Origin of the sequence: Pseudonocardia sp. TRM90224 (assembly GCF_021245725.1) — a bacterium.
Lineage (GTDB): Bacteria > Actinomycetota > Actinomycetes > Mycobacteriales > Pseudonocardiaceae > Pseudonocardia.
Window position 1 is genome coordinate 1 of sequence record NZ_JAJGSX010000010.1, and the last position, 111,146, is coordinate 111,146.

A 111,146-nucleotide genomic window follows, 5' to 3' on the forward strand; every position below is an offset into this window, starting at 1 on the left:
GGGCAGGAAAGCCACTTTCCTGCCCTGTGAGGGCCGGAAAGTGGCTTTCCTGCCCTCGCGTGCGGAACGCACGCATCCCGGTCCCTGGACGGCCCGCCGCTCACGACGTCTGCGCCGGCTCGGGCCACCTCCCGAACGGGTCCGGCAGCGCGCGCCACATGCTCTCCGCCGCCAGCTCCTCGTCGGTCAGCAGCGCGGCGTCGAGCTGCTCCGTGATCAGCTGCGGGTCGGCGGCATCCGTCACGACGACGAGCTCCTGCATGCGGTCGCCGAACCGGTCGTCCCAGCTCAGCGCGGCCATCGCGCGCCGGTCGGGGGAGGCGGCGGCCCATTCCGACTCCGCCGCCCCGGCGAGCCACGTCCCGGCGTGCCCGACCTGCAGCGCCCCGCCCGCCGACTCCAGCCACAGCACGTCGTCGGGCCGGGAGGCGAGCCAGCACCGCCCGCGGGTCCGCACGACGCCCTGCAACAGCACGTCGACGGCGGCGTAGAGCCGCTGCGGGTGGAACGGTCGCCGTGCCTCGTAGGTCACGATGCCGATCCCGCAGTCGGTCTCGAGCGGCGGCTCCCCGCGCAGCAGCGGGCCGTGCACCTCGGCCGGACGGCCGCGCAGCGCGCCGGGTCGCACCGCGTCGAGCCGGACCCGCTCGTCGAGCCCGGCCAGCCGCAGCCGGGCCGCGGCCGGCGCGACCCTGGCCAGCGTCGCCTCCGTGCGCGCCAGCAGCCAGGCGTCGGCAGTCCCGGTGTGCACGATCAGGTCGGCGAACTCGACCTGCGCGACGGCCAGCTGCGCGACGGTGCGGTCGTCGCCGGGCAGCGTCGGCAGTCCGCGCTCCACGAGCTGCTCGTCGCCGGTGGCGTCGGCCAGCCACCGCCCGGTGTCGACGACGGCGACGACACCGCGCAGGTCGAGCGGCTCGCCGAGGACCATCCAGCAGATCCGCTCCGGGTCGAGCGTCGGGTCGAGGTGCAGCACGATCCGACGCGGCCCGTCGGGCCCGCTGAGCGACCGCAGCGCGGCCAGGAGGTCGTTGCGCAGGGTGCAGGTGACGCAGCCGTGGTCGAGCTCGACGGTCGTCACGGTCTCGACCGGGCCGCGCCGCAGCCGCCTGCGCAGCACACCGTCGCGGATCGGGCGCAGGTCGTGGTGCAGGACGGCGGTGTCGGGGTCGAGCGCGCGGATGCGGCCGATGACGGCCTCGGCGCCTGGGGCGTGCATTCCGGTCAGCACTGTCAGCTCGGTCAGCTCGGTCAGCTCGGTCAGCTCGGTCAGCTCGGTCAGCTCTGGTTGGGTCACGTTGCCTCCTCCGGTGAGCTACCATCGACTCTAGATGAAAATGGATGTCATTAAGAAGGAGGGTTCGTGTCCCGCACCGATCTGAGGCCGATCGTCAAGCTGCGCTCGACGGCCGGCACCGGCACGACCTACGTCACCCGCAAGAACCGCCGCAACGACCCCGACCGGCTGGTGCTGCGCAAGTACGACCCCGCGGTCCGCCGGCACGTCGACTTCCGCGAGGAGCGCTGATGGCCCGCCGGCCGCAGGTCCCCGCCAAGCGCAAGGCGAACCCGCTGCACGCGCGCGGGCTCGCCGAGGTCGACTGGAAGGACGTGCAGCTGCTGCGCACGTTCGTCTCCGACCGCGGCAAGATCCGGGCGCGCCGGGTGACCGGCCTCACTCCGCAGCAGCAGCGCCAGGTGGCCGTCGCGATCAGGAACGCGCGAGAGATGGCGCTGTTGCCCTACCCGTCCGCCGCGCGGGGCTGAAAGCGCAGGTCAGCGCCTTTCGCAATACCGATTTCCGGCCACCCGTACGGGTTGTGTAGCATCGTCGGGGTCGCCAGGGAGCGTGCTCCCGGGCGGCCGGCCGCCCCTTTAGCTCAGTCGGCAGAGCGTCTCCATGGTAAGGAGAAGGTCTACGGTTCGATTCCGTAAAGGGGCTCGACGAGGCAGGTGTGACCAGCCTCGCGAAGCGGTGTAGCTCAGTCGGTAGAGCAAGCGGCTCATAATCGCTGTGTCGCCGGTTCAAGTCCGGCCACCGCTACCAGACCGACGATGAGAGCAAAGTAAGCAGGAGGCGCCCGCGATGGGTAAGGCCACAGACGTACGGCCGAAGATCACGTTGGCGTGCGAGCAGTGCAAGCACCGCAACTACATCACCAAGAAGAACCGTCGCAACGACCCCGACCGTCTTGCGATGAAGAAGTTCTGCCCCAACTGCGGCGTCCACCGCGAGCACCGCGAGACCCGCTGAGCGTGCCCGACCCGTCCTTCGTCGGCCGCGCACTGCCGCCGTCGGCGCCGTACACGGTCGGCCGCGAGAAGATCCGTGAGTTCGCCCTCGCCATCGGCGAGGGCGCTTCGGTGTGCACCGACGTCGGTGCCGCGCGCGCCGCGGGGCATCGCGACGTCGTCGCGCCGCCGACGTTCTCGGTGACGTTCACGATGCCGCACATCGAGGCGTTCCTGAAGGATCCGGCGTTCGGCTGGGACTACTCGCGGATGGTGCACGGCGACCAGTCGATCACCCTGCACCGCCCGATCTGCGGCGGCGACGTGCTGACGACGACGATCCACGTCGAGGACCTGAAGACCAGGGCGGGAAGTCACATGCTGACCCTGCGCTGCGAGATCGTCGACGCCGCTGACGAGTCGGTCGCCACCACGCGGCTCATGCTCGTCACGCAGGCGGACGCATGATCGAGAAGGGCACCGAGCTGCCGCCGCTCCCGCTGCGGGTCACGAGGGCCGACCTCGTGCGCTACGCGGGGGCCTCCGGCGACTTCAACCCGATCCACTGGAGCGACCGCGTCGCCACGGCCGTCGGGCTGCCCGGCGTGATCGCCCACGGCATGCTGACGATGGCGCTGGCCGCCCGGCTGGTCACCGACTGGGTGGGCGACCCCGCCGCGGTGCGCAGCTACAGCGTGCGGTTCACCCGTCCCGTCGTCGTCCCCGACGACGACGAGGGCGCGCTGCTCGAGCTCAGCGGCAAGGTCACCGCTGTCACCGAGGGCGACGACGGCACCCGCGTCGCGTCCGTGCTGATCACCGCGCGGTTCGACGAGAAGACCGTGCTCGGCAAGGCAGTGGCGGAAGTCACCCTCAAGGGTTGAGAGCTTCGTCGCACACCCCTGGTTGGGGCACCCTGCCTCGATGTAGGTGTTCCTGCGATGAAGCCGACTCCCTTCGCCGTCGACCTGACCGCGCACGAGCAGACCCGCCTCGCCGCGGTGCTCGAAGCCGCGACGGACCTCGACCCCGGTCGTGTGCTCGCGGCCGAGACCGATGCGCACCGCATGCTCTACAGCAACCTGGACGAAGAACAGCAGGCGACCTACCGCATGCTTGTCGAGGCCGGCGTGCTGGAGGCCGGCGGTGCGTGACGCCCAGGCCGACGTCGCACGCCGGGCGTGGATCGGCTGCCCGCGCTGCGCCGACCAGAACGGGTGCGCGACGTGCTCGGTGGGCAGCACCTGCGAGTCGCACTGGCGGTTCCTGCTCGCCGCGGAAGGCCGCAAGCTCTTCGTCCAGTGCCCGGGTTGCTGGCACCGGTGGTGGCACGACAGCGGGTTCGGCGTCGGTGATCGTCCGCACGGGATCGACCCCGTGGTCGACTTCCCCGGAGCGGGTGCCGCGGCCTGAACCCGGCCCCGGTGGTGCCGGTGAAAAGCACGCACCCGGGTGCCGTACACTCGAAATCCGGGTTCGCTGCGGCGGAGCCGGTAGAGGGGTGTAGCTCAATTGGCAGAGCAGCGGTCTCCAAAACCGCAGGTTGCAGGTTCAAGTCCTGTCGCCCCTGCCACCGTGTAGGAGAAGTACGGAACGGCAGTACGAGTAGATCGGCGAGCGCACCTGGCAGGTCGGGCCGTCGGCGAGCTGGAGGATGCGGGCGTGGCTGAGGAGCGCGAGGCTGAGGGACGTGGGCAGGAGCGCCCGCGTACCGCCGCCGACCGTCGTGGTCGGCGTTCCGGTCCTGCGCCGGAGGGCAAAGGCCGCTCCACCGCGGTGCGCGACGCCCGTCCTGCCAAGGTCTCGCTGCTGAAACGGCTCAACCGGTTCCTCCGCGAGGTGGTCGCGGAGCTGCGCAAGGTCATCTGGCCGAGCCGCAAGCAACTCGTCACCTACACGATCGTCGTTCTGGTCTTCGTGTCGTTCATGGTCGCGCTGGTGGCACTGCTGGACTACCTGTTCGGGCAGGGTGTGCTGTTCCTGTTCGGCACGTGAGACCGCGAGCCCGTACGACGAGGACGAAGGAAGCGAGACGAACGTGACCTCCCAGGACGGCGGCCAGTGGCCGACCGACGTCGAGGACGAGGACGGCACCGCCGCCCCCGCGGTCGACGAGACCGACGACACCGAGACCTCCTCGCCCGCTGCTGACGACGCGGACGCCGAGGGTGCTGCGGGCTACTCGGACGCGGAGGAGCACGAGGCCGAGAGCGCCGACGACGCCGATGCCGACGACGCCGCCGATGCCGAGGACGCCGACGGCGAAGATGTCGAGGCCGCCGACGACGCGGTCGAGGCGGCAGCGCCGGAGGTCGACGAGGACGTCGACCCGGTCGAGGAGATGCGGGCGGCGCTGCGGCGCGCGCCCGGCGACTGGTACGTCGTGCACTCCTACGCCGGCTACGAGAACAAGGTGAAGACCAACCTCGAGACGCGCGTGCAGACGCTCGACGTCGAGGAGTACATCTTCCAGGTCGAGGTGCCCACCGAAGAGGTCACCGAGATCAAGAACGGCCAGCGCAAGCAGGTGCAGCGCAAGGTGCTGCCCGGCTACATCCTGGTCCGGATGGAGCTGAACGACCAGTCGTGGGGTGCGGTTCGCAACACCCCCGGCGTCACCGGCTTCGTCGGTGCGACGTCCAAGCCGTCGCCGCTCACGCACGACGACGTCATCAAGTTCCTGCTCCCGCGGGTCGAGCCGAAGGCGGCTGCCGGCGCGAGCAAGGCCGAGAGCAGCGCAGGCGCCGGCAAGTCGGCGGTCGAGGTCGACTTCGAGGTCGGCGAGTCGGTCACCGTCATGGACGGCCCGTTCGCGACGCTCCCGGCCACGATCAACGAGGTCAACGTCGACGCCCAGAAGCTCAAGGTGCTCGTGTCCATCTTCGGCCGCGAGACCCCGGTCGAGCTGGCGTTCAGCCAGGTCTCGAAGATCTGACCCCCGCCGCGGCAGGCAGGTCCGCGGCGTGCTCAACCACGACAGGAAAAAGAGATGCCCCCCAAGAAGCGGAAGCTCTCCGCGATCATCAAGCTCCAGATCAAGGCTGGTGCGGCCACGCCGGCGCCGCCGGTCGGGCCCGCGCTCGGCCAGCACGGCGTCAACATCATGGAGTTCTGCAAGGCCTACAACGCGGCGACCGAGTCGCAGCGCGGCGATGTCGTCCCGGTCGAGATCTCGGTGTTCGAGGACCGCTCGTTCACGTTCGAGCTCAAGACCCCGCCGGCCGCTCGGCTGCTGCTGAAGGCCGCAGGCGTCGAGAAGGGCAGCGGCGAGCCGCACACCAAGAAGGTCGCGACGGTGACCATGGAGCAGGTGCGGCAGATCGCGCAGACCAAGATGCGCGACCTCAACGCCAACGACATCGACCAGGCCGCGAAGATCATCGCCGGCACCGCCCGGTCGATGGGTATCAACGTCAAGGGCTGATCGGCCCGAGCGAGCGTGGGAGAGCCGGGCGCGGCTCGCACCACGAACTGACCTGAGAAGAAGGACAGAGATGGCACAGCGCAGCAAGCAGTACCGCAAGGCCTCCGAGCTGATCGACCGCGACCGGCTCTACAGCCCGCTCGAGGCTGCGGATCTCGCGAAGGAGACCAGCAGCGAGAAGATGGACGCCACCGTCGAGGTGGCGATGCGGCTGGGTGTCGACCCCCGCAAGGCCGACCAGATGGTCCGCGGCACCGTGAACCTGCCTCACGGTACGGGCAAGACCGCCCGCGTGATCGTCTTCGCCACCGGCGACAAGGCCGCTGAGGCCGAGGCCGCCGGCGCCGACGTCGTGGGCGCCGAGGACCTCATCGAGCGCATCCAGGGTGGGTGGCTGGAGTTCGACGCCGCCATCGCCACCCCCGACCAGATGGCCAAGGTCGGGCGCATCGCCCGCATCCTCGGCCCGCGTGGTCTCATGCCGAACCCGAAGACCGGCACCGTCACCCCGGACGTCACGAAGGCTGTCGCCGACATCAAGGGCGGCAAGATCAGCTTCCGGGTGGACAAGCAGGCCAACCTGCACCTCGTGATCGGCAAGGCGTCGTTCGACACCGAGAAGCTGGTGGAGAACTACGGCGCCGCGCTCGACGAGATCCTGCGGGCCAAGCCGTCGGCTGCCAAGGGCCGGTACATCAAGAAGATCACGGTCTCGACGACGACGGGCCCCGGCATCCCCGTCGACCCGAACCGCACCCGCAACCTGCTGGTGGACGAGGCTCCCTCGGTCTGATCGCACGAACACCCGGCACCCCGTCGCCCACCAGGGCGGCGGGGTGCCGTCGTCTCAGCGCCCGAACTTCCCCACCGTTTTGTGCACTTGCGCGCCTTTTCGGCGCGCATCCACCCAAAACGGTGGGGAACTTCTACGACCAGTCGGCGAGGACGTCCTCGAGCGGCTCGGGCTCGCGGGCGGTCTCCGGCAACGCGGTCGGCGTGCGGGAGAAGCGTGGTGCCGGCGCGGCCTCCGGCACACCGTCGCGCTCGACGATGGTGGAGCGCGCCACCAGGTGCGGGTGTTCGGCGGCCTCCGCGAACGAGAGCACGGGCGTGACGCACGCGTCGGTATCGACGAAGACCGCCGCCCACTCATCGCGGGTGCGGGTGGCGAAGACCTCGGCGATCCGCGCTTTGAGCTGCGGCCAGCGGTCGCGGTCGAACTGGTGGGGCAGGTCGGCGGCGTCGGTCAGCCCCAGCCCGGCGAGCATCGCCGCGTAGAACTGCGGCTCGATCGCCCCGACCGCGACGTGCCGCCCGTCGGAGCAGGTGTACGTGTCGTAGAACGGCGCGTGTCCGTCGAGCAGGTTGGCGGCGGGCTCGTCGACCCACACCTTCTGCGCGAGCAGGCTCCAGACCATCTGGTTCAGCACCGACACCCCGTCGACCATCGCGGCGTCGACGACCTGTCCCTGCCCCGACCGCTGCGCCTCCCACAGCGCGGCGACGATGCCGATGACCAGCAGCATCGAACCGCCGCCGAAGTCGCCGACCAGGTTCAACGGCGGGACGGGCCGCTCGCCCGCCCGGCCGATGGCGTGCAGCGTGCCGGTCAACCCGATGTAGTTGATGTCGTGACCGGCGCGCGCCGCCAGCGGACCATCCTGGCCCCAGCCGGTCATCCGCCCGTAGACGAGCCGCGGGTTGCGCGCGTGGCAGGCGTCCGGGCCGACGCCGAGCCGCTCGGTGACCCCCGGCCGCAGCCCTTCGAGCAGGACGTCGGCCCGCTCGACGAGTCGCAGCACCGTCTCCCGGCCCTCCGGCGTCTTGAGGTCGGCGGCCACCTTGCGCCGCCCGCGCAGCGTCGGGTCGGGCACGCTCGGGTCGCCGAGCTTCAGCCCGCCGGACGGCCGGTCGATCCGCACGACGTCGGCGCCCAGGTCGGCGAGGACCATGGCGGCGTGCGGGCCGGGTCCGATGCCGGCCAGCTCCACCACCTTCAGGCCGCGGAGCGGTCCGTTGCTGCTCACCAGCACCTCCGACTAGAGCGACGCTACGCAGTCAGTATTGACTGTTCCGCTCGATCACGCGACAGCCATCGGGTCGGGATCGATCACGTGCCCGATGCCGTCGAGCTCGTGCCATGCCGTGACGAGCACGTCCACCGCGGCGTCCATGCGGTCGCGGCGAAGCGTGTAGGGCAGCCGCAGGAACCGCTCGAACGCGCCGTCGACGCCGAACCGGGGGCCCGCGGAGAGGAGGAGATCGTGCCGCCGGGCCGCGATCGTCAACCTGCTCGAGACGGGTTCGCCGAGGTCGACCCACAGGCACAGCCCGCCGGTCGGCCGCGACATCTGCCAGCCGGGGAACGTCGCCGCGAGCTTGCCGCGCAGGTGGTCGCGTGCCGAGGACAGCTCCACGCGCCGCGCTTGCACGATCTGGTCGATGTCGGTCATGAGCCGGGCCGTCACGAGCTGTTCGAGGACGGGGCTGCCGAGGTCGACGGACGCGCGCAGCGCCGCGAGCCTGCGGACCATCGACGCCGACGTCCTGATCCAGCCGATCCGCAGGCCGCCCCAGAACATCTTGCTCGCCGAACCGATCGTGATCACGAGTGCGGAGTCCGGCGCGCCGAACGACGCGACGGGCTCCGGGGGCGGCCCTTCGAGCGGGACCTCCGCGAGCGTCTCGTCGACCAGGAGCGGGGTGCTCGTCCGGCGGGCCAGATCGACCAGCCGCTCCCGATCGGAGTTGCTGAGCAGTGCGCCGGACGGGTTCTGGTAGTCGGGGATGACGTAGGCGAGCCGGGGAGCGGCGTCGCGGACGGCCGCGGTGAGCAGGTCCAGATCCCACGTCGCCGAGCCGTCGCCGCTGGGGCTCAGCGGCACCGGGATCGGGCGGGCGCCCCGGTTGCGGATCGAGTCGAGCGCGTTCGGGTAGGTCGGGTGCTCGATGAGCACACGATCACCCGGTCCGGCGAGCGCCAGCAGCGCCAGCGAGATCCCCTGCTGCCCGCCGGCCGTGACGAGCACCTGGTCACGGGTCGTCGGGAGGCCGCGCGCGGTGTAGCGGGCGGCGATGGCGTCGCGCAGGACCGGCAGCCCGATCAGGTCGTACCCGTGGGTGCAGAGGTGGGCGTCGAGGTCGCGGATGGCGCCGGCCGTCGCGTCGCGCATCTGCTCGGACGGCGCCGGCAGCGACGCGTGGGCGAGGTCGAGGTTCGCCCAGCCGCCGTACGGGAAGAGCGGTCCGCCGGGTGCAGCGCCGGGTTGGGTCGAAGGGGATTGGGTCCAGCTGCCGGCGCCGCGGCGGCTGCGCAGCACCTCGGCGGCGCGCAGCGTGTCGTATGCCGTCGCCACCGTGGTGCGGCTGACCTCCAGCGCGCCGGCCAGCTCGCGCTCGGCGGGCACGCGGATCTGCAGCGGCAGCCGCCCGTCGAGGACGAGCAGCCGGATCCGGTCGGCGAGCGCGCCGGCTAGGCCCTTCCCGTCCGGCGGGCGCCACTCCCCGAGCAGGCGTGCGAAGCTGCGCGCCCCGATGCTCCGGGTCAGGTCGGTGCGGTCCACTGCAGGCCACCTTCCGGTGATTGGCCATGTGCTTGCAGGCCAATCATAGGCATAGTGGGTGTATGGACATGACACTGTGGTTCTTGCTCGCTGTACTCGTCGCCATCGCGCTCGCCGCGCCCCGCTACGGCGTCGACAGTCGGTGGCCTGGTCGCGGAGAGCCAACACCACCACCACGCCGGGGGCCGACGCTGCGCGGCGACCTGGCGATGGTGTTCGGCGCAGCTCGGCACGCGCTCACCGGCCGCTCCGCCCACCAGTGATCGGCGCACCCGTCGACAACGACGTTATGGCTGTTTGTTAGCGCTCACAACAGCCAAAACGTCGTTGTCGACGGTGTTCCTAGACGTCCAGCAGGTCGGCCCGACCCTGCGCCTCGAGGTGCTCGCGGTACGGCGCGAACATGCCCTTGGCCAGCGGAAGCACCTTGAGCAGCTTCGCCACCGGGCCCTTCGCCCGCACCTGCCCCTTGGCCAGCGCGACCGGCAGCACGACCTTGCCCAGCCAGAACTTGTTGCCCGTGTCGGCGGTCATGAACAGCTCGACGTTCGGGTCGGGGCCGTTGCCGGCGCCCTCGTAGATCGCGGTGGCGGGCATGTCGACCGTGATGACGGCGTCCGGGTCGGTGTAGTGGACCCGCAGGACGATGCCGGTCGGCTGCAGCTGCGCGACGAGCGCGGAGTCCTCCATGCCGCGCCGGAAGATCCCGCCGAGGTACTCGTAGACCTCGGCCTCATCCTTGAATGCCGCCACGTCGCAGCTCCTCTCATCGCGGATCACCGGATCCTGCCGCAGCGGAGCAACGGGAAGCGACACCTCGATCGGGCCTTCCATGGCCCGCGCGGGCCAGCGGGGGTTGCCAGGAAAGTGGCTTTCCTGTCCTGAGGCGCCAGGAAAGTGGCTTTCCTGGCACTCCCCGGAACGCCGCGCCGCTCCGGCTAGCGGCGGTCGCCGTCCAGCAGGCCGTAGCGGCCGGCCAGCGCCGCCGCCTCGATCCGGTTCGCCGCGCCCAGCTTGTGCAGCAGCGACGCGATCATGCGTTTGGCCGTCCGCTCGCTGACCAGCATCGGCTTCGCGATCTCGCTGGTCTCCAGACCGCGCGCGAGCAGCCGCCACAGCTGCAGCTCGCGGCTGCCGAGCCGGTCGAGCACGCCGTCGCCGGCCCGGTCGCCGGCGGCGAGCAGCGCGTCGAGCAGGTCGGCCCGCACCACCCGCACCCCCGCTGCGATCGTGAGCAGCGGCGCGACCAGCACCTCCGGGTCGGCAGACTTGCCGAGGAAGCCCGCGGCGCCCGCCCGCAGCGCGGCGGCCGCCAGGCCGAGGTCCTCGGTGCCCGAGAGGGCGAGCACCTGCGTCGCCGGGTAGCCGGCAACCACGCGGCGGATCGTCTCGACCCCGCCGAGCGGCGGCAGCGCGAGGTCGATGATCGCGATGTCGGCCTGTTCCCGCCCGACGAGCGCGACGGCGTCCTCGCCCGCGGTCGTCGAGCCGGCGACGACGAACCGATCACCCGCACGTGACTCGAGCAGCAGGGTGAGACCCTGCGCGAAGAGCGCGTGGTCGTCCACGATGACCACCACGTATCGACCGTCCCGCACGCCGCCGGACTCTATCGACCTACGCCCGAGGGACGTCCGCATGGACATCAAGCTGTTCTCCACTTTCGAGGAACGCACGGCCGTCGTGATCCGGCTGCTCGTCGTCGTGTCCGTGACGCTGGCGATGGTGATCGGGCCGGAGCTGGCCAGGGGGCGGGTCAACACGGTCTGGGTGCTGGTCGCGCTGACGGCCTGCTACGCGGCCGCGCTCGCCGTCGCCGAGTGGTACGGCCGCGACATTGCGCCGTCGTGGCTGGTCACGGCCGTCGACGCCCTGCTGGTGCTGACCGCGTGCGGCCTGACCGGCGGCGCCGACAGCATCATGGTCGCGGTGCTGCCGCTCGTCGTGATCGCATCGGCGGTGCGTGGCGGCGCGCTGGTCGGGCGGCTCGCCGCGCTGGGAGTGGGGGCGGGGTTCACGGCTTCGGCTGTGCTCGGCGCCGACCCCGGACGTCCCGCGGCCGAGCCGTGGCTCGCCGGGGCGTGGTGGACGGGGTTCCTCGCGGCGGCCGCGGTGCTGGTCGGGGTGCTCGTGCAGCGGCTGGAGCGGCAGCTCCAGGAAGCGGCGGAGTCGCGTGCCGAGCACGAGGTGATGTTGGAGGAGCGCGACCTGCGCGCCCGGCTGCTCGCCGCGCAGCAGGCCAGGCTCGACGGCGTGCGCGTCGTCCTGCACGAGTTCCGCACGCCGGTGGCCTCGCTGACCGCGCTCTCGGCCGACCTCGCCGCCGGCCGGCTGTCCGAGCAGTCGCGCTCGACGGCCGTCGCGCTGCTCGCCGAGCACGCCGTGCACCTGCGCGACATGCTCGACGGGCTCGCCGACGTCGCCGTGCAGGAAGGCAGCCCGATCGGGCGGGTGCGCGAGCGCAACGTCGGGCTCGCGGAGCTGGCCGACGCCGTGCTCGACGCCGCGGGGGTGCAGCCGCACCGGCGGCAGCCGTCGATCACCCCGCCGGACGCCTCGGTGCGCTGCGACCCGCAACGGCTGCGCAGAGTGCTCACCAACCTCGTCGAGAACGCTGCCCGGCACAGCGGCGACGCGCCCGTCGAGCTGGACATGCGGCACACCGACGGCACGCTGGTCGTCGAGGTGCGCGACCGCGGGCCGGGCCTGCCGCCGGGCCAGGAGGGTGTCGTAACGGCGAAGGGGGTCGCCATGGGTGAGCGCCGCGGCACCGCCGGACTCGGGCTCTGGATCGTCGAGGCGCTGGTGACGGCGATGCACGGCGAGCTGACGCTCCTGCCGCGCGAGGGCGGCGGGCTGGTGGCGCAATTGAGCCTCCCGCTGCCGGCCGGCTAGAACGGCGGCGATGCCGGCGTCACCGACGTTGTGCCCGCCGGCCGCCGCGGTGGGTGACGCCTCACCCGCGCGGGTGGTGTGGCACCCGCGGGCCATGCCAGGAACGTCCGGCCCGGTGCGGTCGGCCGTGATCGCGACCATGCTGCGTGCATGCAGACCACGGCAGCGGTGCTCTGGGAGCTGGGCGGCAAGTGGGAGATCGAGGAGGTCGAGCTCGATCCGCCGAACGCGGGTGAGGTGCTGGTCGAGCTCACGGCGAGCGGGTTGTGCCACTCCGACGAGCACCTGGTCACCGGCGACATCCCGATCGGCTTCCCGATGATCGGCGGGCACGAGGGCGCCGGGCGGGTGGTCGAGGTCGGCCCGGGGGTCACCGAGGTCGGGGTGGGCGATCCGGTCGTCATGACGTTCCTGCCGTCCTGCGGGAGGTGCAGCTACTGCGTGCGCGGCTACACGAGCCTCTGCAACGACGGTGCCGGCGCGACGCTCGGCCCGCAGCTCGACGGCACCTACCGGTTCCACGCCCGCGGCGAGGACGTCGGCCAGATGTGCCTGCTCGGCACGTTCGCCAAGCACACCGTGGTGCCGGTGAAGTCCGTCGTCCAGATCGACGAGGGCTTCCCGCTGCACCTCGCGGCGCTGGTCGGCTGCGGTGTGACCACCGGCTTCGGCTCGGCCGTGCGCACCGCGGACCTGCGCGCCGGCGACACCGCCGTGGTGATCGGCATCGGTGGGGTCGGCGCCAACGCCGTGCAGGGGGCGAAGGTTGCGGGCTGCCGGTACGTCGTGGCCGTCGACCCGTTCGAGTTCAAGCGTGAGAAGGCGCTGGAGCTGGGCGCCACGCACGTCGCGGCCAGCATGGACGAGGCATGGGACCTGGTCTCCGGCCTCACCCGCGGCCAGCTCGCCGATGCCGCGATCCTGACGCCGGGTGTCGTCGAGGGTGAGCACCTGCAGCCGGCGCTGCAGCTCGTCGGCAAGCGCGGGCGGGTCGTCGTCACGGCGCTCGGCCACCCCGACCAGGACACCGCGGCGCTGTCGCTGATGGACCTCACGCTCTACGAGAAGCAGGTCCGCGGCGCGCTCTTCGGCAGCTCGAACGGCCAGCACGACGTGCCGCGGCTGCTGGAGATGTACAACCTCGGCCTGCTCAAGCTGGACGAGCTGATCACCAGGGAGTACTCGCTCGAAGAGATCAACGTGGGCTACCAGGACATGCGCGAGGGCCGAAACATCCGTGGACTGATCCGGTACTGAGGAAGGACGACGATGTCCGTCACGCACAGCATCGAGCACGGCAAGCGCACGGGGTTCGCCAGCTTGGCGAAGGGCGGCCTCAACTTCGACTTGTTCCCGATGCGGCTGTTCGCGAAGGGCAACGGCCGCCACTGGAACCCCGCCGACATCGACTTCAGCCAGGATGCCCGCGACTTCGCCGCGATGAACGAGGAGGAGCGCTGGTGGACGTGCTCGCTCGCCGCGCAGTTCATGGCGGGTGAGGAGTCGGTGACGCAGGACCTGCAGCCGTTCGTCGCCGCGATGGCCGCCGAGGGCCGGCTCGCCGACGAGATGTACCTGACGCAGTTCGTCTACGAAGAGGCCAAGCACACGGAGGCGTTCCGCCGCTGGTTCGACGCTGTCGGGCTGACCGAGGACCTGCACTCCTACATCGAGACGAACGAGCCGTACATGCAGATCTTCACCAAGGAGCTGCCGGAGAGCCTGTACGCGCTCGGTGCGGACCCGTCGCCGCGCAACCAGATCCGCGCGTCGGTCACCTACAACCACATCGTCGAGGGCACGCTGGCGCTCACCGGCTACTTCGCGTGGGCGAAGGTCTGCACCAGCCGCGGGATCCTGCCCGGCATGCAGCAGGTGATCAAGCACATCGGCGACGACGAGCGGCGCCACATGGCCTGGGGCACGTTCACGTGCCGGCGCCACGTCGCCGCCGACGACGACATGTGGGACGTCGTCGACGAGCGCATGCAGGAGCTGCTGGTGCCGGCGATGGGCGTCGTCACCGCGATCTACGACCAGCTCGAGGAGGGCCAGGACCCGCCCTTCGCGGTCGACATGAACGAGATGGCCGAGTACGCGATGGACAAGGTCGGACGGCGGCTCGGCGCGATCGAGTCGGCCCGCGGCGCGAACCTGCGCGACATCGACGTCGATGCGTCGCCGGAAGCGCTGGAGGAGAAGTTCCACAAGGAGGACGAGGCCGAGCTGGCCATGGCCGGCTGAGCGTCGACAACGACGTTCTGGCTGTTGTTAGCGCTCACAAACAGCCAGAACGTCGTTGTCAACGGTTTACGCGCGGGAGACCACCCGGTCGACCAAGCCGTAGTCGACGGCCTCCTGCGCGGTGAACCAGCGGTCGCGATCGAAGTCCTCGACGATCCGCTCCAGGCTCTGGCCGGTGTGCTCGGCGGTCAGCTCGGCCATCTCGCGCTTGAGCCTGCGCAGCCGCTCGGCCTGGATGAAGATGTCGGACTCGGCGCCGCCGACGCCGCCCGACGGCTGGTGCATCATGATCGTCGCCCGGGGCAGCGTGAGGCGCTTGCCGGGCGCGCCGGCGGTCAGCAGGAACTGGCCCATCGACGCCGCCATCCCCGTCGCGACGGTGGAGACGTCCGGCTCGATCGCCTGCATCGTGTCGTAGATGGCCATGCCGGCGGTCACGGAGCCGCCGGGCGAGTTGACGTACAGCGTGATGTCGGCCGTCGGGTCCTCGGCGGCGAGCAGGAGCAGCTGGCCGACGATCAGGTTGGCGACCGGGTCGTCGACCTCCTGGCCGAGCACGATGATGCGCTCGCGCAGCAAGCGGTCCTGCACCGATCCGTCGAGGGTGAGCATGGTCTCCGCCATTTCGGCACTTCCTAACTGGAGAGCTTGCGGGACGGGATGATCGCGTCGACGAGGCCGTACTCGAGCGCCTGCTCGGCGGTGAGGATCAGCTCGCGCTCGATGTCGTTGTGCACGCGCTCCTGCGACTGACCGGTGTGCTGCGCGAGCAGCCGCTCCATCCCGGTGCGCATGCGCGAGATCTCGGCCGCCTGGATCTCCAGGTCGGAGACCTGGCCGCGGATCACCTCGACGGCCGGCTGGCGGATCAGCACCCTGGCGCTCGGCACGATCGACCGCTTGCCCTTCGTGCCGGCGGCGAGCAGCAGCGCGGCGGCGGAGGCGGCCTGGCCGAGGCAGAACGTGCGCACCTGCGGCCGGATGTACTGCATGGTGTCGTAGAGCGCCGTCATCGCCGTGAGCGAGCCGCCGGGCGAGTTGATGTACAGCTCGATCGGCCGGTCGTCCTCGAACTCGAGGCAGACGAGCTGCGTCATCACGTCGTTCGCAGCCGTGTCGTCGATCGGCGTGCCGAGGAAGATGATCCGGTTCTCGAACAGCTTGTTGTACGGGTTGGATTCCTTGACGCCGTAGCTGGTCCGTTCCACGAACGACGGCACGACGTACCTGCCGTTGGCTGTCTGGTGCTGCATGGCCGCGACGCTAGGGCCGGTGAAAGTGCTCCATGTGGCGGTTTCGCTGGGAGCACCAACCTTCCGCTCACGGTGAACGGCCCCGCGGCGCCCGGAATGTGGCTTTCCTGACAACCTCAGCGGCCGCCGACCGCGTCCTACGACCGGGTGCCACACGGACGGGTGCAGCGGTGCTGGTAGGAAGCTTCCGTCAGCGCGCGTACCCCTACCGGGCGTAGGGAATCGGTCCGATCGGAGCAACTTCGGCCCGAGACCTAACTCGTCAGTAACCCGGCTCGGTGGGTCTCGTTGGGCGGTTGTGGGCGGTCGGCCGCCCGCGGCTTGGCCAAAGTGCCGACGAGCAGCGGCAATCCGATGAGGGAGGGCGTGCGTGGCCGAGTCGACGGCGACGAGCTCAGCCGGGGTGGCGTCATGACGGGTGTCGAGGTGCGGGTCGAAGGGCTGACCAAGTCCTTCGGGCGCGCGAACATCTGGTCGGACGTGACGCTGACGCTGCCGCCGGGTGAGGTGTCGGTGCTGCTGGGGCCCTCGGGCACGGGCAAGTCGGTCTTCCTCAAGACGCTCATCGGGCTGTTGAAGCCGGAGCGCGGGTCGATCTTCATCCACGACACCGACCTGGTCACGTGCTCCGAGTCGCGCCTCTACGAGCTGCGCAAGCTGTTCGGCGTCCTGTTCCAGGACGGCGCGCTGTTCGGCTCGATGAACCTCTACGACAACATCGCGTTCCCGCTGCGGGAGCACACGAAGAAGTCGGAGTCGGAGATCCGCGACATCGTCGCGGAGAAGATGGACATGGTCGGCCTCACCGGCGACGAGCGGAAGCTGCCCGGCGAGATCTCCGGCGGCATGCGCAAGCGCGCCGGCCTGGCCAGGGCGCTCGTGCTCGACCCCGAGATCATCCTGTTCGACGAGCCGGACTCCGGCCTCGACCCGGTGCGCACCGCCTACCTCAACCAGCTGATCATCGACCTGAACGCGCAGACGGACTCGACGTTCCTGATCGTCACCCACGACATCAACACCGCGCAGACGGTCCCGGACAACATCGGGATGCTCTACCGCAAGCACCTGGCCATGTTCGGCCCCCGCGAGGTGCTGCTGACCAGCGAGGAACCGGTCGTCGCGCAGTTCCTCAACGGCCGCCGGCAGGGCCCGATCGGCATGTCGGAGGAGAAGGACACCGCGCAGGCCGCCCGCGAGATGGCCGAGGTCGAGGAGCTGGAGGGCCTGCCGCCGCTCAAGCCGCAGCTGGGCACGAGCCCCGGCGTCGGCGAGCGCAAGGCCGTCGGACGCCGCCGCGAGCGCGTCCTGCAGATGATGCACACGCTCCCGCAGGCCGCCCAGGACGCCATCCAGGAGAGCTACGCGCACGACCCCGACCTCGTCGCGGCGGGCCGCCGCCCCTCGCCCGGGCCGCGGCCTGGCGAAGCACTGACCAGGCAGGAACGGCCGCAGGGCGGCTACGGCGCCGACGTCGAGGACTTCGACGCCTACCGGCAGCAAGGCCCCGGCCCCGGCCCCGGTCCTTCGCCGCGCCCGCCCTCACCGGGGCCGCGGCCGAGCGGCCCGGGGTGGTGACCGCGCGACCATGACCTCTCCGGCCCCGCTGACCAGGGCGCTCACGCCCGTCGGGAAGCTGTTCATGCTCGGCGTCGACGTCGTCAAGGCGACGTTCAAGCCCCCGTTCCAGCTCCGCGAATACATCGAGCAGACCTGGTTCGTCACGAAGGTCTCCGCGCTGCCGACGGCGCTGTTCACGATCCCGTTCGGCGCGACGATCGCGTTGCTGCTCGCCGAGCTGACCCGCCAGTTCGGCGCGCAGAGCCAGACCGGCGCCGGCAGCGTCCTCGCGATCGTGCAGCAGGCGGCCCCGATCGTCACCGCGCTGCTGATCTCCGGTGCGGGCGGCAGCGCGGTCTGCGCCGACCTCGGCGCGCGCACGATCCGCGAGGAGATCGCGGCGATGGAAGTGCTGGGCATCTCGCCCGTCCAGCGGCTCGTGGTGCCGAGGGTGCTGGCGATGGCCACCACCGCCGTGGTGCTCAACGGGCTCGCGACGGTCGTCGGTGTCGGCGGCGGCTACTTCTTCAACGTGATCGTCCAGGGCGGCACGCCCGGCGCGTACATCGCGAGCTTCTCCGCGATCGCGCAGGTCTCCGACATCCTGGTCAGCGAGCTGAAGGCCGCGCTGTTCGGGTTCACCGCCGGCATCGTCGCCGCGTACCGCGGGCTGAACCCGCCGCCCGGCCCGAAGGGCGTCGGCGACGCGGTCAACCAGTCGGTCGTGATCTCGTTCGTGCTGGTCTTCCTGATCAACGTCGTGCTCACCGCCCTGTACCTCGAGCTCGTCCCGCCGAAGGGGTCCTGACGTGGCCACCTGGAGCAGGAACGCGAAGCGCGCCGCGACGGTGCCGCTGACCACGCTGGAGGAACTGGGCGACCAGCTCTCCCTCTACATCCGGGCGATCGCGTGGATCCCGCGGACGGTGCGCCGCTACCGCGGTGAGATCGCGCGGCTGCTCGCCGAGGTCAGCTTCGGGTCCGGTGCGCTGATCGTCATCCTGGGCACGGCCGGCGTGATGCTCTCGCTCTCGCTGTTCGTCGGCAGCCTGGTCGGCCTGCAGGGCTTCCGCGCGCTCGACTCGCTCGGCGTCGAGGCCCTGACCGGCTTCATCACGGCCTACTTCAACACCCGCGACATCGCACCGCTCGTCGCGTCGGCGGCGCTGACGGCGACGCTCGGCGCGGGCTTCACCGCCCAGCTCGGCGCGATGCGGATCTCGGAGGAGATCGACGCGCTCGAGGTGATGGCTGTCCCGAGCGTGCCCTACCTGATCACCACCCGGGTGATCGCGGGCGTCATCGCGATCATCCCGATGTACACCGTCGGGCTGCTGGCGAGCTTCGCGGCCGCGCGCCTGAACGTGACGCTGCTCAACGGGCTACCAGGCGGGACGTACGACCATTACTTCGACCTGTTCCTACCGGTCAGCGACGTCCTGTACTCCTATCTCAAGGTCATCATCTTCGCGATGGTGATCATCCTGATCCACTGCCACTACGGCTACACCGCCAAGGGCGGGCCGGCCGGCGTCGGCATCGCGGTCGGGCGCTCGGTGCGCCTCTCGATCGTCAGCACCGCGATCCTCGACTTCTTCCTCACGCTGGTGATCTTCGGGACCTCGACGTCGGTGAGCGTGGCTGGATGATCAGGAAGAGGCTGCAGGGGCTCGCCTTCGTCGTGGTGCTGCTCGTGATGGTGGCGCTCGCGATCGGCAAGTACGCAGGCACCTTCGAGAGCGGCGTGCCGGTGACGATGAAGGTGGCGCGGGTCGGCAACCAGCTCACCGAGCGGGCCGACGTCAAGGTGCGCGGGCTCAAGGTCGGCACGGTCGACGCCGTCACGTCCGACGGCACCGGCGCCACCGTGCAGATGTCGATCCAGCCCGACAAGGCCGACCTCATCCCGGCGAACGTCTCGGCCAGGCTGATCCCGAAGACGCTCTTCGGCGAGAAGTACGTCTCGCTCGTGATCCCCGACGGGACCCGCGCCGCGCCGATCGCGGCGGGCGACGTGATCCCGCAGGACCGCAGCGAGGCCGCGCGCGAGGTCGAGCGGGTGCTCGACGACCTGCTCCCGCTGCTGCAGGCCGTCGAGCCGCAGGACCTCGCGACGACGCTCGGCGCGCTGTCGCAGTCGCTCGAAGGGCGCGGCGAGAACCTCGGCCGCACGCTCGTCAGGCTCCAGGAGCTGACCGGTGGCCTGCGCCCGGCGATCCCCGACCTGCAAGAAGACATCACGCAGCTGGCCAACTACTCCGGCAACCTGCGCGAGGCGGCGCCCGACCTGCTCGACGCGCTGGAGGACTTCACCGTCACCAGCCGCACCGTCGTCGACCAGCGCGAGGAGCTGTCGGAGTTCTTCGACAGCATCACCGAGGCCTCGGACGACCTGAAGGCGTTCCTCTCCGACAACAAGAAGAACCTGATCGGGCTGAGCGCCTCGGCCCGCCCGACGCTGGAGAGCCTCGCCCGGTACGCGCCGGAGTTCCCCTGCCTGTTCAACCAGGTGGCGGGGATCGTCCCGCTGGCCGACAAGGCGTACGGCAAGGACACCGGGAAGCCCGGCATCCACATCACCTTGGAGATCGTCAACAACCAGGGCAAGTACGTCCCGAACCGCGACGAGCCGCGCTACGAGGACGACCGCGGGCCCCGGTGCTACCCGATCCTCGACCCGGGCCCGCAGAACCCGCCCGACGGTCCGTTCGAGAACGGCGCGCAGCCCCCGCCCGCTCCCGAGGAGGAGCCCACCGGCGACCCCGAGGAGCTGGGCATCGTTCCGGCGTCCTTCCACTCCGATGACATGGGCCTGCCGAACTCGCCCGCCGAGCAGAAGATGATCTCCGAGTTGCTGGCGCTGCACACCGGTTCGACCCCCGAGGCCGTGCCGGGGTGGAGCTCGCTGCTTGTCGGCCCGCTCTTCCGGGGCGCGGAGGTGACGCTGACATGAGCCGCATCCCCGTCGCAGCGCTCGTCAAGTTCCTGGCGCTCGCGCTGGTGGTCACGCTCGCCACGACCGTGCTCGCCGTGACCATCGCGAACGGCTCCGCAGGCGACCGCACCGCATACACCGCCCGGTTCACCGACGCCACCGGCCTGCTGCCGGGCGACGACGTGCGCATCGCCGGGGTCATCGTCGGTGTGGTCGACGACGTGCGCATCGTCGACCGCCGCTTCGCCGAGGTCGCGTTCACCGTCGACGCCGCACAGTCCGTCCCGGCCTCGGCGACGGCGTCGGTCCTCTACAAGAACCTGATCGGCCAGCGGTTCCTCGCGCTCGGCCCCGGCGACAGCCCGACGGGGGAGCGGCTGCCCGCCGACGGGACGATCCCGGTGGAGCGCACCCGCCCGCCGCTGAACCTCACGACGCTCTTCAACGGGTTCAAGCCGCTGTTCGCCGCGCTCGACCCGCAGCAGGTCAACCAGCTCTCGTTCGAGATCGTGCAGGTCCTGCAAGGGCAGGGCGGCACGGTGCAGAGCCTGCTCGCCAGCACCGCTTCGCTGACCAACACGCTCGCCGACCGCGACGAGGTGATCGGCCAGGTGATCGACAACCTGAACTCGGTGCTCGACACCGTCAACTCGCGCGACGGGAAGCTCTCCGAGCTGGTCTCGTCGCTGCAGGGGCTGGTGTCGGGGCTCGCGGAGGACCGGGAACCGATCGGCGAGGCGCTCGTCTCCATCGGGCGGCTCACCGAGGTCACGGGCGACCTCGTCGGCGACGCGCGGCCCGGGCTGCGCGACGACATCGCCGCGCTCGGCGACCTCGCCGGCAACCTGAACGACACCAGCGACAAGCTGGAGAAGACCATCCAGTTCCTGCCCTACAAGCTCGACACGATCACCAGGGCGGGCAGCTACGGCAGCTGGTTCCAGTTCTACCTGTGCGGCCTCACCGGCTCGGTCGGCCTGGAGCCGTACCTGCCGCCGGTGGAGATCCCGGCCTACAGCAGCCCGTCGCCGCGCTGCGGTTCCGATCCCGACGGCGTCGAGGGGCAGCGTCCCGGCCTGCTCGACGGGTTGCCGCCCTCGCTCCCGACCGGTGCGCCGGAAGCGCCGTTCGCCGTGCCCGAGGTGCCGCTCCTTCCGATGCTGGGGGGAAATTGATCACGAAACGCGGTCCGGTGCCCGTCGCGATCACCGGCATCCTGCTGATCCTGCTGGTCGTCGTGCTGGCCTTCAACGGCCCGAAGATCTTCGGCGGCGGCACGACGTACCAGGCCGAGTTCTCCGAGGCGGCCGGGCTGACCGCGGGCGACCTCGTCGCCATCGCGGGTGTCGAGGCCGGCCGGGTCGACTCGGTCAAGCTCGCCGCGAACCGCGTGCTAGTGACGTTCCACGTCACCGACGCCTGGGTCGGCGACCGCACCCGCGCGTCGATCGAGATCAAGACGCTGCTCGGCTCGAAGTTCCTCTCGCTCGACCCGCAGGGCGACCGCGAGCTCGACCCCGACCAGCCCATCCCGCTCGCCCGCACGTCGTCGCCGTTCGACGTCGTCGAGGCGTTCGACGGGCTCTCGTCGACGATCGACCAGCTCGACACCAAGCAGCTCACCGCGAGCCTGACGACGCTCTCGGACACCTTCCGCGGCACCGCCCCAGAGATCAGGGGAGCGCTGGACGGCCTCTCGCGGCTGTCCACCACGATCGCCAGCCGCGACGAGGAGATCCGCACGCTGCTCGCCGGCACGAACAACCTCTCGACGGTGCTCGCCGAACGCAACGGCGAGTTCACGAAGCTGCTGGAGGACGGGAACCTGCTGCTCGACGAGCTGAAGAAGCGCCGCGACGCGATCAGCTCGCTGCTCGACGGCACGCGCGACCTCTCCAAGGAGCTGCGCGGGCTCGTCGAGGACAACCGCGACCAGTTGCGCCCGACCCTGGAGAAGCTCGACAAGGTGGCCGAGCTGCTGCAGCGCAACCGGGACTACCTCGACAAGGCCATCCCGAAGCAGGCGACGTTCGTCCGGGTGTTCACCAACGCCGTCGGCAACGGGCGCTGGTTCGACAACTACATCTGCGGGCTGCTCCCCGTCCCGCCGATCGGCCCGCTCAACCCCGGGGGGTGCTGAGGTGTCGACCAAGGGGTTCTCCCTCACCGACCGCCGCCAGTTCCAGTGGACGGCGATCATCGCCGTCGTCGCGCTGCTCGTGGCGTCGGGTCTCTACCTGCTGCTCCGCCCGGCGGGCCGCACCGTCACCGCCTACTTCACCTCGGCGTCGGCCGTGTTCGAGGACAACGGCGTGCGCATGCTGGGCGTGCCGGTCGGCCGGATCACCGCCGTCGTGCCCGAGGGCACCCGGGTGCGGGTCGACATGCAGATCGACGACCCCGACATCGTGCTGCCGGCCGACGTCCGCGCCGTCGTGATCTCCCCGAGCCTCGTCACCGGCCGGTACATCCAGCTCACGCCCATGTATAGCGGTGGGCCGCAGCTCGCCGACGACGGCGTGATCCCGCTGGAGCGCACCGCGGTGCCGCTCGGCGTCGACGACCTCGCGCGCACAGCGTCGGAGCTGTCGAAGGCGCTCGGACCGCAGGGCGCGAACGCGCAGGGCGCGATCTCGGACGTGCTGAACGTCGGCGCCGAGAACCTCGCCGGCAACGGGCAGGCGGTCAACGACAGCATCCGCAACCTCGGCGAGCTCTCCGGGACGCTCGCCGACTCGCGCGAGGAGCTCTTCGGGACGGTCACCCAGCTCCAGTCGTTCGTCTCCAACATCTCGGCGAACGACCAGCAGGTCCGCGAGTTCAACGGCCGGTTGGCCGAGGTCGCGGGCTTCCTCGCGGACGAGCGCGGCGACCTCGGGAGCTCGGTGGCGGAGCTCTCGGTCGCGCTCGGCGACGTCGCCGACTTCGTCGAGGACAACCGCGAGGCGTTGAAGGGCAACATCGACAAGCTGAACGACGTCACGAAGGTGCTCGTCAAGCAGCAGGACGCGCTGGCCGAGATCTTCGACGTCGCGCCGACCGCGCTGTCCAACCTGGTCAACACCTACAACGGCTCGTCGGGAACGCTCGACACGCGCGCCGACATCAACGAGCTCACGCAGCCGCCGATCGTGCTGATCTGCGAGATGCTCAAGCGCGGTGCACCCAAGGACGTCCCGAAGAACCTCGCCGACACCTGCTCGCGGCTCGGCGGCGTGCTCGACGGGGCCGTCCCGCTGCCCAGCGCGGCCGAGGTGATCACGTCGCTGCAGGCCGGCAAGCCGCCGCCGCTGCCGGGGCTCGCGCTCCCGACGGATCCGGCCGACAAGGCCGAGGGGTCCGAGGGGGCGCAGGGCCCGTCGGCGACCCGGAGCGAGCCGAAGCAGGACGAGGACAGCTCGGGTACCCAGGGCGACCAGTCCGGCGACTCCGGCGACTCCGGCGGGGGTGGATCGTGACCCGCCGCAACGTCGTCCGGCTCGCCGCCGTCGCCACCGTCGCCGCGGTGCTCACCAGCGGCTGCGGGGTGCTCTCCGGCGGCCTGCGCGGCGTCGACCTGCCCGGTGGCGCCGACCTCGGTGACCACCCCTACGAGGTGGTCATCGAGTTCGCCGACGTCGTCGACCTCGTGCCGCAGTCGCTGGTGAAGGTCAACGACGTGCCGGTCGGGACGGTCACCGGCATCGCCGTCGGCCCCAACTGGACGGCCAACGTCACCGTCATGGTCAACGGCGACGTGCCGCTGCCGGCCGACGCGCAGGCCAGGGTGCGCACCACCAGCCTGTTGGGCGAGAAGTTCGTCGAGCTGCTCGCCCCGGAGAAGCCGGGGCCGGTCGTCTCGAAGCTCGCCGACGGCGCACTGATCCCGCTCGCCCGCACGGGCCGCGCCGCCGAGGTCGAGGAGGTGCTCGGCGCGCTCTCGATGCTGCTCAACGGCGGCGGCGTCGCGCAGATCCGGACCATCGCCACCGAGCTGAACAAGGCGCTCACCGGCAACGAGCCCGAGATCAGGACGCTGCTCGGCGACCTCGACAACATGGTCGGCGCGCTCGACTCCAAGAAGGGCGAGATCACCAGGGCGATCGACGAGATCAACCGGCTCGCCGTGACGCTCGACGACCGCAAGGGCCAGATCGAGACCGCGCTCGACGACCTCGCGCCGGGGCTGCGCGAGCTGGAGAGCCAGCGCGGGGCGCTCGTCGACATGCTCAAGGCGCTCGACCGGCTCTCCGGTGTCGCCACCGACGTCGTCGAGCAGAGCAGGGACGACCTGCTCGCCGACATCGAGCACCTGCGCCCGATCCTGCGCAAGCTGGCCGAGTCCGGCTCGGACCTCGTGAACTCGCTGGAGTTCTTCCTGACCCCGCCGTTCACCGACGCCGCCGTCGACGCGTTCGCGGGCGACTACGCCAACCTCTACATCCGAGCCGACCTCGACCTCGGGCACATCCTCGAGAACCTCGCGCGCTCCAACCAGCCGCTGCTCGGCCCCGACAGCCCGCTCAGCGCGCTGCCGCCCACGTCGCAGCTGCTCGGGCCGCTGCTGGGTGCCGACGGGGCCGGGCAGGCGTTCCCGCTGCCCCTGCCGGGCCAGGTCGAGCCGGCACCGACGACGGGATCCCAGGTGCCGCCCGCGCAACGCGACGAAGAACCGGAACCGGAACCCGAAGGCGGCGGCTTGTTCGACGGCCTGTTCGGAGGTGGCGGATGATCTCGCGCATCGTCCGGATCCAGCTGGCGGCGTTCCTCGCTCTCGCGTTGGCGGGGGTCGGGTACGCCGGGTTCCGCTACGCCGGCTTCGGCGACGTCTTCGGCGCGACGACGTACCCGGTGCGGATGCAGCTGGCCGACTCCGGCGGCATCTTCACCGGCGCCGACGTCACCTACCGCGGGGTGAGCGTCGGGCGCGTCGGCGAGCTGACCCTCACCGACCAGGGCGTCGACGTGCAGCTCGACATCGACCGCAGCGCGCCGTCGATCCCCGCCGACCTCGACGCGCAGGTGCGCAACCTCTCGGCGATCGGCGAGCAGTACGTCGACCTGCAGCCGACCAGCCGCGGCGGGCCCTCGCTCGAATCCGGATCGGTGATCCCGGTGAACCGCACGAGCATCCCGGTGCCGGTGGAGAACCTCGTCGTCGACCTCGACGACTTCGTCCGCTCCGTCCCGCTCGACTCGCTGCGCACGGTCGTCGACGAGCTCGGCACGGCGTTCTCCGACACCGCGCAGCCGCTGCAGAAGATCCTGGACACCACCGACGCGTTCACCACCGACGCCGTCGACGCCCTGCCGCAGACGCTCGCGCTGATCACCGACAGCCGGACCGTGCTGACCACGCAGAACGAGACGGCCGGCTCGTTCAAGAGCTTCAGCAAGGACCTCGCGCTGCTCGCCGACCAGCTGGCGTCGTCGGACCCCGACGTGCGCAGGCTCATCGCGAACGGGCCCGAGGCCGCCGACCAGATCTCCGGGCTGCTCGACGAGAGCGGCAGCGGGGCGTCCGAGCTCATCGCGGGCCTGCTGACGGTCTCGCGGGTCGCGGAGCCGCGCCAGGCCGGCCTGCGGCAGTTCCTCGTGGAGTACCCGGGGCTGGCGTCGAGCGGCTACTCCGTCATCCCCGACGACGGCACGGCGCACCTCGGGCTGGTGGTCAACCTCTTCGACCCGTACCCCTGCGCGCAGGGCTACGAGGCCACCCCGCACCGCTCCGGTGATGATCTCGAACCGCTCACCCCGGACCCCGACTTGCACTGCGCGGAGCCCCCCGGGAGCCCCATCACGGTTCGCGGGGCGCAGAATGTCCCAGGTGCGGCTACCCCGTTGCCGCCAGCGGACGCCCCGGTCGGACCGACCGGACCACTGCCAGCAGGGTCGGCACCGGTGGACTCGCCTCCACCGCTGAGCTCCCCGGCCCAGATCCTGTTCGGCTGACCCTGTCCCCGACGGCTGGAGAGCCGCATGACCGTTCTGGATGCCTCTGACACGGCAGCGAAGGCCGAGCAGCCGGCTGAGAAGCCGGCCCCGCCGGCCGGCCCGGCGAAGCCGCGCTTGTCGGAGAACAAGCGGTTGCTGCAGGTCCTCGGCGTCGCGGCGGCGCTGGCCGCGATCGCCGCGCTGGTGTTCGGTTTGCTCTTCGCGTCGGCGATGGGCGACGACGACATCGATCTCGCCGTCGCCCGCGACGCAGCGCTCATCGACGCCCAGCAGGCGGCGGTCGTCATCAACACCTACGACAGCGCCGACCCCAAGGCCGTCGTCGACCGGTGGCTGACGGTGGCGGGCGGTTCGTTCGCCGAGGAGCTCGCCACCCGGCGGGCCGCGGCCGAGAAGCGCGTCACCGACCTGAAGTGGACCACGACGGTCGAGGTGAAGAGTGCCGCCGTCTCCGAGCTCAACCTGCACGCCGGCACCGCGCAGGTGATCGTCGGGATCGACATGAAGGCCAAGCCGCTCGCGGGCGGCGAGGAAGGGCTGCTCCGGTACCGGATGGAGATGGAGATGGTCCGCACCGACGCCGGCTGGAAGGCGAGCCGCTTCGCGCTCGTCGGCACGCCGACGGCCGGCTGAGACCCGCTCACATCCATCGAGGAGGTGCCCGCCATGCCCACCACGCCGCCACGCCCACGAGGGCCGCGTACCCGCACGACGGGGATCCGCAGGCCGCGGGTCGCCGGAACGCCCGCTGTGCACGACCCCGCTGTGAATGACACAGCCGTCGGCAGCAAGCCGGCCGACGACGCCGCTGCTGATGCTGTTAGCGCTGCCGACACGACGGTGGCGCGCGTCGCCGTCGTCGAGGACGAGAAGCCCAAGGTGGCGCTGGACAAGCCGTCCGGCAAGTCGGCAGCTGTGAACAAGGCCCCTGCGAAGAAGGCCCCGGCGAAGCGTGAGAACGCCGGCGCGGGCGACAGCGGGAGCACCGCGACACCGGCGTGGCTGCCCGACTGGTTGCGGAGCGCGGCCGTGCCCGTGCTCGTCGGCGCCATCGTCGTCTTCACGGGCCTCGCGGTGTTCTTCGGGATCGCCGCGGCCGAGCGGCGCGGTACCCCGGCCGCGGCGAACACCGCGCTCGTCGATCCGCCCGCGACGGCGCAGGTCTCCGGCGAGCTGAGCGACGCGCTGGTGAGCGTCTACTCCTACGACTTCGCCCGCCTCGACGAGAACGAGAAGGCTGCGCTCGCGGTCTCCACCCCGGCGTACGCGGAGAAGTACAAGCAGGTCTTCGGCGTGATCCGGGAGCAGGCCCCGAAGCTGCAGGCCGTGATGAGCGCGGTGGTCCGGAAGGCCGCGGTGCAGAGCATCGAGGGCGACCGCGCGGTGCTCGTGGCGTTCATCGACCAGCGCGGCACCCGCGTCGCGGAGGGCGGCAAGGCGGACGAGACGTCCGCGTCGGGCCGCGTCGAGGTGATCGGCGAGCGGGTCGACGGCAAGTGGAAGGTCGCCGACGTCATCGTGGAATGACGGGCGCGGGCGAACCCGCGTGCGAACGCCGCAGGTCGTGCCGTATCGTTGTTCGAGGTTCCACCGAAGACCGCAGGTCCGCGCCTGTCGTGAGCGATCACGTCGAGCGTGCGAAGGCTCCGCTGAAGCGGACGGCCCGCGCAGGAGGACGAGGTAGTTGTCGAGGCGCGCCCGTGGTGCGCCCTGAACGCCCCGTGCGCTTCTGCGCCGGGGCGTTGTCGCTTCTCTGGGTTCCTTCCTCCTGAGGTCGTCGCCGTGGGTCCGTCACGACGGAAACCCGACAACCGAGAGGAGGCAAGGGATGGCCCGACCCGACAAGGTCGAAGCGGTCGAAGAGATCGCCGAGAAGTTCCGGGGCGCGTCCGCCTCGGTGGTCACCGAGTACCGCGGCCTCACCATGTCCCAGCTGACGACCCTGCGTCGTTCGCTCGGCGATGGCGCGTCGTACCGCGTCGCCAAGAACACGCTGGTCAAGCGGGCAGCCGAGGACGCAGGCATGAACGGCCTCGAGCAGCTGCTCGTCGGCCCGACCGCCATCGCGTTCATTACCGGCGAGCCGGTCGACGCCGCGAAGGCGCTGCGCGACTTCGCCAAGGACAACAAGGCCCTGGTGATCAAGGGCGGCTTCATGGACGGTCGCGCGCTGACCGTCGCCGAGGTCAACCAGCTCGCCGACCTCGAGTCGCGCGAGGTGCTGCTGTCCAAGCTGGCCGGCGCGATGAAGGGGACCATGGCCAAGGCCGCCGGTCTCTTCGCCGCACCGGCGTCGCAGGTCGCCCGCCTCGCGCAGGCGCTGGCCGACAAGCGTGCCGCCGAAGGTGGCGAGGCTGCGCCTGCCGCCGACACCGCCGCCGACACCACCGAGGCTCCGGCTGAAGACGCCGAGAGCTGACCACCACCCCCTGCGTTAGCAAGTACTAGAGAGGACGCCACCATGGCGAAGCTGTCCACCGACGAGCTGCTCGAGGCCTTCAAGGACCTCACCCTGATCGAGCTGTCGGAGTTCGTGAAGAAGTTCGAGGAGACCTTCGACGTCACCGCGGCCGCCCCGGTCGCCGTCGCCGCCCCCGGCGCTGCGCCCGCCGCCGCCGAGGCCCCGGAGGAGAAGGACGAGTTCAACGTCGTCCTCGAGGCTGCCGGCGACAAGAAGATCCAGGTCATCAAGGTCGTCCGCGAGCTCGTCTCGGGCCTGGGCCTGAAGGAGGCGAAGGACCTCGTCGAGGCCGCCCCGAAGCCCATCCTCGAGGGTGTCGCCAAGGACGCGGCCGAGGCCGCGAAGACCAAGCTCGAAGACGCCGGCGCGAAGGTCAGCCTCAGCTGACACCAGCACCAGCAGCCGAACGGCACCTCGCCCACGCACGTGGGCGCAGGTGCCGTTCGTCGTTCGGGGGTTGCCCGTCTGCAACACACACCTCTGCGAGGTCGCCGCTGCCGGCCTCGACCAGCCTGTGGACGCGGCCGGGAGGGCAGGAAAGCCACTTTCCGGCCCCCACAGGGCAGGAAAGCCACTTTCCTGCCCTCGCACACGGCCGGTCCTGGCTCGCGGTCGGCCGTCGGTCGCAGCAGCCACCGCCACCCGCACGCCACGAGCACACCCGGCGGGCAAGTGCCAGCCAGCGGGGCCTACGCCGGCCCCGGTGCCTGGAAAGCCACTTTCAGGACGCGTGGCGCCGGGAAAGTGACTTTCCAGACAACGCGTGCGGAACGCACACATCCCGCCCCCATCCGCGTGTGTCCAGTGTCACGACCGGGGCATGGAAGGCCGGCAGAACCCCCTGCGTTGTGGTCTACGTGACCGTCGAGCGCGCTCTGAACCCCTGACGAGTGACTTCGGCGACACGGTTTACCCCCGACGGGCGGTCGCCCGAACGGGTTGAGGACGCTCGGCGTGAGCAGGGAAGACCTGTTCATGCACAGTTCACGGCCGGTCATCCCGCAAAACAGACCACTTACCGACGCGTAGAGTCTTGACTCGGTGCGTCAGTCAGGTCACTCTTAGGTCTCGATGGTTGCCTTGGTGACCTGTCTCGACAGCCGCTGCATTTGCAGCTAGACTGCCTCTTTGCGCTGCCTCCGTCCAGCTTCGCGCGCGCTCAGAGGGCTCCCCACCGCAGGGATCTCGCTCGGTGTTTGCGTGGCTGGTCGGCGGCCGTGCCCTGACAACAGACGGCGTGCACCGCAAGCGTCACCGTGGGCCACTCCGACCCGGACCTCCCGCCTGGGTCGGTCGAGCAAACGGTAGCGCGCGAGGCGTGGTGCTCGCCAGATGAGAGCGCAGTTCCGGAAGGACGCATCTTGGCTTCGTCCCGCGCCACCACGACTCCCGCGACCTCCGTCTCGGCCAACCCGAGCTTTCCCGGCGCACCGACCCGGGTGACCTTCGCGAAGATCCGCGAGCCGCTCGAGGTTCCCGACCTACTCGACCTGCAGACCCAGTCGTTCGAATGGCTGGTCGGCGACGAGGCATGGTTCCAGCGTCGGATCGACGCCGGCGACGAGAACCCGGTCGGCGGTCTCGAGGAGATCCTCGCCGAGATCTCGCCGATCGAGGACTTCTCCGGCTCGATGTCCCTCTCGTTCTCCGACCCCCGTTTCGACGAGGTCAAGGCGAGCGTCGAGGAGTGCCGCGACAAGGACATGACCTACGGCGCCCCGCTGTTCGTCACCGCGGAGTTCACCAACAACACCACCGGTGAGATCAAGAGCCAGACGGTCTTCATGGGCGACTTCCCCGTGATGACCGACAAGGGCACCTTCATCATCAACGGCACCGAGCGTGTCGTGGTCTCGCAGCTGGTCCGCTCGCCGGGCGTGTACTTCGCGCACGACATCGACAAGACCACCGAGAAGGACGTCTACTCGGTGCGGGTCATCCCGAGCCGCGGCGCGTGGCTCGAGTTCGACGTCGACAAGCGCGACACCGTCGGTGTGCGCATCGACCGCAAGCGCCGCCAGCCCGTCACGGTGCTGCTGAAGGCGCTCGGCTGGACGAACGAGCAGATCTCGGCCCGCTTCGGGTTCTCCGAGACGATGCTCGCGACGCTGGAGAAGGACCACACCGCCGGGCAGGACGAGGCGCTGCTCGACATCTACCGCAAGCTGCGCCCGGGCGAACCGCCCACCCGCGAGAGCGCGCAGACGCTCCTGGAGAACCTGTTCTTCAAGGACAAGCGCTACGACCTCGCCAAGGTGGGCCGCTACAAGGCCAACAAGAAGCTCGGTCTGAAGATCGACCCGAAGACCGGGACGCTGACCGAGGACGACATCGCCACCGCCATCGAGTACCTCGTGCGCCTGCACGCGGGCGACACGATGATGACGGCCGGCGAGGGCGAGAACGCCGTCGAGATCCCGGTCGAGACCGACGACATCGACCACTTCGGCAACCGGCGCATCCGCACGGTCGGCGAGCTGATCCAGAACCAGGTCCGCGTCGGTCTGTCCCGCATGGAGCGGGTCGTCCGCGAGCGCATGACCACCCAGGACGTCGAGGCGATCACGCCGCAGACCCTGATCAACATCCGCCCGGTCGTGGCGGCGATCAAGGAGTTCTTCGGCACGTCGCAGCTGTCGCAGTTCATGGACCAGCACAACCCGCTGGCCGGTCTGACGCACAAGCGCAGGCTGAACGCCCTCGGCCCCGGTGGTCTGTCCCGCGAGCGGGCCGGCTTCGAGGTCCGCGACGTGCACACGAGCCACTACGGCCGCATGTGCCCGATCGAGACCCCTGAAGGCCCGAACATCGGCCTGATCGGCAACCTGGCGAGCTTCGCGCAGGTGAACCCGTTCGGCTTCCTGCAGACCCCGTACCGCAAGGTCGTGGACAGCCGGGCGACCGACCAGATCGACTACCTCACGGCCGACGAGGAAGACCGCTTCATCATCGCGCAGGCCAGCGAGCCGCTCGACGACGACGGCAACTTCACCGCCGAGCGCGTGCTGGTCCGCCGCAAGGGCGGCGAGCCCGACCTGGTCTCGCCGAACATCGTCGAGTACATGGACGTCTCGCCGCGGCAGATGGTGTCCGTCGCGACCGCGATGATCCCGTTCCTCGAGCACGACGACGCGAACCGCGCGCTCATGGGCGCGAACATGCAGCGTCAGGCCGTCCCGCTGCTCCGCAGCGAGTCGCCGCTGGTCGGCACCGGTATGGAGCTGCGTGCCGCGGTCGACGCCGGCGACGTCGTCGTCGCGGAGAAGGCCGGCATCGTCGAGGAGCTGTGCGCCGACTTCATCACGGTGATGGCCGACGACGGCACCCGCCAGACCTACCGGCTGTACAAGTTCCGCCGCAGCAACCAGGGCACGTGCATCAACCAGAAGCCGATCGTGGCCGAGGGCGCGCGCGTCGAGCAGGGCCAGGTGCTCGCCGACGGGCCGTGCACCGAGGACGGCGAGATGGCCCTGGGCAAGAACCTGCTCGTGGCGATCATGCCGTGGGAGGGCCACAACTACGAGGACGCGATCATCCTCTCGCAGCGTCTCGTGCAGGACGACGTGCTGACGTCGATCCACATCGAGGAGCACGAGATCGACGCCCGCGACACCAAGCTGGGCGCCGAGGAGATCACGAGGGACATCCCGAACGTCTCGGAGGAGGTCCTCGCCGACCTCGACGAGCGCGGCATCATCCGGATCGGTGCCGAGGTCCAGCCGGGCGACATCCTGGTCGGCAAGGTCACGCCCAAGGGTGAGACGGAGCTGACCCCGGAGGAGCGCCTGCTCCGCGCGATCTTCGGTGAGAAGGCGCGCGAGGTGCGCGACACCTCGCTGAAGGTGCCGCACGGCGAGACGGGCAAGGTCATCGGGATCCGCGTGTTCTCCCGCGACGACGAGGACGAGCTGGCGCCCGGCGTCAACGAGCTGGTCCGCGTCTACGTGGCGCAGAAGCGCAAGATCCAGGACGGCGACAAGCTCGCCGGCCGCCACGGCAACAAGGGTGTCATCGGCAAGATCCTCCCGGCGGAGGACATGCCGTTCCTGCCGGACGGCACCCCCGTCGACATCATCCTGAACACCCACGGTGTCCCGCGTCGTATGAACATCGGCCAGGTGCTGGAGACCCACCTCGGGTGGATCGCCAAGACCGGCTGGGACATCGAAGGCAATCCGGAGTGGGCGTCGAAGATGCCGGAGGAGCTGTACGCGGCTCCCGCCGGCACGAAGACCGCCACCCCCGTCTTCGACGGTGCCAAGGAGCACGAGATCACCGGGCTGCTCGGCTCGACGTTGCCCAACCGCGACGGCGAGCGGATGGTCAAGGCCGACGGGAAGGCCCAGCTGTTCGACGGGCGTTCCGGCGAGCCGTACCCGTTCCCGGTGTCGGTCGGCTACATGTACATCCTGAAGCTGGCCCACCTCGTGGACGACAAGATCCACGCACGGTCCACCGGTCCGTACTCGATGATCACGCAGCAGCCCCTGGGCGGTAAGGCCCAGTTCGGTGGCCAGCGGTTCGGCGAGATGGAGTGCTGGGCGATGCAGGCCTACGGCGCGGCTTACACGCTGCAGGAGCTGCTGACGATCAAGTCCGACGACGTCGTGGGCCGCGTGAAGGTCTACGAGGCGATCGTCAAGGGCGAGAACATCCCCGAGCCAGGCATTCCGGAGTCGTTCAAGGTGCTCCTCAAGGAGCTCCAGTCGCTGTGCCTGAACGTCGAGGTGCTCTCGAGCGACGGCGCGGCGATCGAGATGCGCGACACCGACGACGAGGACCTCGAGCGGGCCGCGGCGAACCTGGGCATCAACCTGTCCAGCCGCCCCGGAGCCGACTCGATGACCGTCGACGACGTCGTCAACTGATCCCCGCCGGCAGATAACGAAGGAACTGAGGACACTCGTGCTCGACGTCAACTTCTTCGACGAACTGCGTATCGGCCTCGCCACAGCGGAGGACATCCGCCAGTGGTCCCACGGCGAGGTGAAGAAGCCCGAGACCATCAACTACCGCACGCTCAAGCCGGAGAAGGACGGGCTCTTCTGCGAGAAGATCTTCGGTCCGACCCGCGACTGGGAGTGCTACTGCGGCAAGTACAAGCGCGTCCGGTTCAAGGGGATCATCTGCGAGCGCTGTGGCGTCGAGGTCACGCGCGCCAAGGTCCGCCGTGAGCGGATGGGCCACATCGAGCTGGCCGCCCCGGTCACGCACATCTGGTACTTCAAGGGTGTGCCCAGCCGGCTCGGCTACCTGCTCGACCTGGCGCCCAAGGACCTCGAGAAGATCATCTACTTCGCGGCCTACGTGATCACGTCGGTCAACAAGGAGCTGCGCCACACCGACCTGTCCACGCTCGAGAACGAGATGAGCGTGGAGCGCAAGCGGGTCGAGAACCGCCGCGACACCGACCTGGAGGCCCGGGCGCAGAAGCTCGAGGCCGACATCGCCGAGCTCGAGGCCGAGGGTGCCAAGAGCGACGTCCGGCGCAAGGTCAAGGAGGGCGGCGAGCGCGAGATGCGCCAGCTCCGCGACCGGGCGCAGCGCGAGCTCGACCGGCTCGAGGAGATCTGGAGCACCTTCTCCAAGCTCGACGTCCAGCAGCTGATCGCCGACGAGGGGCTCTACCGCGAGCTCTACGACCGCTACGGCGACTACTTCACCGGGTCCATGGGCGCCGAGGCGATCCAGACCCTGCTGCAGAACTTCGACATCCCGGCCGAGGCCGAGAACCTCCGCGAGACGATCCGCAGCGGCAAGGGGCAGAAGAAGCTCCGCGCGCTCAAGCGGCTCAAGGTCGTCGCGGCGTTCCAGACCACCGGCAACTCGCCGATGGGCATGGTCCTCGACTGCGTCCCGGTGATCCCGCCGGACCTGCGTCCGATGGTGCAGCTCGATGGTGGCCGCTTCGCGACCTCCGACCTGAACGACCTGTACCGCCGCGTGATCAACCGCAACAACCGCCTCAAGAGGCTGATCGACCTCGGCGCGCCCGAGATCATCGTCAACAACGAGAAGCGGATGCTGCAGGAGGCCGTCGACGCGCTGTTCGACAACGGCCGCCGCGGCCGGCCGGTGACCGGGCCGGGCAACCGCCCGCTCAAGTCGCTGTCCGACCTGCTCAAGGGCAAGCAGGGCCGGTTCCGCCAGAACCTGCTCGGCAAGCGCGTCGACTACTCCGGCCGTTCGGTCATCGTCGTCGGCCCGCAGCTCAAGCTGCACCAGTGCGGCCTGCCGAAGCAGATGGCGCTGGAGCTGTTCAAGCCGTTCGTCATGAAGCGGCTGGTCGACCTCAACCACGCGCAGAACATCAAGTCCGCGAAGCGCATGGTCGAGCGTGGCCGCTCGCAGGTGTGGGACGTGCTCGAAGAGGTCATCTCCGAGCACCCGGTGCTGCTCAACCGCGCACCGACCCTGCACCGTCTCGGCATCCAGGCCTTCGAGCCGCAGCTGGTGGAGGGCAAGGCCATCCAGCTGCACCCGCTGGTCTGCGAGGCGTTCAACGCCGACTTCGACGGCGACCAGATGGCGGTCCACCTCCCGCTCTCGGCGGAGGCGCAGTCCGAGGCCCGGGTGCTGATGCTTTCGAGCAACAACATCCTCTCGCCGGCGTCCGGCCGACCGCTCGCGATGCCGCGTCTGGACATGGTCACGGGTCTGTACCACCTGAGCCGTGAGCGCGACGGCGCCGACGGCACGGGCAACGTGTACTCGTCGGTGGCCGAGGCGATCATGGCCTACGACCGCAAGGTGCTGCACCTGCAGGCGCCGATCAAGATCCGGCTCACCGGTGTCGTCCCGCCCGCGGAGGTCTACCCGAGCCTGGTCGAGAAGGGCTGGAACCCCGGCGAGTCCTACCTCGCCGAGACCACCCTCGGGCGCGTGCTCTTCAACGAGCTGCTCCCGCCGGACTACCCGTTCGTCAACGAGATCCTGCCCAAGAAGCGCCAGGCCGCGATCATCAACGACCTGGCCGAGCGGTACTCGATGACCGAGGTCGCGCAGGTGCTCGACCGCCTCAAGGACGCCGGCTTCTACTGGGCCACGCGTTCCGGGGTGACCCTCGCGGTGTCGGACGTCGTCGTGCCTGCCAACAAGCAGCAGATCCTCGACGGCTACGAGGCGAAGGCCGAGCAGGTCAAGAAGCGCTACCAGCGCGGCGCGCTCTCCCACCAGGAGCGCAACGACGAGATGGTCAAGATCTGGACCCAGGCGTCCGAAGAGGTCGCCAAGGCCATGGAGGACAACTTCCCCGAGGACAACCCGATCCCCACGATCGTGAAGTCCGGCGCGGCGGGCAACATGACCCAGGTCCGGCAGCTCGCCGGGATGCGTGGTCTGGTCGCCAACCCGAAGGGTGAGTACATCCCCCGCCCGATCAAGTCCAACTTCCGTGAGGGCCTGTCGGTGCTGGAGTACTTCATCTCCACGCACGGCACCCGGAAGGGTCTGGCCGACACCGCGCTGCGTACGGCGGAGTCGGGCTACCTGACCCGTCGTCTGGTCGACGTGTCGCAGGACGTCATCGTCCGCGAGGTCGACTGCGGCACCGAGCGCAGCATCCCCATGCCGGTCACGGAGGAGACCTCCGACGGCCGCAGGGTGGCGCACCGCTTCATCCGCACGAGCGTGTACGCACGCACGTCGGCCGAGGACGTCACCGGTCCCGACGGCGAGCTGATCGTGGCTCGCGGCGACGACCTGGGCGACCCCGCGCTCGACAGGCTCGTCGAGGCCGGCATCAAGACGATCAAGGTGCGCAGCGCGCTCACCTGCACGTCTGCCACCGGCATCTGCGGCTACTGCTACGGCCGCTCGATGGCCACCGGCAAGCTGGTGGACGTCGGCGAGGCCGTCGGCATCGTCGCGGCGCAGTCGATCGGTGAGCCCGGTACGCAGCTGACGATGCGTACGTTCCACCAGGGTGGTGTGGCCGGCGACGACATCACGACCGGTCTGCCGCGTGTCCAGGAGCTGTTCGAGGCGCGTGTGCCCAAGGGCACCGCACCGATCGCGGACGTCGACGGCACCATCGCGATCGAGGACGGCGACCGCTTCATGAAGATCCTCCTGACGCCGGACGACGGCGGCGAGGAGATCGTCTACGACAAGCTGTCGAAGCGGCAGTGGCTGGCCATGACCACGGTCGACGGCCAGGAGCGTCCGCTCGCCGACGGCGACCACGTGCACGTGGGCCAGCTGCTCCTCGAGGGCACGGCCAACCCGCACGAGGTGCTGCGTGTCATGGGCCCGCGTGAGGTGCAGCTGCACCTCGTGCGTGAGGTGCAGAAGGTGTACCGCACGCAGAGCGTGGACATCCACGACAAGCACATCGAGGTGATCGTCCGGCAGATGCTGCGCCGGGTGACGATCCTCGATTCCGGTTCGACGGAGTTCCTGCCGGGCGCACTCGCCGAGCGGTCCGACTTCGAGACCCAGAACCGGCGTGTTGTCGCCGAGGGCGGCGAGCCCGCCTCCGGCCGTCCGGTGCTCATGGGGATCACGAAGGCCTCGCTGGCCACCGAGTCGTGGCTGTCCGCGGCCTCGTTCCAGGAGACCACCCGGATCCTCACCGATGCCGCGATCAACGGAAAGCGCGACAAGCTCGTCGGGCTCAAGGAGAACGTGATCATCGGAAAGCTGATCCCGGCCGGTACGGGCATCAGCCGCTACCGCAACATCCAGGTCCAGCCCACGGAGGAGGCCCGCGCGGCGGCCTACGCGCTGCCGAGCTACGACGACGGCTACTACAGCCCCGACGTGTTCGGCACCGGCACCGGTGCCGCGGTGCCGTTGGACGACTACGACTTCGGTCGCGACTACCGGTAGGTAGCGCTGCTGGCCGGGCCACGACGGTGGTCCGGCCGGCACCGAAGGCGAGGCCCGAAAGGGGCCGGGTACCGCTCTCCCGTGGCGGTGTCCGGCCCCTTTCGCGTTGTCTCACCGCCGTACGTTCATCAGCCCCAGCCGTCGGGTTGCGCGGGTGATCGAGACGTAGAGGTCGGCCGGGTTGTGCGCCTCGATCCGCTCCGGGTCCACGATCACGACGACGTCGAACTCGAGGCCCTTCGCCGAGACCGGCGTGTGCACCTGCGCGGCCGTTCCGCTCAGGTCGGGAAGACCGGCCGGGTCTGGCGCGATCACGGCGAGCGTGCCTCGGCCCAGCGCGGCGGCTTCTTCATCGACGGCCGCATGCAGCGCGTCGCCGAGCGCCTCAGGGGCGACCGTTCGCTGCCACGGGTGCTCGCCCGTCGCCCGCACCGACTCCGGTGGTGTGCGATCCGGCGCGAACCGCGCCAGCACCTCCGCGGCGAGATCCATGATCTCGGTGGGTGTCCGGTAGTTGACCGTGAGCGTGCGGTACGTCCACCGGTCGCCGAGGTGCGGCGCGAGCACGTCGTCCCAGGTGTGCGCGCCGGCCGCGGCGCTGCGCTGCGCGAGGTCGCCGACCGCGGTGACCGACCTCGACGGGCAGCGCCGCATCAGCACGTGCCAGTCCATGGCCGAGAGCTCCTGCGCCTCGTCGACGACGAGGTGCCCGTAGCGCCAGTCGCGGTCGGCCGCCGCTCGCTCCGCGACGCTCATCAGGCTGTCCGGCGTCTGGCGCTCGGCGAGCAGGTCGGCGGTGACGAAGTCGCTCGCGCGCAGCTCGTCGGGGTCCTCCCCGGCGAGGTCGCGGTCGGCGGCGTCGAGGCTCGCCAGCACGTCGGCGGCGTACCGGCGGTCCGGCCCGGTGCCCTCCTGCGCCGCCTGCACCGGCCCGAGCAGCTCGGCCAGCTCGTCGAGCAGCGGTGCGTCCGCCACGGTCCAGCTGCCACCCTCGCGGTGCAGGGCGGCGACGTCGATGTCACCACCCGCGGTCGCGAGGCGCGCCGGCGACCCGTACAGGTCGGCGAGCGCCCTTTCAGGGGTGAGCCGTGGCCAGAGCCGTTCGACAGTTGCGTGGAAATCAGGGTGCGCGCGCAGGTCTTCACGCACCTCGGCGCGCAGCTCGGCCGTCACCTGGGCGGCGCCGACCACACCGATCTCGGGCAGATCGCCGAGCTCTTCGAGGATCTCGGCGAGCTCCGGCGGGTCCTCGAGCTCCTTGTTGATGCGCTCGACACCCTGCGAGACGAGCAAGCCGCCGAGCGCGTCGCGGAACGCCGTCCGCGCGGCGTTGTGCAGCAGCCCGGTCGCGCGGGCGCGATCGCGGGCCTCGGCGGCCGTCGCGTCGTCGATCTCGACGGTGACGTCCTCGAGCTCGATCGTGATCGGCGTCCCAGGCAGCTCCTGCCGGTCGGCGACGGCGCGGCGCAACACGTCCAGCATCACGAGGTCGCCCTTCAGCGCGGCGACGCCGTCCGGATCGAGGGCGGTCGCAACCACGCCGTGCCGCAGCCGACCGGGCGTCGTGAACGCCACCGACGACTCGCCCAGCGCGGGGAGCACGCCCCCGACGTACCGGATGAACCCCGCGCTCGGCCCGACGACCAGCACACCCCTGCGCGCCAGCTGCTCGCGGTAGGAATAGAGCAGGTAGGCGACCCGGTGCAGCGCGACGGCGGTCTTGCCCGTCCCGGGGCCGCCCTCGATGACGACCGTGCCGGAGAGCGGCAGCCGGATGATCCCGTCCTGCTCGGCCTGGATCGTGGTCACGATGTCGCGCATCGCCGAACCGCGGGGTGCGTTCAACGCGGCCAGCAATGCCGGATCCGATGCTGATTCGGTACTGGCGGCTACCGCCGTCCCGTCGAACACGTCGTCGTGGAACGTCTCGACGTGTTCGAGCGGCGCTCGGCCCGCGAGCTGGAAATGGCGGCGCACAGCCACGCCGAGCGGCGACGCCAACGTCGCGCAATAGAAAGGACGCGCTGCGGGCGCCCGCCAGTCGGTCAGCGCGCTCTCCCCGTCGGTCGGGTCGGTGAGCCCGATCCGTCCGATGTAGGCGGTCGAGCCGTCGATGTGGTCGAGCCGGCCGAAGCACAGCCCCGACCGGGCCGCGGCCAGCGCGGCTTTGCGCTCCGACCAGCTGTGCACGGAGACGTCACGCTCCCACCGCGCGCTGTACTCGTCGCCCGTCTGAGCAGCGAGCATGCCCCTGGCCTGCGCGGTCGCGAGCTCCAGCTCCGCGGCGAGCAGCGCGTGCAGCCGCTGGATCCGAGCGGTCTCGGCCTCCCGTTCCTGCTCGAACGAGGGCCTTTCCAGACCTTTCTGGGGCGTGCTAGAATTGAGTTGCGTAAGACTGGATTCCGTATCGAAACGCACCCCTCAGAATAACTCCCGGGATAGCGGTCGCGCAAAACCGGTTCGGGTGAACCTGGCGAGCGGCCAGGCTGCCCGTCGGGGGTGCCAGGAAAGTGGCTTTCCTGGCAAGGCGCCCTGCGCGCGCTGCTCGGGCAGCCACCTCGTCCGCAGCGAGGTCGCCACTCAACTCACGATCACCCGCCGCGGCTCGCGCCGCTCAGCCCGGGGTTGGGGGAGGGCAGGAAAGCCACTTTCCGGCCCTCACAGGGCAGGAAAGTGGCTTTCCTGCCCTCGCGTGCGCAACGCACACATCCCGGCCGGCCCACCACCGCCCGTGCCTGGTCTCGGGGTCGCTGGTGCACCCACCCTCGTCCACTGCGGCTACGTGCGTGGCTTTCCTGACGTCCCGTGCCGGCCCGGCGCACGCGAGATGCGGGAGGCACCCTTTCGCCCGGCCCGAGCCGCACTCAGCACGGCCTCATTCCTCGTGGCGGCCGCGGCCATGGCGGACTTTCCTGGCAAGGCACGCGCCACGCCCCTGCGCCCGCTGTCCGCGCACCCCCGCCAGCCGGGCCGGAAGCGAACGAACGGCACTTTCGTCCACTAGGTATGGACGAAAGTGCCGTTCGTTCAGCGACCAGGTGAATCGCTGCAGCTCACCCCGGGGTGCCCTCGCGTGCGCAACGCACACATCCAGGGCTGGCCCCCGCACCCGAGCTCGGGTGGTCGGGCAGGCGGGGCGGGTTGGGGGTGCCGGGAAAGCGGTCGGTCTCGAACCGGTCAGGCCGCGCAGTCGGCGCGCAAGGCGCCGCCCAGCTCCGCCATCGCGTCGTCGGCCTCCTGGAGCATGCCGGCGAAGACGAGGTGGTCGTGCCACATCCCGGGGTCGCGGCGGCACGTGATCGAGCCGCCCGCCTTCTCGACGGCCGCGACGAGCGCGTTGGTGTCGCCCAGCAGGATCTCGTCGGTGCCGACGAACGTGTGGATCGGCGGCAGGCCGGAGAGGTCGGCGTCGAGCGGGGTCAGTTCCGCGCAGCGCTCTGCGCCGCAGTAGGCGCGCACGGCCTCGGCGAGCCAGCGCGGGTCGAGCATCGCGTCGCTGTCGGCGTTGGTCCACAGCTCGGGGAATCGCAGGTCGAGGTCGAGCCACGGGGAGATCAGCCCGATCGAGCCCGGCAGGTCCGCGCCGGCGGCACGCAGCCGCAGCACGAGCGCCATCGCCAGCCCGCCGCCCGCGGAATCTCCGACGACCGCGATGCGTTGTGCTGGATGTCCTGCCTCACGCAGGGCGAGGAAGCAGCGCTCCACGTCGTCGACGGCTGCGGGATAGGGATGCTCCGGCGCGAGCCGGTAGTCCGGAACGTGGACGGGCGCCGAGGCCGCGAGGCTGAGGTGCGCGGCCAGCCCGCGGTGCGACGTCGGTGATCCCACCTGGTAGCCGCCACCGTGCAGGTAGAGCACCTGGTGCGGGCCGGCCGCCTCGCGGGCCGCGACCCGCTCGGTCGGTACTCCGCCGAGAGCGCCACGGCTGCGGCGGGTCCCGCGCGGTGCGAGCACCGTGTAGCCGGTGGCGTCGAGCACCCGGCGTCGAACGGTCACGGGGTAGGAGGGGTTGAGCAGCGGGGCGATGACACCGCGGCTCGCCAGCCGGAGCACCGAGCGCGACACATGCACTACTGAACGGTAAACACTGTGCGCCGGGCGCGAAACGCCCCGAAGGAGGAGTATTCGCACCGAGCACGGGGCCGACCGGGTCGCGATGAACGGATGCCCGGGTGCGGCGAGCGGGCGAGTCCTCTTGCGGAGCGCTGGAGCATGCGGCACCCTGCGAGGACCGACCAGCGCCGACGCAGGACCCGTTTTGACCCCCTTTCGAAGGGGCGGGTACCCTGTTGTCTTGCGCCCGACTTCGGTCGGGCCGATCTGCGTGCCTTGCGGGCGCTGGTCGCGCATCCCGCGCTCCATACGGATGCGAGATCGCTCCCGGCACGGCACGCGGGCCCCAGGCTTCCCGCGAGGTCCCCCGACTTCAGCACGGTGTCCCGGGGTGCGACACGCCCGACCTCGGGGGAGGTCGGCTGATGCAGCCGAGCTCCCGCACGAACCAACGAGTACCACCAGAAGAGCACGCCGACGGGAAGAAGCAGACGGTTCATGCCCACGATCCAGCAGCTGGTCCGCAAGGGCCGTCAGGACAAGGACTCCAAGACCAAGACCGCAGCGCTGAAGGGAAGCCCCCAGCGCCGCGGAGTTTGCACTCGCGTGTACACAACCACGCCGAAGAAGCCGAACTCCGCACTGCGCAAGGTCGCTCGCGTCAAGCTTTCCAGCGCGATGGAGATCACCGCTTACATCCCTGGTGAGGGCCACAACCTGCAGGAGCACTCGATCGTCCTGGTCAGGGGCGGACGGGTGAAGGACCTCCCCGGCGTGCGTTACAAGATCGTCCGGGGGTCGCTGGACACCCAGGGTGTGAAGAACCGCAAGCAGGCGCGCAGCAAGTACGGCGCGAAGAAGGAGAAGAGCTGATGCCTCGTAAGGGCCCCGCTCCGAAGCGTCCGCTGGTTTCCGACCCGGTGTACAGCTCGCCGCTGGTCACCCAGCTGGTGAACAAGGTGCTCCAGGACGGCAAGCGCTCGCTGGCCGAGCGCATCGTCTACGCAGCGCTCGAAGGCACGCGTGAGAAGACCGGCACCGACCCGGTCGTCACGCTGAAGCGCGCCATGGACAACGTGAAGCCGGCTCTGGAGGTCAAGAGCCGCCGCGTCGGTGGTGCGACCTACCAGGTGCCGGTCGAGGTCCGCGCGCCCCGGCAGACCACGCTGGCCCTGCGCTGGCTGGTCTCCTACGCCGGGCAGCGCCGCGAGAAGACCATGACCGAGCGCCTGATGAACGAGCTGCTCGATGCGAGCAACGGCCTCGGCGCCAGCGTGAAGCGGCGCGAGGACATGCACAAGATGGCGGAGTCCAACAAGGCCTTCGCCCACTACCGCTGGTGACCGGCCGACCGTCGATCGCCAACCTGTCGAGGGAGAGCTGAAGCAGTGGCAGCACAGGACGTGCTGACGGACCTGACGAGGGTTCGCAACATCGGCATCATGGCGCACATCGACGCCGGCAAGACCACCACCACCGAGCGGATCCTGTACTACACCGGGATCAACTACAAGATCGGTGAGGTGCACGACGGCGCGGCGACGATGGACTGGATGGAGGAGGAGCAGAAGCGCGGCATCACGATCACGTCCGCGGCTACCACCTGCTTCTGGAAAGACCACCAGATCAACATCATCGACACCCCCGGGCACGTCGACTTCACCGTCGAGGTGGAGCGCAACCTGCGGGTGCTCGACGGCGCGGTCGCGGTCTTCGACGGCAAGGAGGGGGTCGAGCCGCAGTCCGAGCAGGTCTGGCGGCAGGCCACCAAGTACGACGTCCCGCGCATCTGCTTCGTCAACAAGATGGACAAGCTCGGCGCGGACTTCTACTTCACCGTGCGGACGATCCAGGATCGCCTCGCGGCCAAGCCGCTGCCCATCCAGCTGCCGATCGGCTCGGAGAACGACTTCATCGGGGTCATCGACCTCGTCGAGATGCGTGCGCTGACCTGGCGCGGTGAGGTCCAGAAGGGCGAGGACTACACCGTCGAGGAGATCCCCGCCGATCTCGCCGAGAAGGCCGCGGAGTACCGCGAGGCGCTCGTCGAGGCCGTCGCGGAGACCGACGACGCGCTGATGGAGGCCTACCTCGGTGGCGAGGAGCTCACCACCGCGCAGATCAAGGCCGGCATCCGGAAGATCGTGACCGACCGCGCCGCCTACCCGGTGCTGTGTGGTTCCGCGTACAAGAACAAGGGCATCCAGCCCATGCTCGACGCGGTCATCGACTACCTGCCGGCGCCGTACGACCTGCCGCCGGTCGAGGGCACGCTGCAGGACGGGGAGACCCCGGCCAGCCGCAAGCCCAGCAAGGACGAGCCGTTCTCGGCGCTCGCCTTCAAGATCGCCGCGCACCCGTTCTACGGCAAGCTGACCTACATCCGGGTCTACTCGGGTCGGGTCGCGGCGGGCGCCCAGGTCATCAACTCGACCAAGGACCGCAAGGAGCGCATCGGGAAGATCTTCCAGATGCACGCCAACAAGGAGAACCCGGTCGACGACGCCATGGTCGGCCACATCTACGCGATCACGGGGCTCAAGGACACCACCACCGGCGAGACGCTCAGCGACCCGCAGGCGCCCATCGTGCTCGAGTCGATGACGTTCCCCGACCCGGTCATCCAGGTTGCGGTCGAGCCGAAGACCAAGGCCGACCAGGAGAAGCTGGGCATCGCGATCCAGCGCCTGGCCGAGGAGGACCCGACGTTCCAGGTCTCCCAGGACGACGAGAGTGGTCAGACCATTCTCGCCGGCATGGGCGAGCTGCACCTCGAGGTGCTCGTCAACCGGATGAAGAGCGACTACAAGGTCGAGGCCAACATCGGCAAGCCGCAGGTGGCTTACCGCGAGACGATCCGCAAGACGGTCGACAAGTACGAGTACACCCACAAGAAGCAGACGGGTGGCTCGGGCCAGTTCGCCCGCGTGATCATCAAGCTGGAGCCGCTCGACACGGCCGACGGCGCGCTCTACGAGTTCGACAACAAGGTCAGCGGTGGCCGCGTCCCCCGGGAGTACATCCCGTCGGTCGACGCCGGTGCGCAGGACGCCATGCAGTACGGCGTCATCGCGGGCTACCCGCTCGTCGGCATCAAGCTGACGCTGCTCGACGGCCAGTACCACGAGGTCGACTCTTCGGAGATGGCGTTCAAGGTGGCCGGCTCGATGGCGCTCAAGGAGGCTGCGCGCAAGGCCGACCCGGCCCTGCTGGAGCCCATGATGGCCGTCGAGGTCACCACTCCCGAGGACTACATGGGAGAGGTGATCGGCGACCTGAACTCCCGCCGTGGCCAGATCCAGGCCATGGAGGAGCGGGCCGGCGCTCGCATCGTCAAGGCGCTCGTCCCGCTGTCCGAGATGTTCGGCTACGTCGGCGACCTCCGGTCGCGGACGCAGGGCCGGGCGAACTACACGATGGTTTTCGACTCGTACGCGGAGGTTCCCACCAACGTGGCGAAGGAAATCATCGCGAAGGCAACGGGCGAGTAAGAGGCTCGGGTCGCGGACCGGTAGCGTCCGCGACCCGTACCTGCAACAACCACAGACCTGCCGTCAGCACGGCGGAGAAATTCACCAGTCCAGGAGGATCCCCCAGTGGCGAAGGCGAAGTTCGAGCGGACCAAGCCGCACGTCAACATCGGCACCATTGGTCACATCGACCACGGCAAGACCACGCTGACGGCGGCAATCACCAAGGTTCTGCACGACAAGTACCCGAACCTCAACGAGGCTTCGGCGTTCGACATGATCGACAAGGCGCCGGAAGAGCGCCAGCGCGGTATCACCATCTCGATCGCGCACGTCGAGTACCAGACCGAGAAGCGGCACTACGCGCACGTCGACTGCCCCGGGCACGCCGACTACATCAAGAACATGATCACCGGTGCGGCGCAGATGGACGGCGCCATCCTGGTGGTCGCGGCGACCGACGGCCCGATGCCCCAGACGCGTGAGCACGTGCTGCTCGCCCGCCAGGTCGGCGTGCCGTACATCGTCGTGGCGCTCAACAAGGCCGACATGGTCGACGACGAGGAGATCCTCGAGCTCGTCGAGCTGGAGGTCCGTGAGCTCCTCTCGGCCCAGGAGTACCCGGGCGACGACCTCCCGATCGTGCGTGTCTCGGCGCTCAAGGCGCTCGAGGGCGACGCGGAGTGGGGCGCCAAGCTCCTCGAGCTGATGGACGCGGTCGACGAGTCGATCCCGGAGCCGCAGCGCGACACCGAGAAGCCGTTCCTCATGCCCATCGAGGACGTCTTCACGATCACCGGTCGTGGCACCGTCGTCACCGGCAAGATCGACCGCGGCATCGTCAAGGTCAACGAGGAGGTCGAGATCGTCGGCATCCGCGAGAAGTCGACCAAGACGACCGTCACCGGTGTCGAGATGTTCCGCAAGCTCCTCGACGAGGGGCGTGCCGGTGAGAACGTCGGCCTGCTGCTCCGCGGCATCAAGCGCGAGGACGTCGAGCGCGGCCAGGTCGTCGTGAAGCCGAACTCGATCACCCCGCACACCGAGTTCGAGGCGCAGGTCTACATCCTGTCCAAGGACGAGGGCGGCCGCCACACGCCGTTCTTCAACAACTACCGGCCGCAGTTCTACTTCCGCACGACGGACGTGACCGGTGTTGTGACCCTGCCCAGCGGCACCGAGATGGTCATGCCTGGTGACAACACCACCATGAGCGTCTCGCTGATCCAGCCGATCGCCATGGAGGAGGGCCTCCAGCTGGCCATCCGCGAGGGTGGTCGCACGGTCGGCGCCGGTCAGGTCACGAAGATCATCAAGTAGTAAGGCCAGTCACACCCCCCGGTCACGGGTGCCCCATTTTCGTGTGGCATCCTTGACGGGTTGCGCGTAGGGCTTCGGCGCGCGCGGGCTTCGATCCGCGCGCGCCGGGCCTGGCGCCAGCCCCCGAGCACAGCGACCCCCCTGGGGACGCGGGTGATCCGGGGACCGGTATGCGGGTTGAGGGCGACACGCCCGACCTCGTGGACCGGAGCCACGTCGAGTGAGACCCGCCAGGGGCTCCTCCATGTGTGCGCCACCCGGAGCACGCGTACATGAGCGGCAGGAAGAAGAGGACGACCGACGACCATGGCGGGACAAAAGATCCGCATCAGGCTGAAGGCCTATGACCACGAGGCCATCGACGCCTCCGCACGCAAGATCGTGGAGACGGTCACGCGTACGGGCGCTCGGGTCGTCGGGCCGGTGCCGCTGCCGACGGAGAAGAACATCTACTGCGTCATCCGCTCGCCGCACAAGTACAAGGACTCGCGCGAGCACTTCGAGATGCGCACCCACAAGCGGCTGATCGACATCCTCGACCCGACGCCGAAGACGGTCGACGCGCTCATGCGCATCGACCTCCCCGCGTCCGTCGACGTCAACATCCAGTAGGGCTGACGGAGAATGAGCGAGAGGCAGATCACCGGGATCCTGGGCACCAAGCTCGGGATGACCCAGGTATTCGACGAGAACAACCGGGTCGTGCCGGTCACCGTGGTCCAGGCGGGCCCGAACGTGGTGACGCAGGTGCGTACCGAGGAGAACGACGGCTACGTCGCCGTCCAGCTCGCCTTCGGCGCGATCGACCCGCGCAAGGTGAACAAGCCGCGCACCGGCCACTTCGCCAAGGCGGGCACCACGCCGCGCCGGCACCTGGTCGAGCTGCGCACGACCGACGCCGGCGAGTACACCGTCGGCCAGGAGATCACCGCTGACGTCTTCGACGCCGGCACCGTGGTCGACGTCGTCGGCACCAGCAAGGGCAAGGGCACCGCGGGTGTCATGAAGCGCCACGGCTTCAAGGGCCTCGGCGCCAGCCACGGCACCCAGCGCAAGCACCGCTCGCCGGGTTCGATCGGCGGCTGCGCCACCCCCGGCCGGGTCTTCAAGGGCCTGCGCATGGCCGGCCGCATGGGCGTCGCGCGCGTCACGACGCAGAACCTCACGGTCCACCGCGTCGACGCCGACCGCGGCCTGCTGTTGCTCAAGGGTGCCGTTCCCGGCCCTCGTGGCGGCCTCCTGCTGGTCAAGACGGCAGCGAAGGGTGGTGCCAAGTGAGCGTCAAGACCGAGAAGTCGGCCGCGTCCGTGAAGGCCGTGAAGCCCGTGAAGGTGGAGCTCCCCGCGCACGTCTTCGACGTGACGGCGAATGTTCCGCTGATGCACCAGGTCGTCGTGGCCCAGCTGGCCGCGGCCCGCCAGGGCACGCACGACACGAAGACCCGTGGCGAGGTCCGTGGTGGCGGCAAGAAGCCGTACCGCCAGAAGGGCACCGGCCGCGCCCGCCAGGGCTCGACCCGCGCGCCGCAGTTCGCCGGCGGTGGTGTCGTGCACGGCCCCACGCCGCGCGACTACACGCAGAAGACCCCGAAGAAGATGAAGGCCGCCGCGCTGCGCGGTGCCCTCTCCGACCGCGCCCGCGCCGGCCTGGTGCACGTGGTCGGCTCGCTGGTCACCGACGAGACGCCTTCGACGAAGTCGGCCCGGGTCGCCCTCGAGGGTCTGATCGGCGGCAACGACGTCCGGGCGCTCGTGGTGCTCGGTCGCGACGACGAGGTCACGTGGCTCTCGCTGCGCAACCTCCCGGCCGCGCACCTGATCACCCCCGACCAGCTGAACACCTACGACGTGCTCGTCAACGACGTCGTGGTCTTCACGCAGGAGGCGTACGACGCCTTCCTGGCCGGCCCGATCGCCACCCCGACGCGCAAGAGCGCCAAGGGTTCGGCTCGCGAGAGCGAGGCGCTCGGCCTGACCAAGGCCCCCGCCGCCGAGAAGGCAGCGGACAAGGCCGCGGGCAAGGCTGAGGACAAGGCCGATGGCGACGCCGGGGAGTTCGGTCCCGAGAGCCACGCGCCGCTCGCCGACGGTTCGCAGCCCGAGGGCTTCCCCGTCAAGGGCAACGCCGACTCGATGCTCTACCACGTGCCGGGCAGCTCGTTCTACGCCCGCACGGTCGCCGAGGTGTGGTTCGCCTCCGCTGAGGCGGCAGAGGCGGCAGGTTTCCAGCTGCCCCCGTCGCAGCGTAAGGAGGAGAAGTGATTCCCGACCCGCGCGACATCCTGATCGCGCCGGTGGTCTCGGAGAAGAGCTACGGGCTGCTCGAAGAGCGCCAGTACACCTTCGTCGTCCGACCGGATGCGAACAAGACAGAGATCAAGATTGCCGTCGAGAAGGTGTTCGGCGTCAAGGTGCTCAGCGTGAACACCCTGAACCGCACGGGCAAGCGCAAGCGCACCCGCACCGGCTACGGCAAGCGCAAGGACACCAAGCGCGCGATCGTCACGCTCTCCGAGGAGAGCCGGACCATCGACGTGTTCGGCGGCCGGGCGAGCTGAGGGGCTGACGAACATGGGCATCCGTAAGTACAAGCCGACCACCCCGGGCCGTCGTGGCTCGAGCGTGTCGGACTTCGCCGAGATCACCCGGTCGACGCCGGAGAAGTCGCTGATCCGTCCCCTGCACAGCAAGGGCGGGCGCAACGTGCACGGGCGGGTCACCACCCGGCACCAGGGCGGCGGGCACAAGCGCGCCTACCGCGTCATCGACTTCCGCCGCAACGACAAGGACGGCATCCCGGCCAAGGTCGCGCACATCGAGTACGACCCCAACCGCACGTCCCGCATCGCACTGCTGCACTACGCCGACGGCGAGAAGCGCTACATCATCGCGCCGGACAAGCTGAAGCAGGGCGACAAGGTCGAGGCCGGCCCGAAGTCCGACATCAAGGTCGGCAACAACCTGCCGCTGCGCAACATCCCCACCGGCACCGTGATCCACGCGATCGAGCTCCGCCCCGGCGGCGGCGCGAAGATGGCTCGCTCGGCCGGTGCGAAGGTGCAGCTCGTTGCGAAGGACGGCCCGTACGCGCAGCTCCGGCTGCCGTCGGGGGAGATCCGCAACGTCGACGTGCGCTGCCGCGCCACCGTCGGCGAGGTGGGCAACTCCGAGCACTCCAACATCAACTGGGGCAAGGCCGGCCGCATGCGGTGGAAGGGCAAGCGCCCGACCGTCCGTGGTGTCGCCATGAACCCGGTCGACCACCCGCACGGTGGTGGTGAGGGCAAGACCTCCGGTGGTCGCCACCCGGTCAACCCCGCAGGTAAGCCCGAGGGGCGTACCCGCCGCACCAAGCCGTCCGACAAGTTGATCGTCCGCCGGCGCCGTACCGGCAAGAAGCGCTGAGCAGGGAGGTAAAAGATGCCGCGCAGCCTGAAGAAGGGCCCGTTCGTGGACGACCACCTGCTCAAGAAGGTGGACGCCCTCAACGAGTCGGGCAAGAAGACCGTCATCCGGACCTGGTCCCGTCGGTCCACCATCATCCCCGACATGATCGGCCACACGATTGCGGTGCACGACGGCCGCAAGCACGTGCCGGTCTTCGTGTCGGACTCGATGGTCGGCCACAAGCTGGGGGAGTTCGCCCCCACACGGACCTTCCGGGGCCATATCAAGGACGACCGCAAGGCGCGCAGGCGCTGAGCAGGTTCCGAGTAGCGACTAGGAAAGGGTGGAAGTAAACATGGCTGACAACAGCCAGAGCCCTGCCGCGCTCGAGCCTGCTCGGGCGCGCGCAGTGGCGCGTTATGTGCACATGTCGCCGACCAAGGTCCGGCGCGTGGTTGCGCTGATCAAGGGCCGTCCGGTCGGCGAAGCTCTCGACATCCTGCGGTTCTCGCCGCAGGCGGCGGCCGAGCCGCTGTTCAAGGTGGTCGCCAGCGCGGCCGCCAACGCCGAGAACAACCACGACATGGACCGCGACACGCTGGTGGTGGCCGTCGCCACCGCCGACGAGGGCCCGACGCTCAAGCGCATCCGTCCGCGGGCCCAGGGCCGCGCGTACCGGATCCGCAAGCGCACGAGCCACATCACCGTCGAGGTCGAGTCGCAGCCCGAGAAGACCGGGCGCGGCGCTCGCGGTGCGAAGGGGAGGGCCCGCTAATGGGTCAGAAGATCAACCCGCACGGTTTCCGGCTGGGTATCACCACCGACTGGAAGTCGCGCTGGTACGCCGACAAGCAGTACGCCGAGTACGTCAAGGAAGACGTCGCGATCCGCCGCATGCTCTCCAAGGGCATGGAGCGGGCCGGCATCTCCAAGGTCGAGATCGAGCGCACCCGCGACCGCGTCCGGGTGGACATCCACACCGCGCGTCCGGGCATCGTCATCGGCCGGCGCGGCGCTGAGGCCGACCGCATCCGCGGCAACCTCGAGAAGCTGACCAAGAAGCAGGTCCAGCTGAACATCCTCGAGGTCAAGAACTCCGAGTCGGACGCGCAGCTCGTGGCCCAGGCGGTCGCCGAGCAGCTGTCCAACCGCGTGGCGTTCCGCCGGGCGATGCGCAAGGGCATCCAGTCCGCGATGCGCTCTCCGCAGGTCAAGGGCATCCGGGTGCAGTGCTCCGGTCGCCTTGGCGGCGCTGAGATGTCGCGGTCGGAGTTCTACCGCGAGGGTCGCGTGCCGCTGCACACGCTGCGCGCCGACATCGACTACGGCCTGTTCGAGGCCCGCACGACGTTCGGTCGCATCGGCGTCAAGGTGTGGATCTACAAGGGCGACGTCGTGGGTGGCCGCCGTGAGGGCGTGCCCGCCGCCGCTGCCGACCCGGGCCGTGGCCCGCGTCGCGAGCGTCCGGCCCGTCGTCGTTCGGGTGCGAGCGGCACCACCGGTTCCGGTGGCACCGACGCCGGTCGCGCGGCCGCCGAGCAGGCGACCGGTGGCGGCACCGCCACCGCGACCGTCGAGTCGAACGAGACCAGTGGTGGGGAGGCGTAGGTCATGCTGATCCCCCGCAAGGTCAAGCACCGCAAGCAGCACCGGCCGCACCGGACCGGGGCGGCCAGTGGCGGCACCCGTGTCAGCTTCGGCGACTTCGGGATCCAGGCGCTCGAGCCGGCCTACGTCACCAACAGGCAGATCGAGTCGGCCCGTATCGCGATCAACAGGCACATCCGCCGTGGCGGCAAGGTCTGGATCAACATCTTCCCGGACCGCCCGCTCACCAAGAAGCCTGCTGAGACCCGCATGGGTTCCGGTAAGGGGTCGCCCGAGTTCTGGGTGGCCAACGTCAAGCCCGGCCGGGTGCTGTTCGAGATGAGCTACCCCAACGAGCAGACCGCTCGCGAGGCGCTTCGCCGCGCGATCCACAAGCTGCCGATGAAGTGCCGGATCGTGACCCGTGAGGGTGGTGACATCTGATGGCCGCCTCGACGACCGCCGCCGAGCTGCGCGAGCTGACCGACGAGGAGTTGGTGCTGCGCGTGCGGGAGGCCAAGGAGGAGCTGTTCAACCTCCGCTTCCAGATGGCGACCGGGCAGCTGGACAACAACAGGCGGCTGCGTACCGTCCGGCACGACATCGCGCGGATCTACACGATCATGCGTGAGCGTGAGCTGGGCCTCTCGGCCGCCCCCGATGAGAACGACGAGGGCGCGGCATGAGCGACAACACGACTCAGAAGCAGCGCGGTGAGCGGAAGGTCCGTGAGGGCCTCGTGGTGTCCGACAAGATGGACAAGACGATCGTCGTGTCCCTCGAGGACCGCGTGAAGCACCCGCTGTACGGCAAGGTCATCCGCCGGACGAGCAAGGTCAAGGCGCACGACGAGGCCAACACGGCCGGCGTCGGCGACCGCGTCCGGCTGATGGAGACCCGCCCGCTGTCGGCCACCAAGCGCTGGCGGCTCGTGGAGATCCTGGAGAAGGCGAAGTGATCCAGCAGGAGTCGCGGCTGCGTGTCGCGGACAACACCGGTGCCAAGGAGATCCTGTGCATCCGGGTGCTGGGCGGATCGGGACGTCGTTACGCCGGCATCGGCGACATCATCGTCGCCACGGTGAAGGACGCCATCCCCGCCGCCGGCGTGAAGCGCGGTGACGTCGTCAAGGCCGTCATCGTGCGCACGGTCAAGGAGCGGCGCCGCCCGGACGGTTCCTACATCCGGTTCGACGAGAACGCCGCCGTGCTGATCAAGCCGGACGGCGAGCCGCGAGGGACCCGCATCTTCGGACCAGTCGGTCGCGAGCTCCGCGACAAGAAGTTCATGAAGATCATCTCCCTCGCGCCGGAGGTGCTCTGAACATGAAGGTCAAGAAGGGCGACACGGTCCTCGTGATCGCCGGCAAGGACAAGGGCGCGAAGGGCAAGGTCATCCAGGCCTACCCGGAGAAGGACCGCGTGCTGGTCGAAGGCGTGAACCGGATCAAGAAGCACACCCGGATCACCCAGAACCAGCGTGGTGCCCAGTCCGGCGGGATCATCACCACCGAGGCGGCCATCCACGTCTCCAACGTGATGGTGGTCGACTCCGACGGCAAGCCGACCCGCGTGGGCAAGAAGACCACCGACGACGGCAAGCGCGTCCGGATCTCCAAGCGTTCCGGGAAGGAGATCTGAGATGACCACGACGGAGAAGATCAACCCCCGCCTCAAGCAGCGCTACAAGGACGAGATCGCGGGTGAGCTGCAGAAGCAGTTCGAGTTCGCGAACGTCATGCAGATCCCCGGTGTCGTGAAGGTCGTCGTCAACATGGGTGTCGGCGACGCCGCCCGCGACGCGAAGCTGATCGACGGCGCGGTGCGCGACCTGGCCACCATCACCGGCCAGAAGCCGCAGGTCCGCAGGGCGACGAAGTCCATCGCGCAGTTCAAGCTGCGTGAGGGCATGCCGATCGGTGCGAAGGTCACCCTCCGCAACGACCGCATGTGGGAGTTCCTCGACCGCCTGCTGACGATCGCGCTCCCGCGTATCCGTGACTTCCGCGGCCTGTCGCCGAACCAGTTCGACGGCCGTGGCAACTACACGTTCGGGCTGAACGAGCAGTCGATGTTCCACGAAATCGACCCCGACTCGATCGACCGCCCGCGCGGCATGGACATCACGGTCGTCACCACGGCCACGACGGACGAGGAAGGCCGCGCACTCCTCCGCCAGCTCGGCTTCCCATTTAAGGAGGCGTGAGATGGCGAAGAAGGCGCTGGTCATCAAGGCCGCGAGCAAGCCGAAGTTCAAGGTGCGCGGCTACACCCGTTGCCAGAAGTGCGGCCGCCCGCGCGCCGTGCTGCGCAAGTTCGGCCTGTGCCGGATCTGCGTCCGTCAGATGGCGCACGCCGGCGAGCTGCCGGGCGTCAGCAAGAGCAGCTGGTAACAGCACCCCTGATCGCCACAGGCCCCCGGCACTCCCGGGGGAACCAGGCGGGAAAGTAGCGACATCACATGACGATGACCGATCCCATCGCAGACATGCTCACGCGTCTGCGCAACGCCAACTCGGCGTACCACGACCGCGTGGTCATGCCGCACTCCAAGCTCAAGGTCGCGATCGCGGAGATCCTCCAGAAGGAGGGCTACATCGCATCGCACGCCGTCGAGGACGCCGAAGTCGGCAAGTCCCTGGTCATCGAGCTGAAGTACGGGCGCAACCGCGAGCGCAGCATCGCGGGCCTGCGCCGGGTCTCCAAGCCCGGCCTGCGGGTGTACGCGAAGTCCAGCACCCTGCCGCGGGTCCTCGGCGGCCTCGGTGTCGCGATCATCTCGACATCGAGCGGCCTGCAGACCGATCAGCAGGCGAAGAAGAACGGCGTGGGCGGGGAAGTCCTCGCCTACGTCTGGTGAGGGGGTAACACCATGTCCCGAATCGGGAAGCTGCCCATCACCGTGCCGTCCGGGGTCGACGTGAAGATCGACGGCCGCACGGTGACCGTCAAGGGCCCGAAGGGCTCGCTGTCGCACACGGTGATCGAGCCGATCACGGTCGAGCGCGGTGACGACGGTGCCGTCCTGGTCAAGCGACCGGACGACGAGCGCCGCAACAAGGCCATGCACGGCCTGTCGCGCACGCTGGTCAACAACCTCGTCATCGGCGTCACCGCCGGGTACGAGAAGAAGCTGGAGATCGTCGGCGTCGGTTACCGCGTCGCGCTCAAGGGCTCTGCGCTGGAGTTCTCGCTCGGCTTCAGCCACCCCGTCGTCATCCAGCCGCCGGAGGGCATCACCTTCGCGGTCGAGTCGCCCATCAAGTTCTCGGTGTCCGGCATCGACAAGCAGCTGGTCGGCGAGACCGCCGCGAACATCCGGAAGATTCGCAAGCCGGAGCCCTACAAGGGCAAGGGTGTGCGTTACGCCGGCGAGGTCGTCCGGCGCAAGGTCGGAAAGACGGGTAAGTGATGGCCGAGACGATTTCCGCGGCCGCCAAGAAGCGGACCGCCTCCCAGGTGTCGGCCAAGCGGCGTACCTCGCGTACCCGCCGCCACGCACGCCTGCGCAAGAAGGTCAGCGGCACTGCCGAGCGTCCGCGCCTGGCCGTCAACCGTAGCTCGCGCCACATCGTGGTGCAGCTCATCGACGACCTCGCCGGCCACACGCTGGCAGCGGCGTCGAGCATGGAGGCCGACGTCCGCGCACTGGACGGCGACAAGAAGGCCCGCGCGGCCAAGGTCGGCGAGCTCGTTGCCGCCCGCGCCCGCGAGGCCGGCGTCACGGCAGTGGTGTTCGACCGCGGTGGTTACGACTACCACGGCCGCATCGCCGCTCTGGCCGACGCCGCTCGTGAAGGCGGGCTGGAGTTCTGATGATGGTTGTTCACATGGAAGGGAACGTCTGATGCCGGGACGCACACGGCGTGACGGCGGTGGGCCCGGAGGGCCTGGTGGCGAGCGCAGCAACTCGGGCGACCGCCGCGACCGCCGCGACGGAGGCCGTGGCGGGGCGGCCCAGGACAAGACCCCGTACATCGAGCGGCTGGTCACGATCAACCGCGTCGCGAAGGTCGTCAAGGGTGGTCGGCGCTTCAGCTTCACCGCGCTGATGATCGTCGGCGACGGCGACGGCATGGTCGGTGTCGGCTACGGCAAGGCCAAGGAGGTGCCCGCGGCGATCGCCAAGGGCGTCGAAGAGGCGAAGAAGAACTTCTTCCGCGTCCCGCGCATCGGCGGCACGATCGTGCACCGCGTGCAGGGTGAGGCCGCGGCCGGCGTGGTCATGCTGCGTCCGGCCAGCCCCGGTACCGGTGTCATCGCCGGTGGTCCGGTGCGCGCGGTCCTCGAGTGCGCCGGGATCCACGACATCCTGTCGAAGAGCCTCGGCAGCGACAACGCGATCAACGTCGTGCACGCGACGATCGCGGCGCTGAAGATGATCCAGCGCCCCGAGGAGGTGGCCGCTCGCCGTGGCCTCCCGCTCGAGGACGTCGCACCTGCCGAGATGCTGCGCGCTCGCGCGGAAGCCGCACAGGCTGCGAGGGTCTGATGGCTGACACCAACCCCACCGCTCAGAGCACGCCGACCAGCGACGTGAAGCTGAAGGTCACGCAGGTCCGCAGCACCATCGGGTGCAAGCAGAACCAGCGCGCGACCCTGCTGTCGCTCGGCCTGCGCAAGATCCGCCAGACGGTCGAGCGGGACGATACCCCGCAGATCCGCGGCATGATCCACACCGTTCGCCACCTGGTGACGGTCGAGGAGGTGAGCTCGTCATGACCGAGCCCACTATCAAGATCCACCACCTGCGGCCGGCTCCCGGCGCCAAGACTGCCAAGACCCGCGTGGGTCGCGGTGAGGGCGGCAAGGGCGGCAAGACCGCAGGTCGCGGTACCAAGGGCACGAAGGCCAGGAAGAACGTTCCGGCATCCTTCGAGGGCGGGCAGATGCCGCTGCACATGCGGCTGCCCAAGCTCAAGGGCTTCAAGAACCGCTTCCGGGTCGAGTTCCAGGTCGTGAACGTCGGCGACCTCGCCCAGCTGTTCCCCGAGGGCGGAGAGGTCGGCCCCGACGAGCTCGTCGCGGCCGGCGCCGTCCGCCGCAACCAGCCCGTCAAGGTGCTCGGCAACGGCGACATCGACGGCGTTGCGCTCACCGTGAGCGCGCACGCCTTCTCCGGCAGCGCCCGTGACAAGATCACCGGCGCAGGCGGGACCGTTACCGAGCTCTGACAGCTCGGCGCCCGTTCGGTGCGGGCCGGTGCCATCGCGCCGGTCCGTGCCGTGGGGGCGGCGAGACCGCTGTTAGAGTCGACGCCACCGGCCCGCGCGTTCCGGCGGTACAGGAACGCAGCAGCGTGTCGCGCCTCGGCGCAGCGAGCGACCCGCGGAGTTGTGAGGGTCACCAGTACAGGAGGATCAGCCAGTGCTCAGCGCTTTCCGGTCGGCACTGACGACGCCGGATCTCCGGAAGAAGATCCTCTTCACGCTCGGGATCGTCGCCGTCTACCGCATGGGTGCCTCGATCCCGGCGCCCGGTGTCTCGTTCCCGAACGTCCAGGAGTGCGTCAAGCAGGTCAGCGAGGGCGACGCCGCCGGCGTCTACTCGCTGCTCAACCTGTTCTCCGGTGGCGCGCTGCTGCAGCTCTCGATCTTCGCGCTGGGCATCATGCCCTACATCACGTCCAGCATCATCATCCAGCTGCTGACCGTGGTGATCCCGCGCTTCGAGCAGCTGAAGAAGGAAGGGCAGTCGGGTCAGAACAAGCTGACCCAGTACACCCGCTACCTGACGATCGCGCTCGCGATCCTGCAGGCCACCGGGATCGTCGCGCTCGCCGACCGCGGCGGGCTCTACGGCAACTGCCCGCTGCCCGTGCTGCCGAACAACGACATCTGGACGCTCTCGATCATCGTCGTCACGATGACCGCCGGCACGGCCATCATCATGTGGCTGGGCGAGCAGGTCACCGAGCGCGGTGTCGGCAACGGCATGTCGCTGCTCATCTTCGCGTCGATCGCGGCGCGGATCCCCGCCGAGGGCGGCAACATCCTGCAGCAGGGCGGCCTCGTCTTCACCGGTGTCTGCTTCTTCGGTCTCGCGATCATCGCCAGCGTCGTGTTCGTCGAGCAGGGCCAGCGCCGCATCCCCGTCCAGTACGCGAAGCGGATGGTCGGGCGCCGCATGTACGGCGGCACGTCGACGTACCTGCCGCTCAAGGTCAACCAGGCCGGTGTCATCCCGGTGATCTTCGGTTCGTCGTTGCTGTTCCTGCCGAACCTGATCGCGCAGCTGCTGGGCAACACCGGCGGCCCGTTCCAGCAGTTCGTGCAGACCTACCTCGTCGACCAGTCGAGCTGGGTGCACATCCTCCTCTACATCGCGCTGATCATCTTCTTCACCTACTTCTACGTCGGCATCACGTTCAACCCCGAAGAACGTGCCGAAGAGATGAAGAAGTTCGGCGGGTTCATCCCCGGCATCCGCCCCGGCCGGCCCACCGCCGAGTACCTGCAGTTCGTTCTCTCGCGCATCACGCTCCCCGGTTCGCTGTACCTCGGTCTCATCGCCGTCCTGCCGAACTTCTTCCTCGGCCTCACGGGCGACGGGAACAACCAGAACTTCCCGTTCGGCGGCACCGCGGTGCTGATCATGGTCGGTGTGGGCTTGGACACGGTCAAACAGATCGAGAGCCAGCTCATGCAGCGCAAATACGACGGTTTCCTGCGCTAACGTCCAGAGCGGGTCGGGGTTCAGTTCTCAACGGGAGAGGTCGGTGTCGCGTGCGACTCGTTCTTGTGGGTCCGCCGGGTGCGGGCAAAGGCACTCAGGCCACGCGGCTGGCCGAGCGGCTGGAGGTGCCGCACATCTCCACCGGCGACCTGTTCCGGGCCAACCTCACCGAGGGCGCCGAGACGGCGATCGGACTCGAAGCGAAGCGCTACATGGACGCCGGCGACCTCGTGCCCGATGAGGTCACTGTTGCGATGGTGCGCGAGCGGCTCACCCACGAAGACGCGATCAAGGGCTTCATCCTCGACGGCTTCCCCCGCACGTTGAGCCAGGCGGGCTCGCTGGAGCAGCTGCTCGACGAGCGCGGCGAGGTGCTCGACGCCGTCGTGGAGTTCCAGGTTCCGGAGGACGTGCTGGTGGCACGCCTGCTGGGCCGCGGCCGCAACGACGACACCGAAGAGGTCATCCGGCGTCGGCAAGAGGTCTACCGCGACGAGACGGCCCCGCTGCTCGAGCACTACCGGGAGCAGCTCGTGAGCATCGACGCAGTCGGCACGGTCGAGGAGATCACCGACCGCGTCGCCGACGCACTCCGGACGAGGACGAGGTAGCAGCGCGCGGTGAACTCCGGACGCAGCGGTGGTGTTCGTGGCATGGTGGCGCGCTGGCGTGGCCGTGACATCGAGCTGAAGACCCCGGCAGAGATCGACGCGATGCGGGCGGCGGGCGCACTGGTGGCCCGCACGTTGGTTGCGATCACCGCGAAGGCGGAGCCGGGGGTCAGCACGGGCGAGCTCAACGACCTCGCCGAGCAGACCATCCGCGAGGCCGGCGCGGAGCCGTCGTTCCTGAACTACGTCGGCTACCCGGCCTCGATCTGCGCCTCGGTGAACGAGCAGATCGTGCACGGCATCCCGTCGAAGGCGCAGGTGCTCGCCGATGGCGACATCGTCTCCATCGACTGCGGGGCGGTGCTGGAGGGCTGGCACGGTGACGCCGCGGTGACGATCGCGGTCGGGGCGGTGTCGGAGGCGGACCTCGCGCTCTCCAAGACCTGCGAGGAGTCGATGTACGCGGGTGTCTCCGCGGCGCTGGTGGGCAACCGGCTCTCCGACATCTCGCACGCGATCCAGAACTCGATCGAAGCGGCTGCCAAGCGCGACGGCGCCGACTACGGCATCGTCGCGGGCTTCGGCGGCCACGGGATCGGCCGCCAGATGCACATGGACCCGTTCCTGCCGAACTTCGGCGACCCCGGCCACGGCCCGCGGCTGCGGCCCGGAATGGCGCTGGCGATCGAGCCGATGGTCACGGCGGGCGACCCGGACACGATCGAGCTGGACGACGGCTGGACCATCGTCACCGCCGACGGCAAGCGCGCTGTGCACTGGGAGCACACCGTCGCCATCACCGAGGACGGGCCGAAAATCCTCACGCTGCCGGTCTGAATCGATTAATTTGTATTTTGTATACACGACTGCGTCACACCTGCTGAGCTCGAGGGCTCACCTGCACTAGGTTCCTCGCATGACTGAAGAGTCTGCGACGCGGCCGCGCACCACTGTTGGTGTGCCCCGCGAGTCCGGCGCCGGCGAACGGCGGGTGGCGCTCGTCCCGAAGGTCGTCGAGAAACTCCGCTCGCGCGGGGTCGAGGTCGTTGTCGAACCCGGAGCAGGCGCCGGCGCGCTGATGCCGGACCAGCTCTACGCGGACGTCGGGGCGACGATCGGCGATCCGTGGTCGGCCGACGTCGTGGTCAAGGTCGCCCCGCCGACGCAGGACGAGATCGCGAAGCTGCACGCCGGTTCGTCGCTGATCGGGTTCCTGGCGCCGCTGACCTCGCCGGAGACGGTCAAGGCGCTGAAGGCGGCCGGCGTGCAGGCGTTCGCCATGGAGGCGATCCCGCGGATCTCGCGGGCGCAGTCGATGGACGCGCTCTCGTCGCAGGCCAACGTCGCCGGCTACAAGGCCGTGCTGCTCGCGGCCGAGCGGTCGACCCGCTTCTTCCCGATGCTGACGACGGCGGCGGGCACGGTGAAGCCCGCGACCGCGCTGGTGCTGGGCGTCGGCGTCGCGGGCCTGCAGGCGCTGGCGACGGCGAAGCGGCTCGGCGCCCGCACCACCGGCTACGACGTGCGGCCGGAGGTCGCCGACCAGGTGCGCTCGCTGGGCGCGCAGTGGCTCGACCTCGGCATCGAGGCCGCCGGCGAGGGCGGGTACGCGCGCGAGCTGACCACCGAGGAACGCGCCGAGCAGCAGAAGCGGCTCGAAGCGGCGATCACCGGCTTCGACATCGTGATCACCACCGCGAACGTGCCCGGGCGCAAGGCCCCGACGCTCGTCACGGCGAAGGCGGTCGAGGGCATGCGCCCTGGCAGCGTCGTCGTCGACATGGCGGGGGAGAGCGGCGGCAACTGCGAGCTCACCGAGCCCGGCGAGGTCGTCGTCAAGCACGACGTCACGATCGCGTCGCCGCTGAACCTGCCGGCCACCATGCCGGAGCACGCCTCGGAGCTGTACTCGCGCAACGTCTCGTCGCTGCTCGAACTGATGCTGGACAAGGAGGGGGCGCTCGCCCCCGACTGGGACGACGAGGTGCTGGCCAAGAGCTGCGTCACCCGAGGAGAGGTGTGATGGAGACCGGACTGCTCGCGAACCTCGCGATCCTGGTGCTGGCCGGCTTCGTCGGCTTCGCCGTGATCTCGAAGGTGCCCAACACGCTGCACACACCCCTGATGTCCGGCACGAACGCGATCCACGGGATCGTGCTGCTCGGCGGCTTGATCGTGCTCGGCCGGCTGGAGAACCCGTCGGTCGTCGACTCGATCCTGCTGGTCGTCGCGATCGCGTTCGGCATGATCAACGTCATCGGTGGGTTCCTGGTCACGGACCGGATGCTGGGCATGTTCAAGACCCGGCCCGTCAAGAAGGACGGCGACGCCTGATGGACACGTTGGTCCCGATCCTCTACATCGTCGCGTTCGCGCTGTTCATCTACGGCCTCTCCGGCCTGACCGGCCCGAAGACGGCGGTGCGCGGCAACCTGATCGCCGCGGTCGGCATGGCCGTCGCCGTCGTGGCGACGTTGCTCCAGGTGCGGCACAACTGGGTGCTGATCATCATCGGGCTGGTGATCGGCGCGGCGCTCGGCGTGCCGTCGGCGCGCCAGGTCAAGATGACGGCGATGCCGCAGATGGTGGCGCTGTTCAACGGCGTCGGCGGCGGCGCGGTCGCGCTGATCGCGTGGTCGGAGTTCCGCACCACCGCAGGGTTCGACCACGAGCCCGGCTACGTGATCGTGGCGTCGATGTTCGCCGCGATCGTCGGCTCGGTGTCGTTCTGGGGCTCGCTGATCGCCTTCGGCAAGCTGCAGGAGATCCTGCCGGGCCGACCCATCGGGCTCGGCAAGGCGCAGCAGCTCGTCAACGGCGTCCTGTTGCTCGGCGCGATCGCCTGCGCCGTCGTCGCCGGGATCGGCGGGGCGCTGGAGATCTGGGTCGTGCTGCTGCTCGTGCTCGCAGCCGTGCTCGGCGTGCTCGTGGTGCTGCCGATCGGCGGCGCCGACATGCCGGTCGTGATCTCGCTGCTCAACGCGCTGACCGGGCTCTCGGCGGCCGCGGCCGGACTCGCGCTCGACAACACCGCGATGATCGTCGCCGGCATGATCGTCGGTGCCTCGGGTTCGATCCTCACGAACCTCATGGCCAAGGCGATGAACCGCTCGATCCCCGCGATCGTGGCGGGCGGCTTCGGCGGCACGACCACGCTGCCCGGCGCCGACGACGGGGTCGACCGCACGGTCACCTCCACCAGCGCGGCCGACGCCGCGATCCAGATGGCGTACGCGTCGCAGGTGATCGTCGTGCCTGGGTACGGCATGGCGGTCGCGCAGGCGCAGCACGCCGTCAAGGACATGGCGAAGCTGCTGGAAGCGAAGGGTGTGGAGGTCAAGTACGCGATCCACCCCGTCGCGGGCCGCATGCCGGGGCACATGAACGTGCTGCTGGCCGAGGCGGACGTCTCCTACGACGCGCTCAAGGAGATGGACGACATCAACGACGAGTTCTCCCGCACCGACGTGACGCTGGTGATCGGCGCGAACGACGTCACCAACCCGGCGGCGCGGACCGATTCGAGCTCGCCGATCTACGGGATGCCGATCCTCAACGTCGACCAGAGCCACAGCGTCATCGTCCTGAAGCGGTCGATGAGCAGCGGCTTCGCCGGCATCGACAACCCGCTCTTCTACGCGGAGAACACCTCGATGCTCTTCGGCGACGCCAAGAAGTCGGTGGCCGAGGTGACGGAGGAGCTCAAGGCGCTCTAGCCACCGCAGGTCACACAACACAGCATGGTGCCGTCACACAGGTCACGACCTGTGTGACGGCACCATGCTGTGTGTGCGGTCAGTCTCCTGAGAACAGGCCGCGCACCAGGCCGTCCACTCTGCGGCGTAGGGCCGCCGCGTCGATCGGCTCGCCGGCGACCGCCTTGCTCAGCGCGAGGCCGTCGATGCATCCGACGAGGTCGACGATCCGGGCGTGGCTGTCGGCCAGCCCGAGGCCCGCGACCTGCGTCTCGACGACGGTGATCACCCGGTCGGCCGCCTCTGCGAGCACCTTGCGCAGTTCGGGGCGACGGGCCGACTCCAGGAGCAGCTCGTGGCGCGCCAGCAGCCGGTCGCGGTCGTGCGTCGCCCAGCCGTGCACGGCCGCGAACACGCGCTCGCCAAGCTGCTCGAGCGCGGCCGCGGGGTCGTCGGTCGGGCCGCTCGGATCGTTCGGGCCGCTGGGATCGCTCGGGTCGCCGACCTCGTCGAGGGTCAGCGCAGCCATGCGTTCCACGCACCCCTGCAGCAACGCGGCACGGGTGCGGAAGTAGTAGGACGTCGATCCCTCCGCGATCTCCGCCTCGCGGTCGACCGCGCGGTGGGTGAGTCCACGCATCCCGGAGCGGGCCAGTACGGTCAGCGCCGCATCGGCGAGTTGATCACGTCGGTCCATTGCGGCTCCCTCCCTCTACGGGTGTAGAGTACACCCCACTACAGATGTAGAGGGAGGGTTCGGATGGGCGTCCATGTCGTTGTCGGTGCGAGCGGGGGCACGGGCAGCGCGGTCTGCGCCGAGCTGCTCGCGGCCGGCCACACCGTCCGCGCGGTGAACAGGTCGGGTCGCGGTGCGCCGGCGGGTACCGAGCCGGTAGCGGCCGACGCGTCCGACAGCGCGCTCATGCGGTCGGTGTGCGCGGGAGCCGACGTCGTCTACCACTGCGTGAACCCGCCGTTCGAGCGGTGGCGCTCGGTGTTCCCCGTCGCGACGCGCGCGCTGATCGAGGCGGCCGGCGCCGCCGGCGCCCGGCTCGTGTTCGCCGACGACACCTGGATGTACGGCGAGGTCGACGGGCCGATGCGGGAGGACACCCCGCACCGCCCGGTGAGCGAGAAGGGTGTGCTGCGCGCCTGGCTCGCCGAGATGCTGCTCGGCGCGCACGCGCGCGGCGAGGTCGAGGTCGTGATCGGGCGGGCCCCGGAGCTCTACGGGCCAAACGTCGAGTCGCTGCTCGGCGCGGCGATCTTCGCTGCGGCCGTCAAGGGCAAGACGGCCCGCTGGCCCGGCGCGCTCGACCTGCCGCTGACCGCGGTGTACATCGGCGATTTCGCGAGGTCGCTCGTGACGCTCGGCACCCACCACGCCGCCGCGGGTGCTGCATGGCACGTCCCCGTCCCGCCTGCGACGACGGCGCGCGGGTTCATGACGGAGGTGTTCCGGCAGGCGGGCAACGAAGCGCGGATCGGCCAGATCCCACCGGCGTTGCTCACGGCGCTGAAGCTCTTCTCGCCCGTCGTCCGCGAAGGTGCGGACCTGCTCTACCAGTTCGAGCGGCCGTTCCTGGTCGACGACTCGCGCTACCGCAGCGTCATCGGCGGGGTGGCGACGGGCTGGGTGGACGGCATCGCGAGCACGTTGGCGTGGTACCGCGGCGACCCGGAACGCACGCGGGTGCGGCTGCTCCCGCGCTGACCCCGGGGGTAAGCCGTCGACAACGACGTTATGGCTGTTTGTGAACGCTCACATCAGCCACAACGTCGTTGTCGACGGGCTCCTCCGGTTCCAGCGGGTGCGCGATCTCGTCGGCAGGCAGCCGCCAGCCGACGATCGCGGCCAGCGCGAGGAACACGGGGATGGCGCCGGCCAGCACGAACGTCGTCGGCACGCCGACCCACTCGCCGATGGGGCCGGCGATGGCCATCGACACCGGCATCAGCGCGAGCGAGACGAAGAAGTCGAGGCTGGAGACCCGGCCGATCAGGTGGGGCGGGACGCGCCGCTGCAGCAGCGTCCCCCAGATGACCATCGCGGCCGAGCCGGTGAACCCGACGACGAACGACGCCGTCCCCATCAGCCACAGCTGGCCGGTGAGGCCGATGACGGCGAGCGGCAGCGCGCCCGCTCCCCACAGCATCAGCATCACCGTGAGGTAGCGCCGCGGCATCCGGAACGACGACACCACGATCGAGCCGATGGCGCCGCCGATCCCGAAGGCGCTCAGCACGAACGCGAACCCGCCCGCGCCGGTGCCGGTCTGGTCGCGGACCGCGAACGGCAGCAGCACCTCCAGCGGTCCGATGATCACCAGCACGTACAGGGTCGCGAAGGCGAGCGTCGCGAACAGCCACCCCGTCCGGAAGAGGTAGGCGAAACCTTCCTTGAGGTCGCGCAGCACCGAAGTGCTCTCCGTTGCCTGGACCGGCAGCGCGCGCATCACCAGCAGTGTGAGCAGGGCGATCCCGTAGATGCCGCCCGCGATGAGGATCGACCAGCCGGGTGCGAACCAGCCGACCAGCACGCCGGCGAGCGCCGGGCCGAGCGCCTGCTGCGTGATCGGGCGCAGTGCGCCTTCCACGCCGTTCGCGGCGAGCAGCTCGTCGGGCGGCAGCAAGGTCGGCAGGAGCGCCGTGTAGGCGGGGAAGAAGAACGCCTCCCCGGCCCCGCCGACGAACGCGATCACAACGAGGTGCCACAGCTGCAGCGTGCCCGTCACGGCGAGCGTTCCGGTGGTGACGGCGATGACGACGCGGATGATCTCGACGGCGATCAGCAGCGCGCGCCGGGGCAGCCGGTCGGCCGCGACCCCGCCGATGAGGACGCTGAGCAGGATGCCGAAGCTCGACGACGCCGCGACGAACGACAGCTCCGTCGGACCCCCGCCGATGTCGATGACCTGCCAGACCAGCGCGACGATCCACATGCCGCTCGCGAAGAGCGAGAACGCCATCGAGGTGACGAGCAGCCGGTAGTCGCGATGGCGGAACGGGCGCAGCGCGCGGGGCAGCGAGCGGGTCGCGGAAGGCTCTGCGGAGGTCATGGTTCCCACGTAACGATGTGAAGTCGAGTGCAGGTCAAGAGCGACGTTAGCGACAAAATGCCCGTCGGTGCGCCCTATTACCCCGGGTCGTCGGTGTCACGGAGACGCGCTTCTGTGGACGATGGAGGTGTGGAGGCCATGGACGACGTTGGTGATGGCGACCGCACGCCGGTGCGCCCCGAGGACATGCGAGCCGGTGACGCCGACCGGGAGAAGGTGCTCGACCGGCTGCGGATCGCGCACGTCGAGGGCAGGCTCGACGTGCTCGAGTTCGACGAGCGGGTGGCGGCGGCCCTCGCGGCGCGGACCTACGGCGAGCTCGAGAAGCTGACCGTCGATCTCCCGGAGCCGAAGAAGTCGAAGTCGGTCGAGCCCCGGACGGCCGCGGCGGCGCCGACGAAGGGCGACGACGACTTCCGGCAGGCGGTCACGGCGTGGGCCGGGGTCAGTGCGGTCACCTTCACGATCTGGCTCATCACCGTGCTCGTGAACGGGCTCATCTACCCGTGGTTCCTGTGGGTCGCCGGGCCGTGGGGGATGATCATCCTCGTCGTGTGGATCAGCCGGCGGCTGCGGCGCGGGTAAGGTGCGGGGCCAGCGCCTCGCGCGACATACCCCATGTGCGGGCCCGTGCGCAACGGACGTACACTGGTGTTTCGGCGCGCCTCTTGCCGCCGGTTCCGTCGTGCCTCCCGCACCTCACGGTCCCGGAGCTGCGGCGTGCCTGCACGGGCAAGCAGCACGATTCCGAGAGTACGCACACCTGTCACGGAACGCGGAGGACATGGCCAAGAAAGACGGGGCGATCGAGGTCGAGGGCCGGGTCGTCGAACCCCTGCCGAACGCGATGTTCCGCGTGGAGCTGGAGAACGGGCACCGAGTTCTCGCGCACATCAGCGGGAAGATGAGGCAGCACTACATCCGAATCCTCCCCGAGGACCGGGTGGTCGTTGAGTTGTCCCCGTACGACCTCACCCGCGGCCGCATCGTCTACCGCTACAAGTGATCACCGAGAGACTGAGAGTACGGACGTGAAGGTCCAACCGAGCGTCAAGAAGATCTGCGACAAGTGCAAGGTGATCCGCCGTCACGGCCGGGTCATGGTGATCTGCGAGAACCTGCGCCACAAGCAGCGCCAGGGCTGATCACCCGCACGTCGCGGGCGACGCACGCAACACAGAGGCACCCGACGCACCTACCGCGCCACACGGGCGCAAGCACCCCCGGAACCAGGCCGGGGCCCGGAAGCGAGTCGACCGGGACGGACGTCGGGAAGACCTGGCTACGAGAACGACAGGAGAACACCGCCGCATGGCACGACTCGTCGGCGTCGACCTCCCCCGCGACAAGCGGATGGAGATCGCGCTCACCTACATCTACGGGGTAGGACGCACCCGCTCGAAGGAGATCCTGGCTGCGACCGGGATCGACAAGGACCTCCGGTCGAAGGATCTGACCGACGAGGACCTGACGGCCCTTCGCGATTACATCGAGAACAACCTCCGCGTCGAGGGCGACCTGCGCCGTGAGGTGCAGGCCGACATCCGCCGGAAGATCGAGATCGGCTGCTACCAGGGGATCCGGCACCGCCGGGGCCTGCCGGTGCGCGGCCAGCGCACCAAGACCAACGCCCGCGGCCGCAAGGGACCGAAGAAGACGGTCGCCGGCAAGAAGAAGGCAGGTAAGAAGTAATGCCGCCCCGCACTCGCCAGCAGGCCGGGCCCAAGAAGGTCCGCCGCAAGGAGAAGAAGAACGTCGCCGTGGGCCACGCCCACATCAAGAGCACGTTCAACAACACGATCGTCTCGATCACCGACCCGACCGGTGCCGTGATCGCGTGGGCCTCCGCGGGCCACGTCGGTTTCAAGGGTTCGCGCAAGTCGACCCCGTTCGCCGCGCAGATGGCAGCGGAGAACGCCGCCCGCAAGGCGGCCGAGCACGGCATGAAGAAGGTCGACGTGTTCGTCAAGGGTCCCGGCTCCGGCCGCGAGACCGCGATCCGTTCCCTGCAGGCGGCCGGCCTCGAGGTCGGCACGATCTCCGACGTCACCCCGCAGCCGCACAACGGCTGCCGTCCGCCCAAGCGGCGCAGGGTCTAGGGGAGGAGTAGCTAGATATGGCTCGTTACACCGGACCCATGACCCGCAAGTCCCGCCGGCTGAAGGTCGACCTCGTCGGCGGCGACCAGGCGTTCGAGCGCCGTCCCTACCCGCCCGGCCAGCACGGCCGGATCCGGATCAAGGAGACGGAGTTCCTCCTCCAGTCGCAGGAGAAGCAGAAGGCCCGCTTCGCCTACGGCGTGCTGGAGAAGCAGTTCTCCCTCTACTACAAGGAAGCCAACAGGCGCACCGGCAAGACCGGTGACAACCTGCTGCAGATCCTCGAGTCGCGGCTGGACAACGTCGTGTACCGGGCCGGGCTGGCCCGCACGCGGCGGATGGCCCGGCAGCTGGTGAACCACGGCCACTTCCTGGTCAACGGCCAGAAGGTGGACATCCCCAGCTTCCGCGTCAGCCAGTACGACGTGATCGATGTGCGGCCGAAGTCGCTGGCGACCGACCCGTTCATCATCGCGAAGGAGCTCGTCGGCGACCGCCCGGTCCCGGCGTGGCTCCAGGTCGTGCCCTCGACACTGCGGATCCTCGTGCACCAGCTCCCCGAGCGGGCGCAGATCGACACGCAGGTCAACGAGCAGCTGATCGTCGAGCTCTACTCCAAGTAGTTCCTTGTAGCGGAGCTCGACACCCCCGCCACCGCAGGGAGGTGGCGGGGCCCACTGCGGCATCAAATAGCGGTTGCCGCAGGCCTGAAGGAGGCACCCACCCATGCTGATCTCTCAGCGCCCCACATTGACCGAGGACTCGGTCGTCGACACCCGCTCCCGGTTCGTCATCGAGCCGCTGGAGCCCGGGTTCGGCTACACGCTGGGCAACTCGCTCCGGCGCACGCTCCTGTCGTCCATCCCCGGAGCGGCGGTGACCAGCATCCGCATCGACGGCGTGCTGCACGAGTTCACCACCGTCCCCGGTGTGAAGGAGGACGTCACCGACATCATCCTCAACCTCAAGGAGCTGGTCGTCAGCTCCGAGGAGGACGAGCCGGTGACCATGTACCTGCGCAAGCAGGGCCCCGGCCCGGTCACGGCCGGCGACATCGTGCCCCCCGCCGGGGTCACGGTGCACAACCCGGACCTGCACATCGCCACGCTGAACGACAAGGGCCGCCTCGAAGTGGAGCTCGTCGTCGAGCGCGGGCGTGGCTACGTCCCGGCCATGCAGAACAAGGCCACCGGCGCCGAGATCGGCCGCATCCCGGTCGACTCGATCTACTCGCCGGTGCTGAAGGTGACCTACAAGGTCGAGGCCACCCGTGTCGAGCAGCGCACCGACTTCGACAAGCTGGTGCTGGACGTCGAGACCAAGCCCTCGATCACCCCTCGCGACGCGCTGGCCTCGGCCGGCAAGACGCTCGTCGAGCTGTTCGGGCTCGCCCGCGAGCTGAACGTCGACGCCGAGGGCATCGAGATCGGCCCGTCGCCGCAGGAGGCCGACACCATCGCGGCCTTCGCGATGCCGATCGAGGAGCTGGACCTCACCGTCCGCTCGTACAACTGCCTCAAGCGTGAGGGCATCCACACCGTGGGTGAGCTGGTCGGCCGCAGCGAGGCCGACCTGCTCGACATCCGCAACTTCGGCGCGAAGTCGATCGACGAGGTCAAGATGAAGCTCGTCGGCCTCGGGCTCGCGCTGAAGGACAGCCCGCCCGGATTCGACCCGTCGGCCGCGGCCGTCGAGTACGGCTCCGAAGGGTTCGACCCCGACCAGCCGTTCGGGGACGACGGCCAGGACTACGCAGAAACGGAGCAGTTGTAGCCATGCCTCAGCCCACCAAGGGGCCCCGCCTCGGCGGTTCGCCCGCGCACCAGCGGCTGATCCTGGCCAACCTGGCGACGTCGCTGTTCGAGCACGGTCGGATCACCACCACCGAGGCCAAGGCGAAGCGGCTGCGTCCGTACGCGGAGCGGCTGATCACCAAGGCGAAGCGCGGCGATCTGCACAACATCCGCGAGATCGCCAAGGTGATCAGGGACAAGGACATCATCCACCGCCTTGTCACCGACATCGGTCCGTTCTTCGCCGACCGCAACGGCGGCTACACCCGGATCACGAAGACGCTGCCGCGCAAGGGCGACAACGCCCCCATGGCAGTGATCGAGCTGGTCTCGCAGAAGACCGTCACCGACGAGGCCGAGCGCGCTCGCCGGGTCGCGTCGTCGCAGAAGAAGGCGGCTGCTGCGAAGACCGAGGAGAAGGTCGAGGACAAGGCGGTCGAGGCTCCGGCCGAGACCGAGGAGTCGGCTTCCACCGAGGACGCGCCGTACGGCGAGGGCAGCCACGCCCCGCTGGACGACCCGGCCGAGGCTCCCGAGGGCTTCGAGATCAAGGGCAACGCCGATTCGATGCTCTACCACGTGCCCGGTTCGTCGCACTACGACCGCACCGTGGCCGAGGTCTGGTTCGCGACCCCGGAGGCCGCCGAGGCCGCCGGGTTCTCGCTGCCCGCCTCGCAGCGTGAGGACTCCTCCACCGAGGAGTGAGCACCACGCCGCACCAGCAGTTGACCGAGCCCGCCGTCCACCAGGACGGCGGGCTCGGTGCTGTCCCCGCTGTCCCCGCTGTCCCCGCTGTTCGCCGCTACCGCCTCGACCTCGGCTACGACGGCACCGACTTCGCCGGGTGGGCCATGCAGCCGAACCTGCGGACGGTCTGCGGTGTCCTCGTCGATGCGATGGGCACCGTGCTGCGGCAGCCCGTCGCGCTGACGGTCGCCGGACGGACGGACGCGGGCGTGCACGCCACCGGGCAGGTGGCACACACCGACCTGCCTGCGGAGCTGGACACTTCGTGGCTGGTCAGACGGCTGGCCCGGTTGCTGCCGCCGGATGTCAGGGTGCGTTCGGTGACGCCCGTGCCGCCCGCGTTCGACGCGCGGTTCGCGGCGTTGCGGCGGCACTACCGCTACCGGGTGGCCACCACGGCGTACGGCGCCGAGCCGTTGCGGGCCCGCGACACGATCTCGTGGCCGTACCCGGTCGACCTGGATGCCGTGAACGCCGCCTCGGCGGCGTTGCTCGGCGAGCACGACTTCGCGGCGTTCTGCAAGCGCCGCGAGGGGGCGACGACCGTTCGTGCGCTGCAGCGGTTCGAGTGGACCGCCGGCGACGACGGGGTTGTCACGGCCGAGGTGTCGGCCGACGCCTTCTGTCACTCGATGGTCCGCAGCCTCGTCGGCGCGGTGCTGGACGTGGGGCGGGCCCGGCGGCCGGCCGAATGGCCCTCGACGCTGTTGCAGCGCGATGGGCGGGCGAGCGAGGTGACCGTCGCGCCGGCGCACGGGTTGACGTTGGTCGCGGTGGACTACCCAGCGGACGCGGACCTGGAAGCGCGGTCGACGATCACCCGTCGCGTGCGTCGACTCGATCCGACACAAGCGGGTGGTGCAGATGCGAACGCATCCGCACCACCCGCTCGGCGGGTCTTTCAGCAGTAGCCGCCGTTGGTCTCGCACGGCCCGCATCGGGTGTCGTGCTGCTCGTCCCACTTCTGCCATCCCGACACCGGGCGCGCGCCCATGGTCACGCAGCATCGCCGCCACGTGCATACGACTGCGCTGGCGCTCGCTCGTGGCACGAGGCGTTCGAGCAGCGTGTCGCTGATCGGTCCCAGACGATCTTTAAGGCTTCTCATCGTGTGAGTCCCTCCACCGGATCACTCCGGATCACGCGGACGAGGGTGCGTCCGCGCCGTTCGACGCTAGTGAGCGAGCGCGGATTTGCGCGGAACGCTCCTTCTGCATCCAGCTGGAAGGTCTTCACAATCGATCACACGAGGTCAACTCGACACAGCCGAGGGAGAGTGGCACTTCAGAGGAAATCTGGACGGCAACTCGATCTCCTGAGATTTCCGCCGGGGCGCGAAGGATTGCTCACCCAGACGTAACGCGCGTGCCTTGAACCGCCGGCCGTCAGCGGCGAGAGTGTGCCGATGGCGGAGATCGAACGGCAGGACCGCGAGTACGGCGGCAAGATCGCGGCCGTCGAGCCGGGCGGGAACGACCCGATCCCGGCTGCCGAGCGGCACGGCAAGCCGTCGCAGCTGTTCTGGACGTGGACGTCGCCCAACCTGGAGTTCGCGACGATCTTCGTCGGGATCCTCTCGATCACGGCGTTCGGGCTGACGTTCTGGCAGGCGGTGGCCGCGATCGTGCTCGGGAACGGGCTCTCCGCCGTCGCGCACGGCGCGTTGACCGGCCGCGCTCCCGCGGCGGGTGTGCCGCAGATGGTGCTGGGCAGGCTCGCGTTCGGCTACCGCGGCAACGTGCTGCCGGCCGGGTTGATGACGATCACCTCCGGGTTCGGGTGGTTCGCGGTCAACAGCGTGAGCGCGGCCTTCGCACTCAGCTCGCTGACCGGGTTCCCCGCGTTCGTGTGCCTCGTCGTCGTGGTGCTGGTGCAGGTCGGCGTCGCGTACTTCGGGCACAACCTGGTGCAGGTGTTCGAGCGGTTCGCCTTCCCCGTGCTCGCTCTGGTGTTCGTGGTCGGAGCCGTCTTCGTGTTCCTTCAGGCCGACCCGTCCGCGGTGCCGGAAGGCGGCGGCACGGGTGGGATCGGCGGGTTCCTGCTGACGGTCGGTGCGGTGTTCGGCTACACGGCGGGCTGGACGCCGTACGCCGCCGACTACGCGCGGTACCTCCCGGCCGAGACGTCACCGCTGCGCGCCGGGCTGGCCGCCGGGATCGGGCTCTTCGGCTCCACGAGCGCGCTGATGATCCTCGGAGCGGCGTCCGTCAGCGCGTCCGCGGCCGCCGGGATCAGCTCCGAGAACCCGACGACGACGTTCGTCGGGGTCCTGCCGGGCGTGCTCGCCGGTCTGACGCTGCTCGCGATCGCGCTCGGTGCGGTCGCCGCGAACGTCCTCAACATCTACTCCGGCGCGATGTCGTTCCTCTCGATGGGCTTCGACGTCCCGCTGCGCCGTGCCCGCGCGACCGTCGCCGCGGTGTTCGGGGTGATCGGCTTCCTCATCGCGTGGGCGGCGCTCGCCGACGCCGCGCACGGGTACGAGGGTTTCCTGCTCGTCGTCGTGTACTGGATCGGGCCGTGGCTCGGGGTCGTGCTGACCGACATGTACCTGCGTCGCGCCGCGCTCCCGACGGGCCTGCTCTACGACCGCGCCCACCGCAACCCGGCCGGTGTCATCGCGCTGCTGGCCGGGATCGTCGTCTCGGTGCCGCTCTTCGCCAACCAGGCGCTGTTCATCGGGATCGTGCCGCGGGAGTTCCCCGCCATCGGCGACGTGACGTTCATCGTCGGGTTCGCGCTGGCGGCGGGGCTGTACGCGCTCTTGTCCCGGCGAACTCCGGACCGGCCGTAGTCCTCGCGTCTCAGCGAGCCCTGGGGCCACCGCGTGCTGGTCGCGTGCGGGACGGCGGGTGCGGTTCCTGATGCTGCTCGTGGGGTCGGCGTCCGGATCGTGGCGCTGGCCGACTTGCGGGTGGTGAGGGCTGCCGCGTCAGCCCTCACCACCCGCTACTCACGAAGGCGTGCGCGGGTCGGCCAGGCCAGCTGCTCGGCCTCTCGCTCGGCGGGCTGCGGGCCGGGCTGATCCGCCGGTGGCACGCCGGTCTCGGGCTCGTCGCCGCGGCGCTGCTGTTCACTTCGGCGACGCTCACGCCGTTCGTCATGGAGTACGGCGGGGCCCTCGGGCTGATCGGCCTCGTGGGCTGGCTGCTCTGGGTCGGCTGGATCGTCGGCTACGGCGTCGCGCTGCTCCGTTCGGCGCCCGACCGTGAGGTGTTGCCGGTCGCCGCATGATCCTGCGCACCCTTGTGCCATGGCGGCCGGCAACGCAGAGTGGGCGGGTGAACTTGTCGGACGAGTCGGCGCTCATGGACGTCGCGCTTGACGAGGCCCGCGCAGGGCTCGCCGAAGGCGGGATCCCGATCGGAGCGGCGCTCGTCGGTGCCGACGGGACGGTGCTCGGCAGCGGGCACAACCGCCGGGTGCAGGACGGCGACCCCTCGATGCACGCGGAGACGGCGGCGTTCCGCGCTGCGGGCAGGCAGCGCGACTACCGCAACACGATCATGGTGACCACGCTCTCCCCGTGCTGGTACTGCTCGGGGCTGGTGCGCCAGTTCGGCATCGGCGCGGTGCTGATCGGCGAGGCGCGGACCTTCCACGGCGGGCACGACTGGCTGGCCGAGCACGGCGTGCGGGTCACCCTGCTCGACGACGACCGCTGCGCCGGGCTGATGACGACGTTCATCGCGGAGCACCCCGAGCTGTGGCACGAGGACATCGGAGAACCTGGATGATTCCCACGATCGATCTCGCGGCCTGGCGCGGCGGCGACACCACCATCGCGGCCACCGTCGACGAGGCGCTGCAGAAGGCCGGCTTCCTGCTGGTCACCGGGCACGGCGTGGACGCTGCTTTGCGGGCCGAGCTGCGCGACGCCGCCCGTCGCTTCTTCGCGTTGCCGCTCGAGGTGAAGCAGCGCTACGCGGTGCGGATCGGCGGGCGGGGCTGGCTCGCGCCGGGGGTCGAGGCGAACGGGCAGGTCGAGGGCGTCGAGACGCCGCCCGACCTCAAGGAGTCGTTCGCGATCGGCCCCGAGACGCCGACCGGCGACCCGACCGTCGACGACGTGTGGTTCCCGCCGAACGTCTGGCCGGCCGAGGTGCCGCAGCTGCATGCCGTCGCGGCGCGCTACCTCGCCGCGATGACCGCCGTCTCCCTGGAGCTGCTGGCGGTCTGCTCGACCGCGCTCGGGCTGCCCCGGGCCGAGCTCGCGGCGCTGGCGAGCCACCCCACGTGGACGTTCAACATCAACCGCTACCCGCCGATGACCGAGGTGGGCGAGCCGGAGCCGGGCCAGTTCCGGATCGGGCCGCACACCGACTTCGGCACCGTCACCGTGCTCGACCGGGAGCCGGGTGCCGGTGGGCTGCAGGTCGACATCGAGGGGCTGGGCTGGGTCGACGCGCCGTACGACCCGGACGCGCTCACGATCAACATCGGTGACCTGCTCGCGCACTGGACCGGCCTGCGCTGGCGGTCGGGTCGCCACCGCGTCCTCCCGCCGCAGGCCGGGGCGCCGACGGAGGAGCTCATGTCGCTCGTGTTCTTCTTCGAGCTCGACCACGACGCGCTGGTCACGCCGCTGCAGCCGCCGATCGGCCGGCGCGCCGACCTGGATCCGGTGGTGTCGGCGCCGTTCCTGAAGGAGCGCCTGGACGCGATCTCCGTCGGCTGAGCGGTTACTTGGACAGGGCTGTCCAAAACGCGTAGGGTGGGGCGCATGCCGCGACCCCGGACGTTCGACGAGGAACGTGCGGTCGAGGCTGCGATGCGCGCCTTCTGGACGACCGGCTACGAGGGGACGTCCACGCACGACCTGTCGACGGCGACGGGGCTGGGGCGCAGCAGCATCTACAACACGTTCGTCAGCAAGCACGACCTGTTCGAGAAGGCGCTGCGGCACTACGCCGAGGTCCGCACAGCGGCGCTGCTCGAACTGCTCGCCGGGCCGGGTTCGGTCCGCGAGAAGGTGCGCACCATCCTCTGGTGGACCGTCGACGCCGATCACGGCGACCCGCTGGGCTGCATGACGGTGAACGCGATCATCGAGCTGGCGCCGCACGACGCCGTCGTGGCGGAGATGGTGCGCAAGGACGAGGCCGTCCGGCTCGCTGCGCTGCGCGACGCGTTCGAGGCGGCGCGGTGCGCCGGGGAGATCGACGGGGATCCGGAGATGCTCGCGCGCTTCGTGCTGGCGACGGTCGGCGGCTTGCAGGTGCAGGCGCGGGGTGGATCGTCCCGCGAGGTGCTGGCGGGCATCGCGGAGGTGGCACTCAGGGCGCTCTGAGTCCGAGAGCGCTCGGGTGGATCTTGTGTGCCGCAATTTTGAACACGACTGTCCAAAACATGGGGGTAACTGATGCCGTTCGCCGTCTTCGTGCTCGGGATGACGATATTCGCCCAAGGCACGTCCGAGCTGATGATCGCCGGGCTGCTGCCCGAGATGGCGGCCGACCTGGGCGTCTCGATCCCGGACGCCGGCCTCCTGATCTCGGCCTTCGCCATCGGCATGCTCGTCGGCGCGCCCGTCCTCGCGGTGGTGACGCTGCGCTGGCCGCGCCGCACCGCGATGCTGACCTTCCTCGCGGTCTTCATCGCGGCGCACGTCGCGGGCGCGCTCACCCCGAGCTACGGCTTCCTGTTCGGCACGCGGGTGGTCGCCGCGTTCGTATATGCGGGGTTCTGGGCGGTGGCCTCGGTGTCGGTCGTCGAGCTCGTCCCGAGCACCGTGCGTGGCCGGGCACTGGGCATCCTCGTCGGCGGGCTCACCGTCGCGACGCTCATCGGGCTGCCGGCGGGAACGGTGATAGGGCAGCAGTTCGGATGGCGTGCGGCGTTCTGGGCGGTCGCGGCGATGTCGGTGCTCGCGATGGTCGCCGTGTTGGCGACGATCCCCGGCGGTCGCGCTGCGTCGGCCGCCCCCGCCCGGCTCGGCGACGAGCTGCGGGCGATGCGCGAGCCGCGGCTGTGGCTCGCGTACGGCACCACCGCGCTGACGATCAGCGCGCTGCTCGTCTCCTTCAGCTACCTCGCTCCGCTGCTGACCGGGACGACCGGGGTGCCCGAGGGGATGGTCCCCGTGCTGCTTGCGCTGTACGGCATCGGTGCGGTCGGCGGGATCGCGATCGGCGGCCGGATCGCCGACGCCCACCCGATCGCGCTGCTCTTCGCCGGGCTGACCGGGCTGTTGCTGACCTCGGCGGCGCTGGCCGCCTTCGCCGAGGTCCTCGTGCTGACCGTGCCGCTGGTCCTGCTGCTCGGGGCGTTCGGGTTCGTCGTCAACCCCGGGCTGAACACGCGTGTGTTCGCGCTCGCCGAGCGGGCGCCGACGCTGGCCGCCGGCGTGAACATCTCGGCGTTCAACATCGGCATCACCGCCGGCCCGTGGATCGGTGGGATCGCCATCGCGGCCGGATGGGGCTACCCGACCGTCGGGTGGATCGGGGCGGCCCTCGCGGCGGCCGCGCTCGGGACGGTGGCGGTGGCGCGGGCGTTGCAGCCCGCACCGAGCCCGGTGACCGTATGAGTTCTCCCGAACGCCCACGGGACCGCCACCCTCCGGGTTAGCGTCGGCGGCGTGCCCAGAGCGAGCGCGACGAGGGCCCCCGCCACCCGCGACCAGGCCGATGCCTACCGCTTCGGCCTGCGCCGGATGGAAGCCGCGCTGGTGCGCGGCGACGCCGTCCCGCTGCACGAGCAGTTGCGGACGCAGCGGCGGGCGGCGTTCGCCGGGGTCGTGCTCGGGCTGCTCGCGATGTGCGGGGTGCTGGTGTACGCGAGGTTCGTCCCGGAGCCCGACTGGCGGCGTGCCGACGTCGTCGTCGGGGCCGGATCGGGGGCCTTGTACGTGGTGGCGCACGGGCCCGACCGGCTCGTCCCGGTGGCCAACCTGCCGGCCGCTCGGCTGGTGCTCGCGGCGTTGCGCGTGGCCGGCGGCACCGGCGCCGACCCGGCCCGCTCGGTTGCCGTCACCGTGCCCGACGCCGCACTCGACGGGGCGCCGCGCACGCCCGCTGCCGCGGTGGCGGGAGCGTTCGCGGTGCGGCCCGAGGTCTCGATCGTCCCGCGGTGGGCGGTGTGCGACCGCGTCGACGACGAGGGGCGGCTGCTCACCACGACGGTGGTGGGCGGCGCGGAGCCCGGCGTGCCGGCGCCGGGTGACGGCGTGCTCGTCAGCGATCCGGAGGGCATGACGTGGCTCGTCACCGCGGGGAGGCGGCACCGGGTCGACACCGGCGACGGACGCCTGCTCGCCACGTTCGGCCTGACCAGGAGGGTCCCGCGGGCGGTTGCGCCCGGCCTGCTCTCGGCCGTCGCGGAAGGGGCGGCGCTGGCCACCCCGGTGGTGGCGGGGCGCGGCAAGCCGGCCGCCGACCCTCGGCACGGCCGGGTCGGCGACGTGGTCGTCATGCGTCCGGTCGGGGCGCCCGCGCGCTACTTCGCGGTGCTGGCCGGAGGGCTGCAGGAGGTGCCGGTCGGTGTTGCGGAGCTGCTCAGGGTGGCGGCGGGCGGCAAGGAGCCCCGGGAGCTCGACGGTGCGGTGCTCGCGAACGCGACGTTCGTCGACGAGCTGCCGGTCGCCGGGTGGCCCGCGGCGGCACCGCGGATCAGGGACGCCGCAGATGCGCCGGTGCTGTGCTGGACCTGGGACGGGGCCGGGCCCGCCGAAGGCGACGTGTGGGTCGGCGCGCAGGTGCCCGGCCCGCCCGGCGTGGCGGCGGTGCTGCTGGCGCAGGCCGACGGCGGCGGGGAACGTGTGGACGAGGTGGTGGTCGGGGCCGGCGGGGCCGTCCACTCGACGGCCCCCGGGCGGACGCCGGGCTCGGGGCCGCGGTGGCTGGTGTCGAGCAGCGGTGTCGGCTACGGCGTCGCGGACGTCTCCACGGCCGATGCGCTGGGGCTCGTCCCTACATCCCCCGCGCCCGAGGCGGCGCTGCGGCTGCTGCCGTCCGGCCCGCTGCTCGACGTCGCCACCGCGGCAAGCGTCGTCGACGGCTGAAGTTCCCCACCGTTTTGGGTGGATGCGCGCCGAAAGGCGCGCAAGTGCCCCAAAACGGTGGGGAAGTTCGGGTCAGCGGCGGCGGGTGCGGGTGGCGGCCAGCGTCGCGGCGCCGACGAGCGCGGCGACGGCGATCAGCTCGGCCGGTTGTTGCGCCGGCGCCGGCTGCGGTGGGGTGCCCGCATCGAGCCGGGCGACCGGGAGTTGCGTCGGTGCGGCGGTTGCGGGGAGGACGGCGGTCAGCGCGGCGACCGGGTCGATCACGCCGTGGCCCACCCGGTCGTCCCGGCCGCCGGGTGGGCGCCGCGCGGTCTCGACGATCCGCTCGGCGACACCGGCGGCGTCGAGCTCGGGGAAGCGTTCCCTGATCAGCGCTGCCAACCCGGCCACCCACGGGGTGGCGAAGCTCGTGCCGGTGACGTTGCGGGTGGTCGTGCCGCCGCCGACGGCGAGGGACCGCAGGCCCGTGCCCGGCGCCGCGACGTCCACCCAGGCGCCGGGCACCGTGAACGGCGCCGGCTCGTCGTCGGGATCGACGGCGCCCACCGTGATCAGCGCGGATCCGTACCAGCCGGGCAGCGCAACCTGGTCGGGGGAGCCGGCTGCGCAGCCGCCCACGTCGACGTTGCCAGCGGCCGCGACGACCACGACGTCGGAACGAACGGCGTGCCGCAGCGCCGCATGCAGCGGATCGCCGAGATCCCCGGCCTGCGCGGCGGGGAGGCAGAGCGCTTCGGAGATGTTGATGACGGTCGCACCCTCCCGGACCGCGAGCACCACGGCGTCCGCGAGCGTCTGCGCGGATCCCGGCCGCTGCGCCGTGCCGTCCGGGCCCGCGACCGTGAACTCCTGGCTGGAGTGCCGGATCGACAGCAGCCGCGCGGCCGGCGCCATCCCGACGACCCGGTCGCCGCCGGCGCCGTTCGCGGCGAGGATCCCGGCAACGGCGGTCCCGTGGCCGTCGCAGTCGTCCAGCCCGTCGCCGCCGGCGATGTAGTCACCACCGCCGCGCAGCCGGTCGCCGAGCTGCGGGTGCGGGGCCACGCCGGTGTCGATCACGGCGATGAGCTGGCCCTTCCCCTTGGCCAGCCGGTGCGCGGCGCCCAGCCGCAACCGCTCTGCCACCGGATCGGGACCGTCGTGGGGTTGGGCGGCCCACGGTGTGCACCGCGGGGGCGCGAGCAACCCGGCTGCCGGTCCCGGCCGGTGGCCCGGCGGCGGCTGCGAACGCACCGGCGGCGGCTCCGGCGGCGGCGCCAGCAGCGCCAGCGCAACCGCCGCGGCGCACCAGGCACTTCTCACAGCCCGCGGACGATGCGGTAGAGGTCCATCGCGGCGAGCGCCAGCGGAACGGCCGCGGCGACGAGCAGCCCTTCGGCGAGGTCGGTGGCGCGGCGCAGCACCGGCGAACCGGGCACCCGCGCTCGCCCGAGCGCTAGAAGAGCCGCGCCGAGCGCCGTGAGCAGGACGAAGGCGACGGTGGGCAGCGCGTCCGGCCCGCCCAAGGCGGCGGCGACCAGCAGGCCGGTGAGCCCTGTTGCGATCGCCGCGACCAGCGACGCCCGCGCCGGCGCCGCATCGGCGTATCCGCGGCTGCGCAGAGCCAGCACCACCACTGTGACCAGCGCGAACGCCGGCCCGGCCCAGCTGCTCGCGGTCGCGGCGACCAGCGCACCCAGCCCGGCGGCAGCGGCGCAGCCGCCGACGAGACCGGCGAGGTAGCCGCGCGCGAGGTCGGCCCGCTCGGCCAGTTCCGCGGGCGGCAGCAGGTCCTGCGCGGCATCGGCGTCGACGAGCTCCGTCCCCTCTGTCGGCACGAGGGGCCGCGGCAGGCCGGCCAACCGGATCGCGGCCCGCGGCAGCACCGCACCTGCGACGAGCGCGGCCGCTGCCACCCCGGCCGCGGCCGCCGCGGGCTGCCCGCCGAACCGCATCGCGACGATGCCGACCGCGCAGCACCCCGCCGCGACCACGATCCCGACCAGCGCCGGCGCGATCACCCTGAGCACGACCTGCGCGATCGCGGCGACGGTGCCGGCGGCCCCCACCGCGGTCAGCAGCGCCGCGCCGGTCGGGACCTGCAGCAACGTCCAGCCGCCCGCCCCCGCGAGCGGCACCGCGGCCAGCGCCGCGGTGCGCGCGGCGAGCGCCGTGACCTCGGCTTCGACAAGGGGTGCGGGATGCCGCACTTGACGCAACACCAACCCGATGCAGCCGGCGGCACCGAGCCACGCGAGGCCGCTCGCGATCGCGGCACCCGGGCCGGCGGCCGCGAGCGTCGCGGCCGCGCCGGCGGCGAGCACGAGCACGGCGGCCGCGCCGAAGCGGCGGTCCCCGAGCCCGCCCCGGCCCGCGGTCGCCGCCACCGCGACCACCGGATCGTCGAAGACCGGAGGCGGCGGCGGGCTCGTCAGCGGCGCCAGCCGTAGCTGCTCCCCGTCCAGCACACCCAGCTCACCAAGGGTCGCCGCAGGTGGGAGCGGCCCGCCGGCCGCTCCGCTGAGCTGCCACGGCAGCGGCCGCATCGCGTTGCTGCGCGGCTCGCCCACCAGCTCCATCACCATCGGTACCAGCTCGGCGACCGGTACGTCGGCCGGCAGCGCGACGTCGACCCGGGCGCGCGGGGCGAGCACCGTGAGCCGGCAGTAGTAGTGCTGTTCCCGTGTCACGGACGCCTCCGAGAGCAGTCGAGGGACGGGCGATCGGAGCATCGCAAGCAGGCCCGTGATCCCGTGGGCGTTCGGGAGAACTCGTCCGACTTTCCGCGATCGGCCACGAACTGTCGGTGGGCGTGCCTAGCATCGGTCCACGGTGGAGGGAGGTGTCCACATGGCATCCGTGGGAGTGGTACGACGACGGCGGGACGTGCCGCGCCCGCCGGGTGGCGAGCTGCTGGTCGAGCCGCCGCCCGAGCCGGAACGCCTGGTGCCCGGCGGGATCCTCGCGCGGCTGCTGCCGGTCGTCGTGCTCGCCGGGTCCGTCGGCTTCGTCGTGCTGTTCGCGGCGGAGAACCCGTCGTCGCTGCTGTTCGGGGGCATGATCGCGCTCTCGACGGTGGGCATGCTGATGGGCGGCTCGTCCCGCGGCGGCGGCAACCGCTCCGCCGGCATCGACGAGGACCGCCGCGACTACCTGCGCTACCTCGGGGTGCTGCGCGAGCGGGTCGCGGAGATCGCCGCCGCGCAGCGCGCCGCCGGGCAGGCCGTGCACCCCGATCCGGCGGCGTGGCCCGCCGTCCTCGCGGCGGGCCGGCTGTGGGAACGACGACCGGCCGATCCCGACTTCGCGCACCTGCGCATCGGGGTCGGCAGCCAACGGCTCGCGACCCGCCTCGTCGCCCCGCACACCGGGCCCGTCGAGGACATCGAGCCGGTGGCCGCGCTCGCGCTGCGCCGCTTCCTGCTCGGGCACTCGGTAGTGCCGGAGCTGCCGGTCGCACTCTCGTTGCGCTCGACGTCGGCCGTCTGGCTCGAACCGGCGGAGGGCGCGGGGATGCCGCAGGTCAGAGGCCTCACGCGGGCGATGGTGGCGCAGTACGCGCTGTGGCACAGCCCGGCCGACGCACTGCTCGCGGTCGTCGCGCCGCCGCACCTGATGTCGCAGTGGGAATGGGTCAAATGGCTCCCGCACAGCGCGCACCCCCGGCGGACCGACGCCGTCGGGCCGCTCCGGATGATCACCTCCGACCTCGACGACGTGCGCAGGTGGCTGCTACCCGAGCTCGCGGGCCGGCCCCAGGGCCCCGGCATGGGTGAGCCGCACGTGCTCGTCGTCGTCGACGGCGTGCCCGATGCGCCGGGTCCGTGGGCGGCCGCCGCCGGGGTCAGCGTGCTCAGGGTCGGCGACCAGCAGCGCAGGGCGGCGCCGTCGGTGGTCCGGCTGCGGGTCGACAGCCACAGCATCGTCCGCAGCGGCGGGCACGACGCCGTGCCCGTCCGGATCGGCCGTCCCGACGGCATCTGCGCCGCCGAGGCGCTCGCGCTGGCCCGCCGGATCGCCCGCTACCGGCCGGCCGGCAGCGAGCCGGACGACGAGCACGGTCCCGGCGCGGTGCTCGACCTGCCTGCGCTGCTGCGGCTGCGCCCCGGGCAGGGCGGCATCGTCGAGCTGCGCAGCCGCTGGGCGGGGCCGGGTGAGCAGCTGCGGGTGCCGATCGGCGTCGACGAGCACGGTGGGGTCGTCACGCTCGACCTGAAGGAGGCCGCGCTCGGCGGCAGCGGGCCCCACGGGCTGTGCGTCGGCGCCACCGGCTCGGGGAAGAGCGAGCTGCTGCGCACGCTCGTGCTCGGGCTGGTCGCGACGCACTCGCCCGCGGAGCTCAACCTCGTGCTCGTCGACTTCAAGGGCGGCGCGACCTTCCTCGGGATGGCCGGGCTGCCGCACGTCTCCGCCGTGATCACGAACCTCGCGGACGAGCTGGCGCTCGTCGATCGGATGGCCGACGCACTGGCCGGCGAGATCACGCGGCGGCAGGAGATCCTGCGCTCCGCGGGCAACCTGGTCGGGGTCGGCGAGTACGCCGCCGCACGCAGGGCGGGCGCCGAGCTGCCGCCGCTGCCGGCGTTGTTCGTCGTCGTCGACGAGTTCTCCGAGCTGCTCGCGCAGCGCCCGGAGCTGATCGACCTGCTGGTGACGATCGGGCGGCTCGGCCGCTCGCTGGGCATCCACCTGCTGCTCGCGTCCCAACGGCTGGAGGAGGGGCGGCTGCGCGGGCTCGAGTCGCACCTCTCCTACCGGATCGCGCTGCGGACGTTCTCCGCGGCGGAGTCGCGTGCCGTGCTGGGTGTGCCCGACGCGCACCAGCTGCCGTCCGCGCCGGGCTCGGCGTTCCTCGCGACCGGCACCGACGAGCTCGTCCGGTTCCGCGCCGCCTACGTGTCCGGGCCGGGTGCCTCGGCTGCACCCGCAGGCAGCCGTGGCGCGGCTCGCCGGCGGGCACACCGGTTCGGGGCCGCGTTCGTCCCGATGGTCGACGAGCGGCCCGACACCGCCGGAGCCGCCGGAGCGGACACCGGCGATCTCCCTGGGCCCACCGTGATCGAGCCAACTGTGATCGAGACGGTCACCGCGGCGCTCGCGGGCGACGGTCCGCCCGCCCACCGGGTGTGGCTGCCGCCGCTCGACGCTCCGCCCCCGCTCGACGAGGTGCTTGCCGAGTTCGGCACCGGCGGGCGGCTCACGGTCGCGATCGGCCTCGTCGACCGGCCCTACCAGCAGCGACGCGACCCGTTGCCGATCGACCTCGGCGGGGCTTCCGGCCACCTCGCCGTGGTCGGCGGGCCGCGCGCCGGCAAGTCGAGCGCGCTCGCCAGCACCGTGCTCGCGCTCGCGCTCACCCACGAGCCGTCGGAGCTGGGTGTGCACGTGCTCGACTTCGGCGGCGGGTCGCTGGCAGCGCTCGCAGGGCTGCCGCACGTCGGCACGGTCGCCGACCGCCAGCAGGTCGAGCTGGTCCGCCGGACGGTCGCGGAGTTCGTGGCCGCCTTGTCGCGCAGGGAACGCCTGTTCCGCGAGGCCGGGCTCGGGTCGGTCGAAGCCTTCCGGGCGCGCCGCGCGGCAGGCGACTTCGCCGAGGAGCCCGCAACCGACCTGCTGCTCGTCGTCGACGGGTACCTCACCCTGCGCGGGGAGTTCGACCAGCTGGAGGCGCGGCTGCTCCCGCTCGCGACGCAGGGCCTCGCCTACGGCTTGCACCTCGTGGTGTCCGCCAGCCGCTGGAGCGAGCTGCGCCCGGCGCTGAAGGACATGCTCGGCGGGCGGCTCGAGCTGCGGCTCGGCGAGCCTGCCGAGTCGGAGGTCGATCGCAGGCGCGCCCAGGCGGTCCCGGCCCGTCCGGGGCACGGCCTCGCGCCCGACGGCGCCGCGATGGTGGTTGCGGCACCGCGAGCGGCGACCGGGGACGTCGGCGCGCTCGTCGCGATGATCGCGCAGCAGCACGCCGGGGCGGGGTTCGGGCCGGTCCGGTTGCTGCCGGAGCTGGTGGAGCCCGCGCAGCTGCCGCCGGCCGCTCCCGGCGCGAAGGGCATCCCGATCGGCATCGACGAGGAGCGAATGGAGCGGGTCGAGCTCGACTTCACCACCGAACCGCACCTGCTGTGCTTCGCCGATGCGGAGAGCGGCAAGACCTCCCTCCTGCGGCTCGTCGCAGCCGGCCTCGTCGTGGCGCACCCGCCGGAGGAGGCCAGGATCGTGCTGGTCGACCACCGCCGGACGATGCTCGGCGTCGTCCCCGATTCGCACCTCATCGGCTACGCGGCATCGTCGGAGACCACGTCGGCGGCGGCCGCCGAGGTGGCCGAGGCGCTGCGCCGCAGGCTGCCCTCGCCCGACGTCACCCCACGTGAGCTGCGCGAACGCAGCTGGTGGTCCGGGCCGGAGGTCTACGTGCTCGTCGACGACTACGACCTCGTAGCCAACGGCGGCGCCGCACACCCGTTGCATGCGCTGGTCGAGTTCCTGCCGCAGGCGAAGGACGTCGGGCTGCACGTCGTTGTGGCCAGGCGGTGCGGGGGAGCGGGCCGGGCGATGTTCGACCCCCTGCTCGGTCGCCTGCGTGAGCTCGGCGCGCCGGGGATCGTGATGAACGGCAGCGCGGAGGAGGGCGCGCTGGTCGGGGCGGTCAAACCGACGCCGCAGGTGCCGGGCCGGGGCACCCTCGTCGACCGCAGGCGGGGCGCGCGCAGGCTGCAGCTGGCCTGGTTGCCCGACGACGTTCCGGTGGGGTGAACGTGCCGGCGGCGCGGGTTGCCCTGCAGGTCGGCTCGACCGGGATCCGCGTCGCCGCGAGGGGGTTCGGCGGCCCGCCGTGGGTGGCCGACGCGGCGCAGTGGGGTGAGCCGGCCGACGTGCTCGCCGAGCTGTTCGGCAGTTCCCCTGCCGACGCCCTGCTCGTGCACTCCTGCCGGCGGGGACCCGCCGGGTCGGGGTGGGGCACGACCCTTCCCGCTCCGGTGGCTGCCGCGATGGGCGCCGGGGCCGATGGTGGGGTGCGGGCCGTGCTCGACGTCGGTGCGACGGGCGCGGAGGCGGCCGTGGTCGAGGGTGGGCGGGTGCTCGCCGCACGCAGTGGCGATGCCGGCGGCGACCGCCTCGACGATGCGCTCGTGCAGCTGCTCGACGCCGCAGACGCCGATCGGGCCGAGGTGCGGCGGGTGCGCGAACGGCTCAGCCTGCACCCGCGGGCGACCGCCCACCTCGCAGGTGGCGCGGTGCCGGTGACCGCCGAGCGCGCGGCCCAAGTGTTCGCGCCTGTGCTGGACGAGGCGGTGGCGCTGCTGGCCGGCGTGCACCCGCCTGGCGCGCCCGGTGCTGTCTTGCTGGTCGGCGGGGTGGCGCGCACACCGCTGCTGGCCGAGATGCTCGACGCGGCCGGGTGGCCGGAAGTGCGGGTGGCCCCGCGCCCGGAGACCGCAGCCGTGTCGGGTGCGCTCCTCGTCCCTGAGAACGGGCTGCCAGCAGCGTCAGTGCCGGTCGGACGCGCCGCACCGGAGCGATCCTGGCTGCCGTCTGCGCGGCAGTCCGGAGGATGGCGACGCCGTGGCCGGATCGGGCTCGTCGTCGCAGCGTCCGTAGGCGGCGCCGGGACGCTGCTCGCCGCCGGCAGCGTGCTCGGCGCGCCGCCGGCTCCGGGCGTCGGGGCGCTCGTGCAGTACGGCTACCGCTTCGACCTCCCCGCAGGCTGGGCGCACAGTGGCGGGCAGCCGGAGCGCCGCCGCACCGTGCTCACCCCCGCGGCGGCGCCGCTGGGGAGCGATCTGATCGCCGTCGAGCGGTCCCCGCTCGGCTACGACGCCGCGGCGGAACCCGCCAGGGCAGCCGACGAGCTGCGGGCCGTGTTCGACGCGGCCGTCGCCGCGGGCTCGCCGCTCTCGGGGTTCGAGCCCGCCGCCGCCTTCGCCGGGCGCACCATCGCCCGCTACCGCGAGCAGGAGCCGCACGGTGTCGTCGACTGGTACGTCGTGCTCGACGGCGACGCCCAGCTCAGCGTCGGCTGCCGGCACACCGCGGCCGGTGCGGCCGCCGTCCGCGCGGCGTGCGCGAGGGTGGTCGCGTCGCTCACCCGGAGCTGACCGACGCGCGACCGTTCACTACTGCAAACGCTTCGCGCGGAACGCCACATCGGGCGACCCCTGCGCTGGCACCGTCATCCACACAGGACGGCGCAGGTGACGAGTGAGAGGTGATCCTGATGAGCGGACCCGACGGGTTCGGCGCGACGACGGAGGCGATGGAACGGGCCGGGCGGCACGTGCTGTCGGTCAACCAGGGAGTGCAGGCCGAGCTGGCGGCGATGCGCACGAAGCTCGAACCGCTCGCCGTGGCCTGGAAGGGGCGGGCCGCGATCGAGTTCACCCAGCTGATGGCGAGGTGGGACGCCGACGCCCGGACGCTCGGCGAGGCGCTGCGGTCGATCGGCGAGGCCATCCAGGGCTCCCACGTGACGTACCAGCACCAGGAGGAACAGCAGGCCGCGAACATGTCGGCGATCACGGCGGCACTGGGCTGAGGAGGCGGTCATGACATCACCTGAGATCAAGGTCACGTTCAGTGCTCTGGCCGCCGCGCAGGCCGACGTCTCCGCGACGGCCGGGCGCATCTCGGGGCAGCTGGAGGAGCTCAAGCGGTTCCTGGCGCCGATGGTTGCGACGTGGCAGGGTCAGGCGGCGGACGACTACCAGCTGAAACAGCGGCAGTGGGACACCGCGGCCGCGGATCTCGCCGCTGTGCTCGGCCAGATCGGGGTCCGGCTCGGTGCCGCCAACGACGGCTACCAGCAGGCAGAACTGGTCAACAAGCGGCGCTGGGCGTAGGCCCGACGAGGGCTGCCCGTCGGTTCGAGGGGGCGTTTTGACCCCGCTCCGGACCGGCGGGTACCCTCGTACTTCGATGTGCGGCGGGTGGTGAACCCGCGGTCGCTTCACCGCGACTCACCCGCATCTTCGCACCAAGAGGCAGCTCCCGAGCCCACCGTTCGACGAGCAGACGACAGCGACGAGGTAGATCCGTGCCCACGTACAGCCCCAAGCCCGGCGATATCACCCGCGCCTGGCACGTGATCGATGCCACGGACGTGGTGCTCGGCCGGCTCGCCACCCATGCCGCCACGCTGCTGCGCGGCAAGCACAAGCCGACGTACGCGCCGCACATGGACACGGGCGACTTCGTGGTCATCGTCAACGCCGAGAAGATCGCCGTCTCCGGCAACAAGCGCGACGACAAGTTCGTCTACCGGCACAGTGGCTTCCCCGGCGGGCTCCGCCAGCGCTCGGTCGGCGAAATGATCGAGAAGCACCCCGACCGCCTCGTCGAGAAGGCGATCAAGGGCATGCTCCCGAAGAACCGGCTCGGCCGCGCGATGTCCAAGAAGCTGAAGGTCTACGCGGGTCCGTCGCACCCGCACGCCGCTCAGCAGCCTGCCGCGTTCGAGATCACCCAGGTCGCCCAGTGAGCATCGCTGATGACAACAGCCCGGTCGAGGCCGAGGCAGTGGAAGAGGGACAGTCCGTGACCACCCCCGAGTCCGAGTACGACTCCGTCGAGGACGTCGAGACCGTCGACGCAGAGGCGACCGCCGACGCAGACGAGGCCGCCGACGCCGGCGAGACCGTCGACGAGTTCGAGCCGACCCCCGAGGTCGAGATCGACATCGCGCGCAGCGAGATCCCCGCCGTGTTCTCCGACCGCCCGATCCAGACCGTCGGTCGCCGCAAGGAGGCCGTGGTCAGGGTCCGGTTGGTCCCCGGCACCGGTGAGTTCAAGCTCAACGGCAAGTCGCTCGAGCAGTACTTCCCGAACAAGCTCCACCAGCAGCTCATCCGTGAGCCGCTGGTGACGGTCGAGAAGACCGAGCGGTTCGACATCTTCGCGAACCTGCACGGTGGCGGCATCTCCGGCCAGGCCGGCGCGCTGCGCCTCGCGATCGCGCGTGCGCTGATCGAGGCCGACTCCGAGGACCGCCCGCCGCTGAAGAAGGCCGGCTTCCTCACCCGCGACCCGCGTGTGATCGAGCGCAAGAAGTACGGCCTCAAGAAGGCCCGCAAGGCCCCCCAGTACAGCAAGCGCTGATCTTGGGCGAGCGACGTCTCTTCGGTACCGACGGCGTTCGCGGACTGGCAAACGGCGAACTCCTCACCCCGGAGTTCGCCGTGGCGCTTTCCGCCTCCGCCGCACGAGTACTGGCCGAGCGCGACCGGTCGCACCGGCCGGTCGCGGTGGTCGGCCGTGACCCGCGAGCGAGCGGGGAGATGCTGGAGGCCGCGGCGATCGCGGGTCTGGCGTCTGCCGGTGCCGATGCCGTTCGGGTCGGTGTGCTGCCCACCCCCGCCATCGCGTACCTCGTCGGTGCGCTCGACGCCGATCTCGGCGTGATGATTTCGGCATCGCACAACCCGATGCCGGACAACGGGATCAAGCTGTTCGCCGCCGGTGGGCACAAGCTGCCCGACGCTCTGGAGAGCGCGGTCGAGGCCGGCATCGAGCATTCCGGCGCGCGTCCGACCGGCGCCGCGATCGGCCGGGTCCGCGACCTCGCCGACGCCGGTACGCGTTACATCGACCACCTGCTCCTCGCCACCCCGGGCCCGCTCGACGGCATCCGTGTTGTTGTCGACTGCGCGCACGGCGCTGCCTCGACCGTCGCCCCCGAGACGTACCGCCGCGCCGGCGCCGATGTCGTCGCGCTGCACGCCGAGCCCGACGGTCTAAACATCAACGACGGGGTCGGCTCGACGCACCTCGGCCCGCTGCAGGAGGCCGTCCGAGCGCACGGTGCCGATCTGGGCATCGCGCACGACGGCGACGCCGACCGTTGCCTCGCCGTCGACGCCACCGGCGCCGAGGTCGACGGCGACCAGCTCATGGCCGTGCTTGCGATCGCGATGCGCGAATCGGGAGAGCTGGCGGAGAACACGCTGGTCACCACGGTGATGAGCAACCTCGGACTGCACCTGGCCATGCGTGCAGCGGGTATCGCGGTGCGCACCACGAAGGTGGGCGACCGGTACGTGCTGGAGGAGCTGCGGGCGGCCGGCTACACGCTCGGTGGTGAGCAGTCGGGGCACTTCATCTTCCCGCGCCACTCGACCACCGGCGACGGCTTGCTGACGGCGTTGCGGCTCATGGCGCGGATGGCCGCGACCGGCGCGTCGCTCGCCGAGCTCGCCGGCGTCGTCAAGCCGCTGCCGCAGGTGCTGCAGAACGTGAAGGTGGATGACAAGGCGGCCGTCGCCGCTTCGACCGTCGTCAAGGAGGCCGTCACGGCCGCCGAGGCCGAGCTGGGCGACACCGGCCGGGTGCTGCTTCGCCCGTCGGGCACCGAGCAGCTGGTCAGGGTGATGGTCGAGGCGCCGACCGCGGAGCTGGCCACATCGACCGCGGCCCGGCTCGCCGACGTCGTGGCGTCCGTGCACTGAGTTTCCAGCAGTACTGAGTTTCCCCGTTCGGCACCCGCGTGGGCGGGCGCCGGGGGACGATCGGTTGATGCGCCCCGACGTGTCACGCGACCCCGACCGGCTGCGCTACGACGCGGCGCTCGCGCGCCGGCTGGCCGACGTCCTGCTGACCGTCGCGCGCCAGCGGAACCGGCCGACGGCGCCGTCGCGGGCGCACGAGGATGAGCTCGACCGGCTGGTCACGGCCGTGCGGCGGGCGGCGGTGGAGCTGGCCGACCTGGATGCGCGGCTGCTGGTGGCCGCCGGCATCGACGACGTCGACGGCACGATCGCGGCCGCGCTCCGGGAGGGGCGAACGTGACCGATTCGCCTGCACGGTGGTGTGCGGCGCTGGCCGAGCTGCTCGCCGACGTGTCCACGCAGGTGGGTGTGCTCGCGGCGCGGATCGTCGAGGATTGGTCGGACGAGCGCGGCAGGGCGCAGGCGGAGCGGGCGGCGGTGCTGCACCGCGAGCTGGCACGTGATGCGCGCGCCGCCGAGGAGCTGGCCGGGACGCTCGCCGCGCAGGAGGCGGCGGCCGGCGGGATCCCGCTGGTCGGGCAGGCACTGCGGCGCCGGCGCGGGATGCAGCTGGGTGGCACGGCGGCCGAGCGGGTCGACCCGGCGCTCGGCATGCGTCTCGCCGAGCAGCCGGACTGACGGAACTGACGGCGGGGCGGGTCAGTCGCGCTCGGCGATCGTCGTGCCCGGCACCTTGCCCTCGACGAGGACCTCGGCGCCGTCGTCGTCGCACACGTGCCGCAGCAGGAACGCTGTGACCAGCGCGCGGGTGACCCGGCGGGTCTTGGCGTCGGGGCTGCCGGCCAGCACGAGGTCGCTCCAGTGCGAGCCGTCGAGGAACCCGGTGTGGGTGGCCTTCGGCAGCGTCCGCACCCAGACGGGCCCGCCCGCGGCGGCGGCGATCGGTTCCGCGTGGGCCGCCGGCGGGGCGACGTTGTCCTTGCCCGCGACGATGTGCAGTGTCGGCACCGTGACCTCGCGGGCCGCGTCGAGAGCCGACGGGCGCACCTGCGCCGGCGCGAGCGTCACCACAGCGCGCAGCCGTTCGCGGGTGGCAGCGGCGACCAGCGCCGTGCCGCCGCCGACGCCGTGCCCGATGAACGCGGTGCGGCGGGCGTCGACGCTGATCCGTCCGTCGCCGAGCCGGACGCCCGCGCAGACGTCGAGCGTCGTGCGCAGGTCGGCGGCGAGGCCGGCGAAGCTCGGGAGCGGGCCGCGGTGGCTCGACGGGGCGGCCGCGACGATCCCCCACGAGGCGAGGTGGCGCAGCAGGTCGGCATAACGTTCGGCCGGTTGCAGCCAGTCGTGCGCCAGCGCGACGGCGGGCAGGCCGAGCCCTTCTTCCGGCGCGAAGACGACACCCGGGATGCCGATCATCCCGAGGTCGCCGCGCAGCACGGGGTGCGGCCCCGGCCGGGAGAGCTGGCCGAGTGCCTCCTTGGCGTTGCGCGCCACGGGTGGCCGGAGTGCGGAACGGCGGGACCGGGTCACCCGCAAGACCGTAGTCCTGCGCGCCGCCCGACGCCGCGCTGACCGCCCGTGTCGTAGCGTCGTGCGTGTGAAAGGCGTGTACACCGCAGCGCAGATCCGCGACGCCGAGGCCGTCCTGCTCGCCCGCACGGCCGAGGGTGCGCTGATGCGCAAGGCGGCGTTCGGGCTCGCAGTGCGGGCCCGCACGATGCTGGCCGAGCGCCTCGGCGGGGTGGCCGGCGCCCGTGTCGTGCTGCTCGTCGGGGCCGGCAACAACGGCGGCGACGCGCTGTGGGCGGGGTTCGAGCTGCGCAAGCGCGGTGTGCGGGTCACCGCTGCGCTGCTCGACCCGGACCGCGCGCACCCGGCGGGGCTGGCCGCGCTGCGCCGGTCCGGCGGCCGGGTGGTCGACGTGGAGGGCGGCGTCGAGGCGTTGCGACACGCCGATCTCGCCGTCGACGGCATCATCGGCATCTCCGGCCGCGGCGGACTCCGCGAACCCGCCGCACGGCTCGTCGCCGCAGCTCAGGAGGCTGCGGTGCCGGTGCTGGCCACCGACCTGCCCAGTGGGGTCGACACCGACACGGGTGCCGCGGACAGTGCGTCGGTGCGGGCGGCGGCGACCGTCACGTTCGGCGCGCTGAAGCCGGTGCACGTGCTCGCCGCCGCCGCGTGCGGCCCGGTGACCTGCGTGGACATCGGGCTCGGACCGGAGCTGCCCGAGCCGCACGCCGTCGTGCTCGACGCCGCCGACGTCGGGTCGCGGTGGCCCGTGCCGGGCCCGACCGACGACAAGTACACCCAGGGTGTTGTCGGCATCGCGGCCGGCTCGGCGACCTACCCGGGTGCCGCGGTGCTCGCGACCGGCGCCGCAGTCCTGGCCACCAGCGGCATGGTCCGGTTCGCCGGCAGCGCCGCGGCCGGCGTCGGCGCGACATGGCCCGAGGTCGTCGCGAGCGGGACGATCGACGAGGCCGGCCGCACGCAGGCGTGGACGGTCGGGCCCGGCATCGGCACCGACGACGCCGGCCGCGCGGTGCTCGCGGCCGTGATCGACCGGGACGTGCCGCTGTGCGTCGACGCGGACGCGATCACCCTGCTCGGGCAGCACGCCGACCTGCGCGACGCCGTTCGCGACCGGCCGGTGGTGATCACCCCGCACGACCGGGAGTTCGCGCGGATCGCGGGCGAGGTGGGCGACGACCGCATCGGCGCCGCGCGTCGGGCCGCCGCCGATCTCGGGGTGACGGTGCTGCTCAAGGGCAACGCCACCGTCGTCGCGGATCCGGACGGGCGGGTGCTCGTGCACCCCTCCACCAGCTCGTGGGCGGCCACCGCCGGCTCCGGTGACGTCCTCTCCGGGATCATCGGCGCGCTGCTCGCCGCGGGCCTCGACCCGTGGTGGGCGGCCGGCTGCGCCACCTACGTGCACGGGCTCGCGGCCCAGCTCGCGGCGGCCGGAGCGCCCGCTCCGGCGTCGCGGCTGCAGGCGGCGGTGCCCGGCGCGATCAGAGCGGTCCGCGCCGCCACGTCGTGAACCGAGGTCTCCGCGGTGCGCACGGGAGGGCAGGAAAGCCACTTTCCTGCCCTGTGAGGGCCGGAAAGTGGCTTTCCTGCCCTCCCCTGGGGCCTGCGAACCGGGCCTGCTGACGGGCCGGCGTGACGTGGCGCTCCAGGTCGGGTGGTCGGCGGGTGCGGATGCGATGATGCCGGTCGTGGACGTCGCAACCAGTGCCCCGCTGGCGGAGGCCGTGGTCGACCTCGCAGCGGTGCGGCACAACGTGCAGGTGCTGCGCGCGGGTGCGCCCGGCGCCGAGCTGATGGCGGTGGTGAAGGCCGACGGCTACGGCCATGGTGCCGCCGTCGTCGGTGCTGCCGCGCTCGAGGCCGGCGCGACGTGGCTGGGTGTCTGCACCATCGACGAGGCGCTGCAGCTGCGCGCGGCCGGCATCACCTGCCCGGTGCTGTGCTGGCTGCACACCCCGGACGACGACTTCGCCGCCGCCGTCACCGCCGGGATCGACCTCTCCGTCTCCTCGCGGGCGCACCTCGACGCCGTGCTCGACGCCGTCGCCGCGGCGGGCCGCCCGGCCCGGCTGCACCTCAAGGTCGACACCGGGCTCTCCCGCAACGGCGCCCAGCCCGCAGCGTGGGCCGACCTGCTCGACGACGCCGCGAAGGCCGTCGCCGACGGGCACGCCGAGGTCGTCGCGGTGTGGTCGCACCTCGCGCGCGCCGACGACCCGCAGGATCCGACGCTCGACGTGCAGGCGGCCCGGTTGAACGCCGCGTGGCAGGCGGCGCGCGAGCGCGGGCTCGACCCGATTCGCCACCTCGCCAACTCCGCGGCGACGATGAGCCGCCCCGACCTGCACTTCGACCTCGTCCGGCCGGGCATCGCGGTGTACGGGCTCGACCCGTTCGACCGTCCGGTCGCGGAGAGCCCGTTGCGCCCGGTGATGACTTTGCGCGCGCGGGTCGTGCTGGTGAAGCGGGTGCCGGAGGGCGAGGGCGTCTCGTACGGGCACGAGTGGACCACCCCGCGCGAGACCACGCTGGCGCTGCTGCCCATCGGGTACGCCGACGGTGTGCCGCGCGGGCTGGGTCGGGACGGTCGGATGCGCGTGCTGCTCGGCGGCGCGATCCGGCCGGTTGTCGGAAGGGTGTGCATGGACCAGGTCGTGGTCGACTGCGGCGACGCGGAGGTCGCGATCGGCGACCGTGCCGTGCTTTTCGGACCGGGTGGCGCCGGTGAGCCGACGGCGCAGGACTGGGCCGACGAGCTCGGCACGATCCACTACGAGATCGTGACGGGCGTGCGTGGCAGGGCCCGCCGCACCGTCGTCGACGGTGAGGGCCAGGTATGAGGAAGGGCCAGATCTGGGGTGCCGCCGCCGGCGCCGCGGGCGCTGCGGCGACGGGGCTCGTCGTCGGGGTCGCGGCGCGCAAGCGCAACAAGATCGCCGCTGACCGGCGCCGGCTGGTGGCGCAGCTGACCGACGCCGACCGCGAGCCGGGCATGTTCCCGCCGGGCGAGCCGTCGTCGGTGACCGCCGACGACGGGGTGCGCCTCTCCTGCGAAGAGATCGAGCCGGTCTCCGGGCGGGCCGCGCTGACGGTCGTGCTCGTGCACGGGTTCGCCCTCGATCGCCGCACCTGGCACTTCCAGCGCCGATCGCTGAGCGAGCTGGTCGACCCGACCGTCCGGCTGGTGCTGTACGACCTGCGCAGCCACGGGCGCTCCGAGCGCGCGCCGCGGGAGAGCTGCACGATCGAGCAGCTCGGCCACGACCTCGACGCCGTCATCCGCGCGCTCGCCCCCGAGGGCCCGCTCGTGCTCATCGGCCACTCCATGGGCGGCATGACGATCATGGCGCTGGCCGAGCAGAACCCGGCGCTGTTCACCGAGCGGGTCGCCGGTGTCGCGCTCGTCTCGACGTCGGCGGGCGAGGTCGCGAGCGCCGGCCTCCCGCACACGCTGCTCTCCCGGCACAACCCGCTGACCCGCGGCGTCGGGCTGATCGCCAAGCTGCAGCCCAAGCTCGTGGAGGGCGTGCGCAGGCTCGCGGGCGACGTGATCTGGGCGATCACCCGCAGCTTCGCCTACGGCGACCACGACATCGCGCCGTGGCTCGTCGACCTCGTCGACACGATGATCAGCACGAACGCCGTCGACGCGCTCACCGACTTCGTCGACACCGTCGGCAGCCACAACCGGCTCGCCGCGCTGCCGGCGCTCGCCGGCTGCGAGGTGCTGGTCGCGGCGGGCGACGCCGACAAGGTCATCCCGTTCACCCACAGCGAGGTGATCTCCGCGGAGCTGCCCGACGCCAAGCTGGTCCGCTTCCCAGGGGTGGGGCACCTGCCGATGCTGGAGCAGCCGGCCGCGATGGACGAGGCGCTGGTGGAGCTGATCCGCAAGTGCGCGTCGCGACGGCAGAACGTGCGCCGGTTCCGGAGGCGCGCGTGAGCGCCGTGCCGCTCGACGTCGAGCTGGAGCTCCCCGACGCCACCGACACCGAGGCACTCGGCGAGCGGTTGGCCGCCGGGTTGGCCGCCGGCGACCTGATCGTGCTCTCAGGACCGCTCGGCGCCGGCAAGACCGTGCTGGTCAAGGGCCTCGCGCGAGGCCTGGGTGTGGCCGGGACGATCACCTCGCCGACGTTCGTCATCGCCCGGGAGCACGCCCCGCTGCCGGGCGGCGCCGGGGTGCCGCTCGTGCACGTCGACGCCTACCGCCTGGGCGTCGCGGGTGCGGACGTCGCCGCCGAGCTGGACGACCTGGACCTCGACACCGACCTGGCGGAAGCCGTCGTCGCGGTCGAGTGGGGCGAGGGGGTGGCCGAGCGGCTCGCGGCACGGCACGTGCTCGTGCGGCTGGACCGGCGCCCCGACGACGTCCGGGTGGCGACCGTGCACGTCGAGGAGGGCGACGCATGATCGACACGGTGATCTTCGACTGGGGCGGCACGCTCACCCCGTGGAAGACCGTCGACAACCACGACGGCTGGCGGCGCTACACGAGCGTCGCGCACGTCGACGACGAGGAGCGGGCGGCCGGCATCGCCGCGGCGCTGCTCGAGGCCGAGACCATGCGGTGGGCGACCACGCGCGACACGCACGTGTCGTTCACGGTCGCCGACGTGCTCGCCGACGCCGCGGCCGAGCAGCACCCCGCAGCGCTCGACGCATACCGCGAGTTCTGGGTGCAGGCGACGCACACCGATCCCGAGGCCGCGCCGATGCTCACCGCGCTGCGGGCACGCGGGCTGCGGCTCGGGGTGCTCTCGTCGACGGCGTGGCCGGCGGAGTGGCACGAGGAGTGGCTGCGCCGCGACGGCGTGCTCAACCTGTTCGACGCGTGCGTGTGGAGCAGCGACCTGCCCTACACGAAACCGCACCCCACCGCGTTCCGCGCCGCGATGGCGGCCGTCGGCGCAACCGACCCGGCGACGTGCGTGTACGTCGGCGACCGCCCGTACGACGACATCAGCGGCGCCAACGCCGTCGGCATGCGCACGGTGTTCGTGCCGCACTCCGACATCCCCGTCGCCCAGCAGGTGCCGGTGGACGTGCAGCCCGACGGCGTCATCCAGCGCCTCTCGGACCTGCCGCCCCTCCTCGCCACCTGGTGACGCCGGCGCCCGGGATACGTGCGGGACGCACACGTTGCCGGGAAAGCCACTTTCCCAGCGCCACAGGCCGGGAAAGTGGCTTTCCCGGCGCGCCATCGTGAGTTGCGGGTGGTGATGGCTGCCGTGACAGCCATCAGCACCCGCAGCGCCCACGTTCTGCGAAGACGCAGCGGGCTCTGCGAGGTCGCCACTCCCCGCCTCGACCTACCCGTTGCCGCCGGGCCCTGGCCGCGCCCTGCACGGCTTCACATCCCTCGTGGCGACCGAAGGCCTTGGCGGACTTTCCAGACACTCCCAGGCCCGCGTTGGCCCTGGCGCTAGTAGCTGAGCCTGAGGCCCGCTTCGATCACCATCTCGCTGAACGCGGTGAGGTCCGTGATGCGGGTGGCCGGGTCGGCGGCGTAGCGCTCGGCGGGGTCCGGCCGGCTCTCGCGGATGCGAAGCGCCTCGACGACGATCGGGTGCCAGCGGCTGTCGAACGCGCGCAGCGCGTGCCGTCCGGCTCCGCCCTTGGACGTGAGCGCGCCCGGTCGGTCCAGACGTCCGACTCGCGCAGCGGTTCGCCGCGGACGGTGACGCCGTGCCACGCCAGCTCGTGCCACGTGACCGGGCTGAGCTCGAAACGGCCGGCCGGGTCGAACCGGCCCTCGTGGAAGCAGGGGACGTCGGGGCAGCCGGAGGGGATGGCCGCGAGGTCGGTCCGCAGGACGTGGACGCCGTCGAAGTGCGGCCGCGGATGCTGCCGTGCGACCTCGCCCAGCACCTCGCCGAGCACGACCACCTGCTCCGCGTCGGGCCGCTCCGCGACCACCGCGACGAAGTCGATGTCGCTGCGCGCGGGGTGGAACTCGCCGAACCTGAGCGATCCGTGCAGGTACAGGCCCTCGACCAGGCCAAGTAAGCGGTCGTCGGCGAGCGCGAGGTACGTCGACGTGGCGCGCTCGACCTCTGCGGGCAGATTCATGCGGCGATTCTGTCGAGAACCGGCAAGCGGTCTCGACGTCCCGGGTGAGTCGGCGCGGAAGGCGCCGCTGAACAGGGAGAACACCATGTCGATCACCGTCGCCCGCCCGGCCACCCGCACCCCGCTCGCCGTCGGCGTGGCCACTCTCGTCGCGTTCGTGCTCAGCTCGACCTACTACACGGTCTTCGCCGAGCAGTACGCCGCGCTACTCGGCACGCCGGCCGCGGCGGGCGCCCCGCCGGTCGGGCAGGTGCTCGTCGAGCTGTGCCGCAGCGCCGTCCTCGCGAGCGTGCTGGCGCTCGCGGCGTCCAGGACGGGCACCACGACCGCCCGCGGCGCGCTGGGCATGGCGCTCGTGGCGTTCGTCGGCTTCCCCGCCGTGCTGCTCTCCGGCTCGGTGCTCTGGGACGGTGTTGCCGTGCCGCTCGCGGTGCTGCACGGCGGCGACTGGCTGATCAAGCTCGTCGTGCTGTCGCTGGTGGTCGTGACGGTCCGCAACCGACCCTCCCGGCAGCGCGGCGCAGCGCGCTCGTAGTCTCGAAGGCGTGCTGGTGCTGGCCTTGGACACTGCGACGCCCGCGGTCGTCGCGGGTGTCGTCGAGCTGACGCCCGCTGCGGCGGTGCAGCGGTCGGTGCGGGTCGCGTCCGACGCGCGCAAGCACGCCGAGCTGCTCATGCCCGGCGTGCTCGCTGCCTGCGCCGACGCCGGGGTCGCGCTGCGCGACGTCGACGCCGTCGTCACCGGCATCGGGCCGGGTCCGTTCACCGGGCTGCGGGTCGGGATGGTCACCGCGGCCGCGCTCGGCGACGCCCTCGACGTGCCTGTGCACGGGGTGTGCACGCTCGATGCGATTGCCGTCGGGGCGATCGCCGTCGAGGCGGCCGACGCGGAGCCGTTGCTCGTCGTCACCGACGCCCGGCGGCGCGAGGTCTACTGGGCGGCGTACGACGCTGCCGGGCGGCGCACCAGCGGCCCGCACGTCGAGGCGCCCGCCGCGCTCGCCGAGCGGATCCCCGAGTTGGGGGTGCAGGCGGCCGCCGGCGAGTCGGCGCACGTCACCGGCCTGCCGGTGCGTCCGCCCGGCGCGCCGTCGCCGGCCGGGCTGGTCGGCGTCGCCGCGGGCGAGCTGCTCGCCGGCACCGTGCCCGGTCCGTTGGAACCGCTCTACCTCCGCCGGCCCGATGCGCAGGAACCGGGTGGGCGCAAGCGGGTCACGGCGAACCGATGAGGGCTGCCCGATGACAGCACTCGTGCACTTCGACGCGCTGCGGGTCGAGGACGCCGCCCGCTGCGCCGAGCTGGAGCGCCAGCTGTTCGCGGGCGACGACCCGTGGAGCGAGCGCGCGTTCGTCGAGGAGATCCGTGCCGGCTACCACTACCTCGCGGCGCGCGCGGACGACCTGCTCGTCGGGTACGGCGGCATCGCGTTCGTCGCGGGGCCGCCGCACGCGGAGGCGGAGATCCACACGATCGGCGTCGATCCCGCCTACCGACGCCGCGGCATCGGGCGGGAGCTGCTGCGCGGGCTGCTGGCCGTCGCCGACGCCGCCGCGGCCGCGGTCTTCCTCGAAGTGCGTACCGACAACGAGGCCGCCCGCACCCTCTACGAGACGGAGGGGTTCAGCGTGGTCGGCCTGCGCAAGCGCTACTACCGGCCCAGCGGGGCCGATGCGCACACGATGCGACGGGAGCCGCGAGCGTGATCGTCCTGGGGATCGAGACGTCCTGCGACGAGACGGGCGTCGGCGTCGTCCGCACCGAACGCGGTGCGGTCACGTTGCTGGCGAACGAGGTGGCGTCCTCCGTCGCGGAGCACGCCCGCTTCGGCGGAGTCGTGCCGGAAGTCGCGTCACGCGCGCACCTGCAGGCGATGGTGCCGGCCGTGCACCGCGCGCTCGCCACGGCGGGGGTGAAGGGCAGCGACGTCGACGCCGTTGCCGTCACCGCGGGTCCGGGGCTGACCGGCGCGCTGCTCGTCGGGGTCGCGGCGGCGAAGGCCTACGCGACGGCGTGGGACGTCCCGCTCTACGGCGTGAACCACCTCGCCGCGCATGTCGCCGTCGACACTTTGCAGCACGGGCCGCTGCCGGCGTGCCTCGCGCTGCTGGTCTCCGGTGGCCACTCCAGCCTGCTCGACGTGCCCGACCTCGCCGGTCCCGTCACCCCGCTGGGGGCCACGATCGACGACGCGGCCGGCGAGGCGTTCGACAAGGTCGCGAGGCTGCTCGGGCTGCCGTTCCCCGGCGGCCCGCACATCGACCGGGTCGCCCGCGAAGGCGACCCCGCCGCCGTCGCGTTCCCTCGCGGGCTCACCGGCCCGCGCGACGCGCCCTTCGACTTCTCCTTCTCCGGCCTCAAGACCGCCGTCGCGCGCCATGTCGAGGCGCTGGAGCGGGCCGGGGCGGCGATCCCCGTCGCCGACGTCGCCGCATCGTTCCAGGAGGCGGTGGTCGATGTGCTCACGATGAAGGCCGTCCGCGCCGCGAAGGAGCGCGGCATGGAGACGCTGCTGCTCGGCGGGGGTGTCGCGGCGAACTCGCGGCTGCGCGCGATGGCGCAGGACCGCTGCGACGCGGCCGGGATCGTGCTTCGCGTCCCGCGCCCCGCGCTGTGCACGGACAACGGCGCGATGGTCGCGGCGCTCGGCGCGCACCTGCTCGACGCGGGCGCGAAGCCCTCGGCGCTGGAGCTGCCGGCCAACTCCTCGCTCCCGGTGACCGAGGTGCTGGTCTAGGAACCCGGGCCGGGAGGGCAGGAAAGCCACTTTCCGGCCCTCACAGGGCCTGAACGTGGCTTTCCTGCCTCCCCGAGCGGCTCCGGCGCCGGGTCAGCGGGCGGGAGCAGCCGTGCGTTGCGTGATGCGGTCGAGGTAGTCCGTGAGCGTCGCCGGCTCCCGGTGCAGCGCCCGCTGCACCCCGTCGGAGAGGTGTGCGTCCGCGCCCGTCGCCACCAGGTCGAGCAAGGTGCCGAGCAGCTCGGCCAGCTCGGTGGGCAGGCCGGTGGCGACCAGCTCACCGACCCACGTCGCCCGCGCGACCGGGACGTACCGCAGGTCTCGGCCGGTCGCCGCGCCGAACGCCGCGACGACCTCCTCGAACGTGAGCGCGACCGGCCCGGACAGGTCGTAGGTCACGCCGGCGTGCCCGCGTTCGGTCAGCGCGGCGACGGCGACGGCGGCGATGTCCTCCGCGTCGATGAACGGGTGCCGTCCCGTGCCGGCGGGCAGCCGCAGCTCACCCGTGGCGAGCGGGCCCGCGAACGTGCCCTCGTCGAGGTTCTGCAGGAACCACGTCGGGCGCAGGATCGTCCACTCCGCGTCCGAGGCGCGCACGACGTCCTCCGCCATCCGCACCGCCGTGCCCGCCGGGGCGTGCTCGGAGCCGCGGGCACCGAGCAGGACCACCTGCCGCACGCCGGTCGCCTCGATCAGCTCGGCGACCGGAGCGGGTGTGTCCGGAACGGTCACGTAGAGCGCGTCGGCCCCGCGCACCGCGCCCGCCCACGTCGCAGGCTCGAACCAGTCGAACCGCGGCTCACCCGAGCGGGACGCCGGCCGCACCTCGTGCCCCTCGCCGCGCAGCCGTGCGACGATCCTCCGCCCGACCTTGCCGGTCGCCCCGATCACGCTCACGTTCGTCATGCCGGAGAGTCAAGCGGCCCAGGCTGAGACGTTCCATGGTCGAAACGCTCCGGGACATGTGAGGGCGTCCAGGACGCAACGCACACGTTGCCAGGAAAGCCACTTTCCTGGCGCCACAGGACAGGAAAGTGGCTTTCCTGGCACTCCCCACCCCCGCGCCCGCCGCAGCCGTGGGAGCTGCCGCCTTAGGCTGGCCCCCGTGGACGTGTTCGAGGACCTCCTGGGCGAGGTCCGGGCACAGCGGGCGATGCTCGGCCGGTCGGTGTTCACCCCGCCGTGGGCGATCCGGTACGCCGTGCCGGCCGCACTCAGCTTGACCGTGTTCCTGCGCGGCGACGGGTGGGTGCGGCGGGGCGAGGCCGAGCCGGTGCGGCTGCGGGCCGGCGACGTCGCGGTCGTCCGCGGCGGGGAGCCGTTCGTCGTCGCCGACACCCCTGGGACGCCTGTCGGGATCACCGTCCTCAGCGACACCGAATGCCGGATCGACGGGGTCGACGTCGCTGCGAAGACCGCGCTCGGCCCGCGCACGTGGGGCACCCATCCCGACGGTGCGGCCGCGCTGCTGGTCGGGGCCTACGGTGTCGCCCACGCCGGTGCGCTGCGGCTCGTCGAGGCGCTCGACCCGGTGGTCGTGGTCCCGGCGGCCGACGATCCCGCGCTGGCGATGCTCGCCGCCGAGCTCTCGCTCGACGCGCCGGGGCAGGCCGTCGTCCTGGACAGGGTGTTCGACCTGCTGCTCGTCCGCACCCTGCGCGCGTGGCTCGTCGAATCGGCCCCTGGCTGGTACCGGGCGTGGAGCGACCCGGTGATCGGCCGTGCCGTGCGGGCGCTGCACGAGCAGCCGCAACGGCCGTGGACTGTGGCCGCGCTCGCCGAGGAGGCCGGTGTCTCGCGCGCGGCCCTGGCCCGGCGGTTCACCGACCTGGTCGGCGAACCGCCGATCGCCTACCTCACGCAGCGCCGGATGGCGCTGGCCGCCGACCTCCTCACCGACCCCGGCGCCACCGTCTCCGCGGTCGCGCGCAAGGTCGGCTACGCCGACGCCTTCAGCTTCGGCGTCGCCTTCAAGCGGACGCTCGGGGTCAGTCCTGGCTCATATAGGCGAGCAGGCGCAGCTCGTCGTCGGTGAGGCGCAGCTCCAGCATCGGCAGCAGCTCGGCGAGCTGCTCGGGGGTGCGGGCGCTCGCGATGGGCGCGGCGACGGTCGGCTGGTCGGCGAGCCACGCCAGCGCGACGGCCGGCACCGGCACGCCGTACCCGAGCGAGATCTCGTCGAGGATGGCGAGCACCTGCACCCCGCGGCCGTCGAGGTACTCGGTCGCCCGCTGGGCGCGCACGCTTTCCGGGGTCGTCCCCGGCCGGTACTTGCCGGTCAGGAACCCGTGCGCGAGCCCGTAGTAGGGCATGCACGCAACCGATTCCTCGGCCAGCAGCGGCGCGAGCTGCGACTCGAACTCGGCGCGCTCCATGAGGTTGTAGAGCGGCTGCAGCGCGACGTAGGACGTGAGGCCGTCACGCCGGGAGATCTCCAACGAGGAGCGCAGCCGCTCCTGCGTGAAGTTGGACGCCCCGATCGCCCGCACCTTGCCGGCCTTCACCAGTGCGTCGAACGCCGCGAGCGTCTCCTCCTGCGGGGCGTCGGGGTCGTCCTTGTGCGCGTAGTAGAGGTCGATGCGGTCGGTGCGGAGCCGGCGCAGCGAGTCGTCGACGGCCGCCGCGATGTTGGCGGCGGACAGCCCTTTCCGCTCGGGGAACGAGCCGACCTTCGTCGCGACCACCAGCGAGTCGCGGTTGCCGCGCTCGGCCATCCAGTCGCCGAGGATCCGCTCCGAGTCGCCGCCGCTGTTGCCTTCGACGCGCCACGTGTAGGAGTCGGCGGTGTCGATGAAGTTCCCGCCCGCGGCCACGTAGGCGTCGAGCACCGCGAAGGACGCCTCGCGGTCGGCCGTCCAACCGAACACGTTGCCGCCGAGGCAGAGCCGGGAAACGTCGAGCTGGGTTCCGATCTTCGGCATGCGCAAACCCTATGCCTCCACTCCCGGACAGGCCGACTCGCGCATGTGGGGGTGGGGCCGTTGAGGCATTGGCACTCTCATGGGTAGAGTGCCAATCGTACGGCGGGGACGTCCCGGCACCCGCGACGACGGGACGACCCGACGCCGTCGAACGACTAGAGCAACAAGGCCAGCAAGCACCCCAGGAAGGGGAGGTCATCAAGTGGCGAACATCAAGCCGCTCGAGGACAAGATCGTCGTCCAGGCAAGCGAGGCGGAGACCACCACCGCGTCGGGCATCGTCATCCCCGACACCGCCAAGGAGAAGCCCCAGGAGGGCAAGGTCCTCGCGGTGGGCCCGGGCCGCATCGACGACAACGGCAACCGCGTGCCGCTCGACGTGGCCGTCGGCGACGTCGTCATCTACTCGAAGTACGGCGGCACCGAGGTCAAGTACAACGGCGAGGAGTACCTCATCCTCTCCGCGCGCGACGTGCTCGCGGTCGTCAACTGACGAACCCGGCAAGTTCTGTGTAGCCGCCGCCCCGGTGGTCCCTCGACCGAGCGGCCACCGGGGCGGTGCTTTTCCCTGAAGACCAAGAGAGGCAGGACATGCCGAAGCAGATCAGCTTCGACGAGACCGCGCGTCGCGCGCTCGAGCGCGGGGTGAACCAGCTGGCCGATGCGGTCAAGGTGACCCTCGGCCCGCGCGGCCGCCACGTCGTGCTGGACAAGAAGTTCGGTGGGCCCACCGTCACCAACGACGGCGTGACCATCGCCCGTGAGATCGACCTCGAAGACCCGTTCGAGAACCTCGGCGCCCAGCTCGCCAAGTCGGTGGCCACCAAGACCAACGACGTCGCGGGCGACGGCACCACCACCGCCACCGTGCTCGCACAGGCGATGGTGGCCGCCGGGCTGCGCAACGTCGCGGCCGGTTCCAACCCGACCGCGCTCGGCGTGGGCATCTCGAAGGCGGCGGAGGCCGTCTCCGAGTTCCTCGCGAAGAAGGCCACTCCGGTCGACGGCAAGGCGCACATCGCGCAGGTCGGCACGATCGCCTCGCGCGAGCAGGAGATCGGCGACCTCATCAGCGAGGCGCTGGAGACCGTCGGCAAGGACGGTGTGATCACCATCGAGGAGGGCTCCACGCTCGCCACCGAGCTGGAGATCACCGAGGGCCTGCAGTTCGACAAGGGCTACCTCTCGCCGTACTTCGTCACCGACGCCGAGTCGATGGAAGCGGTGCTGGAGAACGCCTACGTCCTGCTGCACCGCGACAAGATCAGCGCGATCGCCGACCTGCTCCCGCTGCTGGAGAAGGTGCTCGCCGACGGCAAGCCGCTGCTCATCGTGGCGGAGGACGTCGAGGGCGAGGCGCTCTCGACGCTCGTCGTCAACTCGATCCGCAAGACCATCAAGGTCGCCGCGGTCAAGTCGCCGTTCTTCGGCGACCGCCGCAAGGCCTTCATGGACGACCTCGCGGTCGCCACCGGCGGCACGGTCATCAACCCGGAGGTCGGGCTCAAGCTGTCCGAGGCCGGGCTGGACCTGCTGGGCACCATCCGCCGCGCGGTGATCACGAAGGACGCCACCACCCTCGTCGAGGGCGGCGGCTCCACCGCCGACGTCGAGGCGCGGGTCGCGCAGCTCAAGGCGGAGATCGAGGCTTCGGACTCCGACTGGGACCGCGAGAAGCTGCAGGAGCGGCTGGCGAAGCTCTCCGGCGGCGTTGCGGTCATCAAGGTCGGCGCCGCCACCGAGACCGCCCTCAAGGAGCGCAAGCACCGCATCGAGGACGCCGTCTCGGCCACCAGGGCCGCCGTCGAGGAGGGCATCGTGCCCGGCGGTGGTTCGGCGCTCATCCACGCGGCTGCCGCGCTGGGTGAGGGTCTCGGCCTGAAGGGCGACGAGGCCACCGGTGTCGCGATCGTGCGCACCGCGCTGTCCGCGCCGCTCTACTGGATCGCGGCCAACGGCGGCCTCGAAGGCGCCGTCGTGGTCGGCAAGGTCGCCGACCAGGAGTGGGGCGACGGCTTCAACGCCGCCACCCTCACCTACGGCGACCTGTTCGCCGACGGTGTGATCGACCCCGTCAAGGTCACCCGCTCCGCGGTGGTCAACGCAGCGTCGATCGCGCGCATGGTACTCACCACCGAGAGCGCTGTCGTCGACAAGCCGGAGCCCCCGGCTGCGCCGGCCGGCGGCCACGGCCACGGGCACGGCCACTGAGCAACACGAGCGGCACGTCCAGCTCAACCAGCTCAACCCCCCGACGGGCGGGTCGATCCGATGGATCGGCCCGCCCGTCGGGCGTTCCCGGGGCCGGTACCGCCCGGGAAGCCGCGTTCGGTACCTCTCCGGGCGCACAGGTGCGGTTGGACCGTTCGATGCCGCCGCGCGAACGCTGGCTCGCCGCCGTGGCGCTCGGCGGCACCGGGCACTACGCGACCGCGTCGACGGAGCTGCTGGCGCTGCTGGCCGACCCCGCCGCCGGGGCAGGTGTGGCCGCGCACGCGGCGGTCACCCATGCGGCGCACCGTCGCCAGCTCGGCGGCCATGCGGCCGCACGTGCGCACGACGCGCTCGGGCTACGGCTCGCCGCGCGAGCAGCCGGCACGGCCGAACCCGACCACGACGGGACGGACCCGTGGGCCGCGCGCATCGACGCGACGGTCGGCCTCGCCGCCGACGCGATCGGGCTGTTGCAGCCCGCGCTCGCGCGGCGCCTGCTGGACGCCGCGGTGGCCGTCGCGACCGGGCACCCGTCGCCGCGTCCGCTGATCCGGGCCGGCTGGGTGCGCGCCGAACTAGCGCTGATCTGCGGTGATGCCACAGCCGCGGTGGAGCCCGCCGAGGCCGCCCTGGAGCTGGCCGAGGGGTTCGGCTCGCTGCGGCACGTCCTGAAGTCCCGTATCGTCCTCGTGGTCGCACGAGCGGCGGCCGGCGCCGTGGACGCCGCAGGCGCGCTGCTCGAGTTCGACGCAGCGGCCGCACAGTGCGCCGAGCAGGGCCTGCTCCCGCTGCGATGGCCCGTTGATCTAGCCGCGGCTGATCTTCAAGATGCAAACGAGTTCGAGAGCCGGATGGCAGAAAAATCGGTGAGCGGCACGACGGACGGCGCGGCACGCCGACGACACGCCGCGGCGGCCACGCTGAGCGTCATATACCGGCGGAGTGACCCAAACGGAAGGCGCCTGATGGGGGAGTCGGAGTGGCTTCCTTGGCGGCTCCGGGTAACGTGATTGCTCCATTCGGACGCATGTCACCCACATGACGAGTGCCACTTGGCGCAAGACTCCCGAATGGAGGGCACAAACTCGCCCTGATCGTGTCAAGGTGGTCTTGTCACTCGCCGATGAGGGGGGTGACACATCACCCGGCTGCAGGAAACTGCAGGAAGGAATCGTCGTGACGACGGTACTTATTTGCGACGATCGTCGCAGCGTCCGCGAAGGCCTCACCCGCGTGATGTCCGCGGTGCCCGGGGTGCACCGGATCGATTGCGTTGCGCACGGGGACGAGTTGCTGGCCCGGTTCTCCCGGCAGCCTGTCGACGTCGTCCTGGTCGGCACCCAGCGAGCGGTGCCCACGGGGGTGGAGGCCACGCGACGCCTGGTCGCCGCACACCCGCAGGCGAACGTCATCGTTTTCGGTGCCCCCGACGACGCGGGCAGCATCGCGGCCGCCATCGCAGGCGGCGCACGAGGCTACCTCCGCTGGGACGCCTCACGTCCGGAGCTTGTCGCCGCCTTGGCGCACACGCTCGCCAGCACTGCCGTGCCGACACCGCGGGCTCCTACGGATCCCGGTGTCTCGCTCACCGAGCGCGAGCTCCAGGTGCTGCGCGGCATGAGCCAGGGCAAGAGCAACGGCCAGATCGGCCGCGAGCTCTACCTGTCGGAGGACACGGTCAAGACGCACGCGCGGCGGTTGTTCCGCAAGCTCGGCGTCCGCGACCGCGCCCAGGCCGTCGCCCACGGCTTCCGCCGCGGTCTGGTCTCGTAGAACACCTGTAGGAGTCGCGCCCAGGCGCGACATGCACGGCTCCCGGCGGCGACACGCGCCGGGAATGAAACGAGCACGACGCGGCCGCGACACCTACCCTGGGTGTCGGCGGCTGCGTCGCTCGCGCTGCGGTGTAGACGCCCGCGGCCCCTTTGCGTGAGGTCTTGCTCGGAGCTGTCCCCCGAACGGGTGGCAGACGCTCCGACGTGCAACGAGAGAGCGATCCCGGACGTCTCCTTCTGCAATGGGAGCCCAACTCGGGACGTTCGTCCCCTTCGCTACGGTGGTCAGCGCTGAGGACACGGTTGAACGCTCTCCGTGATCGGCCTCACGAACGGATGATGACCACGATGTTCCGTAACGCCCGGACAACACTGCGCGATGAGTGAGACGACAGACGTTCCAGATGAGCTGGTGGCCGCTGCCATGGCAGGCGACCGCCGTGCTGTCGGGCACGTGCTCGCCATCATTCGTCCGATCGTCGTGCGCTACTGCCGCGCACGGCTCGGTCGGATGGACCGTTCGTCGGTTTCGGCCGACGACGTCGCGCAGGAGGTGTGTTTGGCCGTGCTCACGGCCTTGCCGGGGTACCGCGTACAAGGACGCCCGTTTCTCGCGTTCGTCTACGGCATCGCTTCACACAAGGTGATCGATGCCCACCGGGCGGCGACGAGGAACCGGTCGGAACCGGTAGCGGACATCCCCGACGCGATCGAGGCGTCGGACGGCCCCGAGCAACGCGCTCTGCGCGTCGAACTCTCTAGTGAGATGGGCAGGCTGCTCGATCAGCTCCCCGACAAGCAGCGCGAGATCCTCGTGCTGCGTGTTGTGGTCGGACTGTCTGCCGAGGAGACAGCGGAGGCCGTCGGCTCCACACCAGGAGCGGTACGGGTGGCACAACACCGGGCACTCGCCCGGTTGCGGAAATCGATGCCAGAGGAGGAGGTGGTCTGAGTGCGTGACGAGTTCGGGAGCAGCAACGGGATGCGGCCAGAAGGCATGCGTCATCGCTCCCGCCCCTTCGATCAGCAGCTCGATGAGCCCGTCGATCTCGTTGCGGTGCAGGCCGACGACGAGCTGATCAATGCGCTCGGCGCCGGGATGGCCGTGTCCGCGCCGGGGTTCGGCGGCTACGACGCCGACGACCACGTCGCCGCGATACTCGCCGCCTGGCGGGCCGAGGTCGAGTCCGAGCCCCTCCCGGAGCTCGTCGACATCGACACCGCCATCGCCACGATCCAGAAGGCCGCACGGCCGCGCTCGCGCGGCATCCGCCACCTCGCGCCCGTCGCGGCCGCCGCCGCGTTCGTCGTGCTGGCGATGGGCGGGCTCTCGGTCGGCTCCTACAACGCCCAGCCCGGGGATGCCCTCTGGGGCGTGTCGAAGGTGCTCTACTCCGAGCGCGCCGACTCCGTCGAGGCGGCGGCCAGGGTCCAGGACCGCATCGACAACGCCAAGAAGGCACTCCTCAACGGCGACCCCGCGCTCGCGGCGCAGGAGCTCGCCGAGGCGGAGGAGGATCTCGGGGCCATCCGACCGGAGGAGGGCCAGGAAGAGCTCTCCGAGGTGCAGGACTTCCTCGCTGCGAAGGCGGACGAGACCGAACCCGGCGAGTCGGCCGACCTCGACGCTCCGCTGAAGACCGACCCGAAGCGGAAGGTCCCGGCGAGCGCCGGGCACAAGCCCGACCCCAAGGATCCGGGCACCAGCACCGAGAACCCGTCGGGGCCCGATCCGTCGAGCGGCAGCGGTGGTCAGCAGGATCCCGCCAAGAACCCGACGAACGACCCGCGCCGGCTCAACGCCCCCGAAGGCCCGGACAGCACGTCGAGCCCGACCAAGGAGCCGGCGCCGACGACCTCGCCCACCACCGGCGCCGACCCGTCGGCGACCTCGGAGGGCAAGCCCAGCACCCCGACCAGCACGACGACGTCGGGGCAGGGCGACCGGCCGAGCGGGAACACCGAGGGCGGCAAGGTCACCGCGTCGGGTGCCCCGCCGGCAGGCACCGATTCAGCGACCACACCCACCTGAGTCCGAGCACGAGAAACGGCCCCGCTCCTCGGAGCGGGGCCGTTTCTTCTCGTTGGCAGGGTCTAGGAGTCGGACAGCACCGCGTCGGCGTACCCGCGGCAGTACTCCCACGTGACGTAGCTGCTCGGGTCGGGATCGAAGGCGGGCTCGTGCGGGCGCATCTGGCCCTCCTCGAGCAGCTGCTGCAGGCTCGCGCGCAGGAGGCTCCACTCGTGGAAGTGCTGCTCGCCGCAGTCGCCGCAATCGACGACGATGCCGCGAACCCCCCTCGCCTCCAGCAGCGCCTGGTAGACAGCCAGATCGGCCAGATCCGCGACGACCTCGTCGCGTTCTGCGTCGCTCAGGGTGTCCAGCTCTTCGATCTCCGGGCTGCCGTCGAGCGACAGAGCGGGATCGTGCGGATCACCGGCGAACGGGTCCGGCGGCAGCGCATCTGGTGACACGCTGTCGACGATACTCCGCCATGAGGACGGAACTCCGATTGCGTCGGCGACCGGTGCACCACTCGGTGTGTCGCACCAAGTAGTCGATCTTGGCAGGCGTCGGATCAGGTGCGATGTGGGCATCGCCTCCCGCAGACGTACCGGAACCACCGTGCGTCGTGGATACGATGTCGGGAAGGCGGCGGTGCCGCCGGTAACCGGGTGAGAGGCGTGAAGCCGGCGATGACCAGCGAGACCGCGGGATTCCCTGCGAAGTTCGCGATGTTGGGCCTGACCTTCGACGACGTGTTGCTCCTTCCGGCCGAATCCGACGTGGTGCCCAGCGCGGTCGACACGAGCACGCAGGTCACGCGTCGCGTGCGGCTGAAGGTGCCCGTGGTGTCCTCGCCGATGGACACCGTCACCGAATCGCGGATGGCGATCGCGATGGCCCGCGCGGGCGGGCTCGGTGTGCTGCACCGCAACCTCGCCCCCGAGCAGCAGGCCGCGCAGGTCGAGGTGGTCAAGCGGTCGGAGGCCGGGATGGTCACCGACCCGGTGACCTGCGGACCGGACGCGACGCTCGCCGACGTCGACGCGCTCTGCGCGAAGTTCCGGATCTCCGGCGTCCCGGTCACCGACGCCGGGGGCAAGCTCGTCGGCATCATCACCAACCGCGACATGCGGTTCGAGATGGACCACTCCCGCCCCGTGCACGAGGTCATGACACCCACCCCGCTGATCACGGCGCGGGTCGGCGTGACGGCCGAGGCCGCGCTCGGGCTGCTGCGCCGGCACAAGCTGGAGAAGCTGCCGATCATCGACGGCGACGGCATCCTGCGCGGCCTGATCACGATCAAGGACTTCAACAAGACCGAGAAGTACCCGCTCGCGACGAAGGACCCCGACGGCCGGCTCGTCGTCGCTGCCGCCGTGGGCGTCGGCGACGAGAGCTATGCCCGCGCGATGGTGCTGGTCGAGGCCGGGGTGGACGTCGTCATCGTGGACACCTCGCACGGCCACTCGCGGCGCGTGCTGGAGATGGTCGCCAAGCTGCGCGCGCAGGTCGGCGACAACGTCGACGTCGTCGGCGGGAACGTGGCCACCCGGGCCGGCGCGGCCGCGCTCGTCGAGGCCGGGGCCGACGCGGTCAAGGTCGGGGTCGGGCCGGGCTCCATCTGCACCACACGCGTCGTCGCGGGGGTCGGGGCACCCCAGATCACCGCGATCTACGAGGCGTCGCTCGCGTGCGCCCCGGCCGGCGTCCCGGTGATCGGCGACGGCGGCATCCAGTACTCCGGCGACATCTCGAAGGCCATCGCCGCCGGCGCGTCCACCGTCATGCTCGGCAGCCTCCTCGCGGGCACCGCGGAGTCGCCCGGCGACCTCATCCTCGTCGGCGGCAAGCAGTACAAGACCTACCGCGGGATGGGCTCGCTCGGCGCCATGCAGTCGCGCGGCGACGCCAAGAGCTACTCGAAGGACCGCTACGCGCAGGACGACGTGCTGTCCGAGGACAAGCTGGTGCCGGAGGGCATCGAGGGCCGCATCCCGTTCCGCGGGCCGCTCTCGCAGGTCGTGCACCAGCTCACCGGCGGGCTGCGCTCCGGGATGGGCTACGCCGGCGCGCAGACGATCCCGCAGCTGCAGCAGGCGCAGCTCGTGCGGATCACGGCCGCGGGGCTCAAGGAGAGCCACCCGCACGACATCACCATGACCGTCGAGGCGCCCAACTACGCGGCCCGGTAGCCCACGCGGACACCCCGTAGCCGGTCGGAGTCTCGCTGTGCTCGTCTAGGCTCCTCTCCCGTGCGTGACCTCGTAGAGATCGGGATGGGCCGGGAAGCCCGTCGGAGCTACGACCTGTCCCAGGTCGAGATCGTGCCCTCGCGGCGCACCAGGAGCTCGAAGGAGGTCTCCACCGCCTGGCAGCTCGACGCGTACCGCTTCGAGATCCCGCTGGTGACCCACCCGACGGACGCCGTGGTGTCGCCCGCGAGCGCGGTGCGGATCGGGCAGCTCGGCGGCCTCGCCGTGCTCAATGCCGAAGGCCTGTGGGCGCGCCACGCCGACGCCGACGCCGCGCTCGAGCGGCTGCTCGACGCCGCGGCCGACGACGACCCCAGCGCGGCCGTCCGGCTGCTGCAGGAGCTGCACGCCGCCCCGATCGACCCCGGGCTGCTCACCGAGGCGCTCAAGTCG

At 71.0% G+C, this 111,146-nt stretch carries 123 protein-coding genes and 3 tRNA genes (1 of these 126 running past the window's edge); 108 read left to right on the top strand and 18 right to left on the bottom strand.

Annotated elements, in window-relative coordinates; all coding sequences use genetic code 11:
• Positions 1-100: 100 nt before the first annotated feature.
• Positions 101-1,297, bottom strand: a complete 1,197-nt coding sequence (gene mrf / locus LL648_RS17785) for a ribosome hibernation factor-recruiting GTPase MRF (RefSeq protein WP_232663711.1) — start codon at positions 1,295-1,297, stop codon at positions 101-103.
• 66 nt (positions 1,298-1,363) lie between these two features.
• Between mrf and rpmG (LL648_RS17790) the strand changes: the two genes are divergently transcribed.
• The 14 genes from rpmG (LL648_RS17790) (at position 1,364) to rplA (ending at position 6,449) form a co-directional block, all read left to right on the top strand.
• Complete coding sequence (gene rpmG, locus LL648_RS17790; RefSeq protein WP_232663712.1) at positions 1,364-1,528, top strand: 50S ribosomal protein L33; 165 nt, start codon at positions 1,364-1,366, stop codon at positions 1,526-1,528.
• Entirely contained in the window at positions 1,528-1,767 is a 240-nt protein-coding gene (rpsR, locus tag LL648_RS17795; protein ID WP_232663713.1) for a 30S ribosomal protein S18, read from the top strand. Before rpmG (LL648_RS17790) ends, rpsR begins: the two co-directional genes overlap by 1 nt.
• 102 nt (positions 1,768-1,869) lie before the next feature.
• Positions 1,870-1,942 (top strand) — tRNA-Thr (locus tag LL648_RS17800).
• A gap of 29 nt (positions 1,943-1,971) precedes the next feature.
• Positions 1,972-2,047 (top strand) — tRNA-Met (locus LL648_RS17805).
• Positions 2,048-2,086: 39 nt separating this feature from the next.
• Positions 2,087-2,254 carry a 50S ribosomal protein L33 gene (gene rpmG, locus LL648_RS17810; RefSeq protein WP_232663714.1) on the top strand — a complete coding sequence of 56 codons (168 nt, stop codon included), beginning with the start codon at positions 2,087-2,089 and terminating at the stop codon, positions 2,252-2,254.
• Positions 2,255-2,256: 2 nt separating this feature from the next.
• Positions 2,257-2,700 carry an FAS1-like dehydratase domain-containing protein gene (locus LL648_RS17815; RefSeq protein WP_232663715.1) on the top strand — a complete coding sequence of 148 codons (444 nt, stop codon included), beginning with the start codon at positions 2,257-2,259 and terminating at the stop codon, positions 2,698-2,700.
• The gene (locus tag LL648_RS17820; RefSeq protein WP_232663716.1) at positions 2,697-3,116 is read left to right on the top strand and encodes a MaoC family dehydratase; all 420 of its coding nucleotides are present in this window, start codon (positions 2,697-2,699) and stop codon (positions 3,114-3,116) included. Before LL648_RS17815 ends, LL648_RS17820 begins: the two co-directional genes overlap by 4 nt.
• A 57-nt stretch (positions 3,117-3,173) precedes the next feature.
• Positions 3,174-3,386, top strand: coding sequence for a DUF6400 family protein (locus tag LL648_RS17825; protein ID WP_232663717.1), 213 nt, complete (start codon positions 3,174-3,176; stop codon positions 3,384-3,386).
• Positions 3,379-3,645, top strand: coding sequence for a hypothetical protein (locus LL648_RS17830; protein WP_232663718.1), 267 nt, complete (start codon positions 3,379-3,381; stop codon positions 3,643-3,645). The genes LL648_RS17825 and LL648_RS17830 overlap by 8 nt, the downstream gene beginning before the upstream one ends.
• Positions 3,646-3,729: 84 nt before the next feature.
• A tRNA-Trp gene (locus LL648_RS17835) sits at positions 3,730-3,805 on the top strand.
• An 89-nt stretch (positions 3,806-3,894) separates the two neighbouring features.
• The gene (secE, locus tag LL648_RS17840; RefSeq protein ID WP_232663719.1) at positions 3,895-4,227 is read left to right on the top strand and encodes a preprotein translocase subunit SecE; all 333 of its coding nucleotides are present in this window, start codon (positions 3,895-3,897) and stop codon (positions 4,225-4,227) included.
• Between the two features lie 43 nt (positions 4,228-4,270).
• Positions 4,271-5,167: a transcription termination/antitermination protein NusG gene (gene nusG / locus LL648_RS17845; protein WP_232663720.1), complete on the top strand. Its 897-nt coding sequence runs from the start codon at positions 4,271-4,273 to the stop codon at positions 5,165-5,167.
• A gap of 54 nt (positions 5,168-5,221) precedes the next feature.
• On the top strand, positions 5,222-5,656 hold the full coding sequence (gene rplK, locus LL648_RS17850) for a 50S ribosomal protein L11 (protein ID WP_232663721.1): 435 nt from the start codon (positions 5,222-5,224) through the stop codon (positions 5,654-5,656).
• Positions 5,657-5,726: 70 nt separating this feature from the next.
• The gene (gene rplA / locus LL648_RS17855) at positions 5,727-6,449 is read left to right on the top strand and encodes a 50S ribosomal protein L1 (protein ID WP_232663722.1); all 723 of its coding nucleotides are present in this window, start codon (positions 5,727-5,729) and stop codon (positions 6,447-6,449) included.
• A 133-nt stretch (positions 6,450-6,582) separates the two neighbouring features.
• On the opposite strand, the gene LL648_RS17860 is transcribed toward rplA, so the two are convergent.
• A complete protein-coding gene (locus tag LL648_RS17860; protein ID WP_374112074.1) occupies positions 6,583-7,686 on the bottom strand; it encodes a CaiB/BaiF CoA transferase family protein in 1,104 nt (367 codons plus the stop codon).
• 51 nt (positions 7,687-7,737) lie between these two features.
• Positions 7,738-9,219 (bottom strand): MocR-like transcription factor YczR, encoded by a 1,482-nt coding sequence (gene yczR, locus LL648_RS17865; protein ID WP_232663724.1) that lies wholly within the window; start codon positions 9,217-9,219, stop codon positions 7,738-7,740.
• A gap of 62 nt (positions 9,220-9,281) precedes the next feature.
• Between yczR and LL648_RS17870 the strand changes: the two genes are divergently transcribed.
• Positions 9,282-9,482, top strand: coding sequence for a hypothetical protein (locus LL648_RS17870; protein ID WP_232663725.1), 201 nt, complete (start codon positions 9,282-9,284; stop codon positions 9,480-9,482).
• 79 nt (positions 9,483-9,561) lie between these two features.
• Here LL648_RS17870 and LL648_RS17875 read toward each other — a convergent pair whose 3' ends face one another.
• Together LL648_RS17875 and LL648_RS17880 are read right to left on the bottom strand one after the other, a co-directional pair.
• On the bottom strand, positions 9,562-9,972 hold the full coding sequence (locus tag LL648_RS17875; RefSeq protein ID WP_232663726.1) for a sterol carrier protein: 411 nt from the start codon (positions 9,970-9,972) through the stop codon (positions 9,562-9,564).
• Between the two features lie 185 nt (positions 9,973-10,157).
• Positions 10,158-10,799, bottom strand: coding sequence for a response regulator transcription factor (locus tag LL648_RS17880; RefSeq protein ID WP_308190347.1), 642 nt, complete (start codon positions 10,797-10,799; stop codon positions 10,158-10,160).
• Between the two features lie 58 nt (positions 10,800-10,857).
• Between LL648_RS17880 and LL648_RS17885 the strand changes: the two genes are divergently transcribed.
• The 3 genes from LL648_RS17885 to LL648_RS17895 all read left to right on the top strand — a co-directional run bounded on the left by LL648_RS17885 (position 10,858) and on the right by LL648_RS17895 (position 14,358).
• Positions 10,858-12,114, top strand: coding sequence for a sensor histidine kinase (locus LL648_RS17885; RefSeq protein ID WP_232663728.1), 1,257 nt, complete (start codon positions 10,858-10,860; stop codon positions 12,112-12,114).
• A gap of 150 nt (positions 12,115-12,264) precedes the next feature.
• Entirely contained in the window at positions 12,265-13,371 is a 1,107-nt protein-coding gene (locus LL648_RS17890; RefSeq protein WP_232663729.1) for an NDMA-dependent alcohol dehydrogenase, read from the top strand.
• A gap of 12 nt (positions 13,372-13,383) precedes the next feature.
• Positions 13,384-14,358 carry a R2-like ligand-binding oxidase gene (locus LL648_RS17895; RefSeq protein WP_232663730.1) on the top strand — a complete coding sequence of 325 codons (975 nt, stop codon included), beginning with the start codon at positions 13,384-13,386 and terminating at the stop codon, positions 14,356-14,358.
• Positions 14,359-14,424: 66 nt separating this feature from the next.
• On the opposite strand, the gene LL648_RS17900 is transcribed toward LL648_RS17895, so the two are convergent.
• Both LL648_RS17900 and LL648_RS17905 read right to left on the bottom strand, forming a co-directional pair.
• Positions 14,425-14,982, bottom strand: a complete 558-nt coding sequence (locus LL648_RS17900) for an ATP-dependent Clp protease proteolytic subunit (RefSeq protein ID WP_232663731.1) — start codon at positions 14,980-14,982, stop codon at positions 14,425-14,427.
• 11 nt (positions 14,983-14,993) lie between these two features.
• A complete protein-coding gene (locus LL648_RS17905; RefSeq protein ID WP_232663732.1) occupies positions 14,994-15,611 on the bottom strand; it encodes an ATP-dependent Clp protease proteolytic subunit in 618 nt (205 codons plus the stop codon).
• Between the two features lie 411 nt (positions 15,612-16,022).
• On the opposite strand from LL648_RS17905, the gene LL648_RS17910 reads away from it, so the two are divergent.
• The 15 genes from LL648_RS17910 (at position 16,023) to LL648_RS17980 (ending at position 37,330) form a co-directional block, all read left to right on the top strand.
• On the top strand, positions 16,023-17,189 hold the full coding sequence (locus tag LL648_RS17910; RefSeq protein WP_232663733.1) for an ABC transporter ATP-binding protein: 1,167 nt from the start codon (positions 16,023-16,025) through the stop codon (positions 17,187-17,189).
• Positions 17,190-17,199: 10 nt separating this feature from the next.
• Complete coding sequence (locus tag LL648_RS17915) at positions 17,200-17,979, top strand: MlaE family ABC transporter permease (protein WP_232663734.1); 780 nt, start codon at positions 17,200-17,202, stop codon at positions 17,977-17,979.
• Between the two features lies 1 nt (position 17,980).
• A complete protein-coding gene (locus LL648_RS17920; RefSeq protein ID WP_232663735.1) occupies positions 17,981-18,820 on the top strand; it encodes an MlaE family ABC transporter permease in 840 nt (279 codons plus the stop codon).
• On the top strand, positions 18,817-20,124 hold the full coding sequence (locus LL648_RS17925) for an MCE family protein (protein ID WP_232663736.1): 1,308 nt from the start codon (positions 18,817-18,819) through the stop codon (positions 20,122-20,124). Before LL648_RS17920 ends, LL648_RS17925 begins: the two co-directional genes overlap by 4 nt.
• Complete coding sequence (locus LL648_RS17930) at positions 20,121-21,281, top strand: MCE family protein (protein WP_232663737.1); 1,161 nt, start codon at positions 20,121-20,123, stop codon at positions 21,279-21,281. The genes LL648_RS17925 and LL648_RS17930 overlap by 4 nt, the downstream gene beginning before the upstream one ends.
• Positions 21,281-22,246 carry an MCE family protein gene (locus tag LL648_RS17935; protein WP_232663954.1) on the top strand — a complete coding sequence of 322 codons (966 nt, stop codon included), beginning with the start codon at positions 21,281-21,283 and terminating at the stop codon, positions 22,244-22,246. The genes LL648_RS17930 and LL648_RS17935 overlap by 1 nt, the downstream gene beginning before the upstream one ends.
• A gap of 1 nt (position 22,247) precedes the next feature.
• On the top strand, positions 22,248-23,564 hold the full coding sequence (locus LL648_RS17940; protein ID WP_232663738.1) for an MCE family protein: 1,317 nt from the start codon (positions 22,248-22,250) through the stop codon (positions 23,562-23,564).
• On the top strand, positions 23,561-24,817 hold the full coding sequence (locus LL648_RS17945) for an MCE family protein (protein ID WP_232663739.1): 1,257 nt from the start codon (positions 23,561-23,563) through the stop codon (positions 24,815-24,817). The genes LL648_RS17940 and LL648_RS17945 overlap by 4 nt, the downstream gene beginning before the upstream one ends.
• A complete protein-coding gene (locus LL648_RS17950; protein ID WP_232663740.1) occupies positions 24,814-26,037 on the top strand; it encodes an MCE family protein in 1,224 nt (407 codons plus the stop codon). Before LL648_RS17945 ends, LL648_RS17950 begins: the two co-directional genes overlap by 4 nt.
• Before the next feature lie 27 nt (positions 26,038-26,064).
• Positions 26,065-26,673, top strand: coding sequence for a hypothetical protein (locus LL648_RS17955; RefSeq protein WP_232663741.1), 609 nt, complete (start codon positions 26,065-26,067; stop codon positions 26,671-26,673).
• A gap of 132 nt (positions 26,674-26,805) precedes the next feature.
• The gene (locus LL648_RS17960) at positions 26,806-27,567 is read left to right on the top strand and encodes a hypothetical protein (protein WP_232663742.1); all 762 of its coding nucleotides are present in this window, start codon (positions 26,806-26,808) and stop codon (positions 27,565-27,567) included.
• A gap of 301 nt (positions 27,568-27,868) precedes the next feature.
• A complete protein-coding gene (gene rplJ / locus LL648_RS17965) occupies positions 27,869-28,459 on the top strand; it encodes a 50S ribosomal protein L10 (RefSeq protein WP_232663743.1) in 591 nt (196 codons plus the stop codon).
• A 42-nt stretch (positions 28,460-28,501) separates the two neighbouring features.
• Positions 28,502-28,888, top strand: a complete 387-nt coding sequence (gene rplL, locus LL648_RS17970) for a 50S ribosomal protein L7/L12 (RefSeq protein WP_232663744.1) — start codon at positions 28,502-28,504, stop codon at positions 28,886-28,888.
• 974 nt (positions 28,889-29,862) lie between these two features.
• Positions 29,863-33,369, top strand: coding sequence for a DNA-directed RNA polymerase subunit beta (gene rpoB / locus LL648_RS17975; protein ID WP_232663745.1), 3,507 nt, complete (start codon positions 29,863-29,865; stop codon positions 33,367-33,369).
• Positions 33,370-33,406: 37 nt separating this feature from the next.
• Positions 33,407-37,330, top strand: a complete 3,924-nt coding sequence (locus LL648_RS17980; RefSeq protein WP_232663746.1) for a DNA-directed RNA polymerase subunit beta' — start codon at positions 33,407-33,409, stop codon at positions 37,328-37,330.
• A gap of 111 nt (positions 37,331-37,441) precedes the next feature.
• Here the strand turns inward: LL648_RS17980 and LL648_RS17985 are convergent, their stop codons facing one another.
• Both LL648_RS17985 and LL648_RS17990 read right to left on the bottom strand, forming a co-directional pair.
• Positions 37,442-39,748 (bottom strand): helicase, encoded by a 2,307-nt coding sequence (locus LL648_RS17985; RefSeq protein WP_232663747.1) that lies wholly within the window; start codon positions 39,746-39,748, stop codon positions 37,442-37,444.
• 759 nt (positions 39,749-40,507) lie between these two features.
• Positions 40,508-41,401, bottom strand: a complete 894-nt coding sequence (locus LL648_RS17990) for an alpha/beta hydrolase (protein WP_232663748.1) — start codon at positions 41,399-41,401, stop codon at positions 40,508-40,510.
• Positions 41,402-41,881: 480 nt separating this feature from the next.
• On the opposite strand from LL648_RS17990, the gene rpsL reads away from it, so the two are divergent.
• The 31 genes from rpsL (at position 41,882) to LL648_RS18145 (ending at position 62,147) form a co-directional block, all read left to right on the top strand.
• Positions 41,882-42,256, top strand: a complete 375-nt coding sequence (gene rpsL / locus LL648_RS17995; protein ID WP_232663749.1) for a 30S ribosomal protein S12 — start codon at positions 41,882-41,884, stop codon at positions 42,254-42,256.
• Positions 42,256-42,726, top strand: a complete 471-nt coding sequence (gene rpsG, locus LL648_RS18000; RefSeq protein WP_232663750.1) for a 30S ribosomal protein S7 — start codon at positions 42,256-42,258, stop codon at positions 42,724-42,726. Before rpsL ends, rpsG begins: the two co-directional genes overlap by 1 nt.
• A 45-nt stretch (positions 42,727-42,771) precedes the next feature.
• Complete coding sequence (fusA, locus tag LL648_RS18005; protein ID WP_308190348.1) at positions 42,772-44,874, top strand: elongation factor G; 2,103 nt, start codon at positions 42,772-42,774, stop codon at positions 44,872-44,874.
• A gap of 105 nt (positions 44,875-44,979) precedes the next feature.
• Complete coding sequence (tuf, locus tag LL648_RS18010) at positions 44,980-46,173, top strand: elongation factor Tu (protein WP_232663751.1); 1,194 nt, start codon at positions 44,980-44,982, stop codon at positions 46,171-46,173.
• A 306-nt stretch (positions 46,174-46,479) separates the two neighbouring features.
• On the top strand, positions 46,480-46,785 hold the full coding sequence (gene rpsJ / locus LL648_RS18015; RefSeq protein WP_040804197.1) for a 30S ribosomal protein S10: 306 nt from the start codon (positions 46,480-46,482) through the stop codon (positions 46,783-46,785).
• Between the two features lie 12 nt (positions 46,786-46,797).
• Complete coding sequence (gene rplC / locus LL648_RS18020) at positions 46,798-47,451, top strand: 50S ribosomal protein L3 (protein ID WP_232663752.1); 654 nt, start codon at positions 46,798-46,800, stop codon at positions 47,449-47,451.
• Positions 47,452-47,480: 29 nt separating this feature from the next.
• Positions 47,481-48,434, top strand: a complete 954-nt coding sequence (gene rplD, locus LL648_RS18025; RefSeq protein WP_441344306.1) for a 50S ribosomal protein L4, sunset domain variant — start codon at positions 47,481-47,483, stop codon at positions 48,432-48,434.
• Positions 48,431-48,730 (top strand): 50S ribosomal protein L23, encoded by a 300-nt coding sequence (gene rplW, locus LL648_RS18030; RefSeq protein WP_232663753.1) that lies wholly within the window; start codon positions 48,431-48,433, stop codon positions 48,728-48,730. The genes rplD and rplW overlap by 4 nt, the downstream gene beginning before the upstream one ends.
• A gap of 13 nt (positions 48,731-48,743) precedes the next feature.
• The gene (rplB, locus tag LL648_RS18035; RefSeq protein ID WP_232663754.1) at positions 48,744-49,577 is read left to right on the top strand and encodes a 50S ribosomal protein L2; all 834 of its coding nucleotides are present in this window, start codon (positions 48,744-48,746) and stop codon (positions 49,575-49,577) included.
• A 15-nt stretch (positions 49,578-49,592) separates the two neighbouring features.
• Positions 49,593-49,874, top strand: a complete 282-nt coding sequence (rpsS, locus tag LL648_RS18040; RefSeq protein WP_020622935.1) for a 30S ribosomal protein S19 — start codon at positions 49,593-49,595, stop codon at positions 49,872-49,874.
• Positions 49,875-49,914: 40 nt separating this feature from the next.
• Positions 49,915-50,334 (top strand): 50S ribosomal protein L22, encoded by a 420-nt coding sequence (rplV, locus tag LL648_RS18045; protein ID WP_232663755.1) that lies wholly within the window; start codon positions 49,915-49,917, stop codon positions 50,332-50,334.
• The gene (gene rpsC / locus LL648_RS18050; protein ID WP_232663756.1) at positions 50,334-51,167 is read left to right on the top strand and encodes a 30S ribosomal protein S3; all 834 of its coding nucleotides are present in this window, start codon (positions 50,334-50,336) and stop codon (positions 51,165-51,167) included. The genes rplV and rpsC overlap by 1 nt, the downstream gene beginning before the upstream one ends.
• A 3-nt stretch (positions 51,168-51,170) precedes the next feature.
• Entirely contained in the window at positions 51,171-51,590 is a 420-nt protein-coding gene (rplP, locus tag LL648_RS18055; protein WP_232663757.1) for a 50S ribosomal protein L16, read from the top strand.
• On the top strand, positions 51,590-51,832 hold the full coding sequence (gene rpmC, locus LL648_RS18060; protein ID WP_232663758.1) for a 50S ribosomal protein L29: 243 nt from the start codon (positions 51,590-51,592) through the stop codon (positions 51,830-51,832). Before rplP ends, rpmC begins: the two co-directional genes overlap by 1 nt.
• The gene (rpsQ, locus tag LL648_RS18065) at positions 51,829-52,104 is read left to right on the top strand and encodes a 30S ribosomal protein S17 (RefSeq protein ID WP_232663759.1); all 276 of its coding nucleotides are present in this window, start codon (positions 51,829-51,831) and stop codon (positions 52,102-52,104) included. The genes rpmC and rpsQ overlap by 4 nt, the downstream gene beginning before the upstream one ends.
• The gene (gene rplN / locus LL648_RS18070) at positions 52,101-52,469 is read left to right on the top strand and encodes a 50S ribosomal protein L14 (RefSeq protein ID WP_232663760.1); all 369 of its coding nucleotides are present in this window, start codon (positions 52,101-52,103) and stop codon (positions 52,467-52,469) included. The genes rpsQ and rplN overlap by 4 nt, the downstream gene beginning before the upstream one ends.
• Positions 52,470-52,471: 2 nt before the next feature.
• On the top strand, positions 52,472-52,786 hold the full coding sequence (gene rplX / locus LL648_RS18075) for a 50S ribosomal protein L24 (RefSeq protein ID WP_232663761.1): 315 nt from the start codon (positions 52,472-52,474) through the stop codon (positions 52,784-52,786).
• 1 nt (position 52,787) lies between these two features.
• Positions 52,788-53,351 carry a 50S ribosomal protein L5 gene (gene rplE, locus LL648_RS18080; RefSeq protein WP_232663762.1) on the top strand — a complete coding sequence of 188 codons (564 nt, stop codon included), beginning with the start codon at positions 52,788-52,790 and terminating at the stop codon, positions 53,349-53,351.
• 1 nt (position 53,352) lies between these two features.
• Positions 53,353-53,538: a type Z 30S ribosomal protein S14 gene (locus LL648_RS18085; RefSeq protein ID WP_232663763.1), complete on the top strand. Its 186-nt coding sequence runs from the start codon at positions 53,353-53,355 to the stop codon at positions 53,536-53,538.
• Between the two features lie 68 nt (positions 53,539-53,606).
• The gene (rpsH, locus tag LL648_RS18090; RefSeq protein WP_232663764.1) at positions 53,607-54,005 is read left to right on the top strand and encodes a 30S ribosomal protein S8; all 399 of its coding nucleotides are present in this window, start codon (positions 53,607-53,609) and stop codon (positions 54,003-54,005) included.
• Positions 54,006-54,017: 12 nt separating this feature from the next.
• Positions 54,018-54,557 carry a 50S ribosomal protein L6 gene (rplF, locus tag LL648_RS18095; protein WP_232663765.1) on the top strand — a complete coding sequence of 180 codons (540 nt, stop codon included), beginning with the start codon at positions 54,018-54,020 and terminating at the stop codon, positions 54,555-54,557.
• Positions 54,557-54,961, top strand: a complete 405-nt coding sequence (rplR, locus tag LL648_RS18100) for a 50S ribosomal protein L18 (RefSeq protein WP_232663956.1) — start codon at positions 54,557-54,559, stop codon at positions 54,959-54,961. Before rplF ends, rplR begins: the two co-directional genes overlap by 1 nt.
• A gap of 31 nt (positions 54,962-54,992) precedes the next feature.
• The gene (gene rpsE, locus LL648_RS18105) at positions 54,993-55,637 is read left to right on the top strand and encodes a 30S ribosomal protein S5 (protein ID WP_232663766.1); all 645 of its coding nucleotides are present in this window, start codon (positions 54,993-54,995) and stop codon (positions 55,635-55,637) included.
• Entirely contained in the window at positions 55,637-55,867 is a 231-nt protein-coding gene (gene rpmD / locus LL648_RS18110) for a 50S ribosomal protein L30 (protein WP_232663767.1), read from the top strand. Before rpsE ends, rpmD begins: the two co-directional genes overlap by 1 nt.
• Positions 55,864-56,319, top strand: coding sequence for a 50S ribosomal protein L15 (gene rplO, locus LL648_RS18115; RefSeq protein ID WP_232663768.1), 456 nt, complete (start codon positions 55,864-55,866; stop codon positions 56,317-56,319). The genes rpmD and rplO overlap by 4 nt, the downstream gene beginning before the upstream one ends.
• A gap of 193 nt (positions 56,320-56,512) precedes the next feature.
• The gene (gene secY / locus LL648_RS18120) at positions 56,513-57,820 is read left to right on the top strand and encodes a preprotein translocase subunit SecY (RefSeq protein ID WP_232663769.1); all 1,308 of its coding nucleotides are present in this window, start codon (positions 56,513-56,515) and stop codon (positions 57,818-57,820) included.
• Positions 57,821-57,870: 50 nt separating this feature from the next.
• Positions 57,871-58,431 (top strand): adenylate kinase, encoded by a 561-nt coding sequence (locus tag LL648_RS18125; protein WP_232663770.1) that lies wholly within the window; start codon positions 57,871-57,873, stop codon positions 58,429-58,431.
• Positions 58,432-58,473: 42 nt separating this feature from the next.
• Entirely contained in the window at positions 58,474-59,268 is a 795-nt protein-coding gene (gene map / locus LL648_RS18130) for a type I methionyl aminopeptidase (RefSeq protein WP_232663957.1), read from the top strand.
• 79 nt (positions 59,269-59,347) lie between these two features.
• Positions 59,348-60,454, top strand: coding sequence for a Re/Si-specific NAD(P)(+) transhydrogenase subunit alpha (locus tag LL648_RS18135; RefSeq protein WP_232663771.1), 1,107 nt, complete (start codon positions 59,348-59,350; stop codon positions 60,452-60,454).
• The gene (locus LL648_RS18140; RefSeq protein WP_232663772.1) at positions 60,454-60,765 is read left to right on the top strand and encodes an NAD(P) transhydrogenase subunit alpha; all 312 of its coding nucleotides are present in this window, start codon (positions 60,454-60,456) and stop codon (positions 60,763-60,765) included. Before LL648_RS18135 ends, LL648_RS18140 begins: the two co-directional genes overlap by 1 nt.
• A complete protein-coding gene (locus tag LL648_RS18145) occupies positions 60,765-62,147 on the top strand; it encodes an NAD(P)(+) transhydrogenase (Re/Si-specific) subunit beta (RefSeq protein WP_232663773.1) in 1,383 nt (460 codons plus the stop codon). The genes LL648_RS18140 and LL648_RS18145 overlap by 1 nt, the downstream gene beginning before the upstream one ends.
• Before the next feature lie 79 nt (positions 62,148-62,226).
• On the opposite strand, the gene LL648_RS18150 is transcribed toward LL648_RS18145, so the two are convergent.
• The gene (locus LL648_RS18150; RefSeq protein WP_232663774.1) at positions 62,227-62,823 is read right to left on the bottom strand and encodes a TetR/AcrR family transcriptional regulator; all 597 of its coding nucleotides are present in this window, start codon (positions 62,821-62,823) and stop codon (positions 62,227-62,229) included.
• Between the two features lie 63 nt (positions 62,824-62,886).
• On the opposite strand from LL648_RS18150, the gene LL648_RS18155 reads away from it, so the two are divergent.
• The gene (locus LL648_RS18155) at positions 62,887-63,840 is read left to right on the top strand and encodes an NAD-dependent epimerase/dehydratase family protein (RefSeq protein WP_232663775.1); all 954 of its coding nucleotides are present in this window, start codon (positions 62,887-62,889) and stop codon (positions 63,838-63,840) included.
• 28 nt (positions 63,841-63,868) lie between these two features.
• Here LL648_RS18155 and LL648_RS18160 read toward each other — a convergent pair whose 3' ends face one another.
• On the bottom strand, positions 63,869-65,185 hold the full coding sequence (locus tag LL648_RS18160; protein WP_232663776.1) for an MFS transporter: 1,317 nt from the start codon (positions 65,183-65,185) through the stop codon (positions 63,869-63,871).
• A 138-nt stretch (positions 65,186-65,323) separates the two neighbouring features.
• Between LL648_RS18160 and LL648_RS18165 the strand changes: the two genes are divergently transcribed.
• The 16 genes from LL648_RS18165 (at position 65,324) to eccB (ending at position 77,826) form a co-directional block, all read left to right on the top strand.
• On the top strand, positions 65,324-65,770 hold the full coding sequence (locus tag LL648_RS18165; RefSeq protein ID WP_232663777.1) for a DUF1707 SHOCT-like domain-containing protein: 447 nt from the start codon (positions 65,324-65,326) through the stop codon (positions 65,768-65,770).
• A gap of 199 nt (positions 65,771-65,969) precedes the next feature.
• On the top strand, positions 65,970-66,191 hold the full coding sequence (gene infA, locus LL648_RS18170; RefSeq protein WP_028929190.1) for a translation initiation factor IF-1: 222 nt from the start codon (positions 65,970-65,972) through the stop codon (positions 66,189-66,191).
• Positions 66,192-66,216: 25 nt separating this feature from the next.
• Positions 66,217-66,330, top strand: a complete 114-nt coding sequence (rpmJ, locus tag LL648_RS18175) for a 50S ribosomal protein L36 (RefSeq protein ID WP_010148647.1) — start codon at positions 66,217-66,219, stop codon at positions 66,328-66,330.
• A 166-nt stretch (positions 66,331-66,496) separates the two neighbouring features.
• On the top strand, positions 66,497-66,877 hold the full coding sequence (gene rpsM, locus LL648_RS18180) for a 30S ribosomal protein S13 (RefSeq protein ID WP_232663778.1): 381 nt from the start codon (positions 66,497-66,499) through the stop codon (positions 66,875-66,877).
• A complete protein-coding gene (rpsK, locus tag LL648_RS18185; RefSeq protein ID WP_232663779.1) occupies positions 66,877-67,284 on the top strand; it encodes a 30S ribosomal protein S11 in 408 nt (135 codons plus the stop codon). Before rpsM ends, rpsK begins: the two co-directional genes overlap by 1 nt.
• 17 nt (positions 67,285-67,301) lie before the next feature.
• A complete protein-coding gene (gene rpsD, locus LL648_RS18190) occupies positions 67,302-67,907 on the top strand; it encodes a 30S ribosomal protein S4 (RefSeq protein WP_232663780.1) in 606 nt (201 codons plus the stop codon).
• A gap of 103 nt (positions 67,908-68,010) precedes the next feature.
• Positions 68,011-69,057, top strand: a complete 1,047-nt coding sequence (locus LL648_RS18195; RefSeq protein WP_232663781.1) for a DNA-directed RNA polymerase subunit alpha — start codon at positions 68,011-68,013, stop codon at positions 69,055-69,057.
• Positions 69,058-69,059: 2 nt separating this feature from the next.
• Positions 69,060-69,782 carry a 50S ribosomal protein L17, sunset domain variant gene (gene rplQ, locus LL648_RS45765; RefSeq protein ID WP_374112065.1) on the top strand — a complete coding sequence of 241 codons (723 nt, stop codon included), beginning with the start codon at positions 69,060-69,062 and terminating at the stop codon, positions 69,780-69,782.
• Positions 69,779-70,735 (top strand): tRNA pseudouridine(38-40) synthase TruA, encoded by a 957-nt coding sequence (gene truA / locus LL648_RS18205; RefSeq protein ID WP_308190350.1) that lies wholly within the window; start codon positions 69,779-69,781, stop codon positions 70,733-70,735. Before rplQ ends, truA begins: the two co-directional genes overlap by 4 nt.
• 494 nt (positions 70,736-71,229) lie before the next feature.
• On the top strand, positions 71,230-72,618 hold the full coding sequence (locus LL648_RS18210; protein ID WP_232663782.1) for a purine-cytosine permease family protein: 1,389 nt from the start codon (positions 71,230-71,232) through the stop codon (positions 72,616-72,618).
• A gap of 308 nt (positions 72,619-72,926) precedes the next feature.
• Positions 72,927-73,058, top strand: coding sequence for a hypothetical protein (locus LL648_RS44120; RefSeq protein WP_255685851.1), 132 nt, complete (start codon positions 72,927-72,929; stop codon positions 73,056-73,058).
• Between the two features lie 47 nt (positions 73,059-73,105).
• Positions 73,106-73,561, top strand: a complete 456-nt coding sequence (locus LL648_RS18215; RefSeq protein WP_374112066.1) for a nucleoside deaminase — start codon at positions 73,106-73,108, stop codon at positions 73,559-73,561.
• Entirely contained in the window at positions 73,558-74,502 is a 945-nt protein-coding gene (locus LL648_RS18220; RefSeq protein ID WP_232663783.1) for an isopenicillin N synthase family dioxygenase, read from the top strand. The genes LL648_RS18215 and LL648_RS18220 overlap by 4 nt, the downstream gene beginning before the upstream one ends.
• Before the next feature lie 45 nt (positions 74,503-74,547).
• Positions 74,548-75,114: a TetR/AcrR family transcriptional regulator gene (locus tag LL648_RS18225; RefSeq protein ID WP_232663784.1), complete on the top strand. Its 567-nt coding sequence runs from the start codon at positions 74,548-74,550 to the stop codon at positions 75,112-75,114.
• 72 nt (positions 75,115-75,186) lie between these two features.
• Entirely contained in the window at positions 75,187-76,353 is a 1,167-nt protein-coding gene (locus LL648_RS18230) for a Cmx/CmrA family chloramphenicol efflux MFS transporter (RefSeq protein WP_232663785.1), read from the top strand.
• Between the two features lie 51 nt (positions 76,354-76,404).
• Entirely contained in the window at positions 76,405-77,826 is a 1,422-nt protein-coding gene (gene eccB, locus LL648_RS18235; RefSeq protein WP_232663786.1) for a type VII secretion protein EccB, read from the top strand.
• A gap of 72 nt (positions 77,827-77,898) precedes the next feature.
• Here the strand turns inward: eccB and mycP are convergent, their stop codons facing one another.
• A complete protein-coding gene (gene mycP / locus LL648_RS18240) occupies positions 77,899-79,128 on the bottom strand; it encodes a type VII secretion-associated serine protease mycosin (RefSeq protein WP_232663787.1) in 1,230 nt (409 codons plus the stop codon).
• Entirely contained in the window at positions 79,125-80,495 is a 1,371-nt protein-coding gene (gene eccD / locus LL648_RS18245) for a type VII secretion integral membrane protein EccD (protein WP_232663788.1), read from the bottom strand. The genes mycP and eccD overlap by 4 nt, the downstream gene beginning before the upstream one ends.
• A gap of 160 nt (positions 80,496-80,655) precedes the next feature.
• Between eccD and eccCa the strand changes: the two genes are divergently transcribed.
• The 9 genes from eccCa to LL648_RS18290 all read left to right on the top strand — a co-directional run bounded on the left by eccCa (position 80,656) and on the right by LL648_RS18290 (position 89,915).
• Positions 80,656-84,552, top strand: coding sequence for a type VII secretion protein EccCa (gene eccCa, locus LL648_RS18250; protein ID WP_232663789.1), 3,897 nt, complete (start codon positions 80,656-80,658; stop codon positions 84,550-84,552).
• A complete protein-coding gene (locus LL648_RS45250; protein ID WP_232663790.1) occupies positions 84,549-85,895 on the top strand; it encodes a type VII secretion-associated protein in 1,347 nt (448 codons plus the stop codon). The genes eccCa and LL648_RS45250 overlap by 4 nt, the downstream gene beginning before the upstream one ends.
• Positions 85,896-86,014: 119 nt before the next feature.
• Positions 86,015-86,332 carry a WXG100 family type VII secretion target gene (locus LL648_RS18260; RefSeq protein WP_232663791.1) on the top strand — a complete coding sequence of 106 codons (318 nt, stop codon included), beginning with the start codon at positions 86,015-86,017 and terminating at the stop codon, positions 86,330-86,332.
• 10 nt (positions 86,333-86,342) lie between these two features.
• A complete protein-coding gene (locus LL648_RS18265) occupies positions 86,343-86,636 on the top strand; it encodes a WXG100 family type VII secretion target (RefSeq protein WP_232663792.1) in 294 nt (97 codons plus the stop codon).
• A gap of 194 nt (positions 86,637-86,830) precedes the next feature.
• A complete protein-coding gene (gene rplM / locus LL648_RS18270; RefSeq protein WP_232663793.1) occupies positions 86,831-87,274 on the top strand; it encodes a 50S ribosomal protein L13 in 444 nt (147 codons plus the stop codon).
• A gap of 191 nt (positions 87,275-87,465) precedes the next feature.
• Complete coding sequence (gene rpsI, locus LL648_RS18275) at positions 87,466-87,891, top strand: 30S ribosomal protein S9 (RefSeq protein ID WP_232663960.1); 426 nt, start codon at positions 87,466-87,468, stop codon at positions 87,889-87,891.
• A 2-nt stretch (positions 87,892-87,893) separates the two neighbouring features.
• Positions 87,894-89,237 carry a phosphoglucosamine mutase gene (gene glmM / locus LL648_RS18280; RefSeq protein ID WP_232663794.1) on the top strand — a complete coding sequence of 448 codons (1,344 nt, stop codon included), beginning with the start codon at positions 87,894-87,896 and terminating at the stop codon, positions 89,235-89,237.
• Between the two features lie 67 nt (positions 89,238-89,304).
• Complete coding sequence (locus LL648_RS18285) at positions 89,305-89,577, top strand: hypothetical protein (protein ID WP_232663795.1); 273 nt, start codon at positions 89,305-89,307, stop codon at positions 89,575-89,577.
• Positions 89,574-89,915: a hypothetical protein gene (locus LL648_RS18290; protein WP_232663796.1), complete on the top strand. Its 342-nt coding sequence runs from the start codon at positions 89,574-89,576 to the stop codon at positions 89,913-89,915. The genes LL648_RS18285 and LL648_RS18290 overlap by 4 nt, the downstream gene beginning before the upstream one ends.
• Positions 89,916-89,936: 21 nt before the next feature.
• Here the strand turns inward: LL648_RS18290 and LL648_RS18295 are convergent, their stop codons facing one another.
• Entirely contained in the window at positions 89,937-90,767 is an 831-nt protein-coding gene (locus tag LL648_RS18295) for a dienelactone hydrolase family protein (protein ID WP_232663797.1), read from the bottom strand.
• Positions 90,768-90,834: 67 nt separating this feature from the next.
• Here LL648_RS18295 and LL648_RS18300 point away from each other — a divergent pair, with 67 nt between their 5' ends.
• The 5 genes from LL648_RS18300 to LL648_RS18320 all read left to right on the top strand — a co-directional run bounded on the left by LL648_RS18300 (position 90,835) and on the right by LL648_RS18320 (position 95,881).
• On the top strand, positions 90,835-92,283 hold the full coding sequence (locus LL648_RS18300) for an NAD(P)H-hydrate dehydratase (RefSeq protein ID WP_232663798.1): 1,449 nt from the start codon (positions 90,835-90,837) through the stop codon (positions 92,281-92,283).
• 178 nt (positions 92,284-92,461) lie between these two features.
• Positions 92,462-93,613, top strand: a complete 1,152-nt coding sequence (gene alr / locus LL648_RS18305; RefSeq protein ID WP_374112067.1) for an alanine racemase — start codon at positions 92,462-92,464, stop codon at positions 93,611-93,613.
• A complete protein-coding gene (locus LL648_RS18310) occupies positions 93,610-94,716 on the top strand; it encodes an alpha/beta fold hydrolase (RefSeq protein WP_232663799.1) in 1,107 nt (368 codons plus the stop codon). The genes alr and LL648_RS18310 overlap by 4 nt, the downstream gene beginning before the upstream one ends.
• Positions 94,713-95,186, top strand: coding sequence for a tRNA (adenosine(37)-N6)-threonylcarbamoyltransferase complex ATPase subunit type 1 TsaE (tsaE, locus tag LL648_RS18315; protein WP_232663800.1), 474 nt, complete (start codon positions 94,713-94,715; stop codon positions 95,184-95,186). Before LL648_RS18310 ends, tsaE begins: the two co-directional genes overlap by 4 nt.
• On the top strand, positions 95,183-95,881 hold the full coding sequence (locus LL648_RS18320; protein WP_232663801.1) for an HAD family hydrolase: 699 nt from the start codon (positions 95,183-95,185) through the stop codon (positions 95,879-95,881). The genes tsaE and LL648_RS18320 overlap by 4 nt, the downstream gene beginning before the upstream one ends.
• Positions 95,882-96,227: 346 nt before the next feature.
• Here LL648_RS18320 and LL648_RS18325 read toward each other — a convergent pair whose 3' ends face one another.
• Positions 96,228-96,845, bottom strand: coding sequence for a nucleotidyltransferase domain-containing protein (locus LL648_RS18325; RefSeq protein ID WP_232663802.1), 618 nt, complete (start codon positions 96,843-96,845; stop codon positions 96,228-96,230).
• A gap of 85 nt (positions 96,846-96,930) precedes the next feature.
• Between LL648_RS18325 and LL648_RS18330 the strand changes: the two genes are divergently transcribed.
• The 4 genes from LL648_RS18330 to tsaD are packed head-to-tail and all read left to right on the top strand — an operon-like array spanning position 96,931 to position 99,580.
• On the top strand, positions 96,931-97,380 hold the full coding sequence (locus LL648_RS18330; protein ID WP_232663803.1) for a DUF1761 domain-containing protein: 450 nt from the start codon (positions 96,931-96,933) through the stop codon (positions 97,378-97,380).
• 10 nt (positions 97,381-97,390) lie between these two features.
• The gene (gene tsaB / locus LL648_RS18335) at positions 97,391-98,074 is read left to right on the top strand and encodes a tRNA (adenosine(37)-N6)-threonylcarbamoyltransferase complex dimerization subunit type 1 TsaB (protein ID WP_232663804.1); all 684 of its coding nucleotides are present in this window, start codon (positions 97,391-97,393) and stop codon (positions 98,072-98,074) included.
• Between the two features lie 10 nt (positions 98,075-98,084).
• Positions 98,085-98,549: a ribosomal protein S18-alanine N-acetyltransferase gene (rimI, locus tag LL648_RS18340; protein WP_232663805.1), complete on the top strand. Its 465-nt coding sequence runs from the start codon at positions 98,085-98,087 to the stop codon at positions 98,547-98,549.
• Positions 98,546-99,580, top strand: a complete 1,035-nt coding sequence (gene tsaD, locus LL648_RS18345) for a tRNA (adenosine(37)-N6)-threonylcarbamoyltransferase complex transferase subunit TsaD (protein WP_232663806.1) — start codon at positions 98,546-98,548, stop codon at positions 99,578-99,580. The genes rimI and tsaD overlap by 4 nt, the downstream gene beginning before the upstream one ends.
• Before the next feature lie 93 nt (positions 99,581-99,673).
• Here tsaD and LL648_RS18350 read toward each other — a convergent pair whose 3' ends face one another.
• Entirely contained in the window at positions 99,674-100,486 is an 813-nt protein-coding gene (locus LL648_RS18350) for an NAD(P)H-binding protein (RefSeq protein WP_232663807.1), read from the bottom strand.
• Positions 100,487-100,685: 199 nt separating this feature from the next.
• On the opposite strand from LL648_RS18350, the gene LL648_RS18355 reads away from it, so the two are divergent.
• A complete protein-coding gene (locus LL648_RS18355; RefSeq protein ID WP_232663808.1) occupies positions 100,686-101,615 on the top strand; it encodes an AraC family transcriptional regulator in 930 nt (309 codons plus the stop codon).
• On the opposite strand, the gene LL648_RS18360 is transcribed toward LL648_RS18355, so the two are convergent.
• Entirely contained in the window at positions 101,569-102,501 is a 933-nt protein-coding gene (locus tag LL648_RS18360) for an aldo/keto reductase (RefSeq protein WP_232663809.1), read from the bottom strand. The two genes, LL648_RS18355 and LL648_RS18360, sit on opposite strands and share 47 nt — an antisense overlap.
• 202 nt (positions 102,502-102,703) lie before the next feature.
• On the opposite strand from LL648_RS18360, the gene groES reads away from it, so the two are divergent.
• From groES to LL648_RS18390, 6 genes are all read left to right on the top strand, one after another.
• Positions 102,704-102,994 (top strand): co-chaperone GroES, encoded by a 291-nt coding sequence (gene groES, locus LL648_RS18365; RefSeq protein ID WP_013677399.1) that lies wholly within the window; start codon positions 102,704-102,706, stop codon positions 102,992-102,994.
• Between the two features lie 98 nt (positions 102,995-103,092).
• On the top strand, positions 103,093-104,712 hold the full coding sequence (gene groL, locus LL648_RS18370; protein WP_232663810.1) for a chaperonin GroEL: 1,620 nt from the start codon (positions 103,093-103,095) through the stop codon (positions 104,710-104,712).
• A gap of 158 nt (positions 104,713-104,870) precedes the next feature.
• Positions 104,871-105,725 carry a hypothetical protein gene (locus LL648_RS18375; protein ID WP_232663811.1) on the top strand — a complete coding sequence of 285 codons (855 nt, stop codon included), beginning with the start codon at positions 104,871-104,873 and terminating at the stop codon, positions 105,723-105,725.
• A gap of 166 nt (positions 105,726-105,891) precedes the next feature.
• Positions 105,892-106,488, top strand: coding sequence for a response regulator transcription factor (locus tag LL648_RS18380; protein WP_232663812.1), 597 nt, complete (start codon positions 105,892-105,894; stop codon positions 106,486-106,488).
• 381 nt (positions 106,489-106,869) lie between these two features.
• Positions 106,870-107,442 (top strand): sigma-70 family RNA polymerase sigma factor, encoded by a 573-nt coding sequence (locus LL648_RS18385; RefSeq protein WP_232663813.1) that lies wholly within the window; start codon positions 106,870-106,872, stop codon positions 107,440-107,442.
• Positions 107,443-108,522: an anti-sigma-D factor RsdA gene (locus tag LL648_RS18390; protein ID WP_232663814.1), complete on the top strand. Its 1,080-nt coding sequence runs from the start codon at positions 107,443-107,445 to the stop codon at positions 108,520-108,522.
• Between the two features lie 62 nt (positions 108,523-108,584).
• On the opposite strand, the gene LL648_RS18395 is transcribed toward LL648_RS18390, so the two are convergent.
• Positions 108,585-108,965, bottom strand: a complete 381-nt coding sequence (locus LL648_RS18395; RefSeq protein WP_232663815.1) for a DUF5319 domain-containing protein — start codon at positions 108,963-108,965, stop codon at positions 108,585-108,587.
• A 222-nt stretch (positions 108,966-109,187) separates the two neighbouring features.
• Between LL648_RS18395 and guaB the strand changes: the two genes are divergently transcribed.
• Entirely contained in the window at positions 109,188-110,693 is a 1,506-nt protein-coding gene (gene guaB / locus LL648_RS18400; RefSeq protein ID WP_232663816.1) for an IMP dehydrogenase, read from the top strand.
• 60 nt (positions 110,694-110,753) lie between these two features.
• On the top strand, positions 110,754-111,146 hold the 5' portion of the coding sequence (locus LL648_RS18405) for a GuaB3 family IMP dehydrogenase-related protein (RefSeq protein WP_232663817.1). Its footprint extends 732 nt past the window's final position; 393 of the gene's 1,125 nt are visible here — the first part of the coding sequence; it begins with the start codon at positions 110,754-110,756; its stop codon lies off the right edge, out of view.

Coding starts and splice junctions, on each gene's coding strand:
- rplR (WP_232663956.1), top strand. CDS start 54,557: ATGGCCGAGACGATTTCCGCGGCCGCCAAGAAGCGGACCGCCTCCCAG.
- LL648_RS17825 (WP_232663717.1), top strand. CDS start 3,174: ATGAAGCCGACTCCCTTCGCCGTCGACCTGACCGCGCACGAGCAGACC.
- LL648_RS18375 (WP_232663811.1), top strand. CDS start 104,871: ATGCCGCCGCGCGAACGCTGGCTCGCCGCCGTGGCGCTCGGCGGCACC.
- LL648_RS18155 (WP_232663775.1), top strand. CDS start 62,887: ATGGGCGTCCATGTCGTTGTCGGTGCGAGCGGGGGCACGGGCAGCGCG.
- LL648_RS17820 (WP_232663716.1), top strand. CDS start 2,697: ATGATCGAGAAGGGCACCGAGCTGCCGCCGCTCCCGCTGCGGGTCACG.
- rplQ (WP_374112065.1), top strand. CDS start 69,060: ATGCCTCAGCCCACCAAGGGGCCCCGCCTCGGCGGTTCGCCCGCGCAC.
- LL648_RS18140 (WP_232663772.1), top strand. CDS start 60,454: ATGGAGACCGGACTGCTCGCGAACCTCGCGATCCTGGTGCTGGCCGGC.
- LL648_RS18350 (WP_232663807.1), bottom strand. CDS start 100,486: ATGACGAACGTGAGCGTGATCGGGGCGACCGGCAAGGTCGGGCGGAGG.
- LL648_RS18360 (WP_232663809.1), bottom strand. CDS start 102,501: ATGCCGAAGATCGGAACCCAGCTCGACGTTTCCCGGCTCTGCCTCGGC.
- rplX (WP_232663761.1), top strand. CDS start 52,472: ATGAAGGTCAAGAAGGGCGACACGGTCCTCGTGATCGCCGGCAAGGAC.
- LL648_RS18085 (WP_232663763.1), top strand. CDS start 53,353: ATGGCGAAGAAGGCGCTGGTCATCAAGGCCGCGAGCAAGCCGAAGTTC.
- LL648_RS17885 (WP_232663728.1), top strand. CDS start 10,858: ATGGACATCAAGCTGTTCTCCACTTTCGAGGAACGCACGGCCGTCGTG.
- LL648_RS18260 (WP_232663791.1), top strand. CDS start 86,015: ATGAGCGGACCCGACGGGTTCGGCGCGACGACGGAGGCGATGGAACGG.
- LL648_RS18160 (WP_232663776.1), bottom strand. CDS start 65,185: ATGACCTCCGCAGAGCCTTCCGCGACCCGCTCGCTGCCCCGCGCGCTG.
- rplV (WP_232663755.1), top strand. CDS start 49,915: ATGGCTGACAACAGCCAGAGCCCTGCCGCGCTCGAGCCTGCTCGGGCG.
- rpmD (WP_232663767.1), top strand. CDS start 55,637: ATGGCTGACACCAACCCCACCGCTCAGAGCACGCCGACCAGCGACGTG.
- LL648_RS17900 (WP_232663731.1), bottom strand. CDS start 14,982: ATGGCGGAGACCATGCTCACCCTCGACGGATCGGTGCAGGACCGCTTG.
- rplP (WP_232663757.1), top strand. CDS start 51,171: ATGCTGATCCCCCGCAAGGTCAAGCACCGCAAGCAGCACCGGCCGCAC.
- rplB (WP_232663754.1), top strand. CDS start 48,744: ATGGGCATCCGTAAGTACAAGCCGACCACCCCGGGCCGTCGTGGCTCG.
- LL648_RS17905 (WP_232663732.1), bottom strand. CDS start 15,611: ATGCAGCACCAGACAGCCAACGGCAGGTACGTCGTGCCGTCGTTCGTG.
- rimI (WP_232663805.1), top strand. CDS start 98,085: ATGACAGCACTCGTGCACTTCGACGCGCTGCGGGTCGAGGACGCCGCC.
- rplL (WP_232663744.1), top strand. CDS start 28,502: ATGGCGAAGCTGTCCACCGACGAGCTGCTCGAGGCCTTCAAGGACCTC.
- LL648_RS18135 (WP_232663771.1), top strand. CDS start 59,348: ATGACTGAAGAGTCTGCGACGCGGCCGCGCACCACTGTTGGTGTGCCC.
- rplO (WP_232663768.1), top strand. CDS start 55,864: ATGACCGAGCCCACTATCAAGATCCACCACCTGCGGCCGGCTCCCGGC.
- LL648_RS18150 (WP_232663774.1), bottom strand. CDS start 62,823: ATGGACCGACGTGATCAACTCGCCGATGCGGCGCTGACCGTACTGGCC.
- LL648_RS18265 (WP_232663792.1), top strand. CDS start 86,343: ATGACATCACCTGAGATCAAGGTCACGTTCAGTGCTCTGGCCGCCGCG.
- rplA (WP_232663722.1), top strand. CDS start 5,727: ATGGCACAGCGCAGCAAGCAGTACCGCAAGGCCTCCGAGCTGATCGAC.
- rpsS (WP_020622935.1), top strand. CDS start 49,593: ATGCCGCGCAGCCTGAAGAAGGGCCCGTTCGTGGACGACCACCTGCTC.
- LL648_RS17910 (WP_232663733.1), top strand. CDS start 16,023: ATGACGGGTGTCGAGGTGCGGGTCGAAGGGCTGACCAAGTCCTTCGGG.
- groL (WP_232663810.1), top strand. CDS start 103,093: ATGCCGAAGCAGATCAGCTTCGACGAGACCGCGCGTCGCGCGCTCGAG.
- rpsR (WP_232663713.1), top strand. CDS start 1,528: ATGGCCCGCCGGCCGCAGGTCCCCGCCAAGCGCAAGGCGAACCCGCTG.
- rpsQ (WP_232663759.1), top strand. CDS start 51,829: ATGAGCGACAACACGACTCAGAAGCAGCGCGGTGAGCGGAAGGTCCGT.
- rpsD (WP_232663780.1), top strand. CDS start 67,302: ATGGCTCGTTACACCGGACCCATGACCCGCAAGTCCCGCCGGCTGAAG.
- infA (WP_028929190.1), top strand. CDS start 65,970: ATGGCCAAGAAAGACGGGGCGATCGAGGTCGAGGGCCGGGTCGTCGAA.
- LL648_RS17950 (WP_232663740.1), top strand. CDS start 24,814: ATGATCTCGCGCATCGTCCGGATCCAGCTGGCGGCGTTCCTCGCTCTC.
- rpmC (WP_232663758.1), top strand. CDS start 51,590: ATGGCCGCCTCGACGACCGCCGCCGAGCTGCGCGAGCTGACCGACGAG.
- rpsJ (WP_040804197.1), top strand. CDS start 46,480: ATGGCGGGACAAAAGATCCGCATCAGGCTGAAGGCCTATGACCACGAG.
- rpsM (WP_232663778.1), top strand. CDS start 66,497: ATGGCACGACTCGTCGGCGTCGACCTCCCCCGCGACAAGCGGATGGAG.
- LL648_RS17925 (WP_232663736.1), top strand. CDS start 18,817: ATGATCAGGAAGAGGCTGCAGGGGCTCGCCTTCGTCGTGGTGCTGCTC.
- rpsH (WP_232663764.1), top strand. CDS start 53,607: ATGACGATGACCGATCCCATCGCAGACATGCTCACGCGTCTGCGCAAC.
- LL648_RS18145 (WP_232663773.1), top strand. CDS start 60,765: ATGGACACGTTGGTCCCGATCCTCTACATCGTCGCGTTCGCGCTGTTC.
- LL648_RS17895 (WP_232663730.1), top strand. CDS start 13,384: ATGTCCGTCACGCACAGCATCGAGCACGGCAAGCGCACGGGGTTCGCC.
- guaB (WP_232663816.1), top strand. CDS start 109,188: ATGACCAGCGAGACCGCGGGATTCCCTGCGAAGTTCGCGATGTTGGGC.
- LL648_RS18220 (WP_232663783.1), top strand. CDS start 73,558: ATGATTCCCACGATCGATCTCGCGGCCTGGCGCGGCGGCGACACCACC.
- LL648_RS44120 (WP_255685851.1), top strand. CDS start 72,927: ATGGAGTACGGCGGGGCCCTCGGGCTGATCGGCCTCGTGGGCTGGCTG.
- rplJ (WP_232663743.1), top strand. CDS start 27,869: ATGGCCCGACCCGACAAGGTCGAAGCGGTCGAAGAGATCGCCGAGAAG.
- LL648_RS18320 (WP_232663801.1), top strand. CDS start 95,183: ATGATCGACACGGTGATCTTCGACTGGGGCGGCACGCTCACCCCGTGG.
- LL648_RS18195 (WP_232663781.1), top strand. CDS start 68,011: ATGCTGATCTCTCAGCGCCCCACATTGACCGAGGACTCGGTCGTCGAC.
- rpsL (WP_232663749.1), top strand. CDS start 41,882: ATGCCCACGATCCAGCAGCTGGTCCGCAAGGGCCGTCAGGACAAGGAC.
- LL648_RS18210 (WP_232663782.1), top strand. CDS start 71,230: ATGGCGGAGATCGAACGGCAGGACCGCGAGTACGGCGGCAAGATCGCG.
- LL648_RS18230 (WP_232663785.1), top strand. CDS start 75,187: ATGCCGTTCGCCGTCTTCGTGCTCGGGATGACGATATTCGCCCAAGGC.
- rpsK (WP_232663779.1), top strand. CDS start 66,877: ATGCCGCCCCGCACTCGCCAGCAGGCCGGGCCCAAGAAGGTCCGCCGC.
- LL648_RS18285 (WP_232663795.1), top strand. CDS start 89,305: ATGCGCCCCGACGTGTCACGCGACCCCGACCGGCTGCGCTACGACGCG.
- eccCa (WP_232663789.1), top strand. CDS start 80,656: ATGGCATCCGTGGGAGTGGTACGACGACGGCGGGACGTGCCGCGCCCG.
- LL648_RS17870 (WP_232663725.1), top strand. CDS start 9,282: ATGGACATGACACTGTGGTTCTTGCTCGCTGTACTCGTCGCCATCGCG.
- map (WP_232663957.1), top strand. CDS start 58,474: ATGGTGGCGCGCTGGCGTGGCCGTGACATCGAGCTGAAGACCCCGGCA.
- LL648_RS17955 (WP_232663741.1), top strand. CDS start 26,065: ATGACCGTTCTGGATGCCTCTGACACGGCAGCGAAGGCCGAGCAGCCG.
- LL648_RS18325 (WP_232663802.1), bottom strand. CDS start 96,845: ATGAATCTGCCCGCAGAGGTCGAGCGCGCCACGTCGACGTACCTCGCG.
- rpmG (WP_232663714.1), top strand. CDS start 2,087: ATGGGTAAGGCCACAGACGTACGGCCGAAGATCACGTTGGCGTGCGAG.
- LL648_RS18330 (WP_232663803.1), top strand. CDS start 96,931: ATGTCGATCACCGTCGCCCGCCCGGCCACCCGCACCCCGCTCGCCGTC.
- LL648_RS18385 (WP_232663813.1), top strand. CDS start 106,870: ATGAGTGAGACGACAGACGTTCCAGATGAGCTGGTGGCCGCTGCCATG.
- rpsG (WP_232663750.1), top strand. CDS start 42,256: ATGCCTCGTAAGGGCCCCGCTCCGAAGCGTCCGCTGGTTTCCGACCCG.
- rpsC (WP_232663756.1), top strand. CDS start 50,334: ATGGGTCAGAAGATCAACCCGCACGGTTTCCGGCTGGGTATCACCACC.
- rplE (WP_232663762.1), top strand. CDS start 52,788: ATGACCACGACGGAGAAGATCAACCCCCGCCTCAAGCAGCGCTACAAG.
- LL648_RS17915 (WP_232663734.1), top strand. CDS start 17,200: ATGACCTCTCCGGCCCCGCTGACCAGGGCGCTCACGCCCGTCGGGAAG.
- LL648_RS18165 (WP_232663777.1), top strand. CDS start 65,324: ATGGACGACGTTGGTGATGGCGACCGCACGCCGGTGCGCCCCGAGGAC.
- rplF (WP_232663765.1), top strand. CDS start 54,018: ATGTCCCGAATCGGGAAGCTGCCCATCACCGTGCCGTCCGGGGTCGAC.
- LL648_RS17930 (WP_232663737.1), top strand. CDS start 20,121: ATGAGCCGCATCCCCGTCGCAGCGCTCGTCAAGTTCCTGGCGCTCGCG.
- rplK (WP_232663721.1), top strand. CDS start 5,222: ATGCCCCCCAAGAAGCGGAAGCTCTCCGCGATCATCAAGCTCCAGATC.
- LL648_RS17890 (WP_232663729.1), top strand. CDS start 12,265: ATGCAGACCACGGCAGCGGTGCTCTGGGAGCTGGGCGGCAAGTGGGAG.
- LL648_RS18225 (WP_232663784.1), top strand. CDS start 74,548: ATGCCGCGACCCCGGACGTTCGACGAGGAACGTGCGGTCGAGGCTGCG.
- rplC (WP_232663752.1), top strand. CDS start 46,798: ATGAGCGAGAGGCAGATCACCGGGATCCTGGGCACCAAGCTCGGGATG.
- rpsE (WP_232663766.1), top strand. CDS start 54,993: ATGCCGGGACGCACACGGCGTGACGGCGGTGGGCCCGGAGGGCCTGGT.
- LL648_RS18310 (WP_232663799.1), top strand. CDS start 93,610: ATGAGGAAGGGCCAGATCTGGGGTGCCGCCGCCGGCGCCGCGGGCGCT.